Annotated in this window: 110 protein-coding genes and 1 pseudogene (1 of these 111 running past the window's edge); 46 read left to right on the top strand and 65 right to left on the bottom strand. The window is 71.2% G+C overall.

Annotated features, from left to right (window positions below; translation table 11 throughout):
- The 3 genes from ACIQGQ_RS31935 to ACIQGQ_RS31925 all read left to right on the top strand — a co-directional run.
- Positions 1-2,267 carry the 3' portion of an N-acetylmuramoyl-L-alanine amidase gene (locus tag ACIQGQ_RS31935; protein WP_402402523.1) on the top strand. The gene continues 16 nt to the left of window position 1, outside the view, so only the last 2,267 of its 2,283 coding nucleotides appear in the window; its start codon lies off the left edge, out of view; it ends in the stop codon at positions 2,265-2,267.
- 116 nt (positions 2,268-2,383) lie between these two features.
- Positions 2,384-3,379 (top strand): aldo/keto reductase, encoded by a 996-nt coding sequence (locus ACIQGQ_RS31930; protein WP_402402473.1) that lies wholly within the window; start codon positions 2,384-2,386, stop codon positions 3,377-3,379.
- Positions 3,380-3,546: 167 nt separating this feature from the next.
- Positions 3,547-3,912 carry a hypothetical protein gene (locus ACIQGQ_RS31925; RefSeq protein ID WP_402402470.1) on the top strand — a complete coding sequence of 122 codons (366 nt, stop codon included), beginning with the start codon at positions 3,547-3,549 and terminating at the stop codon, positions 3,910-3,912.
- 23 nt (positions 3,913-3,935) lie between these two features.
- On the opposite strand, the pseudogene ACIQGQ_RS31920 reads toward ACIQGQ_RS31925, so the two are convergent.
- From ACIQGQ_RS31920 to ACIQGQ_RS31905, 4 genes and pseudogenes are all read right to left on the bottom strand, one after another.
- A pseudogene (locus tag ACIQGQ_RS31920) lies at positions 3,936-4,245 on the bottom strand (helix-turn-helix domain-containing protein); the annotation flags it as partial.
- Positions 4,246-4,649: 404 nt separating this feature from the next.
- Positions 4,650-5,225 carry an RNA 2',3'-cyclic phosphodiesterase gene (thpR, locus tag ACIQGQ_RS31915; protein ID WP_402402467.1) on the bottom strand — a complete coding sequence of 192 codons (576 nt, stop codon included), beginning with the start codon at positions 5,223-5,225 and terminating at the stop codon, positions 4,650-4,652.
- Between the two features lie 128 nt (positions 5,226-5,353).
- Positions 5,354-6,688, bottom strand: coding sequence for an MFS transporter (locus ACIQGQ_RS31910; protein ID WP_402402464.1), 1,335 nt, complete (start codon positions 6,686-6,688; stop codon positions 5,354-5,356).
- A gap of 93 nt (positions 6,689-6,781) precedes the next feature.
- Positions 6,782-7,222 (bottom strand): MarR family transcriptional regulator, encoded by a 441-nt coding sequence (locus ACIQGQ_RS31905; protein ID WP_366297705.1) that lies wholly within the window; start codon positions 7,220-7,222, stop codon positions 6,782-6,784.
- Positions 7,223-7,366: 144 nt separating this feature from the next.
- On the opposite strand from ACIQGQ_RS31905, the gene ACIQGQ_RS31900 reads away from it, so the two are divergent.
- The gene (locus tag ACIQGQ_RS31900) at positions 7,367-7,591 is read left to right on the top strand and encodes a hypothetical protein (RefSeq protein ID WP_402402461.1); all 225 of its coding nucleotides are present in this window, start codon (positions 7,367-7,369) and stop codon (positions 7,589-7,591) included.
- Here the strand turns inward: ACIQGQ_RS31900 and ACIQGQ_RS31895 are convergent.
- Positions 7,584-9,038 (bottom strand): NCS2 family permease, encoded by a 1,455-nt coding sequence (locus ACIQGQ_RS31895; protein WP_402402458.1) that lies wholly within the window; start codon positions 9,036-9,038, stop codon positions 7,584-7,586. The genes ACIQGQ_RS31900 and ACIQGQ_RS31895 overlap by 8 nt on opposite strands.
- A gap of 272 nt (positions 9,039-9,310) precedes the next feature.
- Between ACIQGQ_RS31895 and ACIQGQ_RS31890 the strand changes: the two genes are divergently transcribed.
- Complete coding sequence (locus tag ACIQGQ_RS31890) at positions 9,311-9,601, top strand: DUF2530 domain-containing protein (RefSeq protein ID WP_402402455.1); 291 nt, start codon at positions 9,311-9,313, stop codon at positions 9,599-9,601.
- A 145-nt stretch (positions 9,602-9,746) separates the two neighbouring features.
- Entirely contained in the window at positions 9,747-12,227 is a 2,481-nt protein-coding gene (locus ACIQGQ_RS31885) for a cation-translocating P-type ATPase (RefSeq protein WP_402402452.1), read from the top strand.
- Between the two features lie 77 nt (positions 12,228-12,304).
- Here the strand turns inward: ACIQGQ_RS31885 and ACIQGQ_RS31880 are convergent, their stop codons facing one another.
- From ACIQGQ_RS31880 to ACIQGQ_RS31865, 4 genes are all read right to left on the bottom strand, one after another.
- A complete protein-coding gene (locus tag ACIQGQ_RS31880) occupies positions 12,305-13,078 on the bottom strand; it encodes a DUF5707 domain-containing protein (RefSeq protein WP_402402449.1) in 774 nt (257 codons plus the stop codon).
- Positions 13,079-13,248: 170 nt separating this feature from the next.
- Entirely contained in the window at positions 13,249-14,121 is an 873-nt protein-coding gene (locus ACIQGQ_RS31875) for a calcium-binding protein (protein WP_402402446.1), read from the bottom strand.
- Between the two features lie 201 nt (positions 14,122-14,322).
- Positions 14,323-17,568 (bottom strand): sacsin N-terminal ATP-binding-like domain-containing protein, encoded by a 3,246-nt coding sequence (locus tag ACIQGQ_RS31870; protein WP_402402520.1) that lies wholly within the window; start codon positions 17,566-17,568, stop codon positions 14,323-14,325.
- 294 nt (positions 17,569-17,862) lie between these two features.
- The gene (locus tag ACIQGQ_RS31865) at positions 17,863-18,807 is read right to left on the bottom strand and encodes a DUF3027 domain-containing protein (RefSeq protein WP_402402443.1); all 945 of its coding nucleotides are present in this window, start codon (positions 18,805-18,807) and stop codon (positions 17,863-17,865) included.
- Positions 18,808-19,213: 406 nt separating this feature from the next.
- Here ACIQGQ_RS31865 and ACIQGQ_RS31860 point away from each other — a divergent pair, with 406 nt between their 5' ends.
- The 4 genes from ACIQGQ_RS31860 to ACIQGQ_RS31845 are packed head-to-tail and all read left to right on the top strand — an operon-like array spanning position 19,214 to position 22,739.
- A complete protein-coding gene (locus ACIQGQ_RS31860; RefSeq protein ID WP_402402440.1) occupies positions 19,214-20,611 on the top strand; it encodes an MFS transporter in 1,398 nt (465 codons plus the stop codon).
- Between the two features lie 27 nt (positions 20,612-20,638).
- Positions 20,639-21,118 (top strand): DUF2771 domain-containing protein, encoded by a 480-nt coding sequence (locus ACIQGQ_RS31855; protein WP_385214603.1) that lies wholly within the window; start codon positions 20,639-20,641, stop codon positions 21,116-21,118.
- Between the two features lie 51 nt (positions 21,119-21,169).
- Complete coding sequence (locus ACIQGQ_RS31850) at positions 21,170-21,880, top strand: futalosine hydrolase (RefSeq protein ID WP_402402436.1); 711 nt, start codon at positions 21,170-21,172, stop codon at positions 21,878-21,880.
- On the top strand, positions 21,861-22,739 hold the full coding sequence (locus ACIQGQ_RS31845) for a 1,4-dihydroxy-6-naphthoate synthase (RefSeq protein ID WP_366297683.1): 879 nt from the start codon (positions 21,861-21,863) through the stop codon (positions 22,737-22,739). The genes ACIQGQ_RS31850 and ACIQGQ_RS31845 overlap by 20 nt, the downstream gene beginning before the upstream one ends.
- A 129-nt stretch (positions 22,740-22,868) precedes the next feature.
- Here ACIQGQ_RS31845 and ACIQGQ_RS31840 read toward each other — a convergent pair whose 3' ends face one another.
- Positions 22,869-23,252 (bottom strand): cold-shock protein, encoded by a 384-nt coding sequence (locus ACIQGQ_RS31840; RefSeq protein ID WP_352278636.1) that lies wholly within the window; start codon positions 23,250-23,252, stop codon positions 22,869-22,871.
- A 219-nt stretch (positions 23,253-23,471) separates the two neighbouring features.
- Between ACIQGQ_RS31840 and ACIQGQ_RS31835 the strand changes: the two genes are divergently transcribed.
- The 4 genes from ACIQGQ_RS31835 (at position 23,472) to ACIQGQ_RS31820 (ending at position 26,340) form a co-directional block, all read left to right on the top strand.
- Entirely contained in the window at positions 23,472-23,696 is a 225-nt protein-coding gene (locus tag ACIQGQ_RS31835) for a hypothetical protein (protein WP_402402431.1), read from the top strand.
- Between the two features lie 102 nt (positions 23,697-23,798).
- Positions 23,799-24,269, top strand: a complete 471-nt coding sequence (locus ACIQGQ_RS31830; protein ID WP_402402428.1) for a MarR family winged helix-turn-helix transcriptional regulator — start codon at positions 23,799-23,801, stop codon at positions 24,267-24,269.
- A complete protein-coding gene (locus tag ACIQGQ_RS31825) occupies positions 24,266-25,753 on the top strand; it encodes an MFS transporter (RefSeq protein WP_402402425.1) in 1,488 nt (495 codons plus the stop codon). The genes ACIQGQ_RS31830 and ACIQGQ_RS31825 overlap by 4 nt, the downstream gene beginning before the upstream one ends.
- Entirely contained in the window at positions 25,750-26,340 is a 591-nt protein-coding gene (locus ACIQGQ_RS31820; protein ID WP_402402422.1) for a cysteine hydrolase family protein, read from the top strand. Before ACIQGQ_RS31825 ends, ACIQGQ_RS31820 begins: the two co-directional genes overlap by 4 nt.
- A gap of 163 nt (positions 26,341-26,503) precedes the next feature.
- Here ACIQGQ_RS31820 and ACIQGQ_RS31815 read toward each other — a convergent pair whose 3' ends face one another.
- Together ACIQGQ_RS31815 and ACIQGQ_RS31810 are read right to left on the bottom strand one after the other, a co-directional pair.
- Positions 26,504-27,127, bottom strand: coding sequence for a histidine phosphatase family protein (locus ACIQGQ_RS31815; RefSeq protein WP_402402419.1), 624 nt, complete (start codon positions 27,125-27,127; stop codon positions 26,504-26,506).
- A gap of 183 nt (positions 27,128-27,310) precedes the next feature.
- Positions 27,311-28,042: a DUF4097 family beta strand repeat-containing protein gene (locus tag ACIQGQ_RS31810; RefSeq protein WP_402402416.1), complete on the bottom strand. Its 732-nt coding sequence runs from the start codon at positions 28,040-28,042 to the stop codon at positions 27,311-27,313.
- Between the two features lie 284 nt (positions 28,043-28,326).
- Here ACIQGQ_RS31810 and ACIQGQ_RS31805 point away from each other — a divergent pair, with 284 nt between their 5' ends.
- The 5 genes from ACIQGQ_RS31805 to ACIQGQ_RS31785 all read left to right on the top strand — a co-directional run bounded on the left by ACIQGQ_RS31805 (position 28,327) and on the right by ACIQGQ_RS31785 (position 32,857).
- Positions 28,327-28,971, top strand: a complete 645-nt coding sequence (locus ACIQGQ_RS31805) for a DUF4232 domain-containing protein (RefSeq protein WP_402402413.1) — start codon at positions 28,327-28,329, stop codon at positions 28,969-28,971.
- A gap of 153 nt (positions 28,972-29,124) precedes the next feature.
- Positions 29,125-30,033, top strand: a complete 909-nt coding sequence (locus ACIQGQ_RS31800; protein ID WP_402402410.1) for a S1 family peptidase — start codon at positions 29,125-29,127, stop codon at positions 30,031-30,033.
- Between the two features lie 320 nt (positions 30,034-30,353).
- Positions 30,354-31,295, top strand: a complete 942-nt coding sequence (locus ACIQGQ_RS31795) for a helix-turn-helix domain-containing protein (protein ID WP_402402407.1) — start codon at positions 30,354-30,356, stop codon at positions 31,293-31,295.
- A 201-nt stretch (positions 31,296-31,496) separates the two neighbouring features.
- Positions 31,497-31,925 (top strand): SRPBCC family protein, encoded by a 429-nt coding sequence (locus ACIQGQ_RS31790; RefSeq protein ID WP_402402404.1) that lies wholly within the window; start codon positions 31,497-31,499, stop codon positions 31,923-31,925.
- Between the two features lie 224 nt (positions 31,926-32,149).
- Complete coding sequence (locus ACIQGQ_RS31785; protein ID WP_402402517.1) at positions 32,150-32,857, top strand: hypothetical protein; 708 nt, start codon at positions 32,150-32,152, stop codon at positions 32,855-32,857.
- Between the two features lie 13 nt (positions 32,858-32,870).
- On the opposite strand, the gene ACIQGQ_RS31780 is transcribed toward ACIQGQ_RS31785, so the two are convergent.
- The 3 genes from ACIQGQ_RS31780 to ACIQGQ_RS31770 form a co-directional block, all read right to left on the bottom strand.
- Positions 32,871-33,869, bottom strand: a complete 999-nt coding sequence (locus ACIQGQ_RS31780) for an ArsR/SmtB family transcription factor (protein ID WP_402402401.1) — start codon at positions 33,867-33,869, stop codon at positions 32,871-32,873.
- Between the two features lie 175 nt (positions 33,870-34,044).
- Positions 34,045-36,987: a hypothetical protein gene (locus ACIQGQ_RS31775; protein WP_402402398.1), complete on the bottom strand. Its 2,943-nt coding sequence runs from the start codon at positions 36,985-36,987 to the stop codon at positions 34,045-34,047.
- Positions 36,988-37,189: 202 nt separating this feature from the next.
- Positions 37,190-38,305, bottom strand: a complete 1,116-nt coding sequence (locus ACIQGQ_RS31770; RefSeq protein ID WP_402402395.1) for a MerR family transcriptional regulator — start codon at positions 38,303-38,305, stop codon at positions 37,190-37,192.
- A 60-nt stretch (positions 38,306-38,365) separates the two neighbouring features.
- Between ACIQGQ_RS31770 and ACIQGQ_RS31765 the strand changes: the two genes are divergently transcribed.
- Positions 38,366-39,022 carry an HAD family hydrolase gene (locus tag ACIQGQ_RS31765; RefSeq protein ID WP_402402392.1) on the top strand — a complete coding sequence of 219 codons (657 nt, stop codon included), beginning with the start codon at positions 38,366-38,368 and terminating at the stop codon, positions 39,020-39,022.
- A gap of 56 nt (positions 39,023-39,078) precedes the next feature.
- The gene (locus ACIQGQ_RS31760; RefSeq protein WP_402402389.1) at positions 39,079-39,441 is read left to right on the top strand and encodes a hypothetical protein; all 363 of its coding nucleotides are present in this window, start codon (positions 39,079-39,081) and stop codon (positions 39,439-39,441) included.
- An 85-nt stretch (positions 39,442-39,526) separates the two neighbouring features.
- Here ACIQGQ_RS31760 and ACIQGQ_RS31755 read toward each other — a convergent pair whose 3' ends face one another.
- Positions 39,527-40,357 carry an SDR family NAD(P)-dependent oxidoreductase gene (locus tag ACIQGQ_RS31755; protein WP_402402386.1) on the bottom strand — a complete coding sequence of 277 codons (831 nt, stop codon included), beginning with the start codon at positions 40,355-40,357 and terminating at the stop codon, positions 39,527-39,529.
- A gap of 118 nt (positions 40,358-40,475) precedes the next feature.
- Here ACIQGQ_RS31755 and ACIQGQ_RS31750 point away from each other — a divergent pair, with 118 nt between their 5' ends.
- Complete coding sequence (locus ACIQGQ_RS31750) at positions 40,476-40,913, top strand: MarR family winged helix-turn-helix transcriptional regulator (RefSeq protein ID WP_402402383.1); 438 nt, start codon at positions 40,476-40,478, stop codon at positions 40,911-40,913.
- Positions 40,914-41,005: 92 nt separating this feature from the next.
- Here the strand turns inward: ACIQGQ_RS31750 and ACIQGQ_RS31745 are convergent, their stop codons facing one another.
- Positions 41,006-41,740: a flavin reductase family protein gene (locus ACIQGQ_RS31745; protein ID WP_402402380.1), complete on the bottom strand. Its 735-nt coding sequence runs from the start codon at positions 41,738-41,740 to the stop codon at positions 41,006-41,008.
- 209 nt (positions 41,741-41,949) lie between these two features.
- Here ACIQGQ_RS31745 and ACIQGQ_RS31740 point away from each other — a divergent pair, with 209 nt between their 5' ends.
- On the top strand, positions 41,950-42,636 hold the full coding sequence (locus tag ACIQGQ_RS31740) for a hypothetical protein (protein WP_402402377.1): 687 nt from the start codon (positions 41,950-41,952) through the stop codon (positions 42,634-42,636).
- A gap of 390 nt (positions 42,637-43,026) precedes the next feature.
- On the opposite strand, the gene ACIQGQ_RS31735 is transcribed toward ACIQGQ_RS31740, so the two are convergent.
- Positions 43,027-43,872: an LLM class F420-dependent oxidoreductase gene (locus tag ACIQGQ_RS31735; protein WP_402402374.1), complete on the bottom strand. Its 846-nt coding sequence runs from the start codon at positions 43,870-43,872 to the stop codon at positions 43,027-43,029.
- Positions 43,873-43,982: 110 nt separating this feature from the next.
- Between ACIQGQ_RS31735 and ACIQGQ_RS31730 the strand changes: the two genes are divergently transcribed.
- Positions 43,983-44,525, top strand: coding sequence for a DinB family protein (locus ACIQGQ_RS31730; protein ID WP_402402371.1), 543 nt, complete (start codon positions 43,983-43,985; stop codon positions 44,523-44,525).
- A 72-nt stretch (positions 44,526-44,597) separates the two neighbouring features.
- Here the strand turns inward: ACIQGQ_RS31730 and ACIQGQ_RS31725 are convergent, their stop codons facing one another.
- The gene (locus ACIQGQ_RS31725; protein ID WP_402402514.1) at positions 44,598-45,131 is read right to left on the bottom strand and encodes a DUF1062 domain-containing protein; all 534 of its coding nucleotides are present in this window, start codon (positions 45,129-45,131) and stop codon (positions 44,598-44,600) included.
- Positions 45,132-45,541: 410 nt separating this feature from the next.
- Here ACIQGQ_RS31725 and ACIQGQ_RS31720 point away from each other — a divergent pair, with 410 nt between their 5' ends.
- Complete coding sequence (locus ACIQGQ_RS31720; protein ID WP_402402368.1) at positions 45,542-47,521, top strand: hypothetical protein; 1,980 nt, start codon at positions 45,542-45,544, stop codon at positions 47,519-47,521.
- On the opposite strand, the gene ACIQGQ_RS31715 is transcribed toward ACIQGQ_RS31720, so the two are convergent.
- From ACIQGQ_RS31715 to ACIQGQ_RS31705, 3 genes are read right to left on the bottom strand one after another with little or no spacing between them, the layout of a single operon-like run.
- Complete coding sequence (locus ACIQGQ_RS31715) at positions 47,470-48,486, bottom strand: DMT family transporter (RefSeq protein ID WP_402402365.1); 1,017 nt, start codon at positions 48,484-48,486, stop codon at positions 47,470-47,472. The two genes, ACIQGQ_RS31720 and ACIQGQ_RS31715, sit on opposite strands and share 52 nt — an antisense overlap.
- Complete coding sequence (locus ACIQGQ_RS31710; protein ID WP_402402362.1) at positions 48,483-49,130, bottom strand: TetR/AcrR family transcriptional regulator; 648 nt, start codon at positions 49,128-49,130, stop codon at positions 48,483-48,485. The genes ACIQGQ_RS31715 and ACIQGQ_RS31710 overlap by 4 nt, the downstream gene beginning before the upstream one ends.
- A gap of 47 nt (positions 49,131-49,177) precedes the next feature.
- Positions 49,178-50,497: an MFS transporter gene (locus ACIQGQ_RS31705; protein WP_402402359.1), complete on the bottom strand. Its 1,320-nt coding sequence runs from the start codon at positions 50,495-50,497 to the stop codon at positions 49,178-49,180.
- Positions 50,498-50,678: 181 nt separating this feature from the next.
- Between ACIQGQ_RS31705 and ACIQGQ_RS31700 the strand changes: the two genes are divergently transcribed.
- Positions 50,679-51,257, top strand: coding sequence for a DNA polymerase ligase N-terminal domain-containing protein (locus ACIQGQ_RS31700; RefSeq protein ID WP_402402357.1), 579 nt, complete (start codon positions 50,679-50,681; stop codon positions 51,255-51,257).
- A gap of 84 nt (positions 51,258-51,341) precedes the next feature.
- On the opposite strand, the gene ACIQGQ_RS31695 is transcribed toward ACIQGQ_RS31700, so the two are convergent.
- The 7 genes from ACIQGQ_RS31695 to ACIQGQ_RS31665 form a co-directional block, all read right to left on the bottom strand.
- The gene (locus ACIQGQ_RS31695) at positions 51,342-52,544 is read right to left on the bottom strand and encodes a macrolide family glycosyltransferase (protein ID WP_402402354.1); all 1,203 of its coding nucleotides are present in this window, start codon (positions 52,542-52,544) and stop codon (positions 51,342-51,344) included.
- Positions 52,545-52,792: 248 nt separating this feature from the next.
- Positions 52,793-54,358 (bottom strand): APC family permease, encoded by a 1,566-nt coding sequence (locus ACIQGQ_RS31690; protein ID WP_402402351.1) that lies wholly within the window; start codon positions 54,356-54,358, stop codon positions 52,793-52,795.
- A 259-nt stretch (positions 54,359-54,617) separates the two neighbouring features.
- A complete protein-coding gene (locus ACIQGQ_RS31685; RefSeq protein WP_402402348.1) occupies positions 54,618-56,096 on the bottom strand; it encodes an aldehyde dehydrogenase family protein in 1,479 nt (492 codons plus the stop codon).
- Entirely contained in the window at positions 56,093-57,832 is a 1,740-nt protein-coding gene (locus tag ACIQGQ_RS31680) for an amidohydrolase family protein (protein ID WP_402402345.1), read from the bottom strand. Before ACIQGQ_RS31680 ends, ACIQGQ_RS31685 begins: the two co-directional genes overlap by 4 nt.
- A 196-nt stretch (positions 57,833-58,028) precedes the next feature.
- On the bottom strand, positions 58,029-59,150 hold the full coding sequence (locus ACIQGQ_RS31675) for an LLM class flavin-dependent oxidoreductase (protein ID WP_366297628.1): 1,122 nt from the start codon (positions 59,148-59,150) through the stop codon (positions 58,029-58,031).
- A 118-nt stretch (positions 59,151-59,268) separates the two neighbouring features.
- Complete coding sequence (locus ACIQGQ_RS31670; RefSeq protein WP_402402342.1) at positions 59,269-60,066, bottom strand: SDR family NAD(P)-dependent oxidoreductase; 798 nt, start codon at positions 60,064-60,066, stop codon at positions 59,269-59,271.
- A gap of 162 nt (positions 60,067-60,228) precedes the next feature.
- Positions 60,229-61,173, bottom strand: a complete 945-nt coding sequence (locus tag ACIQGQ_RS31665) for an LLM class F420-dependent oxidoreductase (protein ID WP_402402339.1) — start codon at positions 61,171-61,173, stop codon at positions 60,229-60,231.
- A gap of 146 nt (positions 61,174-61,319) precedes the next feature.
- On the opposite strand from ACIQGQ_RS31665, the gene ACIQGQ_RS31660 reads away from it, so the two are divergent.
- A complete protein-coding gene (locus ACIQGQ_RS31660) occupies positions 61,320-62,018 on the top strand; it encodes a VOC family protein (RefSeq protein ID WP_402402336.1) in 699 nt (232 codons plus the stop codon).
- A 64-nt stretch (positions 62,019-62,082) separates the two neighbouring features.
- Here ACIQGQ_RS31660 and ACIQGQ_RS31655 read toward each other — a convergent pair whose 3' ends face one another.
- Entirely contained in the window at positions 62,083-62,901 is an 819-nt protein-coding gene (locus ACIQGQ_RS31655; RefSeq protein WP_402402333.1) for a hypothetical protein, read from the bottom strand.
- Positions 62,902-62,987: 86 nt separating this feature from the next.
- Here ACIQGQ_RS31655 and ACIQGQ_RS31650 point away from each other — a divergent pair, with 86 nt between their 5' ends.
- Positions 62,988-63,434, top strand: a complete 447-nt coding sequence (locus ACIQGQ_RS31650; RefSeq protein ID WP_402402330.1) for a hypothetical protein — start codon at positions 62,988-62,990, stop codon at positions 63,432-63,434.
- 33 nt (positions 63,435-63,467) lie between these two features.
- On the opposite strand, the gene ACIQGQ_RS31645 is transcribed toward ACIQGQ_RS31650, so the two are convergent.
- From ACIQGQ_RS31645 to ACIQGQ_RS31630, 4 genes are all read right to left on the bottom strand, one after another.
- Positions 63,468-63,779, bottom strand: a complete 312-nt coding sequence (locus ACIQGQ_RS31645; protein WP_402402327.1) for a hypothetical protein — start codon at positions 63,777-63,779, stop codon at positions 63,468-63,470.
- A 90-nt stretch (positions 63,780-63,869) separates the two neighbouring features.
- Positions 63,870-64,655 (bottom strand): class I SAM-dependent methyltransferase, encoded by a 786-nt coding sequence (locus tag ACIQGQ_RS31640; RefSeq protein WP_402402324.1) that lies wholly within the window; start codon positions 64,653-64,655, stop codon positions 63,870-63,872.
- Between the two features lie 284 nt (positions 64,656-64,939).
- Positions 64,940-65,164 (bottom strand): hypothetical protein, encoded by a 225-nt coding sequence (locus tag ACIQGQ_RS31635; protein WP_402402321.1) that lies wholly within the window; start codon positions 65,162-65,164, stop codon positions 64,940-64,942.
- Positions 65,165-65,329: 165 nt separating this feature from the next.
- Positions 65,330-65,698, bottom strand: coding sequence for a VOC family protein (locus ACIQGQ_RS31630; RefSeq protein ID WP_402402318.1), 369 nt, complete (start codon positions 65,696-65,698; stop codon positions 65,330-65,332).
- 212 nt (positions 65,699-65,910) lie between these two features.
- Between ACIQGQ_RS31630 and ACIQGQ_RS31625 the strand changes: the two genes are divergently transcribed.
- Complete coding sequence (locus tag ACIQGQ_RS31625) at positions 65,911-66,717, top strand: hypothetical protein (RefSeq protein ID WP_402402315.1); 807 nt, start codon at positions 65,911-65,913, stop codon at positions 66,715-66,717.
- Positions 66,718-66,798: 81 nt separating this feature from the next.
- Here ACIQGQ_RS31625 and ACIQGQ_RS31620 read toward each other — a convergent pair whose 3' ends face one another.
- Positions 66,799-67,917, bottom strand: coding sequence for a PP2C family protein-serine/threonine phosphatase (locus ACIQGQ_RS31620; protein WP_402402312.1), 1,119 nt, complete (start codon positions 67,915-67,917; stop codon positions 66,799-66,801).
- A gap of 500 nt (positions 67,918-68,417) precedes the next feature.
- On the opposite strand from ACIQGQ_RS31620, the gene ACIQGQ_RS31615 reads away from it, so the two are divergent.
- On the top strand, positions 68,418-69,020 hold the full coding sequence (locus ACIQGQ_RS31615; protein ID WP_402402310.1) for an HD domain-containing protein: 603 nt from the start codon (positions 68,418-68,420) through the stop codon (positions 69,018-69,020).
- On the opposite strand, the gene ACIQGQ_RS31610 is transcribed toward ACIQGQ_RS31615, so the two are convergent.
- Positions 69,008-69,475: an NUDIX hydrolase gene (locus ACIQGQ_RS31610; RefSeq protein WP_383919933.1), complete on the bottom strand. Its 468-nt coding sequence runs from the start codon at positions 69,473-69,475 to the stop codon at positions 69,008-69,010. The two genes, ACIQGQ_RS31615 and ACIQGQ_RS31610, sit on opposite strands and share 13 nt — an antisense overlap.
- Positions 69,462-70,232, bottom strand: coding sequence for an XRE family transcriptional regulator (locus ACIQGQ_RS31605; protein ID WP_402402307.1), 771 nt, complete (start codon positions 70,230-70,232; stop codon positions 69,462-69,464). The genes ACIQGQ_RS31610 and ACIQGQ_RS31605 overlap by 14 nt, the downstream gene beginning before the upstream one ends.
- Positions 70,233-70,327: 95 nt before the next feature.
- Between ACIQGQ_RS31605 and ACIQGQ_RS31600 the strand changes: the two genes are divergently transcribed.
- Entirely contained in the window at positions 70,328-71,020 is a 693-nt protein-coding gene (locus ACIQGQ_RS31600; protein ID WP_402402304.1) for a haloacid dehalogenase-like hydrolase, read from the top strand.
- A 297-nt stretch (positions 71,021-71,317) separates the two neighbouring features.
- On the opposite strand, the gene ACIQGQ_RS31595 is transcribed toward ACIQGQ_RS31600, so the two are convergent.
- Positions 71,318-72,271, bottom strand: a complete 954-nt coding sequence (locus ACIQGQ_RS31595; protein ID WP_402402301.1) for a recombinase family protein — start codon at positions 72,269-72,271, stop codon at positions 71,318-71,320.
- A 189-nt stretch (positions 72,272-72,460) separates the two neighbouring features.
- On the opposite strand from ACIQGQ_RS31595, the gene ACIQGQ_RS31590 reads away from it, so the two are divergent.
- Positions 72,461-73,288 (top strand): hypothetical protein, encoded by an 828-nt coding sequence (locus ACIQGQ_RS31590; RefSeq protein WP_402402298.1) that lies wholly within the window; start codon positions 72,461-72,463, stop codon positions 73,286-73,288.
- Here the strand turns inward: ACIQGQ_RS31590 and ACIQGQ_RS31585 are convergent.
- Both ACIQGQ_RS31585 and ACIQGQ_RS31580 read right to left on the bottom strand, forming a co-directional pair.
- Positions 73,277-74,602 carry a transposase gene (locus ACIQGQ_RS31585; RefSeq protein ID WP_402402512.1) on the bottom strand — a complete coding sequence of 442 codons (1,326 nt, stop codon included), beginning with the start codon at positions 74,600-74,602 and terminating at the stop codon, positions 73,277-73,279. The two genes, ACIQGQ_RS31590 and ACIQGQ_RS31585, sit on opposite strands and share 12 nt — an antisense overlap.
- A complete protein-coding gene (locus ACIQGQ_RS31580; RefSeq protein ID WP_402402295.1) occupies positions 74,599-76,692 on the bottom strand; it encodes a DUF4158 domain-containing protein in 2,094 nt (697 codons plus the stop codon). The genes ACIQGQ_RS31585 and ACIQGQ_RS31580 overlap by 4 nt, the downstream gene beginning before the upstream one ends.
- Positions 76,693-76,849: 157 nt before the next feature.
- Between ACIQGQ_RS31580 and ACIQGQ_RS31575 the strand changes: the two genes are divergently transcribed.
- From ACIQGQ_RS31575 to ACIQGQ_RS31565, 3 genes are all read left to right on the top strand, one after another.
- Positions 76,850-77,011, top strand: coding sequence for a hypothetical protein (locus ACIQGQ_RS31575; RefSeq protein ID WP_366297614.1), 162 nt, complete (start codon positions 76,850-76,852; stop codon positions 77,009-77,011).
- A 95-nt stretch (positions 77,012-77,106) separates the two neighbouring features.
- Entirely contained in the window at positions 77,107-78,318 is a 1,212-nt protein-coding gene (locus ACIQGQ_RS31570) for a JmjC domain-containing protein (RefSeq protein WP_402402291.1), read from the top strand.
- A complete protein-coding gene (locus tag ACIQGQ_RS31565) occupies positions 78,252-79,112 on the top strand; it encodes an aldo/keto reductase (RefSeq protein ID WP_402402288.1) in 861 nt (286 codons plus the stop codon). Before ACIQGQ_RS31570 ends, ACIQGQ_RS31565 begins: the two co-directional genes overlap by 67 nt.
- Here the strand turns inward: ACIQGQ_RS31565 and ACIQGQ_RS31560 are convergent.
- The 4 genes from ACIQGQ_RS31560 to ACIQGQ_RS31545 form a co-directional block, all read right to left on the bottom strand.
- Positions 79,100-79,957 (bottom strand): hypothetical protein, encoded by an 858-nt coding sequence (locus ACIQGQ_RS31560; protein WP_402402285.1) that lies wholly within the window; start codon positions 79,955-79,957, stop codon positions 79,100-79,102. The genes ACIQGQ_RS31565 and ACIQGQ_RS31560 overlap by 13 nt on opposite strands.
- Positions 79,958-80,079: 122 nt before the next feature.
- A complete protein-coding gene (locus ACIQGQ_RS31555; protein ID WP_402402281.1) occupies positions 80,080-80,745 on the bottom strand; it encodes a nitroreductase in 666 nt (221 codons plus the stop codon).
- 35 nt (positions 80,746-80,780) lie between these two features.
- Positions 80,781-80,999: a DUF397 domain-containing protein gene (locus ACIQGQ_RS31550; RefSeq protein ID WP_402402278.1), complete on the bottom strand. Its 219-nt coding sequence runs from the start codon at positions 80,997-80,999 to the stop codon at positions 80,781-80,783.
- Positions 80,996-81,850, bottom strand: coding sequence for a helix-turn-helix domain-containing protein (locus ACIQGQ_RS31545; protein WP_402402275.1), 855 nt, complete (start codon positions 81,848-81,850; stop codon positions 80,996-80,998). The genes ACIQGQ_RS31550 and ACIQGQ_RS31545 overlap by 4 nt, the downstream gene beginning before the upstream one ends.
- A gap of 193 nt (positions 81,851-82,043) precedes the next feature.
- Here ACIQGQ_RS31545 and ACIQGQ_RS31540 point away from each other — a divergent pair, with 193 nt between their 5' ends.
- Positions 82,044-82,460 (top strand): ATP-binding protein, encoded by a 417-nt coding sequence (locus ACIQGQ_RS31540; protein WP_402402272.1) that lies wholly within the window; start codon positions 82,044-82,046, stop codon positions 82,458-82,460.
- Positions 82,457-82,987, top strand: coding sequence for a hypothetical protein (locus ACIQGQ_RS31535; protein WP_402402269.1), 531 nt, complete (start codon positions 82,457-82,459; stop codon positions 82,985-82,987). Before ACIQGQ_RS31540 ends, ACIQGQ_RS31535 begins: the two co-directional genes overlap by 4 nt.
- 13 nt (positions 82,988-83,000) lie before the next feature.
- Here the strand turns inward: ACIQGQ_RS31535 and ACIQGQ_RS31530 are convergent, their stop codons facing one another.
- Both ACIQGQ_RS31530 and ACIQGQ_RS31525 read right to left on the bottom strand, forming a co-directional pair.
- Positions 83,001-83,489: a hypothetical protein gene (locus tag ACIQGQ_RS31530; RefSeq protein WP_402402266.1), complete on the bottom strand. Its 489-nt coding sequence runs from the start codon at positions 83,487-83,489 to the stop codon at positions 83,001-83,003.
- Complete coding sequence (locus tag ACIQGQ_RS31525; protein WP_402402264.1) at positions 83,486-83,938, bottom strand: hypothetical protein; 453 nt, start codon at positions 83,936-83,938, stop codon at positions 83,486-83,488. Before ACIQGQ_RS31525 ends, ACIQGQ_RS31530 begins: the two co-directional genes overlap by 4 nt.
- Positions 83,939-84,116: 178 nt before the next feature.
- On the opposite strand from ACIQGQ_RS31525, the gene ACIQGQ_RS31520 reads away from it, so the two are divergent.
- Positions 84,117-84,512, top strand: a complete 396-nt coding sequence (locus ACIQGQ_RS31520; RefSeq protein WP_402402261.1) for a hypothetical protein — start codon at positions 84,117-84,119, stop codon at positions 84,510-84,512.
- 37 nt (positions 84,513-84,549) lie between these two features.
- On the opposite strand, the gene ACIQGQ_RS31515 is transcribed toward ACIQGQ_RS31520, so the two are convergent.
- Both ACIQGQ_RS31515 and ACIQGQ_RS31510 read right to left on the bottom strand, forming a co-directional pair.
- Complete coding sequence (locus tag ACIQGQ_RS31515) at positions 84,550-85,008, bottom strand: hypothetical protein (RefSeq protein WP_402402258.1); 459 nt, start codon at positions 85,006-85,008, stop codon at positions 84,550-84,552.
- A gap of 152 nt (positions 85,009-85,160) precedes the next feature.
- Positions 85,161-86,018 (bottom strand): oxaloacetate decarboxylase, encoded by an 858-nt coding sequence (locus ACIQGQ_RS31510; RefSeq protein WP_402402255.1) that lies wholly within the window; start codon positions 86,016-86,018, stop codon positions 85,161-85,163.
- Between the two features lie 576 nt (positions 86,019-86,594).
- Between ACIQGQ_RS31510 and ACIQGQ_RS31505 the strand changes: the two genes are divergently transcribed.
- The gene (locus tag ACIQGQ_RS31505; protein WP_402402252.1) at positions 86,595-87,119 is read left to right on the top strand and encodes a hypothetical protein; all 525 of its coding nucleotides are present in this window, start codon (positions 86,595-86,597) and stop codon (positions 87,117-87,119) included.
- 54 nt (positions 87,120-87,173) lie between these two features.
- On the opposite strand, the gene ACIQGQ_RS31500 is transcribed toward ACIQGQ_RS31505, so the two are convergent.
- Both ACIQGQ_RS31500 and ACIQGQ_RS31495 read right to left on the bottom strand, forming a co-directional pair.
- Positions 87,174-89,102, bottom strand: coding sequence for an AMP-dependent synthetase/ligase (locus tag ACIQGQ_RS31500; protein WP_402402250.1), 1,929 nt, complete (start codon positions 89,100-89,102; stop codon positions 87,174-87,176).
- A 179-nt stretch (positions 89,103-89,281) separates the two neighbouring features.
- Complete coding sequence (locus tag ACIQGQ_RS31495) at positions 89,282-90,550, bottom strand: acetyl-CoA C-acetyltransferase (protein ID WP_402402247.1); 1,269 nt, start codon at positions 90,548-90,550, stop codon at positions 89,282-89,284.
- Positions 90,551-90,621: 71 nt separating this feature from the next.
- Between ACIQGQ_RS31495 and ACIQGQ_RS31490 the strand changes: the two genes are divergently transcribed.
- Positions 90,622-91,950, top strand: a complete 1,329-nt coding sequence (locus ACIQGQ_RS31490) for a 3-oxoacyl-ACP reductase (protein ID WP_402402244.1) — start codon at positions 90,622-90,624, stop codon at positions 91,948-91,950.
- A gap of 4 nt (positions 91,951-91,954) precedes the next feature.
- Complete coding sequence (locus tag ACIQGQ_RS31485; protein WP_402402241.1) at positions 91,955-92,824, top strand: MaoC family dehydratase; 870 nt, start codon at positions 91,955-91,957, stop codon at positions 92,822-92,824.
- Here the strand turns inward: ACIQGQ_RS31485 and ACIQGQ_RS31480 are convergent.
- The 6 genes from ACIQGQ_RS31480 to ACIQGQ_RS31455 form a co-directional block, all read right to left on the bottom strand.
- Entirely contained in the window at positions 92,760-93,407 is a 648-nt protein-coding gene (locus ACIQGQ_RS31480; protein WP_402402509.1) for a TetR/AcrR family transcriptional regulator, read from the bottom strand. The two genes, ACIQGQ_RS31485 and ACIQGQ_RS31480, sit on opposite strands and share 65 nt — an antisense overlap.
- A 136-nt stretch (positions 93,408-93,543) precedes the next feature.
- Positions 93,544-94,932 carry a dicarboxylate/amino acid:cation symporter gene (locus ACIQGQ_RS31475; protein WP_402402238.1) on the bottom strand — a complete coding sequence of 463 codons (1,389 nt, stop codon included), beginning with the start codon at positions 94,930-94,932 and terminating at the stop codon, positions 93,544-93,546.
- A gap of 432 nt (positions 94,933-95,364) precedes the next feature.
- Positions 95,365-95,619 (bottom strand): DUF4229 domain-containing protein, encoded by a 255-nt coding sequence (locus ACIQGQ_RS31470; RefSeq protein ID WP_402402235.1) that lies wholly within the window; start codon positions 95,617-95,619, stop codon positions 95,365-95,367.
- A gap of 174 nt (positions 95,620-95,793) precedes the next feature.
- Complete coding sequence (locus ACIQGQ_RS31465; protein ID WP_402402232.1) at positions 95,794-96,324, bottom strand: GNAT family N-acetyltransferase; 531 nt, start codon at positions 96,322-96,324, stop codon at positions 95,794-95,796.
- Positions 96,325-96,431: 107 nt separating this feature from the next.
- Positions 96,432-97,595 carry an aminofutalosine synthase MqnE gene (mqnE, locus tag ACIQGQ_RS31460; protein WP_366297593.1) on the bottom strand — a complete coding sequence of 388 codons (1,164 nt, stop codon included), beginning with the start codon at positions 97,593-97,595 and terminating at the stop codon, positions 96,432-96,434.
- Positions 97,596-97,692: 97 nt separating this feature from the next.
- Positions 97,693-98,148: an Lrp/AsnC family transcriptional regulator gene (locus ACIQGQ_RS31455; RefSeq protein WP_136203054.1), complete on the bottom strand. Its 456-nt coding sequence runs from the start codon at positions 98,146-98,148 to the stop codon at positions 97,693-97,695.
- A 133-nt stretch (positions 98,149-98,281) separates the two neighbouring features.
- Between ACIQGQ_RS31455 and ACIQGQ_RS31450 the strand changes: the two genes are divergently transcribed.
- Positions 98,282-98,416, top strand: coding sequence for a hypothetical protein (locus ACIQGQ_RS31450; RefSeq protein WP_366297591.1), 135 nt, complete (start codon positions 98,282-98,284; stop codon positions 98,414-98,416).
- A 17-nt stretch (positions 98,417-98,433) separates the two neighbouring features.
- Here ACIQGQ_RS31450 and ACIQGQ_RS31445 read toward each other — a convergent pair whose 3' ends face one another.
- Entirely contained in the window at positions 98,434-99,108 is a 675-nt protein-coding gene (locus ACIQGQ_RS31445; RefSeq protein ID WP_352278558.1) for a UbiX family flavin prenyltransferase, read from the bottom strand.
- 137 nt (positions 99,109-99,245) lie between these two features.
- Between ACIQGQ_RS31445 and ACIQGQ_RS31440 the strand changes: the two genes are divergently transcribed.
- Complete coding sequence (locus tag ACIQGQ_RS31440; RefSeq protein WP_402402227.1) at positions 99,246-99,839, top strand: rhomboid family intramembrane serine protease; 594 nt, start codon at positions 99,246-99,248, stop codon at positions 99,837-99,839.
- Positions 99,840-99,868: 29 nt separating this feature from the next.
- Here ACIQGQ_RS31440 and mqnP read toward each other — a convergent pair whose 3' ends face one another.
- Together mqnP and ACIQGQ_RS31430 are read right to left on the bottom strand one after the other, a co-directional pair.
- Positions 99,869-100,786 (bottom strand): menaquinone biosynthesis prenyltransferase MqnP, encoded by a 918-nt coding sequence (mqnP, locus tag ACIQGQ_RS31435; protein WP_402402224.1) that lies wholly within the window; start codon positions 100,784-100,786, stop codon positions 99,869-99,871.
- On the bottom strand, positions 100,783-102,240 hold the full coding sequence (locus ACIQGQ_RS31430; RefSeq protein ID WP_402402221.1) for a menaquinone biosynthesis decarboxylase: 1,458 nt from the start codon (positions 102,238-102,240) through the stop codon (positions 100,783-100,785). The genes mqnP and ACIQGQ_RS31430 overlap by 4 nt, the downstream gene beginning before the upstream one ends.
- A 201-nt stretch (positions 102,241-102,441) precedes the next feature.
- Between ACIQGQ_RS31430 and ACIQGQ_RS31425 the strand changes: the two genes are divergently transcribed.
- A complete protein-coding gene (locus ACIQGQ_RS31425; RefSeq protein WP_402402219.1) occupies positions 102,442-102,837 on the top strand; it encodes a PLD nuclease N-terminal domain-containing protein in 396 nt (131 codons plus the stop codon).
- On the opposite strand, the gene ACIQGQ_RS31420 is transcribed toward ACIQGQ_RS31425, so the two are convergent.
- From ACIQGQ_RS31420 to ACIQGQ_RS31395, 6 genes are all read right to left on the bottom strand, one after another.
- Positions 102,838-103,377, bottom strand: a complete 540-nt coding sequence (locus ACIQGQ_RS31420; protein WP_402402216.1) for an SRPBCC domain-containing protein — start codon at positions 103,375-103,377, stop codon at positions 102,838-102,840. It lies immediately after the preceding gene.
- A 62-nt stretch (positions 103,378-103,439) separates the two neighbouring features.
- A complete protein-coding gene (gene ccsB, locus ACIQGQ_RS31415) occupies positions 103,440-104,540 on the bottom strand; it encodes a c-type cytochrome biogenesis protein CcsB (protein WP_402402213.1) in 1,101 nt (366 codons plus the stop codon).
- Positions 104,537-106,363, bottom strand: a complete 1,827-nt coding sequence (locus ACIQGQ_RS31410; RefSeq protein WP_402402210.1) for a cytochrome c biogenesis protein ResB — start codon at positions 106,361-106,363, stop codon at positions 104,537-104,539. Before ACIQGQ_RS31410 ends, ccsB begins: the two co-directional genes overlap by 4 nt.
- A gap of 5 nt (positions 106,364-106,368) precedes the next feature.
- Positions 106,369-107,133, bottom strand: a complete 765-nt coding sequence (locus ACIQGQ_RS31405; protein ID WP_402402207.1) for a cytochrome c biogenesis CcdA family protein — start codon at positions 107,131-107,133, stop codon at positions 106,369-106,371.
- A gap of 4 nt (positions 107,134-107,137) precedes the next feature.
- A complete protein-coding gene (locus ACIQGQ_RS31400; protein WP_402402204.1) occupies positions 107,138-107,749 on the bottom strand; it encodes a TlpA family protein disulfide reductase in 612 nt (203 codons plus the stop codon).
- A gap of 67 nt (positions 107,750-107,816) precedes the next feature.
- Positions 107,817-109,067 (bottom strand): hypothetical protein, encoded by a 1,251-nt coding sequence (locus tag ACIQGQ_RS31395; protein WP_402402202.1) that lies wholly within the window; start codon positions 109,065-109,067, stop codon positions 107,817-107,819.
- Positions 109,068-109,367: 300 nt separating this feature from the next.
- Here ACIQGQ_RS31395 and ACIQGQ_RS31390 point away from each other — a divergent pair, with 300 nt between their 5' ends.
- Together ACIQGQ_RS31390 and ACIQGQ_RS31385 are read left to right on the top strand one after the other, a co-directional pair.
- A complete protein-coding gene (locus tag ACIQGQ_RS31390; protein WP_402402199.1) occupies positions 109,368-109,742 on the top strand; it encodes a PadR family transcriptional regulator in 375 nt (124 codons plus the stop codon).
- Between the two features lie 11 nt (positions 109,743-109,753).
- Positions 109,754-110,341, top strand: a complete 588-nt coding sequence (locus ACIQGQ_RS31385; protein WP_402402196.1) for an HAAS signaling domain-containing protein — start codon at positions 109,754-109,756, stop codon at positions 110,339-110,341.
- Positions 110,342-110,432: the final 91 nt, after the last annotated feature.

The following is a 110,432-nucleotide window of genomic DNA, read 5'->3' as shown; positions in this document are numbered from 1 at the left end:
GAGCCCGGGTCACGGCCGCCGTCGCGGCCTCGGCCGTCGCCGGTGTCCTGGTCTTCGAGGGGGTGACGGGCAACTCCTCCGTGGACACCGAGGCCACGTCCGCCCCGCCGAGGACCGACGTACGCAGCACCTCGCTGAAGCTCGGCGAGGGCGGCACGTCCGCGGCGCTCGGCAGGCGCGACACTGCGGCGTTCAGCATGCTGGGCATCACCTGGAGCGACCCGGCGGCCCGGGTGACCGGTGCCGTAGAGGTCCGGACCCGGTCCGCCGCCTCCGGGAACTGGACGGCCTGGACGCCGTTGGAGACCGACCGCGACGGGCGTACGGAGGCCGGCAGGTCCGGCACCCGGGGCAGCACCGAGCCGCTCTGGGTGGGCCCCTCCAACGGGGTCGAGGCACGGATCAACGCGGGCGGCAGGATCTCCACGAAGCTGCCCGCCGGGCTCCGGCTGGACACCGTGGACCCGGGCCGCGGCACCACCTTCGCCGCCGAGCCGGCTGCGTACGCCGCCGACCTCCCCGCCGAGGACCCGCCCGGCACCGACGCCACCGACCCCACCGGGCCCGCCGCCCCGGAGACCACCGACCCGGCCGCTCCGGACGAGGGCACCACGTCCGCCGAGCCGACGCCGCCCGTCCCGGAGTCCCCCGCGCCCACCACCGGGCAGTCCACCGCACCGGCCAGCCCGACCCCCTCGGCCCCGGCCGGCTCCTCCCCCGCCACGACGCTGCCGCCCGCGCCGTCGTCGAGCGTGCCGAAGCCGCCGATCACCTCGCGGGCCGGCTGGGGCGCCGACGAGTCGATGAGCCCGGAGGCGCCGGAGTACCTGGACGGCGTCAAGGCCGTCTTCGTCCACCACACCGCCGGGAACAGCACCTACACCTGCGCCGAGTCCCCGGCGATCGTGCGCAGCCTGTACGCGTACCACGTCAAGAGCGAGGGCTGGAAGGACATCGGCTACAACTTCCTCGTCGACAAGTGCGGCACCGTCTTCGAGGGCCGCAAGGGCGGCGTGGACCGGCCGGTGCTCGGCGCGCACACCTACGGCTTCAACCGTGAGTCGGCCGGTATCGCCGTGATCGGTACGTACACCGGCGCGACCGCGCCCGCCGCGGTGACCACGTCGGTGGCCCGGGTCGCCGCGTGGAAGCTCGGCCAGTACAAGGGCGACCCGGCGGGCACCACCACGCTCACCGCGGGCGCCTCCGGGAAGAACTACTTCGGCAAGGCGTTCACCGCCGGGGCGAAGTACCCCTTCAACCAGATCTCCGGGCACCGCGACGGCTTCAACACCCAGTGCCCCGGCACCGCGCTGTACGGGCAGCTGGGCACGGTCCGGGCGCTCGCCGCGGGCCCCGTCACCGGGCTGGCGATCAAGTCGGTGACCGGCGCCGGGCTCTCGGGCTCCACGTACTACACCAAGTCCGCGGTGACCGTCGGCTGGTCGGCGAGCACCCCGAACGTGTTCATCAGCAAGTACGAGCTGCTGGTCGACGGCGTGTCCGTCGCCACCACCGCGTCCACCGCCACATCGGCGGCCGCCGCCCTGGCGCTCGGCACGCACAAGGTCCAGGTCCGCGCCACGCACCAGTCGGGGAAGACCACCACCTCCGCGGCGGCCACCGTGGTCGCCGAGAAGACCGCGCCGACGTTCCCCACCAAGCCGAACCTGGCGCTGCGCACCGGCACCGTGAACACCACCGCCGTGCCGCTCACCCTGAAGTGGAAGGCCGCCGACACCGCCGTACTGAAGGAGGTCCGGCTCACCGCGCCGGTCGCCAAGACGTACGGTCCGGCGACCACCAGCGCCTCGCACACCGCGAAGTCGGGCGCCGCGACCACCTGGTCCATGAAGGCGTACGACCTGGCGGGCAACACCGCCACCGCGTCGGTCGCCGGTACGCCGGTCATCATGCAGGAGACCGCCGCCACGAAGACCGGCACGTGGACGACCAAGTCGTCCACCAGCTACCTGGGCGGCAAGTCGTACTCCAGCTCCGCGAAGAACGCCGGCCTGAGCTGGACGTTCACCGGACGCTCGGTCGCGCTGGTGGCCTCCCGGGCCAGCAGCTCGGGGCAGGTGTACGTGTACGTGGACGGGAAGAAGGTGTCCACGGTGGACCTGAAGTCCAGCACCACCAAGTACCGCGACGCGCTGTGGACGAAGAGCTGGTCGTCCAGTGCCAAGCACACCGTCAAGATCGTCGTCGTGGCGACCTCGGGCCGTCCGACGGTCACCGCCGACGGGATCGTCTACCTGAAGTAGTCGGCCGGGTCGGGCGTCGCGCCGCCCCCGGTGGTCCGGAGAGACGGGACCACCGGGGGCGGCGCGTACCCGATGCCCTTGCTTCGAGCGGACTCGAAGGCGTTGGGTTGTCGTCCATGGAGTACACACAGCTCGGACGCACCGGACTCAAGGTCAGCCGTCTCGTCCTCGGCACCATGAACTTCGGCCCGCAGACCAACGAGGCGGACAGCCACGCCCTCATGGACGCGGCGCTGGACACGGGTCTGAACTTCTTCGACACCGCGAATGTGTACGGCTGGGGCGAGAACAAGGGCCGCACCGAGGAGATCATCGGCACCTGGTTCGCCCAGGGCGGCCAGCGCCGCGACAAGGTGGTCCTGGCCACCAAGATGTACGGGAACATGGGCCCCGACGGCGAGGCCTGGCCCAACCACGACAAGCTCTCCGCCGTGAACATCCGGCGCTCGGTCGAGGCGTCGCTGAAGCGGCTCCAGACCGACTACATCGATCTGTACCAATTCCACCATGTCGACCGGAACACCCCGTTCGAGGAGATCTGGCAGGCGATCGACGTCCTGATCCAGCAGGGCAAGATCCTCTACGCGGGCTCGTCGAACTTCCCCGGCTACAAGATCGCCCAGGCCAATGAGCTGGCCGCCCGGCGGGGTTCGGTGGGCCTGGTCAGCGAACAGTGCGTCTACAACCTGTTCGAGCGCCGCGCCGAGATGGAGGTCATCCCGGCCGCGCAGGAGTACGGCCTCGGGGTCATCCCGTGGTCCCCGCTGCACGGCGGACTGCTGGGCGGGGTGCTCCGCAAGGAACGCGAGGGCACGGGCAGCCGCTCGGTCTCGGGCCGCAGCGCGGACACGCTCAAGGACGCGGCGCAGCGCGAGCGCGTCCAGGCGTACGAGGACCTGCTCGACAAGCACGGGCTGGAGCCGGGCGAGGTCGGTCTGGCCTGGCTGCTGACCCGTCCCGGGGTGACCGGGCCGATCGTCGGGCCGCGCAACCGGGAGCAGCTTGACTCGGCGCTGCGGGCGCTGGAGCTGGAGCTGTCGGCGGAGCTGCTGGCCTCGCTGGACGAGATCTTCCCGGGTCCGGGGCCCTCGCCGGAGGCCTTCGCCTGGTAGGACCCCGACGGGCGCCCGAGCGTACGGGAGGCCGTCGTCGTTCCGTTCTCCTCCGACAGCGGTACGACGACGGCCCGCCCGTACGCCCTCGCACGGGCGTGCGCCACAACCCTTCGGGGAGCTCGCCCGTCTGACGGGGCACAGGACTACGCATGGAGAGTGCCACCGTGAGACCCGTTCACATCCTTCTCGCCGCCGCCGCGCTGCTCGCGCTGACCGCCTGCTCGGCCGAGAAGGACGTCACGAAGCCCGCGCCGGAGGGGGTCGCCGCCGCCGAACGGGCCGCCGGTATCCCGTCCGCTCCGACCGGTGATGCCCGGGACGCGTACCTGGACGCGATCGCGGCCGTCGACCCGCAGCTCGTCGTGGACGAGGAGCGGGCGATCGACGCCGGGCGGAACCAGTGCTCCTCGATCGCCTCCCCGAAGGCCGACGCGCTGGCGGCCCAGCGGTTCGGAACCGATGCCCGGCCGCTCACGGACGCGCAGGGCAAGCGGCTGAACGCCGCGCTGCGCGAGACCCTCTGCCCCTGACCCGGCCGCGAACCGCTACGTCCGGGGAAGGCCCGGCGGTAGCCGCTCGGCGACACCCCGATCCGCTTGAGGAAGTGGTGGGGGGGGGGGGAAGTCGTTCGCCGTGCCGAGGCCGCTCGGTTCACCGACCCTGGCGACCGGCAGGTCCGTCGCCTCCAGCAGGCTCTGGGCCTGTCGCAGCCGCTGGTCGAGGAGCCACCGCCACGGGGTCGCCCCCGTGGCCGCCTGGAACCGCTGGTAGAGGCTGCGCGGGCTCATCGCGGCCCGTCGTGCCAGGTCCTCGACCGTCAGCGGCCGGTCGAGGCGCTGCCCGGTCCGCTGGTCGACCGGGGCGCCCGGACGGCCGCGGAGGCGGTCGCGGCGAGCCCGCTGGTCCTGACCCGCGTACTGGACCACGACGCGCTGCGCCCGGCCCTCGGCCCCGCAGAGGGCGCCCCGGCGGGCCGGACCCTGGTCGGCCTCGGTTCCGGTTCCCCGGAGCAGGCCCGCGAGGTCGCCGGATCCGCCACCCTGCTGTGGTGCACGGGCCGCGCCCCGCTCCCCGGTCTGCCCCGGCGCACGGAGTGGCGGTGGGACGGGACCGTGCGCACCGCTTGGAGCGGATCGGGGCGGGGCGGGGCGCCGGTCAGGATCCGACGGCGGCTGCCACGGCGACGACGGCGAACATCAGTACGAGAGCGGCCGCCATGATGCGGTTTCTGGTCTTGGGATCCACCCTTCGAGCCTAACCGCCCGGCTCAGTGTCCCAGCGCCCAGGAGGCGACCACTTCGTACCGGGGCCGTTCTCCGAGCACCCCGGAGTCCGGCAGGTTGCTGCGGACGAGGGTCAGCTCGCCGACCTCCCACGCCGTGCCCTCGAAGGAGGCGAGCGCCTCGACACAGGGGCGCAGATCGGCCCCGGCGCGGCGGCTGCGGGCGAGGGTGAGGTGCGGGGTGTAGCGGCGGTGCTCGTCCATGGGGATGCCGGTGCGGCGGGCGGCGGCGTCGGCGCGCTCGGCGAGGAGCCGGAGACTGTCGAGCGAACCGGCCGCCCCGGCCCAGAGCGCCCGGTCGCCGAACCGCCCGGCGCCGTGGAGGCGCAGCGGGAAGGGCTCGGTGCGGCGGGCGGCCCGGCCGAGGCGCTCCGTCAGCTCGGGCAGCAGTTCCTCGTCCACGGGCCCGAGGAAGGCGAGCGTGAAGTGCCAGCCGGGCACGCCGGTCCAGCGGAGCCCGGCGGCCTCGGGCGAGGCGTGCAGCGGGGCGACGGCGTGGCGCAGCTCCTCGACGGCGGGGGCGGGCGGCAGCACGGCGACGAAGAGTCGGAGACGGCTCATGCGCCGAGTCTCGCACCGCCCCGGGCCGCCCGGGCCCGTTCCGCCCGCCCGAGCGGCACCGCCCGTACCCCCCGGTGAACGGGCGGTACGGGCGGTGTCGCTCGGGCGTGTCCGCGCCGTTCTCCGGCCTACGCCGCGGCGGCCAGCTCCTCGCGGGGTACGAAACGCACGTGCGGCCGCCCGGGGCGCAGGTCCACCCGGAGCCTGAGGCCGCCCGCGCGGGCCAGCATCAGGCCGACGCCGATCGCCGCCAGCAGCGAGAACGCCCCGCCGACGGCCATGCCGGTACGGACCCCGTAGGCGTCGCTGATCCAGCCGACGATCGGGGCGCCCACCGGCGTACCGCCGGCGAAGACCATCATGTAGAGGCTCATGACCCGGCCCCGCATGGCCGGATCGGCGGCCATCTGGACGCTGGTGTTCGCGCTGATGTTGGTCGTCAGCCCGATCATGCCGATGGGGAGCAGCAGGATCGCGAAGATCCAGACGGTCGGGGCCATCGACGCGATGATCTCCAGCAGCCCGAAGGCGGTTCCCGCGGCCACCAGCATCCGCAGCCGGGAGGAGCGGCGGCGGGCGGCGAGCAGGGCTCCGGCGAGGGAGCCGGCCGCCATGAGGATGTTGAAGAAGGAGTACATCCCGGCGCCGCCGTGGAAGATCTCGTCGGCGAAGGCGGTGAGCCAGATCGGGAAGTTGAACCCGAAGGTGCCGACGAAGCCGACCAGGACGATCGGCCAGATCAGGTCGGGGCGGCCGGAGACGTAGCGCAGCCCCTCGCGGAGCTGGCCCTTGGCGCGCGGGACGACGGTGACCTTGTGGAACTCCGCGGGGCGCATCAGCAGCAGGCCGACGAGCGGGGCGGCAAAGGACAGGCCGTTGAACATGAAGGCCCAGCCGCTGCCGACCGTGGTGATCAGGACACCGGCGACGGCCGGGCCGATGAGCCGGGCGGACTGGAAGTTCGCCGAGTTGAGGCTGACCGCGTTGCGGAGCTGGGCGGGGCCGACCATCTCGGAGACGAAGGACTGACGGGCCGGGTTGTCGACGACCGTCACCACGCCGAGCAGGAAGGCGATCAGGTAGACGTGCCACACCTGGACCACGCCGGAGAGCGTGAGCACCGCGAGCGCGAGGCCGCACAGGCCGAGCGCCGCCTGGCTGACGAGCAGCAGCTTCCGCTTCGGGAAGCGGTCCGCGATGACTCCGCCGTAGAGGCCGAACAGGAGCATCGGGAGGAACTGGAGGGCGGTGGTGATGCCGACCGCGGCGGCGGAGCCGGTGAGGCTCAGCACGAGCCAGTCCTGGGTGATCCGGGCCATCCAGGTACCGGTGTTGGAGATCACGGCGCCCGTGGCGAACAGGCGGTAGTTGCGTATCTTCAGCGACGAGAAGGTCCCGCCGGACTTGCTCTCGTGGGTGGAAGTCGGTGCGGGGGCGGAGTCTGCTCCGGATCCCGTACTCAAAGGGGTTCGCCTCCTCGGGCATCTGCGGTCACTGGGTGACGGGGCGGCCGGACGGGCGGCGCGCCGGCTGTGGACCGGCGGCCGCCCGCCCCGCTACAGGTGGGCGAGCTTCTCCAGCACGGGTGCGGCCTTGCGAAGCGTCTCCCACTCCTCCTCGTCCAGGCCCTCGGCGAGGGCGGTCAGCCAGGCGTTCCGCTTGGAGCGGCTCTCTTCGAGCATGGCTTCCGCCCGCTCGGTCTGGCTGACCACCTTCTGGCGACGGTCATCGGGGTGCGGTTCCAGTCTGACGAGGCCCTTCGCTTCCAGCAGCGCGACGATGCGGGTCATCGACGGGGGCTGTACGTGCTCCTTGCGGGCCAGCTCGCCCGGGGTGGCCGAGCCGCACCGGGCGAGCGTGCCGAGCACGGACATCTCGGTGGGGCTCAGCGACTCGTCGACGCGCTGGTGCTTGAGGCGCCGGCTGAGCAGCATCACGGCGGAGCGGAGGGAGCTCACGGCGGCGGCACTGTCGCCGTCGTGGATCAGGTCAGGCATGTTCATTAGCGTAACTCATTACTCAACCTAAAGACCATTCGAGGCGCACACGCGGGAGCACTTCGCCCAATCCCTCACTCGAACGAGTGAGTCACCTCCGGAAAGTGACACGGGGCGGCGCAGCGGAACGTAACCCTGCTGGCCATGGGATCGACTGTGCTCAGTCTGCGGGTGGACGGCGAGCTGCTCGACCGGCTCCGGCAGCATGCCGCAAAACGCGGAATGAGCGTCCAGGACTATGTGGTCCGGACGCTCATTCGCGACGACTTCGACGAACGCTTCAAGGCGGCCGTCGACGAGACGGAGAAGTTCTACGGCCCGGGGGACGCCGACGGGGACGCCGGGGTCAGGGCCGGAGGGATCACGTGAGGCCGAGGGCCGGCATCGCGTAGTAGAAGACGAAGACCGCCGAGACCACGTACATCGGGACCGGCACCTCGCGCCAGCGGCCGGCGACCACGCGCAGCACGGAGAAGGCGATGAAGCCGATGCCGATGCCGTTGGTGATCGAGTAGGTGAACGGCATCATCAGCATGGCCAGGAAGGCCGGGATGGAGAGCGTGTAGTCGCTCCAGTCGATGTCCCGCACCGAGCCCGAGATGATCAGGAAGCCGACCGCCAGCAGCGCGGGGGTGGCCGCCTGCGAGGGGACCATGGTCGCGAGCGGGGTGAAGAACAGCGCCGCGGTGAAGAGCAGGCCCGTCACGATGCTGGCGAAGCCGGTACGGGCACCCTCGCCGACGCCCGCCGTGGACTCCACGAAGCAGGTGGTGGCCGAGGAGGAGGTGCCACCGCCGGCGGCGACCGCGATGCCGTCCACGAACAGCACCTTGTTGATGCCGGGGAAGTTGCCGTCGGCGTCCGTCAGCTTGGCCTCGTCGCCGACGCCGAGGATGGTGCCCATCGCGTCGAAGAAGCAGGACAGCAGCACGGTGAAGACGAACAGGATGCCGGTGAGCACGCCCACCTTGCTGAAGCCGCCGAACAGGCTGGCCTCACCGATCAGCCCGAAGTCCGGGGTGGCGACCGGGTTGCCCGGCCACTGCGGGACGGTCAGGCCCCAGGAACCGGCCGGCAGGTCGCCGACGGCGTCGATGACCACCGCGACGATCGTCATCGCGACGATGGAGATCAGGATCGCGCCCGGCACCTTGCGGACGATCAGCCCGAGGGTGAGCAGCGCGCCGAGGACGAAGACCAGGACCGGCCAGCCGTTGAGGTGACCGTCGCCGCCGAGCTGGAGCGGGACGGTGGTGTGCGCGGCGTCCGGGATGCGGGAGACGAAGCCCGAGTCGACCAGGCCGATCAGCAGGATGAAGAGACCGATGCCGATCGCGATGCCTTTGCGGAGCGAGGTCGGTACGGCGTGCATCACGCGTTCCCGGAGCCCGGTCGCGACCAGCAGCATGACCACGATGCCCGCGAGGACCACCATGCCCATCGCGTCCGGCCAGCTCATCCGGGGGGCGAGCTGGAGCGCCACGACGGTGTTGACGCCGAGCCCGGCCGCCAGGGCGATCGGCACATTGCCGATGACACCCATCAGGAGGGTGGAGAACGCGGCGGACAGCACGGTGGCGGTGACCAGCTGGCCACCGTCGAGCTGATGGCCGTACATGTCCTTCGCGCTGCCGAGGATGATCGGGTTCAGCACGATGATGTACGCCATCGCGAAGAACGTCGCGAATCCGCCACGGATTTCGCGGGCGACCGACGACCCCCGCTCGGAAATCTTGAAGAAACGGTCCAGACCGTTCTGCGGCTGGGGGGCCGCAGGCTGCTGGGCGTCGACCGGAGCGGTGGCCGAGGGGGACATGTATGACCTCAGTCGTACGTAGTTGGGGAGGAATGAGTGAGATTTGGACGATCTAACGAACAAATCAAGTCATTATGAAGCAGATTCAGTATGAATACATGAGGTGAAGATCGCTATCTCCGCGCGTAGAACATCGATGACCTGGGCCGGAAGGGCTTCATAACGTTTTGGAGCGGCCGGATACAGCCGCCCGAAGGCGTGCCGGCACCCTCCGTTCGGCCCTGCGGAAGGCTTCGGGGACGCCTCGAACAGGGGCCCCATACACTGACCCCATGGCGAAGTGGACACCGAAGCACGAGGCACCCGAGCCCCTGGAGGGGCCCGTCGTCGCCACCATCACCGGCGGCACGATCCTCTGGTTCGTCCTCTTCCTGGTCCAGATCCCCTTCTACCGCTGGTTCGACGACCACGGCCACCTGTGGTGGGTGTGGACGTGCCTGGCCGGCGGGGGGCTCGGACTGATCGGCATCTGGTACGTCCGCAAGCGCGACGCGGCGATCAAGCGGGCGGCGGCAGCGGCCGCCACCGCCACCCCGGCCGCGGGCGGCGGGAGCGCCGCTTAGGGGATGCCCAGCAGGGCGTACTACCCCGGCACCGGTCGTCCCGTACCCCCACAGGACCATTCCCCCCTGGCCCACGTCCTCCGCCGGTCTGATCTTCGGACCGGCCGGTGGGTGATTCGGGCCATCTGCCCGTACCGTCGAAACCATGACGCAGCGGGCATCGAATCCCTCCGATGAGCACACCCCGGGCATAGCGGGCTCCACCGGCCTGCCCGGCCCGGCCACGATCGACGCCGGGGCCGAACTGGATCCGGTCCACCCGGTGGGGCTGCCCGCCCCGGCGGTGGACCCCCGCGGGCTGACCGCGGCCGAGGTCGCCGAGCGGATCGCGCGCGGCGAGGTCAACGACGTACCCGTCCGGTCCTCCCGCTCGCTGCGCGAGATCGTGCGGGCCAACGTCTTCACCCGGTTCAACCTGATCATCGGCGTGCTCTGGCTGATCATGCTGTTCGTGGCGCCGTTCCAGGACAGCCTCTTCGGCTTCGTGATCATCGCGAACACCGGTATCGGCATCATCCAGGAGTGGCGGGCCAAGAAGACCCTGGACTCCCTGGCGGTCATCGGCGAGGCGAAGCCCACGGTGCGGCGGGACGGAGTGGCCGCCGAGATCTCCACCTCGGAGATCGTCCTCGGCGACCTCATCGAGCTGGGCCCGGGCGACAAGGCGGTGGTGGACGGCACGGTCGCCGAGGCCGACGGGCTGGAGATCGACGAGTCGCTGCTCACCGGCGAGGCCGACCCGGTGCTGAAGCGGCCCGGCGACCCGGTCATGTCCGGCAGCTTCGTGGTCTCCGGCGGCGGCGCGTTCACCGCCACCAAGGTCGGCCGCGAGGCCTACGCCGCCCAGCTCGCCGAGGAGGCGTCCCGCTTCACGCTCGTCCAGTCCGAGCTGCGCACCGGCATCTCCACGATCCTCAAGTACGTCACCTGGATGATGGTGCCGACCGCGCTGGGCCTGGTCATCAGCCAGCTGGTCGTCAAGGACAACAACGTCAAGGAGTCGATCGCCCGCACCGTCGGCGGCATCGTCCCGATGATCCCCGAGGGGCTGGTGCTGCTGACCTCCGTCGCCTTCGCGATCGGGGTGGTGCGGCTCGGCCGCAAGCAGTGCCTGGTGCAGGAGCTGCCCGCCATCGAGGGGCTGGCCCGGGTCGACGTCGTCTGCCTGGACAAGACCGGCACCCTCACCGAGGGCGGCATGGACGTCACCGAGATGCGGATGCTGGGCGGTGCCGACGAGAAGTACACGGGTGCCGTGCTCGGTGCCCTCGGCTCCTCCGACCCCCGCCCCAACGCCAGCCTCCAGGCCATCGTGGACGCCTACCCGGACGCCGGGTCCTGGCGGTGCACCGCCACGCTGCCGTTCTCCTCGGCCCGCAAGTACAGCGGCGCCGCCTTCGACGAGGGCGACGGCCGCGACTCCACCTGGCTGCTCGGCGCCCCCGACGTCCTGCTGCCCGAGCAGGACCCGGCGCTCGGCGAGATCGAGCAGCTGAACCAGCAGGGGCTGCGGGTGCTGCTGCTGGCCCGCGCGCAGGGTCCGCTGGACGGCCCGGACGTGGCCGCCGGCGCCGTACCGAGCGCCCTGGTCGTCCTGGAGCAGCGGCTGCGGCCGGACGCCGAGGAGACCCTGGCGTACTTCGCGGACCAGCGGGTCGCCGCCAAGGTGATCTCCGGCGACAACGCGGTCTCGGTCGGCGCGGTCGCGGCGAAGCTGGGCATGCAGGGCGCCGAGCACACCCTGGACGCGCGCCGGCTGCCCACCGACCCGGACGAGATGGCGACCGCCGTGGAGGAGAACGCGGTCTTCGGCCGGGTCACCCCGCAGCAGAAGCGCGACATGGTCGCCGCCCTCCAGTCCCGCGGCCACACCGTCGCGATGACCGGCGACGGCGTCAACGACGTACTGGCGCTGAAGGACGCCGACATCGGCGTCTCCATGGGCTCGGGCTCCGAGGCGACCCGGGCCGTCGCCCAGATCGTGCTGCTGAACAACAGCTTCGCGACGCTGCCGTCCGTCGTCGCCGAGGGCCGCCGGGTGATCGGCAACATCACCCGGGTCGCGACCCTCTTCCTGACCAAGACCGTCTACTCGGTGCTGCTGGCGATCCTGGTGGTCTGCTCGCAGGTCGACTACCCGTTCCTGCCGCGCCACCTGACCCTGCTGTCCACGCTGACCATCGGCGTACCGGCGTTCTTCCTGGCCCTCGCGCCCAACACGGAACGGGCCCATCCGCACTTCGTGCGCCGGGTCATGCGGTACGCGATCCCGTCCGGCGTCATCGCGGCCGTCGCGACCTTCGCGACGTATCTGATCGCCCGCCACCACTACACCGGCCCGAACGCCCTCGACGCCGAGACCAGCGCGGCCACGCTCACGCTGTTCCTGGTCTCGATGTGGGTGCTGGCGATCATCGCCCGTCCGTACACCTGGTGGCGGATCGGCCTGGTGCTGGCAATGGGGCTGGCGTTCCTGGTGGTGCTGGTGGTGCCGTGGCTCCAGGAGTTCTTCGCGCTGAAGCTGGTGGGTACGGCGATGCCGTGGACGGCGGTGGGGATCGCGGTGGCGGCGTCGGCCCTGCTGGAGTACGCCTGGCGGCTGGTCGGGCGGCGCTTCCCCTCCTGAGGCGCGCGGCCCGCGTCCTGACCCGCGCGGCTCCCGGCACGGGAAAGGGCGGTCCCCGGTCGGGGGCCGCCCTTTCGTCACCTCACGTCGACGAAGTCACCGGCGGCGCTGACGGCCGGGGTGGTGGACGTGCCGGCGAAGCTGTAGCGCCAGTAGCCGTCGACCGAGGCCTTGGCCGTCGTCTTCAGCGTGCCGGTGCTGCTGGTCCTGATGGTCTTGACGGTGGTGTAGGTGCTGCTGTCCTTCTTGCGGAACTGCAGCTTCACCGACTGGCCCGCGTAACCGTGGTACGCGTGGTCCTCCCAGTTGGCCCGGGAGAGCTTGCCGGTGATGGTGAGGGTCTTGCCCTTCTTCACCGGCTCGGGCGCGGCGTTGACCGTCAGCTTCGAGTAGCGCTGCACCCGGGCGGTCGAGGCGAAGTCGGAGGAGGTGTCGGAGCCGTCCACGGCCCGGGCGCCCGCCAGTACGTGCCAGGTGCCCGCCACCGCGTTCTTCGGCAGGTCGACCCGGGGGTCGACGGTCAGGGTGAGCGAGCAGGTGCTGGTGGTCGCGTTCACCGCGGTGCAGGTCGCCCGTTCCTCGTTCGGCAGCAGGACGGCGTCCAGCCCCTCCTCCTGGTCCTTGCCGTGCCACAGGAGCAGCCAGCCGGTGTCGATGCCGGAGGGGTGGGAGGCGGTGACCGAGACGGTGACCGTGCGCGGCGCGGTCGTCCCGAGGACGATGTCCTTGCCTCCGTTGACGGTGACCTTCGAGACGACGGGGGCGACCGGTGCGGCGTGCGCCGCCGGGAGGCCGAGGGCGGACAGGACCAGGGCGCCGGAGGCCGCGGCGACGGCGGAACGGGTACGCATGGGGTCTCTCCGTGGGTATGGGGCCGGGAACACCGGCAGGGCACGAAGGCAGGGCATATACGTACGCAGCGGGACCCCCTCGGTGGGGGATTCCGCTGCGTACGGGTGGGTACCGCTCCGCGCTACCGCTTCGCGGCCCGCTTCACGAGCTGCACGAACTACTTCACGAGTTACTTCACGTCGACGAAGTCACCGGCGGCGCTGACGGCCGGGGTGGTGGACGTGCCGGCGAAGCTGTAGCGCCAGTAGCCGTCGACCGAGGCCTTGGCCGTGGTCTTCAGCGTGCCGGTGCTGCTGGTCTTGATGGTCTTGACGGTGGTGTACGTGTTGCTGTTCTTCTTGCGGAACTGGAGCTTCACCGACTGGGTCGCGTAGCCCTGGTACTTGTAGGTCTCCCAGTTGGCCCGGGAGAGCTTGCCGGTGATGGTGAGGGTCTTGCCCTTCTTCACCGGCTCGGGCGCGGCGTTGACCGTCAGCTTCGACAGCCGCTGCACCCGGGCGGTGCTGTAGTAGTCGGTGTACGCGAAGGCGCTCTCGTCACCGGCGAGCGCGGCCGCCGTGACGTGCCAGGTGCCGGCCAGGGAGTTCTTGTACAGGTCGTAGCGCGGGTCGATCGTGAACGTCAGCTTGCACGTCGAGGTCGTGGCGTTCACCTTGGTGCACTTCGCCACCTCCTCGTTCGGGATGACGGCGCCGTCGACGTCGTCCCCGTTGGTGCCGTGCCAGAGGTCGGCGTAGGCGTCGGAGACGCCGGTGGGGTGCGAGGCCGTGATGGAGATGGAGATCGTCTTCTTGGCCGTGGTGCCCAGGACGATGTCCTTGCCGCCGTTGACGACGACCTTCGAGATGACCGGCTCCGTGACGTCGGCGGCGGCGAACGCGGACGCCTTCGCCGCACCCCGGGCAGCGGTGCCGAAGACCTCGGCACCCGACGTCGGCTTGTTCAGGTTCGGGGTGGAGTCGCCCGCCTGAGCGGCCGGGACAACCAGAGCAGACAGGGCCAAGGCGCCGGAGACGGCAGCAACAGTGGCTCGAATTCGCATGTATTTCCCCGTGGAGGAAGGCCCCGCGGGCGCGGGACGCGCCTCGGCGGGGCTGGTTCGGACGGTGAGTCTGCTGACTCGTGAGACCAGACCCGCGAGGCGCGTAAAGGGTTGTACAAGAAAATGAATTTCTTGCGAAGGTCACGCATATGCGTACGTACGGCCCGGCCGGGCCCCGGATTCCCGGGGCCCGCGCCCGCCTCAGTCGAACCAGCGGTCCCGGGCCAGCTCCTCCGTACGGGACGGGTCCTCCAGCAGCGCCGCGACCTCGAAGCGCCGCGGCCACTGCCCCGCCGCCCAGGCCAGCCCCGCCGCGACGCCCTCCAGCGTGGCGGCGTGCACCGTGCCGTCCGGCGTCCGGCGCCAGTCCAGCTCGACACCGCCCGCGCGCAGCTCGCCGTGCTCCAGGTACACGTCCGGCGTGCCCGCGCCGAGGAGGGCCCGCACCGACTCCGGTACGCGGTGCTCCTCGCCCTCCGTCGTCACCTCCGCCGCCACGCTCTCGCCGAGCCGCCGCACCTGGAGCAGCTCGGCCAGCTCCGCGGCCCGCGCGGGGGCGACCGGCAGCAGCGGCAGCCCGGCGGTGAGCGGCAGCAGGTCCGGGGCGTCCGCGATCAGGGCGTCCGCCGCGTCCACCACCCGTACCTCCCCGTCGACCACCGCGCGCACCTCGTCCACCAGCGTGACCTGTTCCGGGTCCAGATCGGCCAGCGCCGTGTACAGCGCGTGCAGCTGTACGGGGTCGACCGGGCGCTCCGGGTCCGCGAGCCGGCCGAGGAGTTCGGCGGCGCCGCCCGGCTCGTCGAGCAGCGCGGCCACGGAGGTCCGCACGCCCAGCGCGTGCAGCACCTGCGCGTCGTCGAAACCGGTCGCGTCGGCCGCGTCGTACAGCCCGGCCAGCCTCGGGTCGCCGCCGGCGGCGCGCAGCCCGGCGGGGCGGCGGCCGTCGAGGACCGGGTGGTCGCGCAGCCACCAGGCGGTGTAGGGGCGGACGGACTGCGTGGTGCCGTCCGGGAGCAGCACCCGCACCGGCTGGGTCAGCGCGTCGCGCAGCGGCGGTCGGGCGAGCAGGGCGAGCGCCTGCGGCCAGGCGTCGTCGGCGACGAGGTCGAGGTCGCGGACGGCGACGATCTCGGTGGCGACCGGCGGTACGGGGCTGTCGGGGAGCCGGTCGAGGACGTCCTCGCACCAGACGTCGACGGCGTCCAGCAGCCCGGCGTCGTCGGGTTCGGCGAAGTCGCCCTCGCGCGGTTCGAGTTCGTCCGGGTCGAGGACCACGTCGGTGGCCCGGACGAGGGCGAAGGTGGCGAGCACCCCGCAGGCGGTGAGCGGCTGTTCGCCCCAGCGGTCGGCCAGCTCCTGGTCGACCAGGGCCAGTTCGTCCTCGCGCATGACGGCGGCGAACGGACTGTCGGGGAGGACGAGTTCGCCGGCGGGGGCCGGTTCGCCGTCCTCGTCGGGGAGGGCGAGGGCGCCCAGCCAGGGTTCGTCGCCGGGGGCCAGCTCGGCGTCCCGCACCAGGGTGAGGACGGTCTCGGCGAGCTCGTCGGCGTCCAGCCCGTCCTCGTCCCAGATCTCGCCCGCGTCCAGCGATCCGGCGACGGCGGCCCGCACCTGCGGGGTGGTCAGCACGGCGCGCGGGGTGGCGGGCAGGGCGCCCAGCTTCTCCAGGAGGGGGTGGGCGGCGTCCGGGTGGGCGACCTTCAGCCCGAGCCGGGCGAGCCGCTCCAGGACCGGGCCGGTGAGGGCGTCGGGGAGCGGCAGGAGGACCTGGCGCGGCCCGATGGTGGTGCGGGGCAGGACGGGGGCGAGGGGCCCGCCGTCCTCCGGCCCGTCCGACCCCGGCCCGTCCGCGCCCGGCGTCCCGGCCAGCGGCACGGGCAGGCCGGTGAGGCGGTCCGGGTCGATGCCGGAGAGGCTGTCGTAGAGCCGCCGCCACCAGCCGGGGTCGCGTTCCAGCCCGGCGAGCCGGTCGATCGCCTCGGTGAGCGGCACCCGGGCGACGCCCAGCGTGCGCAGCTCGGCGCGGCGTTCGAGGCCGGCGGGCAGCAGGCACGGCAGCACCTCGGCGAGCACCCGCACGGTCTCGGCGCCGACGCCCTCCACCACCTCGGCCTCGATGGGGCGCAGCGCCCCGGTGGCCTCCTCGGCGGGGGGTGCGTCCGTGGCGGCGTCCTCCCAGCCGTACCGGCCGGCGGCCTCGTCGGGGGCGGTGTCGCGGGGGGCGGCGGGGGCCAGGAACGCGATGCGCGGCAGCCGCTCCAGGATCGCGGCGCGCAGCCTCCCGTCGAGTTCGCCGGTGCCGAGCGGGCCGGGCACCAGGTCGACGGTGGCGGCGGTGACCGGCCGCCAGGCGGCGAGCAGTTCGGCGTACGCGTCGGCGGCTCGCTCCACCAGGAAGTCGGTGAGCGGTCCCGGGGCGAAGTGGCGGCGCGCGGTGTCCAGGGGCAGCGAGGCGATGAGCAGCGCGGGGACGCCGAGGGGTTCGTCGGTGGGGGTCGGGGCGTGGACGACGGGGAGGGTGCGGGGGCGGACCGGGGCGCCCTCCGCGTCCACCGGGACCGCCCAGGTGACCGACCAGTGCGGGCGCAGCCGCTCCTCGCGGGGGCGGTCGGCGAGGAGCGCGGGCTCGACGGGGCCGTGGTGGGTGACGGTGCGCCAGCGGTTGGTGCCGTGCGCGGAGTCGTCGACGTGGGTGTACGGGCCGTGCTCGGTGCGGCGCAGGGTGCGGACGGTCCCGGGGGTCTCGATCACGATCTCTTCGAGGCCGCGCAGGGTGAGCAGCAGGGCGTCGTCGACCGCGGCGAGCAGCCGGTCCACCAGGTCCTCGGCGGTGCCGTCGCGCAGCGGGAGGACGACGACGGTGTCGTAGCCCTCGGGTGCGGTGCCCTCGGCGGGCAGCGGGAGCCGGAGCAGCGGTACGTGGCCGTCGCGGCGGCGCAGTTCGTCGCCGAGACCGGGGCTGGCGGTGGCGGCCCCTGCGGCGAGGTCGCGGGCCTCGGCGAGGGACCAGCGGACGCCGCCGTGCCGGCCGACCACGGCGGGTTCGTCGCTCACCGCGAGGACCGCGGCGAAGCCGACGCCGAACCGGCCGACCGCGCCCTCGTGCCCCTCCCGCTTGGCGGAGGCGCGGAGCGTGGAGAGCGACTCGACGCCGGTGGCGTCCAGCGGCGCCCCGGTGTTGGCGGCGGCGAGGACGGCGGGGCCGTCCGGTCCGGCGGGGTGCAGGGTGAGGCGGAGGCGGCCGGGGACACCGGCGCGGGCGGCGGCGTCGGCGGCGTTCTGGGCCAGCTCGACGACGAGGCGGTCGCGGTAGCCGCCGAGCGCCAGCTCCTCCTCCGCGTTGGCGTCCTCGCGGAACCGGGTGGGGCCGGCGCCCCAGGAGTCGAGCACTCCGCGCCGCAGTCGCGCGGTCCCGAACGGGTCGGCCCCCTCGGTCGCATTCATGCCCACGCTCTGCTCCGCTCTTTCCGGTATCCGGTCACGCACGGCCCATGGGGCCCAGTGTGCGCCCGAAGGTACCGGGTCCTCGCGCGGGGCGTGGCCACGGGACGGCGCATCGACCGGTTCGGGCGCCACCGCCCGCGGGGTGCGGCCGTCCGGGGACGTGCCCGTACGCGGACCCGGCCGGAAGCGGCCCGAAGGCGCGGGCCGTACGCGGCCGCCTCCACACGTGGCCGGGATCCCCCACAGGCCCGTCATCCGTCACCGGAACCGGCCCGGAGGCGCGGGCCGGGCCGCCTACGAGTGGCCGAGGTCCTCCGTCGGCTCGTCCGCCTCCGCCGGGACCGACCCGGAGTCGCGGGCCGGGCGCAGCGGGTACTCGTCGACCCGCATCGTGTCCAGCGCGTGCGGCGCGGGCTTCGGCGTCTTCGGCATGACCGCCGCCTCGGAGTGCCCGCCGCAGCCGTACGCGAGCGAGACGACCCGCCCGTCGGCCGGGCCGAACTCGTTGGCGCAGACCCCGAACGCCTGCCGGAGCGACCCGGCCAGCGGCACCAGGAAGGCGCAGGAGGAGCAGGTGGCCGGGGCCGCCTGGGCCATCGGCGTCCTGGCGCCGAACTCCTCGTCCCACCGGTCGGCCGCCATGTGCAGCCCGTACCGGGACAGCACCCGGGCCCGCCGCATGCCCAGCTCGTCCGCGACCGCCGCGATCGAGCCCCGGGTCGTCGTCGCGGGGCGCGTGGTCAGCTCGGCGTCCTCCACGTCGGCCCGCTCGGCCAGCTCGTGGGAGACCTCGGGGACCGCGGAGTTCGGCGGCGGCTCGTCCTCGCCGGTGTAGCCGGGCTCCAGACGGATGTCGTCCGCCTCGGTGGGCAGCAGGTCGCCGGGGCCCATGTCGCCGGGGCGCAGCCGCTCGCTCCACGGCACCCACTCCGGGGCGAGGAGGGCGTCACCTCCCGGCAGCAGCACCGTTTCGTCGATGGTCACGTACCGGGCGCGGGAGGCCCGGGCCACGGTCACCGCCCAGCGCCAGCCCCGGTAGCCGGGCTCCTTGCACTCGAAGAAGTGGGTGACGACCCGGTCGCCCTCGGAGACCACGGCGACATGCTCGCCCACGATCCCCGGGGCGGCGGCCTCCTCGGCGGCCGCCCGGGCCAGGTCTACCGCCTCGGCGCACAGGCGGTCGGGAACGGGGGTACGGGCCGCACGGGCCGTACGGCTTCGCGTCGTCGCAGCACTCACAGGTCTCGCTTCTCTCCTACGCCAGTCTCACGAGCGCCGCCAGCACATCCATCGGTTTCGGCCATGACGGACGTGGGCGGAGCGGACCTGGGGGCCGCGTCGACGTCCACACCCGTTGCTGCCTGCCTCGGGCACACCTTTCGTATCCCATTCTGCGGGATCGCCGAGAGGCGCGCGGCCGAGAACAATCGCCGGTGGCGCGCTACGCACGCTACCCTCTCCGCCGCGCCCCGCCCACCTGCCCGTCCCAAACGAGGCCGTATCCGGTGTCGTGTCCCGGACCTGCCGCGCGTGAGCGGCCCGCCGGGCGCGGCCGCCGGGACGCGGTGCCGGACCGGTGACCGTACGGGGCGCGCCGCGCACCGAAGCCCGTACGTCCCCACCGCCTCTGGGGCAGTATGGCGACGTGGCTGCCGCCAGGTCGCACCAGGACGCCGGGCCGGTCCGCAGGACGGGCCGGGCGGTCGGCCGCGCCCTGCGCGCCCCGTTCACCGGCACCGCCCGCGCCGTCCGGCGGGCGACGCACGCGCACGGCGCCGGGGAGTCCGGCCTCGGCAAGCTGATCGAGCTGCACGCCGTGAACGGCGCGGGCGACGTGATGATCACCGTCGCGCTCGCCTCGACGGTCTTCTTCTCCGTGCCGACCGACGAGGCCCGCGGCCGGGTCGCCCTCTACCTCGCCGTGACGATGGCGCCGTTCGTCCTGCTCGCCCCGGTGATCGGCCCGCTCCTGGACCGGCTGCCGCACGGCCGCCGCGCCGCGATGGCGGCGTCGATGCTGGCCCGCGCGGTGCTCGCGGTCGCCCTCTCGGGCGCGGTGGCCACCGGCGGGCTGGAGCTGTATCCGGCCGCCCTGGGCGTCCTGGTCTGCTCGAAGGCGTACGGGGTGGTGCGCAGCGCCGTGGTGCCCCGGCTGCTGCCGCCGCGCTTCTCGCTGGTGAAGGCGAACTCCCGGGTGACCCTGGCCGGGCTGCTGGCGACCGGGATCGCCGCGCCGATCGGGGCCGGGCTCCAGTTCGTCGGGCCCGCCTGGCCGCTGTACGGGGCGTGCGTGGTCTTCCTCGGCGGGACCGTGCTGGCCTTCACGCTGCCGGGCAAGGTCGACTCCGCGAAGGGCGAGCGGCGGGCCCGGCTGGTCCCGGCGCACGAGGCGGTCCCCCCGTCCGGCGCGGGGCGGGGCGGCCGGCGGAGCAACGGGGAGCGGCGCCCCGGGCTGCGCTCGGTGGGCCCGTCCGTACTGAACGGCCTCCAGGCCAACGCCGCGCACCGCGCGCTGTCCGGCTTCCTGATCTTCTTCCTGGCCTTCCTGCTGCGCGAGGACCCGTTCCCCGGGCAGAGCGCCGTCGTCTCGCTCGGCGTCGTCGGCGTCGCCGCCGGGGCCGGGAACGCGATCGGTACGGCGGTCGGCTCCTGGCTGCGGGCCCGCGCCCCCGAGGCGATCGTCGTGGCGATGCTGGCCCTGGCCCTGGGGACCGCGGTGCTCGCCGCGCTCCTCTTCGGCACGGTGACGGTCGCCGCGCTGAGCGCCGTCGCGGGCTTCACCCTGGCCCTGTCGAAGCTGTCGCTGGACGCGATGATCCAGCGGGACGTGCCGGAGGAGGTGCGGGCCTCCGCGTTCGCCCGGTCCGAGACGGCGCTCCAGATGGCGTGGGTGGTCGGGGGCGGTATCGGCATCGCCCTGCCCCTCAACGGCGTACTGGGCATGGCCGTCGCGGCGGGCCTCCTCGCCCTCGGTGCCGCAACGTCCGTACGGGGTCTGGTGGGCGCCGCACGACGCGGCTCGCCGCACCCCCGCGTGGCGTGAACCGGAGCGCCCGATAGCCTTCGGCCCATGACCGTTGCGTTCTTCTCCGGTAAGGGCCGTCGAATCGGCGTCGCTCTTGGTGCCGTGTCCGCGGGACTCCTCGTCCTCTCCGCCTGCGACAAGCCGACGCCGCTCGCGACCGTAACGGTCGGCGGCAACTCGGTGAGCACCGAGGCGTCCTGCTACAACGACGGCAAGGCCCTCAAGAAGTCCGACTACCAGAGCTGCCTCAACAAGAAGGCGGAGAAGTCCGTCGAGGTCGCGATGGACGACAAGGTCCGCTTCGGCGTCGACCCCGAGATCGCGGACAACGGCTGGACCCTGTTCATCAACGGCCAGCAGGCCGAGCAGGAGCCGTACACGAAGACCTACCGGTCCATCCCGGGCTCCGCGTTCTTCTCCAGCCAGACCGGTGAGACGGCGGACAAGACGCAGATCTCCATCGTGGAGACCAAGGACAAGCAGCTCGTCGGCGTCTGGCACTTCGAGCTGAAGAAGTCCTCCTGACCGTCGCCTGACCGTCCTCCGACCTCTTCCCGACTCCGGAGAGTCCTTTCCGTGCGTGTGCTCGTCGTGACCGCTGTCCCGGTGGAACGGGACGCGGTCACGCGCACGTTCGGGGAGCCTTCCGTGCGCCGGGTGCCCGGTGCGGAGATCCACCGTGCGGGCCCCTTCGACGTCCTGGCGGGCGGCGTGGGCCCGGCCGCCGCGGCGGCGTCGACGGCCTTCGCCCTGGCCGCCTCCGGCCCGGCCGGGGACGGTTACGGCCTGGTGGTGTCGGCCGGGATCGGCGGCGGGTTCGCCCCGCTCGCCCCGGTCGGCTCCCTCGTGGTGGCCGGGCGTCTCGTCGCCGCCGACCTGGGCGCCGAGACGCCCGGGGGCTTCGTGCCCGTGACCGGCCTGGGCTTCGGGCGCGACCAGCACCTCCCGCCCCGGTCGCTGGTACGGGCCGTGGCCGACGCCACCGGCGCGGCCACCGGTGACGTGCTCACCGTCTCCACCGTGACCGGCAGCGCCGAGCGTGCCGCCGCCCTGCGCGCCGCGTACCCGGCGGCCGCCGCCGAGGCGATGGAGGGCTTCGGGGTCGCGGAGGCCGCCGGGCTCACCGGCGTGCCCGTCCTGGAGCTCAGGGCCGTGTCGAACGCGGTCGGCCCGCGCGACCGGGACGCCTGGCGCATCGGCGACGCCCTGACCGCGCTCGCCACCGCGTTCGGGAAGCTCGCCCCCGTACTGGAAGGTTGGACCAGCCATGACCACCACGACGCCTGACCAGGTGCCCGCCCCGGCGGCCCCGCTCCGGATCGCCTACTCGCCCTGCCCGAACGACACGTTCGTCTTCGACGCCTGGGCGCACGGCCGGATCCCGGACGCGCCCGCCCTCGATGTCACCTTCGCGGACATCGACATCACCAACGGCCTGGCCGAGCGCGGTGAGCTGGACGTCCTGAAGGTCTCGTACGCGGTGCTGCCGTGGGTCCTCGACGAGTACGCGCTGCTGCCGTGCGGCGGGGCGCTGGGCCGGGGCTGCGGCCCGCTCGTCCTCACCCGGGAGCCGGGTACGGACCTGACGGGCCGGACGGTCGCCGTGCCGAGCGAGCGCTCCACCGCCTATCTGCTGTTCCGCCTCTGGGCGGCCGAGGTGGTGCCGGGCGGGGTCGGCGAGATCGTCGTCATGCCGTTCGACGAGATCATGCCCGCGGTGCGGGACGGGAAGGTGGACGCCGGTCTCGTCATCCACGAGGCCCGGTTCACGTACCAGAACTACGGGCTGCACAACCTCGCCGACATGGGCCGCCACTGGGAGGACACGACCGGGCTGCCGATCCCGCTGGGCGCGATCATCGCCAAGCGCTCGCTGGGCGCGGAGACCCTGAAGCTGCTCGCCGAGTCGGTGCGCGCCTCGGTGCGGGCGGCCTGGGACGACCCGGAGGCGTCCCGCCCCTACGTGCTGGAGCACGCCCAGGAGATGGATCCCGCCGTGGCGGACCAGCACATCGGGCTGTACGTCAACGAGTTCACCGCCGACCTCGGCGAGGACGGCTACGCGGCGATCCGGGGCCTGCTGACCCGGGCGGCAGCCGAAGGACTCGTACCGCCCCTCGGCCCGGACGCACTGGCGTTCGCCTGATCCCGGCCACCGTTCGGGGGCCGGGTCGGACGTGCGGGAACGGGGCCGGGATCCGGGAGTCCGGGTACGGCCGGTCGGGCGTCGAACCGGTCGGAGGTCAGCGGGCCAGCCGGTCAGCCGGTCAGCCGGTCAGACGTCGAGCTGGTCGGCCACCGCGCGCAGCAGACCGCCGATCTTCTTGCCGGCCGCCTTGTCGGGGTACCGGCCGCGTTCCAGCATCGGGGTGATGTTCTCCAGCAGGGTGGTCAGGTCCTGCACGATGGACGCGAGCTCGTCCGGCTTGCGGCGCTGTGCGGCCGCGACGGAGGGGGTCGGGTCCAAAACCGTCACCGAGAGCGCCTGGTCCCCACGCTGACCTGCGACGACGCCGAATTCGACGCGCTGGCCCGGCTTGAGGGCGTCCACGCCGTCGGGCAGCACGGAGGAGTGCACGAAGACATCTCCGCCGTCGTCGCGGGAAAGGAAACCGAAGCCCTTCTCGCTGTTGAACCACTTGACCTTGCCAGTCGGCAAAGCACGCACCCCATCTCAACCCGTATGCCCGTATGCCGGAACAAAGCCTCAGCAGGTCAGGCTATCCAGTGGTGGTGCTGTCCCCTGCTGGCAGCAGCCTCCCCAGGGGGGGTACCCGCCGTCAAGCCTGATCATCCGGACTCTGTCCGGAAACGACACCCACCGCGGACCCCGGTGGCCGAACAGCGGTTCGCCGCCGCCGGGACATACCCTGGCGGGGTGAGTACTACACCTTCTGGCGCGGGCGACCGGCTGATCCGGATCGGCGCGATCGTCTTCTTCGTCGGCGCACTGTCCACCCTGGCCACCATGGCCCCGCTCTTCCTCGGCACCCATCCGCTGCCCTCCATCGCCTGGTCGCTCTGCATGCTGATGGGCGTCGGCTTCCTGATCGCCGCGGCGGGCGTGGTCCGGTCGGCCCGGGCGAACTCGGCCAAACGCTGAGGGCTGCCCCCACAGGACCCCAGGGCACCCCGGCCGGGCACCCCCACCAAGAAATACCCAAGTAACTTGGCAAAGTTACTTGGGTAGTTTTACGGTGGGCCCATGACCGAGAACCCCGGGCCCCAGGACACCACCGCGACCGCCGAGCGCCTCCATGACGCGGTGAAGCGGCTGCGGGCCCGCCTGCGCACGGAGTCCGGGCAGCACTCGACGGGGCTGAGCCCGACGCAGCTGAGCATCCTGGCGAGCGTCGTACGCGAGGGTCCGGTCACGGCGGCCCGACTGGCCGCGACCCAGCACGTCAGCGCGCAGGCCATCGCCCAGAGCCTCGCCGTGCTCAAGGCGGCGGGCCTGGTCCACAGCGAGCCGGATCCGCGGGACGGCCGCAAGAAGCTGATGAGTGCCGACGCGTCCGCGACCGCGCTGATCGACAGGCTGCTCGCGGGCCGCGCCGCCTTTCTGGCCCGCGCCATCGACCAGGTCGTCGCGGCGGACGAACACGCGGACATGGACAGGGCGATCGAGCTCCTGGAGCGGCTCGCCGACATCGACCTGGGCGAAGGCTCCCGATGAGAGCGGCCTCCGCCGGGGCGGAGCCCGCGATACCCGGGCCCGCCGGCAAGCCCTTCGGCTGGACCTTCACCGCGCCGCTGTACGTGGGCTCCAGCCTCAACCCGATCAACAGCTCCGTCATCGCGACCGCGCTGGTCCCGATAGCCGTCGATCTGAACGTGGCGGTCGGCGCCACCGCCGTCCTGGTCTCCTCCCTCTACCTGGCCAGCGCCGTCGCCCAGCCCACGGCCGGCAAGCTCGCCGAGGTGCTGGGGGCCCGCCGGGTCTTCCTCACCGGCATCGTGCTGGTTCTCGTCGGCGGGGTCGTCGGCGCCCTCGGCCAGAACCTGGCCGTGCTCACCGTCTCCCGGGTCCTGATCGGGCTCGGCACCTCGGCCGGGTTCCCCTGCGCCATGGTCATGATCCGCCGCCGGGCCGGGGAGGCCGGTCTCGGCCGACCGCCCGGCACCGTGCTCGGCGGACTCGCCGTCGCGGGCATGGCCACCGCCGCCGTCGGCCCGCCCCTCGGCGGCCTCCTCGTCGGTGCGGCGGGGTGGCGGTGGGCGTTCCTCGTCAACGTCCCGGTGACCCTGATCGCGCTGCTGATGGCGGTACGGCTGCCGAAGGACCCGCCGCTGGAGCCCTCCGACAGCGGCTTCGCGCGGATCGCCCGCCGTGTCGACCTGGTCGGCATCATCGGCTTCGCGGCCACGATGACCGCCCTGGTCGTCCTCCTGATGGACCTGCCGCACCTGAACCGGGCCGCGCTGGCCGTCCTCGTCGTGGCCGCGGTCCCGACCGCCCGGTGGGAGCTGCGCCGCGCCGAGCCCTTCTTCGACCTGCGGGGGCTGACCGCGAACGGCGCGCTGACCCGCACCTATCTGCGTCAGGCGCTCACCCTGCTCGGCGTGTACTCGGTGATGTTCGGGCTGACCCAGTGGATGGAGGCCGCCCATGGCCTGTCCGCGGTGCGGACCGGGCTGATGCTGCTGCCGATGGGCGCCGTCTCCGCGCTGCTGTCGCGCCCGCTGGCCCGCCGCAATCTGGTGCGCGGTCCGGTGATCGCCTCCGCGCTGAGCATGCTGGCCGGTTCGGTCGGCATCATGCTGCTCGACTCCGACAGCCCGGCTCTCGCGCTGGTGCTCGTCCCGCTGGTCTTCGGCGTCACGACGGCGACGACCACCGTCGGCAACCAGACCGCCCTCTACCAGGCCGCCCCCGCCGACCGGATCGGCACCGCCTCCGGGCTGTTCCGCACCTTCGGCTATCTCGGCACCATCACCTCGTCCGTGGTCGGCGGCATCGTCTTCCGTGACGGTGTCGGCGACCACGGGCTGCACGTCCTCGGCCTGGTGCTCGTCGTGGCCGGGGTCGCCACCCTGTTGCTGACCGTCCTCGACCGTGACCTGATGCGGGGTGGCGCCACGGCCGTCCGAGCCGTGTCCCGCCGCCCCGATTCCCGTAACCCCGATTCCCGTGACCCCGCAAGGAGAGACCCGCAATGACCTCCCCCACCGTTCCCGCCCTCGTCGCCGGGCGGACCGCGCTGCTGTCGATGGACTTCCAGAACGGGATCGTCCCGCTCGCCCCCGAACCCGACGCGCTCCTCGCCCGGGTGGCGGGCGCGATCGCCGATGTCCGGGCCGCCGGCGGCACCGTCGGACACGTCCGGGTCGCCTTCACGGAAGAGGACTGGGACGCCGTCCCCGACCGCAATGTGTCCTTCGCCGCGGCCGCCGCCGCGAAGGCGATGCACCACGAGGACGGGACCACCCAGTTCCACACGGCGGTCGCCCCGCAGGACGGCGACATCGTCGTCCGCAAGGTCCGCTTCGGTGCCGCCTCCACCACCGATCTGTACGCCCGACTGGCCGAGCGCGGCATCGACACGCTGGTCCTCGCCGGGATCAGCACCAGCGGCGTCGTCCTGTCGACGGTGATGGACGCCGCCGACCGCGACTTCCGCCTCTACGTCCTGTCCGACTGTGTCGCCGACCGTGACCCGGAGGTCCACCGGGTCCTCGTCGAGAAGGTCTTCCCGTCCCGGGCCCGCGTCATCGACACCGCCGGGCTCCGCGAACTCCTGGGCTGAACGGGTACCCCGGCCCCGTCACGGGTAGCTCCGCTGCGGTGCGCGGTCGTCGGCCCCGAGGCCCGGATCGAGATCAAGCGCATGACACCCGTGTGGGATCCGTCCCGCCCCCGGCGGCCCAAGGACGCCGAGGACATCGCGCGTCTGGAGACGGCCCTCCGGCTCAGACGTGGAGCTCCGGCGGACAGCCGGTCCAGCGGATCCCGGCGGGGAGGTGGCCGGTGTCGTTGAAGAGGAGGACGGCCGGCGGGCGGTCCGGCGCGTAGTGGATGACGGTCAGTGCCGCGTTGGCGTGGTTGATGCCCAGCCACCGCCACTTCGGCGCACCGAGCGCGGCGCGGATCAGCCAGCCGGTGAGGAAGTTGTGGGTGACGAGCAGTTCGTGGCGGGGCTCGTCCCCGGCGACGGGCCCGGTGAACCGGTCGAGCGCCGCCGCCGCGAGTCGGGGGCCCTCCGCGCGCTCCTCGGCGGTGAACCGGTCCAGGAACGCCGTCCAGTCGTCGGCCGCCTGGGACGGCAGTTCCTCGCGCCCGGGGAGGTAGGGCACGTAGTCACCGGCTTCCTCCGAGCACCGCAGCGGAACCCCGGCGAACCCTTCTCCGACCAGCCGCGCGGTCTGCCGGGCGCGGGCCAGCGGCCCGTGGTGGATCGCCGCGAGCGGCACCCCGTCGAGCCGCTCCCCCAGCAGCCGGGCCTGCCGTCGTCCCGCGTCGGTCAGCTCGCTCTCGTCCGGCGACGCCTCGCCGTGCCGGGTCAGATAGAGGTAGCGGGCGGCCGTGCCGGTCATGGGCTGGTCCCTCCGTGGAGTCGATGCCGCGATCCTCCCGAGGGACGCCACCGCGCACGGCCCCAGTTCCCGGAGGCCGAGGGCTTCGAAGCCGCGGGTCGGGGTACCCCCCTCGCGAAAGAACGTGACACCTGAGGGGTGACTGTCACGTTTCTCTTCGAGGGGGGTGTCAGGGCCCGCCGGTCAGGGGTTCCTGACGGTGATGTCGCCGTTGCTGCTCTCCAGCCCGAGGTGGTGCTTGCCCGCCGGGGCGTCGGGGACGTCGATGGTCCGGTCGCCGTTCGTCGTCTCCGCCGTGACCGCGTAGTCGGCCTTCGGCAGGGTCAGGGTGATGTCTCCGCTGGACGTGGTGGCCTGTACGTCCGAGGGGGTCGTCGTGGTCAGGTCGATCGCGCCGTTGGAGGTCCGCGCCCGGATCCGTTCGGCCGTGATGTTCTTCCCGGTGATCCTGCCGTTGGTCGTCCCGACCTCCACCGCGCCGGACACGCCGTCCATCTCGATCCGGCCGGAGCTGGTGGTCACCTTCACCGCCCCCACCTTCGCCAGGTGCACGCTGCCGCTGGACACCTCCCCGGTCACCGGGATGCCCGCCGGTACGTCGACGGTGTAGCGGACCGAGCAGCCGCTGCCGCAGCCGCCGAGGATCAGTACGCCGTTCTCGATCCGGTGGGTGGCGCCCGTGGGCCGCTCGTCCCGGTAGGTGATCTCCCGGCGCAGGGAGAGCTTCCCGCCGTCCGCCCTGCCGTTGACGGTCACACCGCCCGCCCGGTTCTCCAGCCGGACGGAGGTGATCTTCCCGGACAGCGTGCTGGTGTCCTCCGTCTTCTCCCCCATGACCAGGCCGCACCCGGCGAGTCCGCCGACCGCGAGCGCGGCCGCCGCCAACACTCCGATACGGTGCAGTTCCTGACGCATGAAAGGTCCCCCAGTTCCTCGGACGTCCGGCCCTCCGGACCCGATGCCGCCCAAACTACGAGAAGCCTCCGCGGGGCGGCCATGGGGGAAACCCCCGGTTCGACGGAGGGGCAACCGCATCGCGATCATGTCACGGACATGCCACAGCGGCGTCCGGATACGGGGACTTCCGTACCCCCTGACCTCGCGGTTCCCTCATAGTGATCAAGCGGGCGGCGCGGGGCCGACGGAGCTTCGCGGCAGGCCGCAGATCAGCAAGTAACCGATCAGCAAGGGGTTTTCTCATGTCCGGCAACCGGCGCAAGGCCTTCCTCGTATCCGCTGTGCTCGTGGGCGGCGCGATGCTGATGACGGCCTGCGAGGACCCGGGCGGCGACGGGGGCGCGGACAACGCCGCCCCGCAGAATTCCGCCTCCACCTCCGCCTCGTCCGGTTCCTCCGGCGCGGACAGCGGCCAGGGCTCGGACAAGGGGAGCGACCAGGCCGGCGACTCGGGCACCGACGGCGGCACCGGCCGGGGACAGGTCGGCCAGGTCTGCGGCGCGAACGACCTCACCTGGGGTACCAGGACCGAGAGCCAGGCGGGCGGCTACATCCTCATCACCGCGAAGGCGAAGCCGGGGATCACCTGCTTCCTGCCCGCCAACCCCCCGACCGTGGCGTTCGGCTCCGGCGGCACCGAGGCGAAGCCGTTCGACCAGTCGCCCGCCAAGGAGATCAAGCTGAGCGGCGGCACCACCGCCTACGCCGGGATGACTCCGAAGACCACCAACACGGACGGCGGCCTGGAGATCGGCATCATGGTCGTGGCCACCGGCGAGAGCGACGCCAACCCGGAGACCCTGAACGTCGACACCCTCACGGTCGACTCCCCCGCCGTGACCAACTGGCACACCTCCGCCGAGGAGGCCGTCCCGGTCGGCGGCTGATCCACCCCGGCCCGCCCCGTCACCGGGCGGGCCGCCCCCGCCCCGGGCGGGGGTTTTCCGTACCCTCGGGCGGCCTGCTGCCCGGATGGGCCGACGGGACCGGAACGCCGAGGCTGAACACGCAAGGATCCACCGAGCAAGAAGGACCCCTCCGTGTTCAGCCTCTCCGCGTTCCGCTCCCCCTCGTCCGCCCCCGCAGCGTCCCGCCCCACCGCGTCCCGCCCCCGTTCCCGTCGCCGTGCCGTCCGGGCCGCCGCTGTCGGCCTGCTCGCCGCCACGGTCGGCGCGACCGCCCTGGCGGGCAATGCCTCCGCCATCGTCAACGGGTCGGATTCGAGCGAGAGTTACCCGTTCATGGCGACCATCCCCATGTCGGCCCCCACCCAGGGCCTGGAGGACGGCAACTGCGGGGCGTCGCTCATCGACCGGCAGTGGGTGCTGACGGCGGCCCACTGCGTGCGGGGCGACTGGCTCGAACTGGAAGGCATCGTGCGCGTCGGCAGCGCGGACCGGAAGTCCGGCGGCACCGTACGCGGGATCGACCGGACCTTCGTCCACCCCGGTTATGTGAACGGCGCCAACGCCTTCGCCAACAAGGACGACGTCGCCCTCGTACGCCTGGACCGCCCCGTCACCCAGCGGCCCATCCGGATCGCCGGACAGCCCGGGAAGCCCGGCACCCCGACCAGGCTGCTCGGCTTCGGCACCACCGTCGACACCGAGTTCGCCTTCCCCGACCGGCTCCAGGAACTGGACACCCGCAGGGGCGCGGAGTCCGAATGCGCCCCCGGTTACGCGGACCGCACCCGGCTCTGCACCATCGCCACCAAGCCCGGCTCCATGGCCTGCTTCGGGGACTCCGGCGGCCCGCAGATCGCCAAGGGCCGCGACGGGCGCTGGGAGCTGATCGGCGTCACCTCGGGCCCCGGCGCCCCGGGCGTGCCCTGCTCGCAGGGGCCCGGCCTGTACAGCAGCGCACCGGCCTACGCGGACTGGATCCACCGCACCATGAAGGCCAACCGCCCCACGTCCGGAAACGCGGTCCACACCTCGGCCCGGTAACCGGGTCGTCGCCCACCGGGTCCCGGCGAACCGGGACCTGGTGAACCGGGTCGCGGTGGACCGGGACCCGGCGGCGCAGGGCGTTAAAAGCTTTTAAGTCCTTTGTCTTGAGGACGTTGAAAAAACCCAACCCACCCCGTCTGTAACCTGCGGGCCCCTATGTCACTCACTTGGGTGACTTTGGCCAACTGGGCTGGATTTTGGTGCGGCTTGCGGGCATATGCTCGCGCCAACACCACCCCACACATACGTCGGCCCCCGACCGGGACTCCACATCCCAACCGAGGGCCTGACCACCAAGGAAGAAAGCAGCTTCCCCAATGGGTACCCAGCAGGCTAGCGCGCCCGCGCGCCCCGTGTCCGCCGTACGCGGCGTCGAACACGTCAACACCCGGCACACCAGCCGGTTCACGGTCATCGGCAACCACCTCGCCCAGCACCGCGAGCTGTCGCTGCTGGCGATCGGGCTGGCCACCCACATCCAGTCCCTGCCCAACGGCGCCCGCATCACGATCAAGCACCTCGCCGAGCGCTTCCCCGAAGGCGAAGCCCGCATCGCCAAGGCCTTACGCGAACTCGAAGCCCACGGCTACCTCAGCCGCGACACCAAACGCCTCGCCAACGGCCAGATCATCACCCGCACCCGCTCCTACAACCAGCCCCGGGCAACCGCCTCCCGGACAAAGGAGGCAGAGACCGGTCACCGACGCCCGGACCCCCGTCCCGCACGTCACCAACCGGCCCCCGCCCCAGTCCCTGTGTCCGCACCGGTGCCTTCACCCGCACCGGTGCCCGCATCTGCGACCAAGGCCGCCCCCGCACCCACGTCCGTAGCCACGCTCCCCAACCCCCGCGAACCCCACGCCCGCGAGCCCCACCCCAAGTACACCCGCGCCGCCACCGCCCTCCTCTCCGACCTCCACCGCCACGCGCCCCAGATCACCCTCACCGGGAACGACGTCGCGCTCCTCGCACCCCTCGCCGCCACCTGGTTCGAGCGCGACACCACCCCCAGCGCCCTCCGCCACGCCCTCACCAACGATCTCCCGCACCCCCTCAAGCACCCCGCCAAACTCCTCCGTCACCGCCTCACCGCCTACCTCCCTTCCCCGCCCCGGCCCGTCACCCTCACCGACCCCCTCCAGAACTGCGACAGCTGCGACCGCGCCTACCGCGCCCCCGCACCCGGCCGCTGCCCCGCCTGCGACGGGCCCGGCCAGACACGCATCTGGTCGAACTCCCCTCCGTATAGGTCGAGTTGACCTCCCTCCCCGAACAGCCCCCTCGGAGTCTGCGAGGGACAGGGGCCGGGGTGCGCGTCGTTTTGGCTCCGGCCAAAGCGTGCGGCGGGGCGGCCGTGTCGCGAAGGGCGTCCGCGCAGTTAGCCAGGGCGCCCCGCCACGCACCTCTTCCTCATGGCGTCCAACTCGCCCCGCATGCAACCGGATCAAGGAGAAAAGACCATGGCCTCGACGTCCATCACCCGCACGGTCCCCGCCTCGCCCGCCAAGGTGTGGGACCTCGTCGGCGGCTTCCACGGCCTGCCCCAGTGGCTTCCGTACGTCCCCCAGAGCACGATGCTCGAAGGCGGACGGGTCCGCCGCCTGGAGGATCCGTCGAACCCGGAGAGCATCGTCATCGTCGAGCGCCTGGTGAGCTTCAACGACGCGGAGCGTTCGCTGAGTTACGTCATCGTCGAGTCCCCGTTCCCCGTCGACGACTACATCGCGACTCTCCGGGTCCACGCGGTGCCCGGCCAGGAGGACGTCTCCGAGGTCCAGTGGTCCGGGCGTTTCAACCCGCACAACGCCACCGACGAAGAGGCGGTCGACGTGTTCGAGAAGATCTACAGCGACGGCCTCGAAGCCCTCCAGCAGGTCTTCGCCGCCTGACCGCCGCAGCTCGCCCGCGCGACGCTCCCGGCCGGGCCACGTCTCTCCGGGAGCGTCGTTCCACCGTTCCCGACCTGGGGATTCACGAAATCCGACGGCCTTTCACGGAACCGATCCGGTGAGACAGAACACGGACAATCGCGCGATCGTTTGAAGATCGACCCAGCCCTAATGTCTTCGGTGTCAGCAGGGAACACCCTCACCCGAAGCCGCTGGAGATCATGATGCGCTCGCGTCTCGCCGCCCGTTCCGCCCGCCTCCTCCTGGCCGCCACGGCCGTGACGGCCCTCGCCGTCACCACGACCGCCTGCGACCCCGAGGACAACGCGGAGGCCATCGGGGCCGGCGCCTCCGCAGGGGCTTCCGCCGGAGCGTCCGCCGGGGCCTCCGCCGGTTCCTCGGACGACAAGGGCGGGAGCAACGGCTCGTCCGGCACCGGCTCGTCCGGCGGCTCCAGCTCCAGCTCCGGCGACAAGGGCGGCACCAGCGGCTCCGACTCCGGTTCCGGCGACAAGAGCGGTTACGGGCAGTCCTGCGGCACCAACGACCTGGACCTCACGGTCACCTGGGAGGCCCAGCCCATCAGCCACTACCGCGTCACCGCCAAGGCCAAGTCCGGGATCACCTGCTACCTGGACGTGAACACCCCGAGCGTCTCCTTCGGCTCCAACGCCAGCGGCGTCGCCTCCCCCGTCGGGCAGGGCGGCGAGGACCCGATCAAGCTCTCCGGCTCGGCCGTCGCGTACGCCGGTATCAACCCCAAGACCACGACGGGCGAGGGCGGCGTGCAGTTCGACCACGTCATCGTCGCCACCACCGAGGACGACCCCAACCCGGCCGACCTCGAACTCCCCGACATGGCCACCGTCGACAAGCCGATCGTCACCAACTGGTCCACCAAGGCCAACGAGACCATCCCGGTCATCCCCTGATCCCCCGGGGCGGTCAGCAGCCCTGGAGGAGACGGCGGCCCAGCGGGGTCGCCGTATGGCGGACGCGCTTGCCGTCGCGGCGGCTGGTCACCAGACCGCCCTCCCGGAGCACGGTGAGCTGCTGACTGACGCTGGGCAGGGAGAGACCGGTCGCCTCGGCCAGTTCGGAGGTGGAGGCGGAGGGGCGTACGGCGGCCTCGTACAGGAGCGAAGCGCGGGCCGGGCCCAGCAGCCGGCCCAGCGAGGCGGACGAGGACGCGGGCGCGTCGGCCGTACGGTCGATCGGGTAGATGAGCACGGGCATCATCCCGTCGTCCACCAGGGTGATCGGATCGCGCCAGCAGAAGTACGACGGGATCAGGAGCAGGCCCCGGCCGCCGAGGTGGAGATCGCGGTCGACCGGATAGCGCGCGGTCAGCACCGGCGGCTCCCAGACGGCCATCGGCCGCAGCCCCGCCAGCAGCGCGCGCGTCCCGCCGTGGGCCAGGGAGCGAGTGCGCCGGGCGGTGTCGGCGGCTATCTCGGCATCCATCCGTTTCCACCCGGGCTCGATGAACTCCCGGTGGTAGGTGTGGAACTGGGCCCCCAGTACGGCCAGGGCGCCGGTGTCGCCCCGGGCCAGCTCCGTACCCGCCCACGGGCTTCCGCTGCTCGCCGACAACAGGGACAGCTCATGGCGGAGTTGGCGTTTCGGGGTCGAGAGCACCCGATCGACACCGGAGCGCAGACCGTAGGCACCGAGGTCGTCGGATTCCTCCTCGACGGGCGGGGTGAGGAAGTCCGGGAAGTAGGCGGCGCGCGGCATCAGGCTGCGTAAGACGGCGGCCGCCTCACGGGCCGGGCCGCCCCGGCGCAGCAGCCCGCGCGCCGTGTGGCGCCATGCGCCGAAGGCGAGCGTGCCTTCACGGTGCTGGAGGCAGCAGATGCTGCAGAGGATCTCCCAGAGCGGATCCGGTCGGCGCGCGATGCGCACGTTCTCCAGGTCTCCGCTGGTGAAGTGGATACGCAGCATGGGTTCCCCCCGAGGTCGCCATCACTTGGTAAAAGTCGATAAACAAGCCTGGCATTCACCACACGGCGGACAAGTCGGCGCGGCGGGAGCGGCAGCAGAGTACCCGAAAGGGCAACGGAAACCGCCCCCGGAGGGCAGTCCCCGGGGGCGGTCGGTGCAGCGGTGGTTCCGTCCGTCAGCGGGCGACCGCCTTGGTGGCCGCGCTGGTGGCCGTCCCGTTGGTGTGGCCGGTGCGGCGGGCGGTCACCTTGACCGCGATCTTCTTGCCGCGCTGGGCCGTCTTGAGCGTCAGCGAGGACTTGGTGGCCCCGGAGATCGCCTTGCCGTTGGCGTACCACTGGTAGGAGTACGACGTCGGGGCGGGCGTCCAGGTGCCGTGGGCGGCCTTGAGGACGCGGCCGACCTTCGCGGTGCCCGAGATGGTGGGCTTCTTGGTGGCCTTGGGCGCGCTGCCGGTGGCGACCTTCACGCCGACCGTGTTGGCCTGGCCGTCCCCGAAACCGTTGAGGCGGGCGGTGACCGTGAGGCTGAGCCGCTTGCCGAGCAGGGAGGCCGGGACGGTGTAGGTGGCGGAGGTGGCGCCGGAGATCGCCTTGCCGTCCGCCTTCCACTGGTAGGTGAGGGAGCTGAGGGTCCAGCTCCAGGTGCCGCTCGTGGCCGTGAGCTTGGCGCCCACCTTCACGGTGCCCTTGACCTCCGGGCAGACCGCGCAGCCGAGGGGGTAGCCCTTGGCGGCGGTGAGCGTCACCGAGGAGGCCGTGGCGTCCGGTGCGGTGGCCCGGTGGGCGGTGACGGTGACGCCGACCTTCTTCCCCATGAGGGAGGCCGGGATGGTGAACACGGACCGGGTGGCCCCGCTGATCGGCTTCCCGTCGCCGTACCACTGGTAGGAGTACGACGTCGGGGCGGGCGACCAGGTGCCGGTCGTCGCGGTGAGGTACTCGCCGACGCGGGCCTCCCCACTGAGGGTGGGCGGTGCCGTGCTGGTGAGCGGGGCCGAGGTGACGGTGAAGGAGAGCTTGCCGTACTCGCCGTTCCCCCGGCTGAGGAGGATCGCCGACCAGGCGCCCTCGGGCGCGCCGGTCAGGTCCACCTCGGCGGTGAGGGTGCGGCGGTCGGGCGAGACGGCGAGGGTGGTGCCGGTGATCTCGCGGTCGCCGTTGCGCAGGAGGATGCGGGACTGCTCGTGCAGGGCGGAGCCGGTGACCGTGAGGGTGGTCTTCCCGCCGGCGGGCGCGGTGTTCGGGGAGACCTTGGTGAGGGTGATCCGCTCCAGGCCGCAGAGCGACAGGGTGCAGACCGCCTCGGCCCGGTACGAGGTCGTCGACGCCTTCTCCGGCAGGGAGAGGACCAGGAAGCTCGGGGTCGGTTCACGGGTGTAGTTCTCGATCACCCGGCACTCGTAGGTCTTGGTGAGGGTGGAGTACGAACAGCCGTTGTCGAGGCTCGGGTCGTGGAGGGCGGGCACGGCCGTCTCGGTGGCACCGGTCGTGTCGCTGATGTCCATCGCGAAGCGGTCGCTGTACGTGGTGGGCAGTGCGGCGCACATGGTGCTGTGCTGCTCGTCCAGGGTGCCGGTGACCGGGCCGTAGCCGTACGCGATGCTCTTCACCTGGTCGCACTCGGCGGCCGGGCCGTCCGCGCCGGCGATGCGGACCGCGTCGAAGCGGTAGGTGTCGGCGGCCTTCTTCCCGGGCGGGACGGAGACGACGGCCTGGTAGTGCGTGGAGCCGGTGACGGCGCACGCCCGGTCGCCCGTGCAGCGGGGGCCGCTGCTGACGGCGCCGCTGCCCTGGCCCTTGTCGCCGAAGAGCGCGACGTTGGCGGTGCCCTGGGCGTCGCGGGCGTCGATGTGGACGATGTCCTTCACGTCGCCGGTGGTGACCTGGCGGCAGCGCAGCTCGCCGGGGGCGCCGAGGGTGCCCCCGGTGGAGGCGCCGCCGGGCGTGGTGGCCGGGTTCGCGGTGCAGCCCTTGGCGGTCGCGGTGACGTCCCGGCGGGTCACGACGTACTCGGAGGCGGCGTCGCGGCCGATGACGAGGACGGTGTGGGCGACGCCGGGGGTGAGCGCGCAGGAGACCCAGGTGGAGGTGGTCGGGGTGTAGGTCCGGCAGCTCTCCTTGCCCTGGGTGTCCACGACGAGGAGGTGGGCGAGGGAGCCGGTGCCGGGGGCGGCCTGGAGCTGGACGACCTCCATGACGCTGTGGTCGGAGGCCGGAATGGTCAGGCAGTCCACGGCGGAGCCGTTGCCGATGGTGGCGCGGGCGGAGGGCGAGGCGGCGGTGAAGTCGCCCTCGGGGAGGACCTGGCAGTCGGCCGCCGTGTCGGTGCGGTGCAGGGACAGCGCGTACGGGCCGGTCGGCTTCGCGGTGCCGTCGTTGACGATCAGCACCCGGAAGGGGGCCTTGCCGGTGAGCACGCAGGTGCCGCTGCCGGGATTGGCCGGGTAGGGGCAGGCGTTCTCACCGGCCGCGTCGACGACCGTCACGGCCGGGTGCGGGGCACCACTGGAGGTGGGCTCCACGGCGGCGATCTGCGCACCGGCGGGCAGCGACAGGGACAGGCAGTCCGTCTCACCGGCTGCGGTGAACTCGCCCCGGTACAGGCCGAGTCCGACCGGCTCGCAGCCGGTGGTGGCCGAGTGGTCGATGATCAGGCTCGCGGACTCGGTGCGGACGGTGTACTCACCGGCGGCCGGGAGCGTGCAGCTGATCCAGTACTCGCAGACGGCCGCACCGGTCGCGTCCTCGACGCGGAGCGGGGTGCGGTAGCCGTCGTCGCGGATGGCGTACGCGTCGTAGAGCCCGCCGGCCGGGGCGGTGAAGGTGCGGCAGCCGCTGACCGGGTCGGCTGCGGTGGGGGCCGAGTTGTACCCGTTGAGTGGGGGGTGGGCACAGTCGCCAGCGGCGGCCGTGTTCCGGGTGGCGGCGGGTTCCTGGCCGGTGGCGGCGGGTTCCTGGCCGGTGGTGCCTGTTTCCTGGCTGGTGGCCGCGGTGGCGGCGCCTGCGGGCAGGAGCAGCGAGAGCAGTACGGAGAATACGAGCAGCGGCGCTGTTCGGGCGGCGCGCCGCCCGGATCCCGCGCGGGTGCGCGTGCGCGTACGTGGGCGAGTGAGCAAGTCCGTTCCCCCCGGAGCGGTGACACACCGGCGACTTCCAGCCTGGTGTGAGTAATTCGTAAAGACGAGCGCACATGATGATCGCACAGGTGTTGCGGCTGGTCATCGGAGTATCGGCGCTGAATTTCACATACCGGGGTCTCCAGGGGTTCTCAGCGCTCCCCAGCGTTTCAGCCCTTTCAGGCCACGACCGGTCTCGGGCTCAGGCCACGATCAGGCGCAGGCCGAGCTCCGCCGCGTCGAGGGCGACGAGGTCGCGGTTGCGCTCCGCCCACCGGCCCGACCCGAGATCGTCGCGGAGCCGGTCCACGGCGCGCGCCTCCGCCTCGGCCCCGACCCTGGTCCACACCGAGACCGCGCGGCGCACCTCCTCCTCCAGGTATGCCTCGGGGCGGCGCCAGTGGGCCTCGAAGAACCCGTCGGCGCAGTCCCACGGGACGAGCACCGGCTCCGCACGGCCCCCGACGGCTCGGGTCAGGTCGGCCAGCGAGGGCCAGTCGTCGAGCAGACCGGCGAACTCGGGGAGGTAGTCGCGGGTGAGCCAGAACCGGTCGCGCCAGCCGGGCGGGCCGGCGTCGTACGTGAACACCACCACCCGGCGGGCCACCCGGCGCATCTCGCGCAGCCCGGCGATCGGGTCGTCCCAGTGGTGCACGGTGCTGAAGGCCATCGCCGCGTCGAAGGACTGGTCCCCGAACGGCAGGCTCTCCGCCGCGGCCGCCACGCACCGCGCCGCGCCCGCGGGGCGCTGGGCCCGCATCACCGCCGACGGCTCCACCGCCGTCACCTCCCGGTCCGGCGGCTCGTAGGAGCCGGTTCCCGCGCCCACGTTCAGCACCGTGCGCGCGTCCCCGAGCGCCGCCCAGACCCGGGCGGCGATGCGCGGCTCGGTGCGGCGGGTCGCCGGATAGTCGGCGCCGATGGTCTCGTACAGCCGTGCCCCGAACATCTTGAGCTGCTCCTCCGAGGTCGTCCTGATCCCCATGGCCCGTCCCCTCAGTTCCGTGTCGATGGCGGCGACCGCGGCGGTCGCCCGGTCGCGCTGCTCCAGCAGCAGGCCGCGCAGCCGGTGCAGTCGGGCGACCGTGTCGGTGGCCGGGTCGTCGACGAGGTCCGCGATCTCGCGCAGCCCGAAGCCCAGCCGCCGGTAGCCGAGCACCTCCCGCAGCCGCTCCACGTCGTCGGGCGAGTAGGCCCGGTAACCGGCCGCGGTCCGTGCCGAGGCCCTGACGAGGCCGATCCCGTCGTAGTGATGCAGCGTGCGGACGCTCACTCCGGCCAGCTCGGCCACGCGTCCCACGGTCAGGTGCTCCGCCATGCCGTCCACCCTGGTGTCTGACGCCGCGTGAGGGTCAAGCGCGGGGCCTATCCTGGCCGCATGATCACTCCCCCCGCTCCCGAACTCGTCATATTCGACTGCGACGGTGTGCTCGTCGACAGCGAACGCCTCGCCGTCCGCGTCGAGGTCCAGGTGGGGGCCGAGCTGGGCTGGCCGCTGACGGCGCGGGAGGTGCTGGAGAAGTTCGTCGGCCGGTCCGAGAAATCGATCGGTGAGCTGGTCGAGGCCCGCCTGCCGGGCAGGTCCGCCGACTGGCAGCAGCGCTACCAGGAGCTCCACCGCGCCGCCGTCGACGCCGAGCTCGTGGCGGTGGACGGCATCCACGAGGCGCTGGCCGGGATCACGCTCCCCACCTGCGTCGCGTCGAGCGGCAGCCACGAGAAGATGCGCCACACCCTCGGCCGTACGGGGCTCCACGACCACTTCGAGGGCCGGATCTACTCCGCCACCGAGGTCGCCCACGGCAAACCGGCCCCCGACCTCTTCCTCCACGCGGCCGCGCGGATGGGCGTCTCTCCGGCCGCGTGCGTCGTCGTCGAGGACAGCAAGTACGGCGTGCAGGCGGCCCGTTCGGCGGGGATGAGGTCCTTCGGCTACGCGGGCGGACTGACCCCGGCACACTGGCTGGAGGGGCCGGACACCATCGTCTTCGACGACATGCGCAAGCTTCCGGAGCTGGTCGCCGGGCTGCGCTGAGCGCAAGCGCCGCGCGAGCCCGCGGTGCCGTTCACGACGGGAAGAGGGGATTCGACATGCGACCGACCAGCCGATTCACCACGTGGGCCACGGCCCTGGCCACCACCGTGGGGGCCGTCGTCGCCCTCGCGGGGAGCCCGGCCTCCGCCGCCGACGGCGGCGGGTTCTGGGCCCCGACCTGCGAGTACGGGCGGGCCTGCATCAAGCTCTCGCAAGGCCGCTCCGGACCGGGCGGGCCGTACTGGAACGTGAACGGCTGCGGCTACCACCAGGTCCGGGACCGCTACGCCGGCGCCACCGCCCACGGCAACGCCTTCCAGGTCGTCTACCTGGACGGCAGATGGGACGAGGTGCGGCCCTGGACCAGCCGCGGCCTGGACGAGAACAACCTCGTCACCGTCGTCAACGTGATCTGCTGAACCGCCCGGCCGCACCTCCCGCTCCGACCGCGTCCCCCGGTTCGTCCGCGCCGACTGCTCCCGCCGATGCTGCCGATCGCGGCGTTCATGGGGTGCCAGGCCGGGCCGCTCGGCCGAGGTACGGCCCGGTCAGGGTCTCGGTGATCTCCGCCAGCCGGGCGCGGGCCCGTGTGTCGTACGCCTGGGTGTGTGCGGGCCGCTCGTCGAACCGGTCGAAGTACCGGCCGGTGACACCGTCCAGCGCGGGATCGGCGACCAGGCGCAGCACCGGTCCGGCGCCCTCGTCCGGGCTCACGGCGGGGGCGAAGCCGCTCTGCCGCACCATGGGGGTGTCCATGAGGTCGGCGGGATGCAGCGCGTTGACGGTGATGCCGAGCCGCGCGACTCCGGCCGACAGGTCGAAGCCGGCCATGATCAGCGCCAGTTTGCTGCGGCAGTAGGCGCGCACCCCTTCGTAGTCCGCCTCCAGCATCACGTCGTCGAGGTCGACGGGCGCCTGTCCCGCCGACGCCACGTTGACCACGCGCGCGGGCGCCGAGGCGGCGAGGAGCGGGACGAGCCGGCGGGTGAGTACGTACGGCGCCAGGTGATTGACGGCGAACCGGAGCTCATGGCCCTGGTGACTCGTCTCGCGCACCTTCGGGTCGACGCCGCCCCCGACGGCGGCGTTGTTGACCAGCACGTCGAGCCGTGGCTCGGCCGCTCGGACGGCGTCGGCCAGGGCGCGCACCTGCCCCAGGTCCGCGAAGTCCGCCCGATAGAGGCGCACTTCCGCCTCCGGGAACCTCGCCCCGACCTCGTCGGCGACCGCTTCGAGCCGCTCCCGGGCACGCCCGTGCAGGAGCAACTGCGCGCCCCGGGCAGCCAGGTGGTGGGCGAGGCGGCGCCCCATTCCCTGGGTGGCCCCGGTCAACATGACTGATTTTCCACGGAGTTCGCCCGCCACGGGCCGGCACTCATGCACGCCACCCTTATATCAAAGGCTTTACATCTCTTCCAAGGTTCATTACGTCGGGAATTGCTAGGCTGGACGGATGGACATGCCGCCGGATGCCCGGCTCGGGCTGGACATCAAACGGGCCGAGCAGGCGCTGACAACCGCCAAGGGAAACGCCGTGCGCGGGGCCGATCTGACGGTCGCGCAGTACGCGACACTCCTCGCCCTCTCCCGGTACCCGGGCATGTCCGCCGCCGCGCTGGCCCGCGTCTGCCTGGTCACGCCGCAGGCCATGACGGCCATGCTCAAGACCCTCCAGACGCGGGGCCTGATCGGGCGGACGGCGCACCCCTGGCACCAGCGGATCCTGGAGACCAGGCTCACCGAGTCCGGCCAACGCGCCCTGGCCGCCGCCGACAAGGAGGCGGTCCGCATCGAACGCCGCATCGCGGACGAGTTCACCGCCGAGGAACGGGACACCCTCCGCGCCCTGCTGGCCCGCTGCGTCCAGGCGATCGAGCGCGACGACGACTGAGCGGGCGGCCTTCCGTCCTCGGCCCACAACCGGCTCACACGACTTCCGCCGGGTACCGGAGCGTCCGCCGGGTGCCGGAGCGTTCGCCGGGCCTACGACTCCCGGGCCGGGACGACGAAGGGGACCCGCCGCCCGGACACTGCCTGCCCAGCGATGACCTGCGGGCCGGGGTCGAATATCCGTCGACCCTCGCGCGGGGTCTCGGAGATCCCGCTGTGACCGATCTCGGGGCCGAGGCCGAAGTAGTGGCGGAAGTTGTAGACCAGCGGGCTCCACGCGACCGGGTCGATGTGCTGGGTCCCCGGAACCACCAGGCGCTCAGCCGCGTGCACCCTTGCCACCCGGGCCTCGACGATCAGGAACTCCCCCGCGGCGTCCGGGGCGACCCGGACGGCCCGCGCCTCCAGCTGGATCGGGCACTCCGCCACCCGGGGCGGGCGCACCATCCGTGACGGCTGTGCCCGGAAGCCGCTCGCCGAGAACTTGTCCGGCTCGTACCGCGCAGCCCGGTTCCCGGGCCCGGCCTCCGGGGGCCGCCCCGTCAGACCGCCCAGCCTCTCGACGGCCGCCCACTGACCGGGCTCCGGCAGGCTGATGACCAGCTCCGGCCGCTCCTCCAGGTTCGCCCCGGTCCACCCCTCCCGCGAGAGCCCCAGCACGACCACCTGCCCGAGCGCCCACGCGGACGAGATCGGCGCGAGGTTGAAGGTTCCGTCGGGATTCTCGGTGGTCAGCAGGACGACGGGCGTGCCGAAGTAGAGGATGCTCGGAGTGATGGCCAGATGGCCGTCTGAGGCTGTGACCTGGTGCTGTGGTGCGGTTCGCATGCGCCGACCGTAGAACCCGGACGCTTCGGCCGACGCCGAACAATCGGCCCGCTCTACTCTGGCCGCGCGCAGGGAGCGGCACGGCGTGGAAGAGGGCCGGGCCCACGCGTCGCCGGGAGTGTCAGTAGACGGTGCCATGCTGGCGCCGACAGCTCCGCTCACAGTGACCACATGGGGGACCGATGCCTGGCGAACGATCAGGACCCGACATGTCCGCGGTCGGCTTCAACTCTGCTTGGTGCGCCACCGACCTGGGTGAATACCGTCCCTGCCGCTACACCTATGAGTACTACCCCTACGAGAGCCTGCCGCCTCTTGACTCCACCGAGTTCACGGGCGCCTTCCAATGGCTCGGTGGTACCGGCGATCCTATTCCCGAACAGGTCACGGATCTCCGGCGCTTGGCAGAGAACCTCAGAGCCAAGGGCTTGGCGTTGCCCCTGGACTTCGTCACCTTCCAGACCAACTCGAAGCTGCATCTCTCACTGGATGAAGTCTCGGTGACCAGCTGCTGGACCAACGTCTCAGAGCCCCTGCCCAGTCCGATTGAGCCCGGCGCCTTCCTCGTGCGGTTCCTGAGGGATCAACAGGACTGTGTCATCTGGTACCTCTACCTCCGCCCTTCGGGGGAGGTGTTCGTGGTGCACTCCCATCTCGACTACGAGTACGAGTACGAGGCACAGCGCGACGGGGAGGAGAGGGAGGCCGATCTCGACGATCCGGAGGAGCAAGGGGCCGCGATCCTCTGGTGTGCGCCTTCGTTCGAGGAGTTCGCGCATCGGTTCTGGATCGAGAACCGTCTCTGGCGTGCCCTCAACGACAACGCCCTCTCGGAACTCGACCCTCAAGCGCGTGACTACTTGCGCCACTACGCGTCGGCCGGGACGCCCGTATAGACCCCCATAACCCCGCATGCGAACGAGATCAGACGCGGGCAGCAGAGCGGGTACGCGTTCGTACCCCCAAGAAGTGACCCCCGCACGCGCGGGGACGACATCATCGAGTCGAGCAGTGCGATGTACTGCTCCGGACCACCCCCGCATGCACGGGGACGACAGCACGGCCACCGTGGACGCGCACGGCCCCGTCGGACCACCCCTGGACTCGCGGGGACGACACAAGGCGCCCCCGGTCGAGGATGAGGATCTCCGGACCACCCCCGCACGCGCGGGGACGACACTTCTTGAGCTGGGGTTCTTCAGGGCGCGGCCGCTTTTTTCGTTTAGTTGTTTCTGGTGGGTCAACGACCCCGCTCACCCGGGCCGTTCCCCGCCGACAGCGACACGTCAGAGGAACTTCGCGTACGCGTCCAGCGTGCGCAGGACCTCCGGTTCGGTGGACGGGGGGAGTTGGAGGACCACCTCTTCGATGCCCAGGTCCGCGTAGTGGGAGAGTTTGCCGGGGGTCGGGAGGACGGCGTACGGGACGATCTGGAGGTGGTTCGGGTCGCGGTTGGCGGCGGACCAGGCCGTGCGGAGTTTCGGGAGGGATTCGGCCAGGCCCGCGCCGCCGATCGGGAGCCAGCCGTCGGTGTGTTCCGCGATGTGCGCGAAGAGCTTCGGGCCCGCCGCGCCGCCGATCAGGGTGCGGGGGCCGGTCACCGGGCCGCGTGGTCCTTGGGCCGGCTTGGGGTGGGCGTGGCTGGCCCGTACCGAGCCGAACTCGCCCTGGTACGAGGTGGGTTCGTCCGCCCACAGGGCCTGCATCAGGGCGAGGCGGTCGCGCACCAGGGCGCGGCGGGCGGGCCAGTCGACGCCGTGGTCGGCGGCCTCCTCGACGTTCCAGCCGTAGCCCACGCCCAGCGTGAAGCGGCCGCCGGAGAGGTGGTCGAGGGTGGCGATCTGCTTGGCCAGATCGATCGGGTCGTGCTGGGCGACGAGGGTGATGCCGGTGCCCAGCGCGAGGCGTTCGGTGACGGCGGCGGCCTGGGCCAGGGCGACGAAGGGGTCCAGGGTGCGGCCGTATTCGGGCGGGAGTTCGCCGCCCATCGGGTACGGGGTGTCCCGGCTCACCGGGATGTGGGTGTGCTCGGGCAGGTAGAGGCCGTCGAAGCCGCGCTGTTCGAGCTCGCGGGCGAGCCGCAGCGGGGTGATCGTCTGGTCGGTGAGGAAGATGGTCGTGCCGATCCGCATGTGAGGACCCCTCCGTCGTGAGCAGATGCTGGACCCTGTGGCTCCAACGTATGCCGTGCGGTGCGGAAAAGGGGCGGATGTCGGCAGGGTGGGTGTGGAAGGGTCACCGGATGGATTCTTCGCGAGTCGGCGTACTGCGTGGGCAGTTCGACCTGACCTGGGCGCTCTTCGAGTACCACCTGGAGCGGCTGCACCCCGACGACGTCCTGTGGGAGCCCGCGGCGCACTGCTGGACCGTGCGCCGCCAGGCCGACGGGCGGTGGGTGGCGGACTGGGCGGACACCGAGCCCGACCCCGTGCCCGTTCCGACGATCGGCTGGCTGAGCTGGCACATCGGCTGGTGGTGGGAGGCCGCGGTCGCGCATGCGCGGGGCCGGCGGCCCCGCGACCGGGAGGACGTGACGTGGCCCGGTGACGTCCCCGGTGCCGTCGCGTGGCTGCGGACGCTGCGCGGCAGCTGGCTCGGCGTACTGGACGGGCTGACGGAGGACGGCCTCGACGCCACCGCCGCGTTCCCCTGGCCGGAGGACGCGGGGCGCACGGTCGCGGACATGGTGGCGTGGGTGAACGCCGAGCTGATGAAGAACGTGGCCGAGATCGGGCAGCTCCGGCTCCTGCGCGCCGCCACCACCCCCACCGCGACCGGGCAGTAGCGGTGCCGGGGCCCGTGCGCCGCCACCGTCCGACGTGGCGGTGGCGGCGCACGGGCCCGTACGGGGATCCGCTCAGCGCTTCAGCGTGAAGGTGAAGTCGCCGGAGACCTTGCCGGTCAGGCGGATCGCCGCGACGAGCCTGCCCGACTCGATCAGCCGTTCCGCCTCGGCGCGGGCCAGTCCGCAGCTCTCGGCGATCAGACGGAGCGGCCGGACGGGTATCCGCGCCGCGAACCGGACCGACACGTCGATGACCTCGCGGTCCGTGTCGACCGGTCCGCCGGTGTCCAGCCGCCAGGCTCCGGCCCAGTCGAGGGCGACGCGATTGCGGCGCAACAGGGCTGGCTCCTGCAGCAGGCGGGCTGCCAGGGCGGGGTCGTTGCCGTGCATCCGGTCCAGCAGCTCGGGCCGTACGGAGCGCACGTTCGTCCGTTCCAGGACCGTGAGCTTCGTGGTCTCCCCGCAGGTGGTGCAGAGCGCGAGGAGCCAGGCGTCGATGAGCTTGTGATGGGCGTTGACCCGGAATTTGCCGTACGTCCGGAAGAGTTCGGCCGCGCAGACGTGGCAGCGACGGCGGACGAGCGGCAGGCGGGTGGGGGTGACCACCCAGGTTTCGAGCGTGCTTTCGAGCACAGGTATACACCGGTTCCAGTGTGAGAAATCCGCAGCAAAAAGGAGCGCGGCGCAGAAGCGCGACGCGCGACAGATCAGCTCTCGGGAGGTCTCACACGGTGTACAACGGGGCGCCCTTCGCCTGGACAACTGGATTCGGCAGAAGGGTAGTTACCGCCCTCACTCCCTTCCAGTCATTTCCGGGGCGACGGAGTGTGGACGGGCATCCGGACTCACGTGGAGCGACACGGTGGGAACGTATGGCCCGGGCGGGCCCTCGGGACGACAATGCCCTTCAGGTGTCGCACACCGGGGGGGAGCGGTCCAGGGTGCATACAGGAGGGACGCTTGCGGACGGACCACCGCCGCAGGCACGGGAGTCCGAGATCACCCGGCAGCTCTGCATGGCCGTGCACATACGCGCTTCAGCCCTCTGGGGCCTGGTCACGGGAGAGTCCGGGAACGAGGTGCTCAACCTGGCCACGCACGTACTGCGGGATCCGGCACGGTTGGTCCCCTCGTACGGTTTCGACGCGGTGCCGGTCCTCGTTCAGACCCTTCGCGCCGGGCGCCAACAGGTACTCCGCCGGCTGACGGTCGTGGCCCTGCTCGGCCTTCTGGTCGTCTTCTGGGACCCGGTCCCCGCTGTGGCCGCATTGGCCGTGATCGGCCTCTCCCGGTTCCGTCCCGTCGGCCCGCTGCTGTGGGTGGCGTGGGCGTACTTCTTCGTAGCGCTGGCCTGGGACCCCGGCCGCTGGATGAGCCTGCTGTTCTCGGGGCCGGACACCACAGGGCCCGTCGAGAGGCTCATGGCGGCAAGAACGCCGCTGCTCACGTTCGTGCCCGTCCTGGCCCTGGTGTACGTCGTCGACGCGGTGACCGCCCGGCGGGCCCACGCCCGGGCCGGTCGGAGCGACGACACCTGGCACCGGCTGCCCTTCGGCAGCCCCTGGGCCCGTCGGCAGGTGAAACAGGTCGGTCTGCTGCAGAACAGCGACATCCTCCCCTACGACGAAAAGGGCCAGTTCATCGGAGCGGGCCGGGAGACTCTCGGAGGGGCGGGTATGCGCATTCCGCTGCGTCCCGGGCGGCCGGAGAAGCCCGTCGTGACGCTGCGCGAGACGGAACTGCTGGCGGGCATCGAGGCCGCGATGACCGCTGCCGGTCCGAGCACGAACCGGGTCGGCGCCCTCACGGAGACCGCCCCGCTGCCCGGGTTCTCGGTGACCCGGGTGATCGCCCTGCCGGTCGGCCAGTGGTTGGCGTACAGACGGGCCGGGGCCCGGATGTCGGATTCTGCGAGTGGGCCGGACCGGCCGGAGCGCCAGTACCTGCGGGTCCAGTGCGTGAGCTGGCAGGGGCAGCTCGTGGTGAGCCTCTTCGTGCACGTGGCCCTTCAGGCCGGGGAGCTGCGGCTCACCCTTCTGACGCAGGCGACCACGCCGCTGGCACCACTGCCCATGCCCCGTCACACCGCCGTGTTCGAAGGGCTGTCCAGGGTATTCGGGCAGCTCAGGCGACCGGGGCGAAACACCTTCCCCGGTCCCCTGAGCCTGCGCGACGCACTCTCCTTGCCCGAGATCACGGACATGCACCAGCGGAGCGACGCGGAACGCCACACGGAACTCATGCAGACGGCCGTGCTGAGCGCCGTGAAGGAACTGCTGGAGAGCCGGGGCTTCGCGACGGACGCGGTCTCCGACCCGAGCACGGTGATCAACAACATTCAGGTACTGGGAAACAACAGCGGGTACATCCAGCTCACGGGTGGTCTGACGCTGACGAACGTGGCCCAGACCGCCACTTCTGCCACACCCGGCATCCCCACGGCCCCCGTCGCTCCGGTCGGCCCTCCCGTCGTTCCCGGCGCATCCGTACCGCCCCGCTTCCCTGCACTTCCCGCCCCACCCGCCCCACCCGTACCGCCCGTACCGGCCGCCGCGCCCGGCCCGACGACCCAAGGAGTCCCCATGAGCCCCGTCTTCCCGCGCCGGGACCCGTCCTCCGACCCCGCGCGCACCCCGGGGTCCGGCATCAGCATCGGCGGCGACAACCACGGCACCGCGCAGAACGCGGTCGGTCACCGCCTGTCCCACGTCACCCAGACCGGCACCGGCCAAGGCGGCGGCACGCTCGAATCCGTCGCCTCCCTGCTGGCCTCGTTCCGCACGGACATCGACCGCCACGCGGATCTGCTGACGGACCTGGAGAACCTGCGCGTCCAGACCATGACGCTGACCGGCGCCCTGACGGAGCCTCAGGGCGAGGGTTTCCGCCCCGCCCTGTCCGCGGCGGTCCGTTCCCTGCCCGCCCTGGTGGCCGGAACGGCCGTTCAGCAGTCGGGCGAGGCTCTGGTCTCGGCGATCAGGGAGCTGCTGGGCTGAGCCCGGCGCGGGGCCGCCCCGTCCCGCACCCGGGACCGCGTCCGCCGGGGCGTCGGGGCGGTCAGTACGGCGAGACAGGCGAGGACGAGGCCGACGCCCGCCCAGCCGAGGGCGGGCAGCTCCTCGCCCACGACCAGCACCGCGAGCACCGCCGCCACGGCGGGCTCCAGCAGCGACAGCGTCGTCGCGGCGCTGACCGGGATGCGGGCGAGGCCGAAGCCGAAGAGGACGTAGCCGGTGAACATCGGGACCAGGGCCATGTAGAGCCCGACGCCCGCGTTGGTCCAGGAGGCGAGCAGGGGGGCTCCGGTGGCCGCCAGGACCGGGAGCAGCATCAGCCCGCCGAGCCCGAAGACCGCCCCCATCGCCGCCCGGGCGGGGACGTCCCGGGTGATCAGTCGGTGTGCGGCCCAGGCGTACCCGGCGTACGTGACGCCCGCGACCAGCCCGAGGCCCACGCCCAGGACGGTGCGTCCGGCGGAGGCGGTACCGGTGGCCCCGCCGCCGGTGGCCTCGGCGGCGCAGAGCAGGGCCGTTCCGGCCAGGCCGAGGGCGGCGCCCGCCAGCCAGCGCCGGGACAGCCGGCGGCCGTCGGCCAGCCGCTCGATCAGTGCCGAGGCGGGTGGGGCCGAGCCGATGGAGACCACCGTGCCGACCGCGACCCCGGCCAGGTGCATCGAGGTGTAGAACGCCAGCGGGTACAGGGCCACGCCCGCGCCGCCGACGAGGACGGTCGGCCACCGCGCCGCCAGCCGGTGCCGGGACCGTACGATGCGGCGCCCCGCCACCGCGGCCTGGAGCAGTCCGCCCAGGCCCATCGCGGCGGCCCCGATCGCCAGCGGGCCCACGCCGGGCGCGAAGGTGGCCGCGGTGCCGGTGGTGCCCCAGAGGACGGAGGCCAGCAGCACGGCGAGCGCCCCGGCCCCGGCGCCCGTACCTCTCGCGGCCGCCGCACCCCCGGTCACAGGGCTGCCACCAGCGACGACGCCAGTTCCCTGGCGTGCCGGACGCGGGTGGAGTCGCCCTCCAGGCCCGCGCGCACCACGGCGCCCTCCAGCAGGAACGCCAGGTGTTCCGCCAGGCCCGCGGCCCGCTCCTCCCGGCCGGGCAGCAGCTCCCGCAGGTGGGCGGCGAGCAGGGACTCCACCTCTTCCTTGTGCGCGCGGACGACGGCGCGGCCCGGGTGCCCGGCGGGCAGTTCGGCGGCGGCGTTGAGCAGTCCGCAGCCCCGGAAGCCGTGCTCGTAGGCCAGCTCGGCGTGGTCGGCGTACGCGTCGAAGACCGCCAGCACGGCCGCGGCGGGTCCGGGGGCGGCGGCGGACAGCCGGTGCTCGTAGAGGCCGAGCCACTCCTCGTGCCGGGCCATGAGGTACGCGCGGACGAGGTCGACCTTGGAGTCGAAGTTGTTGTAGAGGCTCATCTTCGCGACCCCGGCCTCGGCGGTGATCGCGTCGATCCCCGTCGCCGTCACCCCGTCCGCGTAGAAGCGGCGCGCGGCGGCGTCGAGGATCCGGCCGCGCGCCGCCCCGCGCCGCCGCTTCACCGGCCGCTCGGCCGTCGTCGCCTCGTCCGCCGCATTCGCCTCGTCCGTCTTGTCCGCCACGTCCATGTCGACCGCCTCCGCACCGGCACCAACCGCTAATTAGGTAGACCAGTCTACCCAACAGGGAGGGCGGGGCTGCCCGTGCCGGACGGGCCCGTGCCGAGCCGGCGGGCGCAGCCCCGGTTCTGGGCCACCGCCAGGCCCGCGACCGCCGCCCCGAGCACCAGCCAGCCCACCGGACCGGCGGCCATCACCACCCCGGTGATCAGCGGCGGCCCGGCGGACTTCTGGATGGACTGCGACATCCCCGCCACCCCCAGGTACGCGGCGCGGGCGTCCTCCGGAGCGAGCAGCACCGCCAGCTCCCAGGAACTCACCGAGCGCATCAGCTCCGCCAGCGTCACCAGCAGCGCCGCCGCGAGCAGCACCACCGCCGCCACCCACGCCCCGCCCCGGGTGGCCAGGGCCATGAAGACGCAGGTGACCAGCATCAGGACCCCGTACAGCAGCACCGCGCGGGCCGCCCCGCGCGCACCCTCGGCACGACGGGACACGCTCAGCTGGCAGACCACGACCAGGACGGTGTTGAGGACGAGGAACGCCGGGACCAGGGCGTGCGGCGCGGAGGTGGAGCTCACCAGCCACAGCGGGAGGCCGACGCCGAGGACGGAGTCGTCGAGGTTCATCGGGATGTCCAGGAGGACGAAGCGGAGGTAGCCCCGGTCCCGCCAGGGACTCCGGCCCGCCGCCGGACGGACCCCCGACGCCGGGCCGGGCACCGACACCCCGGACACCGGCCCCCGCGCCGGTTCGGCGGTGCGCCACACCAGCGCCGCCGCGACGACGAAGGAGAGCGCGTTGCCCAGGATCAGCGCGCGGTAGGCGTCGAGGGTGCCCACCGCCAGACCGAGGGCGGCGATCCCGGCGCCGACGCCGTAGCCCGCGTTGGCGGCGCTGCGCGACAGGGCCTGGTAGGCCACGCGCCGCTCACCGGCGGCCCGGGTGGCGAAGAGCATCTCCAGGGTCTTGGCGGCCCTGTCCCCCAGGTACGTCAGGGCGACGACCGGCAGCAGCGCCCCGAAGCCCGCGCAGACCAGGACGAGGGCGAGGGTCACCAGCCGGAGCAGATGGCAGCCGATCAGCAGCGTACGGACCGGGAGACGGCCGGCCAGCCATCCGGCCAGCGGCGATCCGGCGATGCCCGCGACCCCGGCGGCGCCCAGCAGGACGCCGATCTGCTGGGCGCTCAACTGCGTGACGAAGGTGAAGTACAGGACCGAGGACGCGGCCCACAGCCCCGAACCGGTCCGGTCCACGGCCAGGGCGAGCAGCATGATCCGGGCGTCGCGGCCGCCCGGCGGATCGCGCAACTGGGCCAGCAGCCCCGGCCCACGGCCGCCACCCGCGAGCGCCACCTTGCCGTCCCGCCGCATCACACGCTCCCCCCGAAGGACCCGAACCCGAACCCCCGGAAGCCTGCCCGACAAACACTCTCGACGTCAAGATAGTCGATAACGAGATACTTGATGGCGAGATATCTGCGGTGCGGGACACGGGCGGCTGCGGCAGAGTGGAAAGGAACCACCGGGCGGGGGCGGCCGGAGGAGGTGTCGGATGAACGGGACCGGCAACGGCGGACCGGCGGGCCCGGCCCCCTGTTTCGTCGTCCAGATCCACCAGGCGCGGCGCATGCACTTCGACTTCCGGCTGGAGGTCGGGGGTGTGCTGAAGTCCTGGGCCGTGCCGCGCGGGCCCTCGGAGAACCCCCGGGTGCGACGGCTGGCCGTACCGACCCAGGACCACCCGCTGGAGTACCGCACCTTCGAGGGCGTGATCGCCAAGGGCGAGTACGGCGGCGGCACCGTCATCGTCTGGGACCAGGGCACCTACCGGCCGCTCAGCCACGACCGGTGGGGCGCGCCCGTGCCGTTCGAGCAGTCCCTGGCGGACGGGCACGCGACGTTCTGGCTCGACGGGACCAAGCTGCACGGCGAGTTCGCCCTCACCCGCTTCAAGGGCGGCGACGGCCCCGCCGTCCCGGGCGAGGAGGTGTGGCTGCTGATCAAGGCCAAGGACGGCCGGGCCACCCACGCCGGACCGGACGCCCCCGACCCGTACCGCGCCCGCTCCGCCCGTACGGGGCGGACGCTGGCCCAGGTCGCGGCCGAGGAGGGCGGCGGCGCACCCCCCTGACCACGCCCCGGGCCGGCGAACCGGCTCAGCGCCGGGACCGGCGAACCGGCTCGGACCGTCGGCTCAGGCCGTCGGTCCGGGCCGTCAGCTCAGGCCGTCGCCCCGGTCGAGCATCTCCTCGACCAGGTCGGCGGCCCGCTCGGTGCCGCCCTCGGCCCGCGCGTCGGCCCGCAGCCGCGCCGAGCGGCTGGCCACCTCCGGGTCGGCGGTGAGCTCCAGCAGCGCCGTGCGCAGCGCCTCGGCGGTGGCGTCCTCGGTGTCGATGCGGCGGGCCACGCCCAGCTCGACCAGCCGGTCGGCGTTGGTCGGCTGGTCGGCCGACTGGGGCACCGCGATCATCGGTACGCCGGAGTAGAGCCCCTCACTGCTGCCGCCCATGCCCGCGTGGGTGACGAAGGCGTCGGCCTGCTCCAGGATCGCGAGCTGCGGCACCCAGGAGTGCACCTCGACGTTGGCCGGGATCTCACCCAGCTCCGCCGGGTCGGTGTACTTCCCGATCTGGAGCACCACGTGCCAGCCCGGCAGGTCGCCGAAGGCGGCCAGGCACTGGCGGTAGAACCCGGGCAGCCGGGTGAGCGCCGACCCCATCGAGACCAGCAGCACCTTCTCCGCACCGGCCGGACGCGTCCAGTCGCCGTCCTGCACCCGGGTGCCGAAGCAGGGGCCGACGAAGGTGACGGTGCTGGTGTCGACCCGGTCGCCGTTCGGCTGCATCGCCCTCGGAACCGTCGCCAGGGTGTTCTCGGGGCGGCCGCAGAAGACCTCCATCTTCGTGGTCGTCGCCCCGCACCCGGCCAGCCAGCGGTCGAACCGGGCGCGGTACTCGTCGGCGCCCGGCAGCGCCCAGACGTGGGCCGCGACGTCCTCCTCGTAGCCGTCCCAGGCCACGTACGTCGGGGAGAGCTGCATGAAGGGGCGGCCCTGCCGCTCGGCGAGGGCCCGCGCGGCGAAGGCGCCGATGTCGTACAGGTACAGGTCGGCGGGGTCGGGGTCGTAGACGGCCCGCAGCCGCGGCAGGGCCTGTACGGAGTCGTCGAGGAAGACGCCCATCGCGCCGATGGGGTCCTCGGGCCAGTCGTTGTCGGCGACCGGGAGGAGGGAGTCGCAGTGGACGAACTCCGCGCCGGTGGCCTCGATCAGCTCGGCGACGGCCGGGGCGTTGGCGTACGTCACCCGGTGGCCCCGGGCGACCAGCTCACGGATGACTTCCAGGCTGGGCAGGACGTGGCTGACGGCCGGAATGCCGATCATCGCGATGTGGGCACGGCGACGGGAGATACGTGACATGGGAGATCACTCGTTTCAGATCCGTGGCGGATATCCGTGGTGGATGAAGACACGACAGCCCGATGCACCGGCCGCGCGGGGACGAAACACCGCGGGGGCGCGATCGGGCCGGGCGGGGGACGTGCCCCGCCCCGTGTCAGCCGTAGATCTGGAACATGAAGAACATGCCGGGAACCGTAACCCGGCCCCGGGCCGCGCGCACCGGATTATTTCCGGCCACCCACGGCCCGCAGCGGCGGAAAGCGGACTCAGTCCTCGACGACCAGCGAGGGCGTCTCGCGGGTCAGGACCTCGCCGCGGAAGAACGCCGGGCTGCGCCGTTGCATCACCAGCATCAGCACCACCCCGAGCACCAGCAGCCCGACCCCGATGACGAAGACCGAGCCGACCCCGAAGACCGAGGAGCCGGAGCCGTACGCCGGGTTCCACATGTCGTAGAGGGTCTTGCCGAACACGGCGGTGAGCAGGAGGCCGCCGACGCCCGGGAACAGGCCCTTGAAGACCAGGTCGCGGAAGGAGCGGGTCAGGTCGGCGCGGAAGAACCAGACGCAGCCGAAGGCGGTCAGCGCGTAGTAGAAGCAGATCATGAGGCCGAGCGCGTAGATCGTGTCGACCAGGACGTGCTCGCTGACCAGGGTCATGACCGTGTAGAAGACGCCGGTCGCGACGCCCGCCGTGATGGTGGCCTTCCCCGGGGTGCGGAACCGCGGGTGGACACGGGCGTACGAGGCGGGCAGGGCCTCGTACGTGGACATCGCGAGGACCGTGCGGGCCACCGGGATGAAGGTGGTCTGGAGGCTCGCGGCGGCCGAGGCGAGCACCGCGACGAAGAGCAGGACGCCCAGGCCCGGCCCCATGATCGGGCCCGCGAGGCTGGCGAAGACGTTGTCCGAGGTGTCGGAGTTGGCCAGGCCCAGGCCGGTGGTGCCCGAGCCGACGGCCATCTGCGCGGCGACCGCGGTCGCCAGGTAGGAGCCGACGAGCACGACCATCGCGATCAGCGCGGCCCGGCCCGGGGTCTTCTCGCTGCCGACGGTCTCCTCGTTGGCGGTCAGACAGGCGTCCCAGCCCCAGAACATGAAGATCGACAGGGAGAGGCCGGCGGTGAACGTGGCGAAGGACTTCACCGCGAACGGATTCAGCCAGGACCAGGAGAAGTCCATCGAGGTGGCGAACGCCCCGCTCTTCGCCTTCTGCACCGCCATCACCACGAACAGCGCCAGCACCACGAGCTGGAGCGCCACCAGGCCGTACTGGAGCCCCTTGGTGGCCGTCATCCCCCGGTAGCTGATCGCCGTGGCGACCGCGATCAGGGCGAGGCAGGTCACGATGTGGACGGCCTTGTTGTCATCGAGTGCGGCAATCGCGTCGCTGTTGGTGACCTCCCCGGCGAGGAGCCAGAAGAACGAGGTGGCGACGCCCGCCAGGTTGGACAGCACGATGATCGTCGCGATCACCAGGCCCCAGCCGCACATCCAGCCCAGCTTCGGCCCGAACGCCTTGACCGTCCAGGTGAAGGAGGTGCCGCAGTCCGGCATCGCCTTGTTCAGCTCGCGGTACGCGAAGGCGACGAGCAGCATCGGCAGGAAGCCCGCGAGGAAGACGGCCGGCATCTGGAGCCCGACCTCACCGGCGGTGGAGCCGAGGGTGGAGGTGAGGCAGTAGACCGGGGCGACGGTGGAGATACCGATCACCGCACTGCCCATCAGCCCGACGGAGTTCCCGCCGAGCCCCTTCCCCCGCACGCCCCCGTCGGCCGGAGCGGTGCTCCGTGCCGAGTCTCCGGCCCGTGGCCGCACGTCCAGCTGAGTCATGAAAAGGACGATAAACCCTGCGATTTCCACATTTCGGGGGTGAGACTTCGCCGTCTCATCCTTGAATTTTGGGCGACGATTCGGCGTCGCAGGATTTAATTGAAGGGTACACGCGATTTCGGCCTTCCGATGCAAGGCCAAGTCGAGATCGCAGCGCCGTACGGTTCCCGCAGCCATGCCCGTTTTATGGGGTTTCAAAGTTTCCCGTGATGTCCGGCACTCCCCTCTCCGGGGCCGTCCGGACATCACGGGAGCGGGCTCAGCCGGGCCAGACGATCGACTGGAGTTCGCTGTAGGCGTGCAGGGCGTACGAGCCGACGTCGCGGCCCACGCCGCTCCGCTTGAACCCGCCGAACGGGGCCTCCATGTTCCGTCCGACGGTGTTGATCCCGACCCCTCCGGCGCGCAGCCGCCGGGCGACCCGGAAGGCGCGGGCCACGTCCGAGGACCAGACGTAGTCGATCAGCCCGTAGTCGCTGTCGTTGGCGAGCGCGACGGCCTCGTCCTCGTCGTCGAAGGGGACGACCACGACGACCGGGCCGAAGATCTCCTCGCGGACCACCCGCATGTCGTTGGTGCAGTCGGCGAGGAGGGTGGGGGCGACGTAGAAGCCGCGCCCGTCGGGCCCGGCCGGGCGCTCGCCGCCGGTGACGACCCGCGCCCCTTCCTTCCGGCCCAGTTCGACGTAGGACTCGACGCGGTCCCGGTGGGCGGCGGAGATCACCGGGCCGACCACCGTCCCCCGGACCGCCGGGTCGCCCACCTTCAGGTGTCCGGCGTAGGCGGCGAGCCTGGCGAGCAGGGCGTCGTGGACGCCGCGCTGGACGAGCACCCGGGTCGGGGCGGTGCAGATCTGGCCGCTGTAGAAGGAGAACGTGGTGCCGATGCCGGCCGCCGCCGCGTCCAGGTCGGCGTCCTCCAGCACGACGGCGGCGCCCTTGCCGCCCAGCTCCATCAACTGCCGTTTCATGGACCGCCCGCACACCTCGGCGATCTTCTGTCCGACCGAGGTGGAGCCGGTGAAGCTGACCATGTCGACGTCCCCGGAGTCGACGGCGGCCTCGCCCGCCTCGGGGCCGGAGGCGGTGACGACGTTGACGACGCCGGGCGGGGCGCCCGCCTCCTGGAGCGCCTCGGCCATCCGGTAGACGGAGAGCGGGTCCTGCGGGGCGGGCTTCACCACGACCGTGTTGCCCATGGCCAGCGCGGGGGCCACCTTGCCCGCCGGGTTGGCCCAGGGGTTGTTGTACGAGGTGATGCAGGAGACGACGCCGACCGGCTGGCGGACCGCGATCGCCCCGAAGACGCCCGCCCGGCCCATCGGCCCGGCCTCGTTGATCTGCGGGGCCACCGCCTCCTCGACCGGCTCCAGCGCCCCCTTCGCGTACCGGCGGAACCGGGCGGCGCCCACCGCGACCTGCATGCCCCGGGCGGTCCCGGTGGTGGCGCCGCTCTCGGCGCGGGCCAGCGCGGTGTTGCCGTCCAGGTCGCGCAGGATCAGCCCGGCCGCCCGGTCCAGGATCGCGGCCCGCTCCTCGGGGCGGGTGCGGGACCAGGTGGTGAACGCCTCCCGGGCGGCGGCGGCCGCCGCGTACACCTGGGCGCGGCTCGCCTCGGGGGCGAGGCCGACGACCTGCTCGGTGGCCGGGTCGATCACCTCGTAGTGGCCGTGCTCGGGCTCGACCCAGCTTCCGCCGATGAGGAGCCGCCGCTTCCTGCCGTCCGTACCGTCGCTCATGCGGTGCTCACCGTCCGGGTGTCGCGGCCGGAGCGGAGCACCGTGCCGGGCACCGCGCCGGTCACCTTGTCGTCGCGCAGCGTCTCGACCCCGTTGACCCGGACCGAGACGATCCCGATCGCCCTGGAGTCCAGGCGCGGGGAGTCGCCGGGCAGGTCGTGGACGAGGGTGGCGGGCCCGGCGTCGATGCGCTCCGGGTCGAAGAGGACGAGGTCGGCGTGGAAGCCCTCCTCGATCCGGCCCCGGTCGCGGAGCCCGAAGAGCTGGGCGGGGTCGTCGGTGAGCATCCGCACGGCCCGTTCCAGCGGGACCAGCTTCCGCCCGCGCAGGCAGTCGCCGAGGAACCGGGTGGTGTACGGGGCGCCGCACATCCGGTCCAGGTGGGCGCCCGCGTCGGAGCCGCCGAGCATGACGTCTTCGTGCTCCCAGGTCTCGCGGCGCAGTGCCCAGGAGGCCGGGTCGTTGTCGGTGGGCATCGGCCACAGCACCGTGCGCAGTTCGTCGGCGGCGCAGATCTCGACCAGGCAGTGGAAGGGGTCCTGGCCGCGTTCGGCGGCGATGTCGCGGACGACGCGGCCGGTCAGCCCTTCGTTGGCGGCGCTGTAGGTGTCGCCGATGACGTACCGGGCGAAGTCCGCGAGGCGGCGGAAGACACCGGCTTCCTTGCTCTGGGCGCGGCGCAGCATCTCGGCCCGGGTCTCCGCGTCGCGCAGCCGCTCGATGCGCTCGGGGACCGGCAGGGCCAGGATCTCGCCCCAGCCGGGTATCAGGTTCAGGGCGCAGAAGGTGCCGAGCGACATGTTCATCGGGGTGAGGATCGGCATGGTGAGCGCGACGATCCGGCCGCCGGCCCGGCGGGCCCGTTCGCTGGGCACCAGCTGGCGCGGCACGCGTTCGGGGACGGCGGCGTCGATGGTGAGGACGTTCCAGTTCAGCGGGCGTCCGGCGGTGGCGGTCATGTCGACGAGCAGCTCGATCTCCTCGTCGGAGAACTGGTCGAGGCAGCCCGCGACGATCGCCTCGATCTGGGTGCCCTCGTGCTCGCCGACCGCCCGGGACAGGGCGAGGAGTTCCTCGGGCCCGGCGTGCCGGGAGGCGACGGGCTGCCCGTCGCCGTCGGCGTGGGTGGAGGACTGGGTGGTGGACAGGCCCCAGGCGCCCGCGTCCATCGCGTCGTGGAAGAGCGCGAGCATCGCGTGGAGCTGGGCGGGGGTGGGCTGCCCGCCGACCGCGTCGGCGCCCATGACGTGGCGGCGCAGGGCGCAGTGCCCGACCATGAACCCGGCGTTGACCGCGATCCGCCCCTCCAGCGCGTCGAGGTACTCGCGGAAGCTGGACCAGCTCCACTCGACGCCCTCCTCCAGCGCCTTGAGGGCCATGCCCTCCACCCGGGCCATCATCCGGCGGGTGTAGTCGGCGTCCTCGGGGCGGTCCGGGTGGAGCGGGGCGAGGGTGAAGCCGCAGTTGCCGCCGGCGACGGTGGTGACGCCGTGGTTCATCGACGGGGTGGCGTACGGGTCCCAGAAGAGCTGGGCGTCGTAGTGGGTGTGCGGGTCGACGAAGCCGGGCGCCAGGACGAGACCGGTGGCGTCCTCGCTGGTCACGGCGGTCTCGGCGATCGTTCCCGGCTCGGCGACGACGGCGATGCGGCCGTCCCGGATGCCGACGTCGGCGCGGTACGAGGGCCCGCCGGTGCCGTCCACGACGGTCGCTCCGCGGATGAGGTGGTCGAGCATGGACGGGCTTCCCTTCTGCTTCTGCGGTCTTCCGGAACGCGTGGGGGAGGTGTTGCGGCCGGGGTGCGCACGGCCGCGGTGCGCACCCCGGCCCCACGGAGCGGCGGTCCGGGAAGACGCCGCTGGTCATGGACGTACGGCTGCCGAGCGCGGCCGGGCCGTGCGCGGCCCGGGCGTGCGCGGCAGCCGCGTACGGTTACGCCGCGTTGCGGAACCGGGTCGTGCGGTGCACCGGGTCCGTGTCGATCTCCGGGATCACGTGCTCACCGATCAGCCGGATCGAGTTCAGGGTGTCCTCCCGGCCGATCCCGATCGGCATCCCGAAGCTCAGCTGGTCCGCGCCCGCCTGCTCCCACCGCTTGCACTGGCGCAGCACCTCGTCCGGGTCGCCGCAGATCATCAGTTCCTCGGCGATCAGCAGCTCGATGATCTCCTCGGTGTACTCCGGGAGCAGTTCGGGCCACTCGGGGATGCCCTCGGGGCGGGGGAAGGTGTCGTGGTAGCGGAAGAGCAGCGACTGGAGGTAGTTCAGCCCGCCGCCCACCGCGATCTCGACGGCCTTGGCGTGCGTCTCGGCGCAGATCGCCGTGGAGGTGACCATGACGTTGTCGTTGACGAAGTCCCCGACGGGTTCGGCGTCCTTCACCGCGTTCTTGTAGGAGTCGACGACCCACTCCATGTCGGAGACCTTCTGCACGCTGAAGCCCAGCACGCCGAGCCCCTTCTTCGCCGCCATCGCGTACGAGGACGGCGAGCCGGCCGCGTACCACATCGCCGGGTGCGACTTCCCGTACGGCTTGGGCAGGATCTTGCGCGGGGGCAGCGACCAGTGCTTGCCCTGGAAGCCCACGTACTCGTCCTGGAGCCACATCTTCGGGAACTCGGCGATGGTCTCCTCCCACAGCTCCTTCGTGTGGTTCATGTCGGTGATGCCCGGCATGAACCCGAGGATCTCGTGGCTCCCGGCCCCGCGCCCGGAGCCGAACTCGAAGCGGCCCTCGGAGAGGTGGTCGAGCATGGCGACCTTCTCGGCCACCTTCACCGGGTGGTTGACCGGGGCGAGCGGGTTGAAGATGCCCGAGCCGAGGTGGATGCGGTCGGTGGCGTGGGCGAGGTAGCCCAGGTACACGTCGTTGGCCGAGATGTGCGAGTACTCCTCCAGGAAGTGGTGCTCGGAGGCCCAGGCGTACTTGAAGCCGGACTTGTCCGCCTGGATGACGTACTCGGTCTCCTCGATCAGCGCCTTGTGCTCCGCCTCCGGGTCGACCCTGGCCCGCGCGGCAGGCACGTACCCCTGTACAAAGAGTCCGAATTCCAAGGGAGTTCACCGTCCTCAATCGTTTCTGACGCTCCGTCAGATCGTGATGCGTCCGACTGTTCCACCGGCACCCGTACCCGTCAATACCTGACGCTGCGTCAGATACGCTTCCGGGCGGTCAGAACAGGCTGACCCCCGCCAGCCAGCCGCCGTCGATGACGAAGGGCTGCCCGGTGATGTACGAGGAGTCCTCCGAGGTCAGGAAGAGCGCCAGGGCCGCCACCTCCTCCGGCCGCCCGATCCGGCCCAGCGGCACGAGCTTGCGGTACAGCTCGGCCACCGCCTCCTTCGACGCCTCCGGGTCGGCGGACGGGTCCAGCGCCGCCGGGTTGGTCATCGCGGTGTCCACCGCCCCGGGGCAGACGGCGTTGACCCGGATCCCCTTCGGCGCCAGCTCCATCGCCGCCACCCGGGTCAGCCCGAGCACGGCGTGCTTGGTGGCGGCGTACGCGCCCACGTAGGCCATGCCGGTCAGCCCGGTGTACGAGGCGGTGTTGACGATGGTCCCGCCGCCCGCGGCCGCGATCTCGGGCGCCACGTTCCGGATCCCGAGGAACGCCCCCACCTGGTTGACCTGCACCACCTGCTGGAACTCCGCCAGCGGCGTGTCCACCAGCTCGTTGAAGCGCAGGATGCCCGCGTTGTTGACCAGCCCGTCGATCCTCCCGTACGCGTCCTTCGCGAAGGCGACCGCGGACTGCCAGTCCTCCTCCCGGCTCACGTCCAGGTGGACGAAGCGGGCGGCGTCCTTGCCCAGCTCGCCCCGCAGCTCCTCGGCCAGCGCCTCGCCCTGCTCGTCGAGCACGTCGGCGATCACCACCCTGGCCCCCTCGGCGGCGAACAGCCGCGCCTCCTGCTCGCCCTGCCCGCGCGCCGCGCCGCTGATGACCACGGTCCGCCCGTCCAGCTTGCCCATGTCCGGCCCTCCTGCTTGTCGAGATGGGGTACGACTCCTCGTCGGGACGGAGTGCGTCTACGTGTCGGGATGAAGCGAGACCGCCGGCCGGACCGGGACACGACCGCCGGCCGCGGATGGAGCACGCCCTGGAGCGCGGCCGCCCGCCGGGTCGCCGCGCGCCTACTTGTCGAGGTGGGGCGCGACCTCGGCGGCGAACGCCGCCATCTGGTCGGTGAGTTCGCCACGGCTCCGGCTGCGGAACCGCACCTGAATCTGGTGGACACCCATCGCGGCGTACGCGCGCAGCGAATCGGCGAGGGCCTCCGGCCCGCCGGTGAGGGTGCGCCGCCCGACGGACCAGCCCGGCTCACCGACGTACAGCGGCTCGGTGATCGCGCCGACGGTGATCGGCTCCTCGACCCCGGCGGCCTCGCGCAGCTCCTTCAACCGGGCGATCTGGGCGGGCAGCTTCTCCCTCGGGTCGCCCTGCGGCAGCCAGCCGTCGCCCCGTACGGCCGCCCGGCGCACGGCGGCCGGCGAGGAACCGCCCACCCAGACCGGCACCCGCCCCTGGGCCGGGCGCGGCAGCTGACCGAGCCCGGAGAAGGCGAACCGCTCCCCCGCGAACTCCGGGTACTCCTCGGGCCCGAGCGCCGCCTTCAGCGCGTCGACCGCCTCGTCGAGCACCCGGCCCCGCCCCTCGAAGTCCGCCCCGAGCGCCTCGAACTCCTCCTTCACGTGCCCGGCCCCGACCCCGAGGACCAGCCGGCCACCGCTGAGGTGGTCGAGGGTGGCGTACTGCTTCGCGGTGGCCAGCGGATGCCGCAGCCCGACCACCGCGACATGGCTCATCAGCAGGACCCGCTCGGTGACCCCGGCGAGGAAGGCGAGCGTGGCGACCGGGTCGTACCAGACGGTGCCCATCACCCCGGCGAGCCGCCGGGGGATCGCGACGTGGTCGCAGCTCGCCAGATAGGCGAAGCCGGTGCGGTCGGCGGTCCGGGCGATCTCGACGAGATCGGCCACCGTGGCCGCCGCCTCCCACCCCTCGGCGTAGATGGTGCTCTGCGACTGGATCGGCAGCTGCATCCCGTACGACAGCGGCCCGGCGGTCGATATCGGCACCGTACGGCCTCCTCCCGAGCGAATCTGACACACCGTCACATGACGGGGTGCGGGGCCATCGTCGTACCTGACGCCGCATCAGACAAGGGGTTCGGAGGGGCGGCCCGGTGACGGGCGTTGTCGGACCCGCGCGTTACGTTGGGCGGATGACTCATACGGAGAGCGGGGCGGCGCGCATCAGGCCGCGGCGGTTCCACGAGTCCGCCGGTGTGGCGGACTGGCGCGTCGTGGGCGAGGGGGCGTGTGCGTACTTCCGCACCGGATCGTTCGCGGCCGGCGCTCGGTTCGTGCAGGCGATCGCCGAACTGCCGGGGTCCGAGGACGGCCACCCGGACGTCGACGTGCGGCGGGAGGGCGTGACCGTACGGCTGATCACGGTCACGGACGACTACTACGGGCTGACCGGGCTCCACGTCGAGCAGGCCCGGCGGATCTCGGCCGCGGCCCGCGCGCTGGGGCTGACGGCCGACCCGTCCGCCGTCCAGACCGTCCAGGTCACCGTCGACGCCCTCGACGGCCCCGCCGTGGTGGCCTTCTGGCGGGCCCTGCTCGGCTACCGGGACCGCGCGAACAGCGGCGAGGACCTGATCGACCCGCGCCGCCGCGGGGCACCGTTCTACTTCCAGCGGATGGACGAACCGCGCCCGCAGCGCAACCGGGTCCATGTCGACGTGTGGGTGCCGTACGACGAGGCCGAGGCCCGGATAGCCGCGGCGCTCGCGGCCGGCGGCCGTCTGGTGAACGACGCCGACGCCCCGTCGAACTGGGTGCTGGCCGACCCCGAGGGCAACGAGGCCTGCGTCGGCGTGGCCGGCCCGCCCGAACCGGCCGCCGACCACGTCTGACCGTCTCCGCCCGTCTCCGCCCGTTCGCGGGTGTCCGGGCGGCTCACCGGCCTCTCCGGCCGGGTCAGTCGCCCGGGCCCCGGTACCGGAAGTCGCCCTCGATCTCGATCCGGGCCGGGGGCTTGCTGCCGTCGTAGAAGTTCACGTCGCAGCACTCCCCGGTCCAGCGCAGCCGGAGGCGGTCGCCCACCCGCGCGACCACGGTGATCCGGTTGTCGCGCAGCGGTTCGTGCTCGAAGTAGTAGAGGAGGGACAGGGCCGAGTCCTCGCCCTCGGGCACACCGGGCATGAGGAACGTACGCCCGACCAGCCGGTCGATCTCCGCCTCGGCCGCCGTCATCCCGACGCCGACCTCGGCGGACGGCACCATCCCCGCCTCCGCCGTGTCGGCGCAGCGCCGCGCGCCGTCCGAAGCGGCCGACGCCTCGAACCACACCGTCACCTCGTGGCCGCCGCCGCCCTCTCCGTCCCCGTCGTACGAACGGATCACGCGCACCACGGCCTCGTCGAGGCCGTACACCTCGTCCCCGTTGAACCGGTGCAGAACGAAGCGCCCTTCGGCACCTTCGGCGGTGCTCCGCAGGGGCTCCCCGCCCAGCACCTCGACGTACATGATCCGCCCGTCCACGACGTCCAGGGTGAGCATCCCCTTCTCCGGCAGGAGCGGTACGCACCGGTGCCCCGGGCCGTACGGCTGCCCGTCCGGATGCGGCTCCGTGCGGAAGCTCTGGCAGGCGTCGTCGTCGCAGCCGCACTCCGCCACCAGGCGGAGGTCCCACGCGCAGATCGCCAGATCGCTCTCCCCCTCCGCCTCCAGAAGAGCCACCAGCTCACCGGCGAATTCGGGAAAGACCTCGCGCACGAGGGGATGTTCCGGTCCCATGGGCGAGACGCTACCCGCCGCTCCGGCCCCGCCGGGGAGCGGCCCGGCTCCCGGGACGCACCGGCCCGCCGATAGCCTGCGGCACCATGACGCGCGTATGGACCCTGCCGACACTGCTCGCCCTCTGCGGCGCACTCGCCGCGGCCGGGCCCACGTCCAAGGGGAGCCCCGGCACGGCCGTCGTCGTCCTGCTGGTCTTCCTGGCGCTCGCGGCCGTGAACTCGCCGCTGGTCTTCCCCCGGTCGGTCAACGCGCAGGAGGCGGAACGCCGCGCCGAGGCCGACGGCCGGCCGATCGTCTTCTGGCGCCCGGGCTGCACGTACTGCATGCGCCTGCGCCTCCGGCTCGGCCGCGGCGCCCACCGCATGCACTGGGTCAACATCTGGCGCGACCCGGCCGGGGCCGCGATCGTGCGGGCCGCCAACGACGGCAACGAGACCGTGCCGACGGTGATCGTCCTCGGCACGAACGGCGAACGATCCACCCTGACCAACCCGCCGCCCGCCGAGGTCAAGAAGGCCCTGGAGCGCTGACCGCATGCCCGAGTGACCGAGTGACCTGGGGTGTCAGTCCAGTACGGCAACGTCGGATCCGGCCGGCTTCGGTGGCCTCTGGTGACCGCATTCCAGCCGGGATCCGTTGACGTCGGTCACTGTGCACTCCAGGACAATCTTCGTCGGGTCGCCGTCCTCATACGGCCACACCGTGACGCCTCCCTCCCAGACGAGGGTGGAGAACCAGACATCAATCCCCTCGGCTTCAGGCGCGACCGTGAAGACCTCTCCGGGTTTCAGATAGAAGTCCTCACCGTACGGCTCGATGAAGAGACATAGATCCTTATCACCCGCATTTTCCACAGGAAGCCTGCTGCGACCCACTCATCCCCCAGCCCCCTACCGCGATGAACGGCTCCACGGTATCGACTCACTCGGCGTCGCCGCCTTCAGGCACCCCACGCCCCACGAGCCCTATGAGCCCTTTGCCGGACAGCCTTCAGGGCGGAGCGCCACCAGGAGGTCGACCACGTAACTCTCCTCCACCTCTCCGCCGGGGAATGCCCCGCCCAGCCGCTCACGCTCATCAACGAAGAACGCGTCACGATCGGCCTCGTCAAGAACGAGGAACGCCGAACGGCTGCCGATGTTGGCCAGATGCGTTTCCAGAGAGACCGTGCGGCTCCAGCGCACGTGGCGACGAGCAACCCGCAGCCCCGTCAGACCCGCCAGCCGGATGGCGTCGCTGTCCGAAGGGCGCACCGCGGACCTCGGCCTCACCCCGCAGTGACGCGCGATGCGCTCGTGCTGCTCGCGGATCCATGGCACGTCGAAAGCCGTGGTGTTCCACCAGATCGCCAGTGCACCGCGCGCTCGTAGGACTCGCAACGCCTCCGGAACGGACCGGCCGGGGTCGGTCCACTGCCATGACTGCGCATACGTGACGAGGTCGAAGGAGGCATCGGCCAGCGGGAGCGCGTTGCCGTCCCCCCTCAGGACCGGCACGCCCGGAAGCGCCCGGTGCAACTCCTCGGCCATGGCCTCACCCGGCTCGACAGCGATCACACCGGCGCCCCGCTCCCGCAGCAGCGCGGTGGCGATTCCGGTCCCCGCACCGACATCCGCGACCCGGGCACCCGCCAGACGACAGCCGGCGAATTCCTCGATGGAATCGACGAGCGCGGCCGGGTACGAAGGTCGGCTCGCCGCGTACTGAGCAGCGGCCACATCGAATGACAGGGCACGTGAACCAGCGGTCATCTCCTCATCATTGCCTTCCCGCACCAGGCATTCACCCGCGACCGATCCGGCGACCTCGAGAGGTCCTTGCCCCCCTGACCGACGAGCGCGTTTCCCGTCCTGCCCGGACTCCGACGCCCATCAGCCCCGACGGTGCACGATGACGGTTGGACAACATACGTCAGATCCCTCGGAGGCGACCGCGCGCCGCCTCGATCTCTTCCGTGCGGTGGCTCCGAACACGGCTTGCTTCCTCAGGGCTGCGAACACACGGAGCCTTTTCCAACCTCACGTTGAGGGCGTGATCAGCTGCGGTGTTCGGGGCTGCTGTCGGTAATCGCCCGGAACAGCTCGCGAGCCTGCTCGCAGAACTGCTCGACCTCCGTGATGTCCGGCTCGTCACCGTCAGCCAGCATCCGGGCCTGGAGCTGCTCGGAGCGCAGCCCGCCGTAGCGGGCCCGCACCTCAGCGGTCACCGGCTGGACCGCGATGTGCAGGTGCTTGCGCGCGTCGAGGCCGTGCGACCACATGCAGACGTACCCATGGGGCGGTGGCCCGGAGGAGTTCGTCAGGACCGTCCTGGAGATCCAGGAGGCCGCAAGAGCGCTGTACCCGGCCTGAGCACCGTACCGGGCGCCTCGGCCGTCCATCCTTCCCCACGGTGAACGGCCGAGGCGTCCCACACCGCCGGGGTCTCAGCCGTGGCTGGTGTCGATGACGCAGAACCGGTTGCCGTCCGGGTCGGCGAGTACGACGAAGTCGGGGTCGTCCGGGTACAGGTCCCAGTCGACGTGCCGGGCTCCCAGGGAGACCAGCCGCTCGACCTCGGCGGCCTGGTCGGCCGCGTCCGCGGCGTACAGGTCGAGGTGGACGCGCGGATGTTCCTGGACCGGTGACTCGCTCAGCCCGAGCGCCACCTGCACCCCGGGCCCGTCCGCCGGGACCAGCACCACCCAGTCGTCCGCCGCCTCCTCGCGCGGGACGTATCCCAGGGCCTCCGTCCAGAACGCCGCCGCACGCCGCACATCCGAAACACCCAGCACAACCGATCCGACTCTCAGCATGTGCCGATTCTGACGGATCACCGGCCGGCATGGCCGGGTCAGCGGGCGAAATGGGGTGTCTGCCCCGGTCGTTAGGATCTGAGGGCCCGCACCCGCGGCCCGTGGGGCGAACACCTTCACAACCGGTGGTGCGGGGCTGTGAAATCGCTTGCGAGAGCCCATAAGACGGTCCGCGGTCGCGGGTCGTCCGTGACCAGTGGAGTTCGAACAACATGAGACCTGTACGTCCGCGCCCCTACGCGTGCATAGGAACCCTCCTCGCCGTCGGCCTCCTGGCCGGCTGCTCCTCGTCGGACGGGTCGGTCGAGCCGACGCGTTCGGAATCGTCGTCCGACCAGCCCGGGAACGGGAGCGAGAGCCCGAAGGCGTCGGCACCGGCCTTCGCCACCCCGTCCGAGTGCGACGGCCTCCAGCTCAAGGGCGGTACGACCCTGGCCGGTTCGGCCCTGTCGAAGTGCCTGGTGGCCGCCCTGAAGGCATACGGATCGGGGACGGAGGCCGTGCAGTCGGGGGACGAGTCGGGGACGTCGCGGTTCCTCTTCGGGGACGAGTCCGCGCTGGCCGGGTCGATGACGGGGCCGGAGGGGGAGAAGTCGTACGTCTTCAAGGGCGAGGAGGAGTGGATCAAGACGCCGGGGCTCGGCAAGTGGGTCAAGGGGGACAAGAACAGCAGTGACCCGCAGGAGCAGATCGTGGCCGCCACCGGGAAGCTCTACCGCGCGCTCGCCGATCCGCAGATGACGGCCCAGATGATCGCGTCGGCCCCGGAGTGGACCGTCGAGCAGGAGCGGCCCGTGCTCTCCCTGGAGAACGGGGAGGACGTCACGGCGTGGCGGATCGTGAACAAGAAGCCGTACACGTTCATGGGCGCGGCCGTGCGCGAGCACATTCTCTGGTTCGGGGACGACTTCACGCCCTACGGCGGGCAGGCCGAGTCCCGGGCGGGCGGCGTGATGAGCACGTCCACGCAGCACTTCTACGACCTGGGCAAGCCGGTGACGATCGAGGCGCCCGAGTAGACCTCTCGCGCTCCACGTTCCGCGTTCCGGGGCCGGCGGACGGCCCCGGGGCGCGGGGGCGCGGCGCGCACGGCCGGGCGCCTACAGCGGGACGATGACGAGGGCCGTGTCGTCGTCGGCGCCCGTCGTCGGCAGCAGATCCGCCAGCAGCGCGTCGGCGAGCGCTTCGGCCCCGGCCCCGTGGTGGCGGGTGAGGGAGGCGGCGAGCCGGTCGAGCCCGGTGTCGATGTCCTCGTTCCGGCGCTCGATCAGGCCGTCGGTGTACAGCACGAGGAACGCGCCCTCGGTGAAGGACACCGTCGCCTGCGGCCAGGGCCCCGGGTCGCAGCGGGCGCCGAGCGGCGGATCGGTGGCCCGGTCCAGGAACTCCACGGTGCCGTCGCCCCGTAGCAGGGCCGGCGGCAGGTGACCGGCGACGCTGTACGTGATGTGGTGGGCGTCCCAGTCGACGACCGCGCTGGCCACCGTCGTGTTCTCGGCCCCCACGACGGAGTCGGCGTACAGCTCCAGGATCTCCAGGGCGCGGGCCGGGCCCCCGAAGGAGCGGGAGGCGGCACTGAGCGCGCTGCGCAGCTGCCCCATGACGGTGGCCGCCGACAGTCCGTGACCGACCACGTCACCCACGGCGACCCCCAGCCGGTCTCCCGGCAGCTCCACCAGGTCGTACCAGTCGCCGCCCACCTCCAGCGCGCGGACGGCGGGCCGGTAACGCACGGCGACCCGGTGGTGCCCGATCGCCCGCGGGGCGGGCAGCATCGCCTCCTGGAGGCTCAGCGCGACCGCACGGGCCTGGATCAGCTCGGTGACGTCCGCCACCCGGTGCAGCAGCATCGCGACCCGTCCGTCCGCGTCGGGGACGGGGATATTGGTGATGCTCCAGAAGCGCGTCTCCACCGTCCGGGGCCGGACGACGGGCCCCGTCGGGTCGAACCGCTGCAACTCCATGGTCTCGGTCCTGCCGGTCCTCGCCACCCGGTGCAGCGATTCCCCGATGTTGCGTGCCACGGCGGCGTTGGGGTGGTTCGGGGCGTCGGCGTAGTCGTCGGGCATGTAGTGGCCGATCACGCCCTCCCGGCTGCGGCCGACCATGCGCAGCCACTGCCCGTTGACGTCCGCGAAGTACAGCTCCGGGGTCAGCAGGGCCACCGCCCCCGGAAGCGCCTGGAACACCGCCCGGTAATCGATCTCTGGTTGCTTCATGACTGTCCCGCCTGGACACGGTGAGATCCCACCTACACCATGTCGGATTTACGCGGCCCCCGCCTCCGGATGCCGTCCCGGCGGCACCGAACGGTCGCACAGCGTGACGCGGTACGGCGGTGGGGTGTCGCCCCGGCCCGGGCCAGCCGCCTCGGCCCAGACGACCGCCGTACGGTACCTGCCTACGCAGGGTTCCCGTGATCGGCCGAGGCTTCCAGAACGCCGAGCGCGGCCTCTCGTAGGGTCTCTTGCGCTCCTGCCGTCCACGCCCATCGATGTACCGGCCTCTACCGACGGCCATGCACACACCGGGGCCGACGCACTGTCCGTCGGCTCCGGCATACCTTCGCTCTCATGCTGACCGAACCGGGGAAGGGGAAGGCGGCGTGCGCATGGCTGCACGACAGAGTGACGGGCGGAAGGAGGGACACAGCACTCCATCGGTTGGCTGCGGCTCGGCCCTCATCGGTGGCTGGCTGCAGGCGTTTCGGAGTCCTGGCATGAGAGTGGTCTCAGCCTGGCTGGGCATCGAACAAACCGTGGAGAAAACTACGTTGGCGTGGGCAAGGCAGATTGCCGAGAAGGAGCTCAGCACGGTACTTCCCCGCCGGTGGGCGCATTCCCAGGGAGTAGCGTCGCGTGCCTCCGAGCTGGGCACTGTCTTGGCGGACGACACTGAGTTGTTGTCTGCCGCAGCGGTGCTGCACGACGTGGGCTACGCGCCTCGGCTGGTGGATACAGGTTTCCATCCGCTCGACGGGGCCCGGTTCCTGCGCGACGAGCATGGCGCGGGCGAGCGGCTGGTTCGGTTGGTTGCAAACCACTCGTTCGCACTGTTGGAGGCCGAGGAGAGAAGGCTGAGAGGGGTGCTGGAGAACGAGTTTCCCTTGTTGGAGCAGTCTCTGCTCGTGGACGCGCTCGTGTACTGCGACATGACGACGGCACCTGACGGGCATCCGACCACTGCCAAGGAGCGGGTGGCCGAGATCAAAGGTCGCTACGGGGCGGACAGCATCGTGGGACGTTTCATCCTTCGGGCGTCACCGGAGATCTTCGCGGCGGTGGCCCGAATGGAATCGGAGCGGATGGCTCAGCCGAGGTAGGGGTACGTGCCGGCGAGGTAGTCGCCGATCTGGTGACGCATGCTGGTGTGGATGTCGTACTGATCGAGGTCTGCGGGCTGGACGAAGCGGACGCCGTCGGCTTCCTCGTTGATCGTGGGTGCCCCTCCGATGGGACGTCCGATGTAGGTGTTCTCGTACTGCTGGCGGATCTCGCCGTCTGTGTAGGCGACGATGTGTTTCGGGTTGGTGTAGACGCCGAGGAAGCCGGTGATCTCGGCAACAATGCCGGTTTCCTCCAGGCACTCGCGCACTGCGCATTGGGCGGCCGTCTCGCCAATGTCCTGGGCTCCGCCAGGCAGGGCCCACTGACCGGTGTCGCGGCGGCGCTGGAGCAGGATGGCGCCATCGTCGTCGACAACAAGCAGATTGCTCGCGGGGATGAGGGTGTTCGCCTTCGGCGCGGCGGGGTCGTTGTAGTACTCAGTCCTGCCCACGTGCGGCGGTCCCCTCTTGATCGGGTGTCCAGGGCCGTGCGGTGGCCCAGACGGCTTCAAAGCTTTGAGCGTAGCTGTCGAACCATCCTGCACCGTCGGCTTTCTTGAGGTGCAGGAGGGGATTGGCGCTGGCTGGTCGGCCCCACACATGCGGGTTGACCAGCATGTGGTCGTCGTAGCGGAACAGGGATGTGTAGAGCGTGGTGTCGTGGAGCCGCACTTCGCAGCCCGCCTCGGGGAGCAGCGGACGGTAGTAAGTGAGAGATGCACGGATCTTGGCAGCAAGGGTGTCGCCGATACCTTCTTCGTTTCGTCGGATGGCGACTGCCCGGCCACCTGGATCTCCGAAGCACAGGCGCACGCGAACGCCTTCAGCGGCACGCGCTGAGAGCATCCGAGTGACCTGGGGATTGGATTGGGCGAAAAAGGTGCCGGAGAACACCAATACTCCGATCTGCTCCCGTGCCTCCTGGAGAAGGGTGAGCCACGTGTCCCGGGGGACGCTGGCACGATCCTCATAGGTGCCGATCAGCTCGCTGCCTGGCACGGAGACGGGCTTGCTGGGTGGCTGTGAAGCGGGCCAGAGAAAGGACTCTTCCACCCGCAGGTGCCGAGCGGCCCGAAAACGGTGACGCGGGTGTGGGACACGCCCGCCAAGCCATCGGCCGACGGTCTTGGGGTCAACTTCGCAGAGTGCGGCAAGCGACTCGGGGGAGACGCCGCGCTGGGCAAGTACGGAGTGCAGTCGCTCGTTCACAGACGTCATGCAATCGGAGGTGTGCGCGATCGGGCAAGGACGTTCTGGGACGTTCCTGCGGTGCAGGGAAAGTCGGAGATCCCTACCCTGGCGCCATGCGGCTCATCGTCCTGTGGGACATCGACCACACACTCATCGAGAACGGCGGCGTCAGCAAGGAGATTTACGCCGCTGCATACTCAACCATCGTGGGCCGCCCCCCGGCGGGACCGGCGAAGACGGAGGGCCGGACGGATCGTCTGATCATGCGCGGCATGTTCCAGCAGCACGGGGTGGCGGAGCCTGAGTGGCCCGTTGTCGAGGCTGCCCTCGCCCGTGCTGGTGCGGGGCGTGAAGAAGAACTGCGCCATCGAGGTGCCGTATTGCCAGGTGTATACGCGGCACTTACGGCTGCGGCAGGGCGCCGCGGCTGGGTCTCATCGGTCCTGACGGGCAATATCGCGGCCAACGCTCGCGTGAAGCTGTCCGCCTTCGATCTCGATCCGCTGCTGGATCTCCTGGCCGGAGCCTATGGCGCCGATGCCGAGCAGCGGCCCGACCTCGTGGCGGTCGCACGCGAGCGGGCACAACTCCTGCGAGGTGCGCGGGAGGACGTCCCAGTCGTGCTGATCGGTGACACCCCCCGGGACGTCCAGGCTGCCCTCGTCACCGGCTCGGAGATCATCGCAGTCGCGTCGGGCATCAACAGCGCCGACGAACTGGCCACCGCCGGCGCGTCCATGGTGCTGCCGGACCTGGCGGACACGGAACGTGTGATCACGCTTCTGGAGGGCTTCGCGAGGCACTGAACTGAAAACGTCCCGGGACGTTTTCAGGAGCGTCCGTATACGCGGTAACGCGGTCCCGGCTCCTTCGGCCATGCTCAGGGCTCCAACAAGGCACACCCGGAAGCTCCAGGAACAGTGCTGGTGGGCCGTCCTCGTCTTCGGCAACGGAAGTTTCGGCGCACTGTGTGCCCCGCTCCACGCACAGGCACGGAGACGTCCTCCGAGCCCAGCGGGCACTGCAGGGGTCGAGCCAAGATGCCTGCGAAACCCACATTGAGATGATCTTGCAGAGCTGATCCCAGGCAGGATGACTCGCTGTCAGTCGGCCTGGAGGGTTGCGAAGTCGGCGTGGGCTCGCTCGACGGCTTCGGGGTACGCCTGGCGCTTCTCGTGCTCGGCGAGCGCCCGGTAGATGCTGGCCAGGCCGGGGTTGTGGCCCTTGCGCTTGCCGGTGGGGATGATCAGGTCGGTGCGGATCTTCTCGACGGACTCGCCGTTCGCCCGGCGCCGCAGCACGGTGTGCAGCATGTCGTCGGTGATGACGGGGGGCCGGCCGCCGTGCTTGCCCTTGCGGGCGGCGGCGTCGAGTCCTTCGAGGGTGGCTTCACGGATGCTCTCGCGCTCGGTCTCGGCCATCGCGGCGAAGAACCCGAAGAGCATCCGGCCGGGGCCGGACGGGTCGTAGATGCCGGGCAGCGGGCCGGCCAGCATCTCCAGGACCAGGCCGTGGGCGGTCAGGTGGTCGGCCAGCGCGGTGAGCTCGGCGGCGTCGCGGCCGAGCCGCTTCATCTCGTAGACGGTGAACAGCACGCGGCAGTGCGGGGCGTGGGCCTTGATCTCGCGGGCCAGGGTGAGCGCGGCCTCGAACTGAGGGCGGACCCGGATGCGGGTGCTGATCTTCTCGGAGAAGATCTTGTCGCGCGGGATGCCGTGCGCGCTGAGGGCGTCCAGCTGCGACTGCAGCTCTTGGGTGAGGTGGCTGCAGCGGGCGTACCCGATGCGAATGTCCGCGCCCGGGGTGTCCGTCTCGGGCGCGGCCGGCGGCGGAGTGCCGGGCCGCCAGGGCTGGCCGGGGCCGCGGTCGGCCGGGGTCGGCACCCGCAGCAGCTTGGCGAGCCGGGCGACCTTCTTGAAGCGGCCGGTGTGGTAGATCCCGGCGACCGCGCCCGAGCGCGAGCGGCAGGGCGATCCCGGCTGGACGCCGCAGCGCGGGCAGTCGTGGCGCTCGACGTCGTCGGCGTCGCTCTCGATGGTGTCCTGAGGGTCCGTCACGCCCGAAATCCTCTCACAAACCATTCCCAGAACGAAGGTCCGCCGTCACTTGAGTGAGAACGAGTTCTGAGAACCGATCGGGCATCCGGACCGACTCCGGCGGCCGTTTCCGATCTTGCTCCCGGAAAGGGTCATTTGTGGGATCCACGAGGCGTTTGGGCTTGAGCGCCGCCCGACTAGGATCATCAGATGACCGATCTCTGGGAGCAGGATCTGACGTCAGCGTTCTCTGTGCTGCTCGGCAGGCCAGTGGACAGCTTCGACCCCGAAGCCAAGTACGCCCTGTACTACATCAACAAGGCACTCATCGAGCAATGGGTGTGGGGAACGCTCGATGACGCCGACTCGCTGAGGCGAACGTGGGGGCCGGGCGACGACGGCGACCGGCCCGCGCTGCTGCAGATCTGTCTCGCCCTCGACTGGAGCCTGGACCTCGCCCGGTCCGTCTTCGACTTCGACTTCACCGCGGAATCGGCTCTCTCGCGGGCGTTCGGCGCACGGCCCGAGTCCAACAAGGTCGCCGAGTCATGCCGCACGGTCACCGGCGATGAGCTGGCCACCGTACTCACCGAGCACGGCCTGGGTCCGGCCGACGTCGTGTCTGGTCTCGAAGACGACACGTTCACCGTCTGCGTGTCTTTCCGCGTCGTCACCGACGGCACCCTCCGGGACGCACTGCTGACCGCGATCCGCGGGAAGCAGGGCCCCGACCGGCTGCGGCCCGGCCCTGACGAAGCAGCGATCCTGGCGCTTCCGCCGGACCTGTTTTCGAGCGAGCGGGAACTGCCGACTGAGACGGCGAACGAGCGGGACCGCCTCCTCGCCCCGGTCCGTGATCCCCGGCTTCGTGCGCACATCTGGTCGCCGTACCTGGACCGGCCGTGGGATCGGCCTGGCATCTCCTCCGGAGGACCCAACCAGCCCGGCACCACCTGCGTCGCAGCCTGGGACTTGGCCTACTTCGGTGATGTCCAACTCGCCGTCACGCAGACGGAGGGGGCGCTCTCAGGAGAGTAGCCCGCTGTCGGTGTCCGGGCCGAGCCTAGTGAAGTCGACGTCCAGGCGCGGCTCGTACGCCTCCGGCGCCAGGTCGAGCTCGTGGGTTGAGTACTCGCCGAACCGCATGATCTTCTCGGTCAGGTACGGCGAGACCTCGGCCAGGTCCTCGGGCTCGACCTTCCAGCCCTCGGCCTGCAGTTCGCGCACCGCCTCGGCGATGTCCAGGGTGTTGTGGAAGATTAGGCAGTTGGTGAGCAGGGCGTTGAACTTCACCGCCTTTTCCTGCTCAACGGGGTCGTTGTCGGTGATGACGCCCCGGTTGCCGAAGCGCACCCACTCGGAGAACCCGTTGTACGCCTCGACCTTGTTGGTGGCGGCCGTCACGCGGCGGCGCATCTGCGGGTCGGTGAGGTACCGCAGCAGCTGGATCGTGCGGATCACGCGGCCGACCTCGCGGAACGCCGTGTAGTGCGCGTTCTTGCGCGAGCCCGAGCGCAGACGCCGCAGCAGCAGCACGGAGGAGACCTTGCCCGCGCGCACCGACAGCGCGACCCGCATGAGGTCCTTGAAGTGGGACTCGATCAGGTCCCAGTCGATGACGTTGCGCCCGGCCTCGCCGAAGAGCGCGTCGATGTGCACGTAAGAGGTCTGCTTGGTCGGGCGGAAGAACACCAGGTCCTTCCAGTTCCTGATCCTCGGCATCAGCTCAAACCCCAACAAATGGGCCAAACTGAATACCGGGAAGCTCTGGCCCTGCGTGTCCGCGTGGATCGTGGTCGGCTGCAGTTCGGACTCGTTCTTCAGCAGCCCCTCGATGATGTAGACGGCCTCCCACACCCCGCACGGGATGAAGTGGGTGAACAGCGCGATGTAGGTGTCGGCGATGTGGTGGTAGGCGATCCCGCCGGGCCGGCCATAGCGGACCGAGGTCTCGGCGACCAGGTTGTTCAGGTAGGTGTCCATGTGGGTGCCGTCGGCGGCCACCGCCGTGCCGTCGCCCCACGCTCGGGCCATGTCGAGCTGGGCGTGGGCGTTGACGACGTCGGTGATCGCCTGGTTCAGCTTGGCGATGGAGAAGTGCCGGTTCGCCGTGGCGGACAGCTCGTGCCCGCTCACCCCGTTGATGTGCCGGGCCGCGTCGTAGGGGCCCATGTTGGTGCCGTTGACGAAGGTCGTGATGACGTAGCGGCCGAACGGGTCCTTGAGCTTCGGGTCGTGTCCGGAGGCCGGCCCGAAGCGCCTCCACCACTCGATCCAGTACGCGGTGCGGGCCAGGATGCCGAGCAGGGACCGTTCGGGCAGGCGGGACTTGATGGCCTGCTCCAGCTTCACCGCGCTCGGGCGCCGCTCGTCCGCCTTGTACCTCTCCAGCGTCGGCACCCCGGTCTTCGGGTCGATGAACAGGCCCTCGTTGTCCGGGTAACCGGAGTCGGCGGCTGCCGCCGCGGCGGTGAGGCGGTCCTGCAGCTGGGTGCGGAAGGCCGCCGCGTCGAACGGGCTGTCGTCGCCGGGCTCCCGGAACCCGACCTCCACCAGGTAGTCCGGCAATGCAGCCTCCACCTGTGGCCACTCCAGCAGCTGCTGGCTCCAGTCGGCGTACTCCTCCGAGCCGGTGACCGCGACGTCGCCGCACCGCAGCTCTTCGGCGAGGTTGACAAACACCATCGCCTCGAAGTGCCGGCGCACGTACGAGCTCGGCCGAGTGCGGTCGCGGACGATCTTCTGCCAGTTCTGGGTGGCAAAGCGGATGTCGACCACCCCGGTGTCGCGGCCCTCGTCGTCCTGGCCCTGCTTCGGGATGTAGTCGCGGGAGTTCCTGAACCGCAGCAGGTGCTTGAAGGCGTCCAGCACCCGGCTGTCCTCGCTGGTGGCCACCAGGTCCAGGCTCTCCAGCGGTTCAGCATCACCGCCCGGTCCGCCTTCAGGTGCCCGTGCAGCAGCACCTCCCAGTTGTCGCCGTGGTGCGCGGAGACCTTCTCGATCTGCTCGTACTGGGCGCCGAACCCGCCGAAGTCGTCCACCACCGACGTCACGCTGAACAGGCCGTTGGACTGCACCATCAGCCCCTCGGCCAGCTTGAGGAACGACGCCGCGACCCGACGCTTGAGGCGCCGGTTCACCTCCGAGGCCCCCGACTCCTCGTCCAGGCCCTCCAGCGCGTCCAGCGTCTCCTTGGTCAGCGCGCCGGCCTTCGCCCGCGCCGTCTGCGCGGGCCCGTCGGTGTCGACCTGCCGCAGCAAGGTGCGGTAGTTGGCGACCAGGCCCTCCACGATCGCCTGCTGCTGGCCGCGGATCTCTTCCAGCTCGGTGCGGGCCCGCTTCGACTTGATCGCCACCCGCTTGGTGAACATCGTCGTCAGATCGTCGCGCACCCGCATCCGGGCCTTGTGGACCAGACACGCGATCAACGTGATCCGCTTGGCCTCGGCGTAGTCCTGCATCACGCCCGCGTCCGCCGCCTCCGCCTCCCCGGCGAAGTCCGCGATCTTCGCCGCTGCCAGGCCCGCCAGCCACGCGCCGGTGTCGCCCAGCCCATCCACCCACTTCCGGTGCTCAGCCAGCTTCTTCATGTTCGACCAGGTCGCCCGCTGAGCGGGCTTCTTCAGCTGGTTGAACATGGTCTTGCGGTCCAGCCCCAGCACGGTGACCAGCCGCAGCAGGCCGGCGCGCTCGTCCTCCTCGATCCGCCCGGCGACCAGGGTGAAGATGTCGCCGTTCACCTCCGCGCGGATGCTCATCGCCATCCGGTCCAACGTCGAGAACCCCGGCAGCTCCAGCCCCTTCTGGACGAGCTGTTCCAGCGCCACGTTGATCAGGTCCGCCGGGTTGTTCTTCGACGCGGCCTCCGCCCGGATCACTTCCTCCGCCACCTGGCGGGCGCCGGCCGCATCGAAGCGCACCCCCTCCACCCGGCCGCGCACCAGGACGCGGTGAGCCTCCGCCGTGCGGACCGAGGCGTACCGCCCCGCCACGGTGCCCTCCGGCAGCTCCACCGCCTGCCGGACAAAGTCGACCACCATCTCGGGTACCTCGTCCCACCTCGGGAACCGGGCCATCCGCTGGTAGGACTTGAGCAGCAGCAGAAGCGACAGCTGATGGTCCTCGCTGGCCGCCCGCTCCTGGGACCACAGCACCTCCTCGCGGCTCGGCGAGAAGAACAGATGCAGCTCACGCGCGGTGATCAGCCGCTTGAACCGCGGATACGCCGTCCGCTCGATCGATGTCATTTCCCGTCGCCCCACCCAATCCCCATGCCGACATGACCACGGGAGACCTACGCCCGCGCGGGCATCTTCACCGGCGATCATCAAACGGGGAGAAAGAACCCTCCAAGCCAGGACAGGACCGGCGGTCGGATGATATTGATCCCGCTCCCCACCGACACCGCAGCCCAGCGCCAGCGGCTCACGCTCCGTGATCATCTCAATGTGGGTTTCGCAGGCATCTTGGCTCGACCCCCTGCACCCCCGTGGCCCAAACCCCACGGCCGCGAGGCGGTCTCTCTCGGTACCGAGCACCGTCGCACCCCGAAAGCATCCCGTCGCCCCGGCGGGAGATCACTAAAGGAAGGAGCACCAAGTGCAGGACACCAAGGCTGCCGTGGAAGAGGGCCTCCTCATGGCCGTGGAAATCCTCGCGAGCGTCCATGACCGGCACGACAGCAACGCCTCCGACCCAGGACAGGGCGGTTCCGGCGACGGCCCCTGGCCTACCGGTGACGGGCTGAACCACGTGGCGTGAGCGCTGCCGCCGCCCTGGCGGAGGGGCCGCTGTGCGCGGCCCCTCCGCGTTTCACGTCCCATCCAAGGTCAGGAAGAGGAAAGGGGAACAGTTCCATGGAACACCGTCTGGTCCACGCGGTCGAAGAGGCGCTGGGGTGGGATGGCCCGGCACCGCTGGGGACGGAGTTCGCCCGGGGCAGCATTTGCGACCCCGAGGTCGTCACCAGGCTCCTCACGCCGCAGCGGCTGCTCGACATGGTCATGCGGCGGAGCGTGTCCAACCCGCAGTTCCGGTTCTTCAAGGGCGGCGAGGAGATGCACCCCGACGCGTACCTGAACCGACAGGTCACACCCCGTGGCCAGGCCGTGCCCATAGCGGACATGCGCCGCATCGGCAACCATTTACGGGATGGGGCGACGCTGGTCCTCGACCAATCGAATGTCTTCGACTGCACCATGGAGGTGGCGTGCCGGGCGTTGCAGTGGTGGTCGCGCGAGCACGTCCAGGCCAACATCTACCTGACCACAAACGACGCCTCCGGCTTCGACCTGCACTGGGACGACCATGACGTCGTCATCGTGCAGCTTGCCGGCGAGAAACAGTGGGAGGTACGCGGTAGCTCCCGGCCGGTACCGATGTACCGGGACGCCGAGCGAAACAACTCGCCTAGCGAAGACATTGTCTGGACCGGCACCCTCAAGACCGGCGACGTCATGCACATTCCGCGTGGCTACTGGCACGCGGCAACCCGCGCAGGCATCGGTAGCGGGCACAGCACCCACGTGACATTCGGTTTCGCCAAGCGCACCGCCGTGAGCTGGCTTGCCTGGCTGGCCGACTGGTCCCGCCAGGAAGAAATCTTCCGGCACGACCTCGACCGCTGGGGCGGCACCGACCAACAGCAGGACCAGCAGCGTCGATTGACCGCTGCGGCCACCCGGCTCATCGACACTCGCGACCCGGCGGTTTTCCTCCGGCACCGCGAAGAGGAAGCCCCGCCCGGCCGTCACGTCCCCTTCCTCGACATCTTCGGTCCTTTGGAAGCCGCGGTGTGTGTAACCGACTTCCCGCCGAAGGTCACTGAAGACGGGAAGACGGTCGTCGTGGAAGCAGCGGGCAAGAAGCTCACCTTCGCGAACAAAGCCCTGCCTGGCCTCCAAGCGCTCCTGAGCGGGCATCCCGTACGGCTGGACGAGGCCACCCATTCCATGGCAGCCGAGCTGAAGGATCTGGCGAAGATCCTGGTGAGGGAGGAACTGTGCGCGAGCCTGACCCCCGAATTGTCCTCGGGCTACACCGGTCTCGTTACGAACGCCGGATCCTGACCGACTCACTGGACCTGGGTGTCACCGCGATCGACACTAGTTTCAACTACCGAGGTTTCACCGCCCACGCCACTCTCGCGGACGTTGCCAGCGATCTGCTGCCCCGCTTCGTACTCTCCACGAAGGTCGGCACCTTTCCCGGCATCGGCCGGCCCGAGCATTCCCTCGACCCGGTTCGGCTGCGGGCAGCGCTGGAACAGACCAACCGCGATCTGGGTCGAGTGCCAGACCTGGTGTTCCTGCACAACCCGGAACGTTCTCTCCGCTCCCCTGCCTCTGTGGCAAGGGACGCCCTCGGCCAGGCATGCGCCACCCTGGCAACAGCCGTAAAGGACGGTCTGTGTGGTGCTTGGGGTATCTCTTCCTGGGACCCACGCCCCCTACCCGACCTCGTCGACACCACCATGCCCAGTCCCGCCGCCCTCATGGTCCGCGCGGGTCTCCTCGTCGGCGTCGATGTCCTCGAAGCCTCCGAAGCACTGGCAGCTCGATGGCATATTGCGCCGGACCAGGTCTGGGGGATGAGTCCCTTCGGAGGCAACGCGGACGACCCCGTGTGGGGGCAGCTGGACCCCCGCTTCTTCGTCTCGGGGATGGACAGCGCCGTCTCCGCCCTCCAGGCCGCGTTCCGTACGGCCTTCTTGCTCCCGGAGGTAGGAAGAATCGCCGTCGGCACGGACAACCCCACCCACCTCCAGGAGCTGGCTGACGCGCTCCGGTACGAGCCCGATACCGGCAGGCTGCGGGCGTACCGCCAGCTTCTCCGGGAGCGGGTCGGACGTCAGAGGGACTGAAGATCCGCTGCGACCTGCTCCGCCATCCGGCGGGCGGGTTCGAGGCGCGGGTCCTCGGGATGCGCGTCCGGGGCGAGGATCTTCGCGCAGACGAACAGGGTCATCAGCTTGCCGTCCCGGCTCTCCAGGTCGTGTCGCCGCTCGTGGCGTACGCGCTCGGCGAGAGCCGGGACGGCGAGCGAGTTGCCCCACAGTGACGCGGCGTCGAGCCCCTTCGGGGCCAATCCCCAGTCCTCCCAGTCGAACAGACAGAACTGCGGCCCGGTCATATTCGCCCAGTTCAGATCGGCATGTGCCGGCTGCCACTGACGTACCTCGGTGTCGATGCCTGCCGGAAGGAAGCGGCGTACCGCCGCCGCCACCCCGCTCTTTGTGATCGGCACGGTGTCCGGGGTCGCCACGCGACTGGTGCTCTGCGCCGAGAGCGCGCCCAGGGAGCGGTCCAAAGCTTCCCACCACTCCTCCGGCAGGAGTGGATCTGCCACGAGAACGCTGTTGCCCACCGGAGCACCGGGGAGCAGGTCGGTCTCGTCAGCACGCCACATCACCGGCTCGTCCCGCTGCCGCCACGCCGTACCGCGCCACCACCGCGGCATCGCGACGCCTTCCAGCAGCGCGGCACATTCAGTGCCGTTCCAGCCCTGGTTCCCGATCTTCTCGAAGCGGCGCCGTTCCACACGCACCCAGGTGCCGCGGTCCGTCCTTGCGCCGAGAGACCGGCGTTTACGTACCAGGGTGGCTCGGTCCAGCCGAGTCCTCAGCATCCGTTCGACCTCGTCGAAGACCATGTCGATCGCCTCGACCCGCAAGTCGAAAGCGGCGGCGGCTGATACGGAAGACGGCACTGGACCTCCTTGGCGACCGGTCGACGTTAGCAAGCAGTGATGCCTCTTGGCTCCAGGAAGGACCGGAACTGCCACAGCAGAACGCTGCTGCGTGGCTGAGCGTCGCAGGTTCCCCTGTCCGCTCACCCCCCGATGAACCGCACCGTCTCCGTCAGCTCCGCCCGGCCGGTGCGCAGCGGGGGCACGGCCTCGTCCTCGTACCCCACCGAGACGCCGCAGAACAGGAGCTGCCCGTCGTCGGCCCCGACCACCTCGCCGACGGTCGTCCGGTACATCGACCACATGATCTGCGGGCAGCTGTGCAGCCCCTCCGCGCGCAGCAGCAGCATGACCGTCTGGAGGTACATCCCCAGGTCCGACCACTGCGCGGACCCCATCGTCCGGTCGACGCAGCAGAACAGCACGGCCGGCGCCCCGAAGGCCGTCGCATTCAGGGTGGCGATCTTCCGGGGGCGGTCGGGGTCGCCGCGCTCGATCCCCAGCGCGGCATACCGCTGGGCGGCAGCGGCGGCGAACCGGTCCGTGTACGGGGAGGCCATGTCGGCCGGGTACATCGGGTACTCCCGCTCGTCCCCCGGGTCCCCCGCCCGCGCCCTGGCCGTCACGCGGCGCTTCAGCTCGGCCAGGGGTTCGCCGGTCACGACGTACAGGTGCCACGGCTGGAGGTTCCCGCTCGACGGGGCCCGCGTCGCGGCGGCCAGCACGCGCCGGAGCGCGTCCATCGGCACCGACTTGTCGCTGAACGCCCGGACGGCCCTCCGGCTGTCCACGGCCTCGTACACGTCCATAGATCCGCTCCCCTACCAGCCGGCCCGCGCCCGCCTCAGATCGCGCCCTCGCGCACGGCGGCGACGAACGTCCGCCACGAGGCGGCCCCGAACACCTGGGCTCCGCGACCCCGGTCCTTGGTGTCGCGCACGGCCTGACGACCGGAGGCCAGAGCGGCGTGCTCCACGCAGTTGTTGTCCACACCGCTGTAACTGCTCGTGCGCCATATCGCGGTTGTCAGCTCGCCGGCCGGACGGTTCAGGTTCTTGTTCATGTTCTGCTTTCCTCGATGAGGTCGCGGATGTAGCGGCGAGACGCGCTCGGGGAAAGTGCGGCGGCGGTCAACTCGTCCCATGCCTTCGCATACCTCTGAACGTCCCCACGCTGCTCAAGCAACGTACCACCGGTCAGATGCTCCAACCACACCACTTCGACCGGGGGTTCGGGCATCAGACTCAGGGACGCGAAGGACATGTACTGCTCCATGGGCAGCGCGGAATCCAGCGGGAGAACTTGGATGGTGACATTGGGGCGGGCCCCCTCTGTCAGCAGGTGCTGCAACTGCTCGCACGCAACACCGGGGCCACCGCTGATCCGATGCAGAGCCGGTGCGTCGATGACAGCACGGAGCAGAAACCCTTCCGCGTTGTCGAGGAGTTCCTTGCGCTTCATACGCGTCTGAACCAGGGTCTCGATCTTCTCCGCGGACGGCACGACTCCGAACACCTGACGCGCGTACGCCTCGGTCTGCAGAAGCCCGGGCACCAGCATGGGCTCGAACGTGCGGACCGCTTGGGAATCGGCCTCCAGCGTCAGATAGTCCTTGAGTCCGTCACGCAAGAGCGGACCGTGCCCGCTCCACCAGTCGACCTTGTGGATCTCCTTCGCCAGGCGTCGCAAGTTCGCCCGGTATCGCTCGTCGTCAACTCCGTAGAGCTTGAACAGCGTCGTCAGGTCCAGCGGGCGGATGCCGCGCTTTCCGTTCTCGATCTGACTGATCTTGGGCTGCCCGCATTCCAGGGCGTCCGAAGCGTCCTGGACCTTGAGGCCGGCTTCCAGTCGGAGCCGACGAAGTTCCCCGCCGAGTCGGCGGCTGCGCATGGTGGGCATATCGCTCTGAGCCATGGCCACATGATGGTCACGCCCTTCCAAGGCCGACAACTGCCTTCGACAAGACACACCCGAACGAATGAACACGGCGAGGAATACTTGCCTAAGGGATCGTTCTCGCGGCACGATCCTTCGCACTGCCGAGAGCAATCGGCCCATCGCTGTGCGTTGATCGACTGGCGCGCTCTCACTCCACGCAGGAGGAGCCATGACCGTTACGACGGAGATCGAACCGCCGCACTACCGCCACGAGTTGTTCGTCCACCCGCAGTCGCTCGCCCATATGCGGCGCATCGTCAGCTGTCTGGTGGACCTGTGGGACTTCCAGGAGCTGACGCACACCGCCGCGCTCTGCGCGCACGAACTCCTGACCAACGTCGACCGCCATACGCCTTCGCCCCGCTGCACGTTGACGCTGCAACGCCGTACGGACGGCGTACGGATCACGGTCGGCGACTCCAGCCCGACGCCGCCCACCCCGCGCACCCCGGACTGGGTGGCCGAGAGCGGGCGGGGGCTCGCGCTCATCGGCGGGCTGGCCTTCGACTGGGGCTCCGAGCCCGCGCCGCAGGGCAAGAACGTCTGGGCCGACCTGCGCAGTTCGCGGCAGAGGGGCATCGCGTGAGGCAGCCCGACGCCCTCGCGCCCCGGCACGCGGCGGCCGAGCTGGCCTCGGCGCTACGGGAGGCGGGCATCCGCGTCCCGATCCAGAGGGGTGAGCCCGAACCGGGCCCCGGCGTCGTCGGGTTGAGGCCGCTGTCCCCCGCCGAGGCGCGTCGGCTGGCCCGGCTGGTCCGTACGGGTACGAAGCGCACGCTCAAGGCCGCGCGGACCCTGCGCGACGTGCTCGACGCCCACCGTCTCGACCTCTCGGGCATCCAGGTCCGGGGCGGGCGCATCGCGCTCGGCACCACCTCACCGGCCACCGCCGAACGCCTGGCCCGGCTGCTCGACGCCGTCCCACCCGTCCCAGCCGTCCCGATCGACGCGGACCGGACCGCCGAACGCCTGCGGAACGCCTTCGCCGCCACCACGGGCGGGGACGCGCTCGACGTCCACGTACGGGAAACGGCGTACGGGGAGACGGTGCTGGCGCTCGGCTCCATCGATGCGACGGCGGCCCGGCGCCTGGTCGCGGCCCTCCGGTCCTGAACCGGCCCGCCGCCTACCTCTCGACCGTGACGGCCCAGCGGACGCCCGCCGGAGCCGTGATCCGTACGGTGCCCTCGCCGCGCGCCTTCTTCAGGTGGACCTCGTTGTAGGCGCTGCTGACCTCGCCCTTCACGCAGTCCAGGGGGAACGAGAGCGCGACGCCCGTGACGGTGACGCCGAGGGTGCCCTCGCCCTGGCAGTCGACCTGGACGGCCAGCGTTCCGGTGCCGATCCTCCCGGTCAGTGGGAGCTCCGCGTTCCCCTGCCTGGACGCCACGGAGAGCAGGACCGGGCCGTCCCCGACCGGCCGGGGCGCCCGCGACACCGTCTCGCGGTCACCGCTCCGGAGAGGCGCCGGGCTGCTGACGGGCGAGGCATCGGCCGAGGCGGCTGCCACCGGCTCCTCCCGACCGCTGTCGCACCCGGTCGACAGGACCAGCGCGGCTGCGAGCACGGCGAGCTGTACGGCGGAGGCACGAACGCTCGACCTTTCCACGGTCACCGCCCCACCCTCTTCTCCGGCCGGACGGCATGGCAGGACTCGCAGGTGTGGCCGTCGATCTCCGCCATCAGGTCGCGAGCGGCCGCCCGCACGGCGGCGTCCTCGTCACGAGCCAGAACCTCCGCCGCGCCCCTGCCGTCGAGCACGGCCCGATGAGCCGCCCGCTGCACCTCGATCCTGGGAGGGTTGGCATGTTCAAGGATCGTCCGCAGGAGTTCGATCACTCCGGGTCGGCTGGTGACCGAGTCGGTCACGGCGAGATCCCACAGAAACGGAACCGCCTCCACGGTCGCGTCGAAAACGGCCAGCTCACCGAGCCACAGACCGAGATCGCCCAACGCCGCGCCACCGGTCCGGGCGTCACCCCACGCGACGCGCGACAGCCGCCCCGGAACCTCCGCCGCCGATCCGTACGCGTGCGTCAGCTCGTGCCACCGGACACGGTCCATTCCCTTGAGGATCGTCCCCATCCCACACCCCAGTCCTGTTGCCCGGCCGCGCCTGCGAACTGAACTCCCCCATCACACCCCACGGGCCACGGGCGCCACCAGTGCCCATATCCGGGGCACTGTAGGTCCACGCGCCCGACCCGCGTCACCGGTCGGGCGGGCCGCATACGATCTCCGCATGGACGAAGCGCGCTTTCTGGACCTCCTTGAAGGGGTGTGCCGCCGTCCCGCCATGTTCACCGGCGCGCACACGGTGGATTCCGTCGCGGTCCTCCTGACCGGCTACTTCCTCGGCGTGGCGCACAGCGACCCCGCGAGCCCCGGGAACGCGGGGTACACGCGGTGGGTCGAGACGCGGTACGACGTCTTCCACCCCGCCTGGTCCTGGACCCGGATCCTGCTCCACCACCACGGCGACGACCGGGCGGTCCTGGACGTCCTGCCGTCCCTGCTCCGGGAGTTCCTGGCCGCGCGGGAGGCGTACGGCGTCGAGGGAATCGAGGCACGTCACCGCGACCGCTTCGACGGCCGGACCCGGGTCCCCGAGCGCACGCACACCGCAGACCCGCGCTGAGTCCGGATCTCAGGGGTCAGGGGTCAGGAGTCAGGGCTCAGGCGGGCGGCCGGGCGCCCGTGTCGTGGTCGGCGTCGCCCTCCGGGTCGTCGCCGCCGGTCGCCGCCGACTCCACCGGCGCGGGCGGCGGGAGCGGGGCATCCTCGTCCTCGTCGTCCTCGTCGGCCTGTTCGTCCGGGGCCGCCTGGACGCCCACCGCCTGGGACGACGAGACGTGCTGGTCGATCGCGCCGCCACCGCCGTCGTGGTCGCTACCCGCCGTGCCCTTGCTGAGGGGGCCCAATACGTTCAGGGTGCGGTCCACCTCCAGCCAGGAGTCGGCGTTGGAGTTGTCGATGGTGATCAGGGACGGTCCGTGGTGGGTCTCCATCCCGCCGTCCGGGGCGTCCGCCCACGCCGTCCCGGTGGCGGCGGCCTGGCAGAGGGCGGCGAGGGTGATCAGGCGGGCGGCGCGCGAGGCGGCGGAGGTCAGGGGGGTGCGTGGTGCTCGTGGCACGGGTGGCTCTGTTCTCTCGGGGCTCGGGGGGGGTAACCCCGGGGCCGGGGTCCTGAAGGGGCGGGGGCGCGCTTCCGCCGTCCGTACGGTCCCCGCCGATGCGCGGAGCGGGGACCGTACGGAGTCCGTGGGCGCGATGTGGTGCGTACGGGTCAGACGGACGCGGGGGCCGGGTGGTGGCGGCTGATGTTGCGTTCCAGCAGCTCGGTCGAGCGCTGCACCCCGATCCCCTCCGAGGCCACGAACTCCGGGAGCCGCCCGTCCGACGCCTTCAGCTCCGACAGCGCGGAGTCGATCGCGGCGTGCGCGGCGAACAGGCACGGGGTGCTGTAGATCGCCACCTGGCAGCCCATTTCCTCCAGTTCGGAGAGCGAGAGCCGGGGCGACTTGCCGCCCGCGATCTGGTTGAAGAGCAGCGGCTTGTCCCCGGTCACCTCACGGACGCGCCGGATCCACTCGACGCTGCGCACCCCGTCGACCAGCACCACGTCCGCGTCCGTGGCCGCCAGCGCCTCCGCCCGGCGCAGGATGTCGGCCTCCTCCGTGGCGTCCGTACGGGCCACGACCAGCAGGTCGCGCCGGCTCCTGAGCACCAGGTCCAGCTTCTCCAGGTACTCCTCCAGCGGCAGCACCTGCTTGCCGTCCGCATGCCCGCAGCGGCGCGGGCGCTTCTGGTCCTCCAGGATGATCCCGGAGGCGCCGATCCGCTCCAGCCGCTGCACCACGTGGCAGGCGACCTCCGGGTCCACGTAGCCGTCGTCGATGTCGACCAGCAGGTGGTGCGCCGGGAAGGCCAGCCGCAGCCGCTCCACGAAGGCCACCATGTCCGGCCAGGCGATGAACCCGATGTCCGGCAGCCCGTAGTGCGAAGCAGCGAAGCCGAATCCGGACACGAAGAACCCGTCGTAATGCCGGGCCACGACCGAGGCCGAATACATGTCGTAGATGCCGATGAGAGGGGTCGTTCCCGGGGCCCGGACTTCTTCCCTCAGCGCAGTTCCGTAACGCATGGCGTCTCCTTGCCGATGAGTCGTCGATCCACCGGACCGACGGCCCGGCGAATTCATGGGGGATGAAAGGGGGTTGAGACGTTTCCCGCCGCCCCGGACACCATTGACGTGGGCTCCTGCGGCGCGCTGACGCGTGGGGGGAACGGCGGTGATCCCGCTCCATACAGGCACGGGGCCGTCCTCCTGCGAAGACGGGTATATCTATACCCACGTGACTCTCCCTTTACCTTCGGACACGCCGCGTTTGACCTTGCGTACGAAACCACCGGGCGCACGCCGGAGCGTTCGCGGAGCCACTGCGGAACTCTTACGGGACAAGGGAGTTGCGGGAAGGGAATTCTTCCGATCATCCGCCGCGACAGCTCTCCGAAAGGCCCCGGAGCGAGGCCGTACGGTCGAACTGTTCGACTACCGCGCCGCGTTCCTTCGACTGTCCGATGAAAGCCCCGGGTCAACCTCGGCGGCGGTCTTTCACACGATGGGCGACCCTCGGAACGGGTCCGGGCCGGGCAGGATCGCCGCAGCCGAAAGCCTCGAAGCCTCGGCCGACCCTCCGAAGGACAAGGAGTGCCTCATATGACACGCCGTATCGGTCCGCTCTCCGCCCGCGCGGTCGTCGCCGCCCTCGCCGCCGCATCGGCCCTGCTGGCGGCCGGTGCCGCGCAGGCCGTCGTCCCGGCCGCCGCCCCGGCGAAGTACGCGAAGCACGAGGACGCCGCCGCCGTGCTCAAGAAGGCGGGGGTGACCTGGACGTCCAGCGGCAACTGTTCCGACCGGGGCAAGAAGACGTGCACGTCGTTCACCGGGATCAACAAGGCGTCCGTCGACGGCGTCATCGCGTTCAAGAAGGCCAGCGGCTGCAAGGTGGTCATCACCGGCGGGACCGAGACGGGCCACTCCTCCGGCACGTACAGCCACAGCAACGGCTACAAGACCGACATCTCCACCAAGGTCGCCTGCGTCAACACCTACATCAAGGGCAAGCTCGCCAAGGCGGGCAAGCGCAGCGACGGGGCCGCGCTGTACAAGTCCGCCGCCGGCAACGTCTACGCCAACGAGGGCAGCCACTGGGACATCACGCACTACAACGGCAAGGTGTAGGAACGGGCGGTGCCCCGGCCCGCCCGGGGCACCGCCCGCCACCGCCGCCCGCGTTCACTTCCGGTACAGCGCCTCGATCTCCGCCTCGAAGTCGCGGGCGATCGCGGCGCGCTTCAGCTTCAGGGAGGGGGTCAACTGCCCGGCCTCCTCGGTGAAGTCGACCGTCAGGACGGCGAACTTGCGGATCGACTCCGCCCGCGAGACCAGTTGGTTGGCCTCGTCGACGGCGCGTTGCAGGGTGGTGCGCAGTTCGTCGTCGTCGACGAGTTCCCGGATCGGGACGTCCTGCTTCTTCGTCATCCGGCGCCAGTGCGCGAGCCCCTCCGGGTCCAGGGTGATCAGCGCGGCGACGAAGGAGCGGTTGTCGCCGACCACCATGCACTGGCTGATCAGGGGATGCGCGCGCAGCCGGTCCTCCAGCGGGGCCGGGGTGACGTTCTTGCCGCCGGAGGTGATGATGATGTCCTTCTTGCGGCCGGTGATCGTGAGGTAGCCCTCGGCGTCGAGCGCGCCGAGGTCGCCGGTGGCGAACCAGCCGCCCTGCCCCGCGGGCGCCACCTCCCCCCGCTCCCCGTCCCAGTACCCCTGGAACACCTGGCCGCCGCCGAGCAGCACCTCCCCGTCGTCCGCGATCCGTACGGCGGTGCCGGGCAGCGGCCAGCCGACGGTGCCCAGGCGCGGTTTCAGCGGCGGGGTGACGGTGGCGGCGGCGGTGGTCTCGGTGAGGCCGTAGCCCTCGTAGATCTCGACGCCGGCGCCCGCGTAGAACGCCGCGAGGCGGCGGCCCAGCGGGGAACCGCCGCAGATCACGTGCCGGACGTGGCCGCCGAGCGCGGCCCGGATGCGGCGGTAGACCAGCGGTTCGTACAGGGCGCGGGCGGCCCTGAGGCCGATCCCCGGTCCGGGGCCGGTGCCGTGTTCGGCGGCCTCGACGGCCTCCCCGTAGCGCTGGGCGATCCGGGCGGCCCGGTCGAAGGAGGCGGCGCGGCCCATCTGCTCGGCGGTGGCCCGGCCGGTGTTGTACACCTTCTCCAGCACGTACGGGATGGCCAGCAGGAACGACGGCCGGAAGCCGGCCAGGTCGGCGAGGAGGTCCTCCGTCCTGATCGACGGGGCGTGGCCGAGCCGGACCCGGGCGCGCAGGCAGCCGATCGCGACCATCCGCCCGAAGACGTGCGAGAGCGGCAGGAAGAGCAGGGTGGAGGCGGGGTACTTGCTGACCGACTTGAAGACCGGGTGGAGCAGTTCGATCGCGTTGTCCACCTCGGCGAAGAAGTTGCCGTGGCTGAGCACGCAGCCCTTGGGGCGGCCGGTGGTGCCGGAGGTGTAGATGAGGGTGGCGGGGGTCTGCGGGGTCAGGGCGGCGCGGCGGGCGGTGACGGCGTCGTCGGGGACGTCGCGTCCCGCCTTCCTCAGCCGGCCGAGGGCGCCGGTGTCGAACTGCCAGAGGTGGACGAGGCCGCCGAGCCCCTTGCGTTCCTGGCTGATCAGCCGGGCCTGTTCCGTGGTCTCGACGGCGCAGGCGGCGGCGCCGGAGTCCTGGAGGATCCAGCGGGCCTGGAGGGCGGAGGAGGTCGGGTAGACGGGGACGGTGACGAGCCCGGCGGCCCATGCCGCGAAGTCCAGCAGGGTCCACTCGTACGTCGTACGGGCCATGATCGCGATCCGGTCGCCGGGGCCGAGCCCCTCCGCGATCAGCCCCTTGGCGACGGCCAGGACCTCCTCGGCGAACTCCGCCGCCGTCACGTCCCGCCACGCGCCGCCGTTGTCGTCGCCGCCACCGGGTTGTTTGCGGCTGAGGACGGCCTCGTCGGGGGCCTCGCGGGCGTTGTCGAACGGGATCTCGGCGAGCGAGCCGCGGCGCGCCTGCGGGGCGGCGGGCGGTACGGCGGCCTGCCGGACGGTGCCGTCCGGGCCCCGGGTGAGGGTCGGTTCGACCAGCACGGGGGCGGACGCGGTGGATGGCGTGGGTGGCGTGGACACGTGCGGCTCCTCGGCGTGATGGCGGGCGGTGGCGCCGGGTCCGTCCGGCGCCACCGGTGCGGTGCTGAACGCGCTCTACGTGCTGTTCCGTTACGGGTACTGCCTCATGGATCAGGGGAGTTCACAGGAACCCCGGGGTGCTCGGGGTACTCGCGGTACTCGGGGGTGCTCAGGGGTGCTCAGGGGCGTTCGAGGACGGCCGTGACGCCCTGGCCGCCCGCCGCGCAGATCGAGATCAGTCCCCGCGACGGCCCCTCCCGCTCCGCCAGCAGCTTCGCCAGCGTGGCGACGATCCGGGCGCCGGTCGCGGCGAACGGGTGGCCGGTGGCGAGCGAGGAGCCGACGACGTTGAGCCGGTCCCGGTCCACCGGGGCCAGCCCCTGCTTCTCCCAGGCCGCCAGGGTGGCCAGCACCTGCGAGGCGAACGCCTCGTGGACCTCGAACAGGTCGAAGTCCCCGATGGTCAGCCCGGCCCGCTCCAGCATGCGCGGCACGGCGTACGCCGGGGCCATCAGCAGACCGTCCTCGCCGTGCACATGGTCGACGGCGGCCGTCTCGTACAGGGAGAGGTAGGCGAGCGGTTCCAGTCCGCGCTCGCGGGCCCACTCCTCGCTCGCCAGCAGCACGGTCGCGGCGCCGTCGGTGAGCGGGGTCGAATTGCCCGCGGTCATCGTGGCGTCGGGGTGATCGGTGCCGAACACCGGCTTCAGCGTGGCGAGTTTCTCCACCGTGGAACCGGGGCGCAGGTTCTGGTCGCGCTCCAGCCCCTGGAACGGCACCACCAGGTCGTCCAGGAAGCCGCGCTCGTACGCCGCCGCGAGCCGCTGGTGGCTGGTGGCGGCGAGCAGGTCCTGCTCCTCGCGGCCGATCCCCCACCGGCGGGCGGTGATCGCCGCGTGCTCGCCCATCGAGAGACCGGTGCGGGGCTCCGCGTTGCGCGGGATCTCCGGGACGAGGTGGCGGGGGCGCACCCCGGCGAGCGCCTTGAGCCGGCCGCCCGTCGACCTCGCCCGGCGGGCGGCCAGCAGGATGCGCCGCAGTTCGTCGTTGACGCCGAGCGGTGCGTCGCTGGCCGTGTCCGTGCCGCCCGCGATCGCCGAGTCGACCGCCCCGAGCATGATCTTGTTCGCGGCGGCGACGACCGCCTGGAGCCCGGTGCCGCACGCCTGCTGGATGTCGTACGCGGGGGTGCGCGGGTCGAGCGCCGAGCCGAGCACGGTCTCCCGGGCGAGGTTGAAGTCGCGGCTGTGCTTGAGCACCGCGCCCGCGACGAACTCGCCGACCCGCTGCCCCTGGAGCCCGAACCGCTCGACCAGTCCGTCCAGCGCGGCCGTCAGCATCCGCTGGTTGGAGACCCGCGCGTACGGGCCGTCGGAGCGCGCGAACGGGACGCGGCTGCCGCCGACGACCGCGACCCTGCGGGGCTGCGGGAGTGCGAGGGGGATCATCTCGACCAGCTCCTGACTCTTGAGTAACCTTACTCCAGAGTAAATCTACGACCGAGCAGGGAGTCTGGACAATGGCCGACCGCTATCTGCACTTCACCGGCACCGCACCCGGCCGTTTCCTGACCCGCCGGCTCGGGCTGCCGCAGCCCGCCGCGCTGCGCCGCTGGTCGCCCGGGACGCCGGCGCTGGACGGTCCGCTGCTCCACCTCACCGCCGGGGACTCCGCGGTGACCGAGCGGCTCGGGGCGCTGCTCGCGTCGACCGGGCTCGACGTCACCGGCCCCGGCGGCACCCCGGGGCGCCCCGCCGGGATCGTGCTCGACGCGACGGGGGTCGTCACCCCGGGCGGGCTCGCCGAGGTCCACGCGGCGCTGCATCCGGTGATCCGCTCCCTCGCCCCGGGCGGGCGCGTCGTGGTGCTGGGGGTGCGCCCGTCGGCCGACGACCACCACCAGGCCGCCGCCCAGCAGGCGCTGGAGGGCTTCGTGCGCTCCCTGGGCAAGGAGATCGGCCGGGGCGCCACCGTACAACTGCTCCGGATCGTCCCGGAAGGCGTCGGGGCGGCCGGATCCACCCTGCGTTTCCTGCTCTCGCCCCGGTCCGCGTACGTCAGCGGCCAGGTGATCGAGCTGACCGCCGCCGAGCCCGGACCCGTCGCCGATCCGGCGGCCCCGCTCGCCGGGCGCACCGCCCTGGTCACCGGCGCGGCGCGCGGCATCGGCGCCTCGGTCGCCGAGGTGCTGGTCCGGGACGGCGCCCGGGTGCTCGTCCTGGACGTCCCGGCCGTCCGCGACGAACTGGCCGCCACCGCCGAGCGGCTCGGCGCCACCGCGCTGCCGCTGGACATCACCGCCGACGACGCCGCCGGGCGGATCGCCGACGCGGTCCCGGACGGCCTCGACGTACTCGTCCACAACGCGGGCATCACCCGGGATCGCCGGCTCGCCAACATGCCCGCCGAGCGCTGGGCATCGGTCGTCGACGTGAACCTGGACTCGGTGCTGCGCACCACGGACGCCCTGCTGAAGGCGGGCACCCTCCACCGCGGCGGCCGGATCGTCGCCACCGCGTCCATCGCCGGGATCGCGGGCAACAACGGCCAGACCAACTACGCGGCGAGCAAGGCGGGCATCATCGGGCTGGTCCGCTCGCTGGCCCCGCGCGCCGCCGCCGAGCACGGCATCACGGTCAACGCGGTGGCGCCCGGCTTCATCGAGACGAGGATGACCGCGGCCGTGCCGCTGTTCATCCGGGAGGCGGGCCGCCGGATGAACTCCCTCGGGCAGGGCGGGCTCCCGGTCGACGTCGCCGAGACGGCCGCCTGGTTCGCCCAGCCCGGATCGGCGGCCGTCAACGGCCAGGTCGTGCGGGTCTGCGGCCAGAGCCTGCTGGGGGCGTGACCCCATGTCGAAGATGAACGCGACACTCGCCCGGGCAACTGTCACATCGTTTTTCAAGAGGGCGGGTGCCCCCGGCGCCGCGCTCCCCGCCGGACGGGCCGTCCGCCCGGCCGCGCCGCCCCCGTCCGGCCCGCTCGCCGCGTACCGCGAGGTCTGCGGCTTCACCGGGGCGGACACCGTGCTGCCGCTCACCTATCCGCATGTGCTGGGCTTCCCGCTCACCATGGGGCTGATGGCGGACCGGGCGTTCCCGCTGCCGGTGCTCGGCCTCGTCCACACCTGGATCGAGATCACCCGCCACCAGCCCGTGCACCCCGTCGACGCACTCGAACTCACGGTGTACGCACAGGAGTTGACCCCGCACCGGCGCGGCACCGAGGTCACGATGGCCACCGAGGCCCGGCACGGGGACACCCTGGTCTGGGAGTCCCGCAGCGGCTACCTGTCCCGGCACGACCGGAACACCCCTGCCCCCGGCACGCCCAAGACCACCACCGCCACCGCCGAGGAGCTTCCCGCCGTCGCCGAATGGCGGCTCCCCGGCGACCTCGGACGGCGGTACGGCGCCGCCTCCGGCGACCGGAACCCCATCCACCTGTACCCGCTGACCGCCCGGCTCTTCGGCTTCCCCCGGGCCATCGCCCACGGCATGTGGACCGTCGCCCGCTGCCTGGCCGAGATCCCGCGCCCGGACGAGGTCCACCACGTACGGGCCGACTTCAGGGCCCCGGTCCTGCTGCCCGCCACCGTCACCTACGCGGCCGACGACACCGGGTTCCAGCTGCGCTCCGCCACCGGCCGCGTCCACCTCACCGGGCGGACGCGGCGTGCTCCCGGTCCGGGACCGGAGGCTGCCAGGGACGGCCGTTCATAAGGTTCTCCAGGCCCGCCCAGGAGAAGTTCATCAGGGTGGCCGCGGCCTCCTTCGCCGAGACGCCCGGGGTCTCGTTGGCCCAGCCGGCGAGCGACTCCGCGGCCCCCACCAGTGCCTGCGCGAGCCCCGCCACATCGCGGTCGGGCAGTTCCGGGTCGCGGTGCGCCTCGCGGGCCGCGGCCCCGATCAGCTCCGTCACGAACGCGACGATCTCGTCGCGCATCACCGCCACCTCGTCGGCGAACGGCTCCCCGTGCGTACGCGCCTGGCGGTGCAGCACCGCCCAGCCGTCCGGGTTCTCGGCCGTGTGCGTGAAGAACGCCCGCAGCCCCGACCAGAGCTGCCGGTCCGCCGGAAGCCCCGGCTCCGCCCCGGCCCGCACCGCGTCGACCAGCGCCTTCGCCTCACGCCTGATGCAGGCGGTGAACAGCTCCTCCTTGGAGTGGAGGTACAGGTAGACGAGCGGCTTGGAGACCCCCGCCAGCTCGGCGATCTCGTCCATCGAGGCGGCCCGGTACCCCCGCTGCCCGAAGGTCCGCACGGCGGCGTCCATCATCTGCCGCTCGCGCACGGCACGCGGCATCCGTTTGTTCTTCACCGCACCCACGTCGCTTTCCTTCCGCCCCCGGTCGCACCGCTCTCCCCCGGTAAGGGTACGAGGACGCCCCCGGTCCGCGCTCGCGGACCGGGGGCGTCCCGTGCTGCCGTACGCGTACCGGCTACGCGGTGGCCGGAACCCGCTCCGGCTCGGTGTCGCGCACCTCGGCGTCACCGGCCGCGCCGACCGGCGCCTCGGTGACACTCGGCGTGTCGTCGACCGGCGAGGAGGAGGCCGAGTTGTACGCGTCGTGGTCGAGGATCTTCTCGCGGGCCGAGACGATCACCGGGACCAGCGCCTGGCCCGCCACGTTGGTGGCCGTACGCATCATGTCGAGGATCGGGTCGATCGCCATCAGCAGGCCGACGCCCTCCAGCGGGAGGCCCAGCGTCGACAGCGTGAGGGTCAGCATGACCGTCGCACCGGTGAGACCGGCGGTGGCCGCCGAACCGATCACCGAGACGAAGGCGATCAGGACGTAGTCGCCGACACCGAGCTGCACGTCGAAGATCTGTGCGATGAAGATCGCCGCCAGCGCCGGGTAGATCGCGGCGCAGCCGTCCATCTTGGTGGTGGCGCCGAACGGGACCGAGAAGGAGGCGTACTCCTTCGGGACGCCGAGGCGCTCGGTGACCTTCTGGGTGACCGGCATGGTGCCGACCGAGGAGCGGGAGACGAAGGCCAGCTGGATGGCCGGCCAGGCGCCCTTGAAGAACTGGACCGGGCTGAGCTTGGCGACCGTCGCGAGGAGCAGCGGGTACACGCCGAACATCACCAGGGCGCAGCCGATGTAGATGTCGGCGGTGAACGTGGCGTACTTGCCGATCAGGTCCCAGCCGTAGTCCGCGATGGCGTAGCCGATCAGGCCGATGGTGCCGATCGGGGCGAGGCGGATGACCCACCACAGGGCCTTCTGGAGCAGCTCCAGGACGGACTCGCTGAGGGTGAGGATCGGCTGGGCCTTCTCACCGAGCTGGAGGGCGGCGATACCGGCGACGGCGGCCATGAAGACGATCTGGAGCACGTTCAGCTCGGTGAACGGCGTGATCACGTTGTCCGGGATGATCCCGGTCAGGAAGTCGAGCCAGGAGCCGGCGTGCTCCGGCAGCTTGCCGTCCTTCGGCGTGAGGCCGGTGCCCGCGCCCGGGTTGGTGATCAGGCCGATCGCGAGGCCGATGGCGACCGCGATCAGCGAGGTGATCATGAACCAGAGCAGGGTGCGGGTGGCCAGCCGGGCGGCGTTGTTGACCTTCCGCAGATTGGTGATCGACACCAGGATCGCGAAGAAGACGAGCGGCGCGACGGCCAGCTTCAGCAGCTGGACGAAGATGTGGCCGACCTTGTCGAGCGTGGTGTACAGCCAGCCGATGTCGTAGCTGCGGGCCAGCCAGCCCAGGACGACACCGAGGACGAGGCCGGCGACTATCTGGGCCCAGAAGGGGACCTTGGGAAGCCGGAAACCGGACCCGGACGGGGTCTCGGCAGCGGTGGACGCGGGATTCGCGGACACGGACACACTCCAGATGTGACGCATCGGGGCGCACAGGGGCAGGGATTTGTGGGACGGGGGTGGGTGCGGCGCCCGCGTCAGGGGTGGCGCCGCTGCATGGTGCCGTTCAGACTGCGCGGCAACAGACCGCGGACATACAGCGGCAGAGATCGACATGCAGGCGCACCACGAGCGGGATGCTCATGGCGTGTCGAGGGCGCACTGCTGTCTTCATGCCCAACACGTTAACACTTGAACTTTGGGAACCTCAAAGGTCTTCTTTGACTCTTCCCTCTTCGCGCACCTTCCAGGCCCGGCCCGCTTCCGACCGGGAACGACGAGAACCCCGGCGCCGGAGCGGGTGCTCCGGTGCCGGGGTTCCGTGAAGTACGCGTGGGTGCCGCGAGGGTGTGAGGAAACTTACCGTTCCTCACGCCGCCCCGGGGCGGTCGCTCAGGAGGTGACGTGGTCCTCGCGGGTGCGGTTGGACTCCAGGCGCTGCTTGGCGCGGTCGACCTTGCCGACGATCTGCTCGGACATCTCGTCGCGCTGCTTGCGCAGCAGCACGTAGCTGAGCGGCGCGGACAGGACCAGGGCGAGCAGAATCACCCAGACGATGTTCGAGCCGTTCGTCCCGGAGGGCAGCAGACCGAAGTGGACGGCGATGGCCGCGACGAGGAAGCAGCCGACGAAGATGCTGAGGCGCATCGCGGTGTACCGAATTGTCGCGCTCGGCTTGGCAGCGGACACAGTTGGCCTCTCTCTCAGCGTATGACGTCCTTCGATCCTGCCCGACCAGTGAAGCATGCCCCGGAATCGATCAGTTCGGAGGGCTCCGCCAAAGGAGGCCCCGCGTCGCGCCGCCCGGACGGCACCCGCCGGTCAGAGGGTTCCCAGCGGCAGCAGCATGATGATGTCGTCCCGGTCGTCCCCCTCGGCCACCCGGATCGCGTCGGGCACCCGCCCGACCTCCTTGTAGCCGCAGGATCCGTAGAAGCGGTCGACGCCGGTGCCGCCCCGGCAGGTGAGCCGGATCGCCTCGATGCCGTCGAGGGAGCGGGCGGCCCCGGCCGCGGCGGCCATCAGGTCGCGCCCGTACCCCTTGCCCTGGTGGCGGGGGTGGACCATCACCGTGTAGAGCCAGAGCCAGTGGGTCATCAGCCGGTGGGTGTTGAGGGCGAGGAAGGCGGTGGCGGCGACCGCCCCGTCCGCGTCCCGGCCGACCAGCAGACGGGTGTGCCCCTCACCCATCGCGGCCAGGTGCTTGGCCATCTCGGGCCGGATCTCGTCGGCCGTCACGGGCGGCACGAAGCCCACCGCGCCGCCCGCGTTGGAGACATCGGTCCACAGCTCGACGATGCCCTCGTAGAGCGCGCGGTCGACCTTCGGGTCCAGTTCGAACGTAAGAGCCATAGCGGCAGAGTAACCCTTACCCACCATAGAGCTCAAAGCCTGTCCGGAACGCGAGAAAGCCCTGACCACAGGGGGTCAGGGCTCTCTCGTACGGGGCGGTCGGCGGGTCAGACGCGCATCGGCTGCGGCGACTCGCGCCGGTCGGCGTCCGGGCCCGGGTACTCGCGGATGATCTCGTAGCGCGTGTTGCGCTCGACCGGCCGGAAGCCCGCGTCGCGGATCAGGTCCAGCAGGTCGTCGCGGCCGAGCTTGTTCGGCGTACCGAAGTTGTCCGCGTCGTGGGTGATCTTGTACTCGACGACCGAGCCGTCCATGTCGTCCGCGCCGTGCTGGAGCGCGAGCTGGGCGGTCTGCACACCGTGCATCACCCAGAAGACCTTGACGTGCGGGACGTTGTCGAAGAGCAGCCGGGAGACCGCGAAGGTCTTCAGCGCCTCGGCGCCGGTCGCCATCGTCGTCCGCGCCTGGAGCTTGTTGCGGACCTTGCCGTCCTGCATGTCCACGAAGTCGTGCTGGTAGCGCAGCGGGATGAAGACCTGGAAACCGCCGGTCTCGTCCTGGAGCTCACGCAGCCGCAGCACGTGGTCGACGCGGTGCCGGGGCTCCTCGATGTGCCCGTACAGCATGGTCGCCGGGGTCTTGAGCCCCTTCTCGTGGGCCAGCCGGTGGATGCGCGACCAGTCCTCCCAGTGGGTGTTGTGGTCCACGATGTGCTGGCGGACCTCCCAGTCGAAGATCTCCGCGCCGCCGCCGGTCAGCGACTCCAGACCGGCCTCGATCAGCTCGTCGAGGATCTCGGAGGCGGAGAGCCCGGAGATCGTCTCGAAGTGGTGGATCTCGGTCGCGGTGAACGCCTTGAGGGAGACCTGCGGCAGGGCTTCCTTCAGCGCGCTGAGCGAGCGCGGGTAGTAGCGCCACGGCAGGGTGGGGTGGAGGCCGTTGACGATGTGCAGCTCGGTGAGGCTCTCGCCCTCCATCGCCTTCGCCAGGCGGACGGCCTCCTCGATGCGCATGGTGTACGCGTCCTTCTCGCCCGGCTTGCGCTGGAACGAGCAGTAGGCGCACGACGCCGTGCACACATTGGTCATGTTGAGGTGGCGGTTGACGTTGAAGTGCACGACATCGCCGTTCAGCCGGGTGCGCACCTGGTGCGCGAGGCCGCCGAGCCAGGCCAGGTCGTCCGACTCGTAGAGCGCGATGCCGTCCTCACGGGTCAGGCGCTCACCCGCGCGGACCTTCTCCTCCAGCTCGCGCTTGAGCCCGACGTCCATGCGGCTGCCTCCCAGTTGTCGATGTGCGGTGCGTGTCCCGGCGATGGCTGATACCGGGCGAAACCCCCGGCCGTCCGGGGGCTCCACCACGGTACGCCTACGACTGCTCGGGCAGTTCGCCGACCCGGTTCTCCCACTTGGTGGAGAGCACGATCGTGGTACGGGTGCGCGAGACGCCCTTCGTACCACTGAGCCGGCGGATGGTGCGCTCCAGCCCGTCCACGTCGCCGACCCGCACCTTGAGCATGTACGAGTCGTCGCCCGCGATGAACCAGGCGTCCTCGATCTCCGCGAGGTCCTTCAGCCGCCGCGCGACGTCCTCGTGGTCGGCCGCGTCGGAGAGCGAGATGCCGATCAGGGCCGTGACGCCGAGCCCGAGGGACGCGGCGTCGACGGTGGCGCGGTAACCGGTGATGACACCGGCGGATTCCAGCCGGTTGATGCGGTCGGTGACGCTGGGCCCGGAGAGCCCGACGAGCCGTCCCAGCTCGGCGTACGAGGCCCTGCCGTTCTCCCGGAGTGCCTGGATGAGCTGCCTGTCCACCGCGTCCATGTGACTGAAACCTTCCATTGTTCAGCAGTATCGCGAGTTTACGTGTAGAATCTAAGGCATGCAGGCCTCATCGCCTGCAAAAGTTCCCGAGTATCCGCATAAACACTTTCGAATCTTCAGGAGTGAGAAGACCGTGTACACGATCGAGATGGCCTATGCCCGGATGCGCGAGCTTCAGGACCTGGCCAACCGCTCGCGTGCCCACCAGCCCGCCGCCGCGCACCGGGTCGACCGGATCCGTAAGCCGCGCGCCATGAAGAAGCGCTGACCACAGGCCCTTCCGGGTCAGCCACGGGAATCACGGGAGCCGCCACCGAGCTCTCCCTCCCACCGGCGGTACAGGCCGTGCGGCACCCCTGCCGCGTCCAGTACCCGACCGGCGACGAAGTCCACCAGATCCTGGATGTGCGTCGCCCCCGCGTAGAACGCCGGAGAGGCGGGCAGCACCACGGCGCCCGCCTCGTCCAGGCTCACCAGATGTTTCAGCGTCTGCCCGTTCAGCGGCGTCTCGCGCACCGCGACGACCAGCGTCCGCCGCTCCTTGAGCGTCACGCTCGCCGCCCGCTGGAGCAGATCCTTAGAGAGCCCGAGCGCCACCCCGGCCACACAGGCCGTCGAGGCCGGAACGATCAGCATCCCCTTCGCCGGGTACGAGCCCGAGGACGGCCCGGCCGCGAGATCACCGGCCGCCCAGTACCGCACGCCCTCGACGTCCACGTCGAAGGTGTGCGGTTTGCCGTCCGCACCACGCGCCAGCCAGCTGCGCAGGTCCTCCTGCCAGTGCGCGTCGCGGAACGCGATCCCGGTCTCGTCCAGCAGCGTCAGCCGGGAGGCCCGGCTCACCACCAGATCGACGCTCTCCCCCGCGGCCAGCAGGCCGCGCAGCACCGAGGCGGCGAATGGGGTGCCCGAGGCACCCGAAACCCCGACAATCCAAGGCCGGCGCTGCTGTTGGCTCACTGATGTCCCGGATTCCACACGCATGAGCCTATCCGGCCGCACCGGACCGGAACCGTCGACGGTGCCCCGGCGTTCCCGGTGGGGGAACGGGAACGGCGCGGCCGCCCCCAAGGACACGGAACGAGCAGGGGGCCACGATGAGCGCACTCACCGGGTACACGGCACCGGAGCGGCCCGCCGGCGAGCGGGCACGGGCCGCGGCCAAGCTGATGGCGGGCTGGGTGGCGCTGCTCTGGCTGCTCGAAATCGTCGACGCGGCGACCGGCCACGCGCTGGACGGCTTCGGGATAGAGCCGCGCCGGGCCGCCGAGCTGCTGGACGTCGTGCCCGCGTCCTTCATCCACTTCGGCTTCGGCCATGTCGCGTCCAACAGCGTGCCGCTGCTGGTCTTCGGCTTCCTCGCCGCGGTCGGCGGCATCCGCCGGTTCCTCGCCGTGGCCGCCACGATCATCGTGGTCGACGGCCTGGGCGTCTGGCTGGTCGCGCCGGAGTACTCCAACACGGCGGGCGCGTCCGGGCTGGTCTTCGGGCTCTTCGGCTATCTGCTCGTCCGCGGATTCGTGGACCGCAGGGTGCTCGACATGGCCGTCGGGCTGGTCGTCGGCGCGATCTGGGGCTCGACGATCCTGCTGGGGCTCTCCCCCGCCAACACCTCGGTCAGCTGGCAGGGCCATCTGTTCGGCCTGGTCGCGGGCGTGGCGGCGGCGTTCGCCTTCCGCCGCCGCCTTTGAGAACCGTCGAACGGCCGTCCCCGGCCCGGTCAGACCACCAGGCCCCGGACCAGCAGGTCCAGCAGCGCGCAGGCGAAGAGCGCGATCCCGATGAAACCGTTGACCGAGAAGAACGCCCGGTTCAGCCGGGACAGGTCGTGCGGGCGCACCACCCGGTGCTCGTAGACGAAGGCGACGGCCACGATCGCCATGCCGATCCAGTAGAAGAGCCCGGCCCCGCTGGCCAGCCCGAACCAGACCAGCAGCCCGGTCGTGATCACATGGCAGACCCGGGCGCCCCAGAGCGCCGCCGGGACGCCGAACCGGGCCGGCACCGAGAGCACTCCGTGCGCCCGGTCGGCCTGGACGTCCTGGCAGGCGAAGATCAGGTCGAAGCCGCCGATCCAGACACCGACCGCGAGCCCGAGGATCACCGCCTCCCACGACCAGCTGCCGGTCACCGCCAGCCAGGCACCGATCGGCCCCATCGCCTGCGCGATCCCGAGAATCGCGTGCGGGTAGTGGGTGAACCGCTTCCCGTACGGATAGACCACCATCGGGACCACCGCGACCGGCGCCAGCGCCAGACAGAGCGGGTTCAGCAGCGCCGCGGCGCCCAGGAAGAAGACGACGGCGACGAGCGCCCCCGTCCACGCCGACCGCACCGAGACCGCGCCGGTGACCAGCTCCCGGCCGGCCGTGCGCGGGTTGCGCGCGTCGATCTCCCGGTCGATGATCCGGTTGGCAGCCATCGCGAAGGTCCGCAGCCCCACCATCGCGACGGTGACCAGGAGCAGCGTCACCCAGTGGATCGACCCGTCGTCCAGGAACATCGCGGTCAGCGCGGCGATGTACGCGAAGGGCAGCGCGAAGACCGAGTGCTCGATCATCACCAGCCGCAGGAACGCCTTGACCTTGCTGTTCGGCCGTACGGGCCCCGAGCCCAGTGCTGCTTCGGCGGCGCTCACAGTCCGTATTCCTTCCACCGGCGGTCGACCTTCGCCGCCGTCTCCGGGTCGGACTCGACCATCTCCGGCCAGCCCCCGTCCCGGGTGTAGCCCTCCTCGGGCCACTTGCGCGTCGCGTCGATGCCCGCCTTGCCGCCCCAGAACTGCTGGTAGGAGGCGTGGTCGAGGTGGTCGACGGGCCCCTCGGTGACCGTGAGGTCGCGCGCGTAGTCCGTGTTGCCCAGCGCCCGCCAGGCCACCTCGTGCAGGTCGTGGACGTCGCAGTCGGAGTCCACCACCACGATCAGCTTGGTCAGCGACATCATGTGCGCGCCCCAGATCGCGCTCATCACCTTCTGGGCGTGCTTCGGGTACTTCTTGTCGATCGAGACGATCGCGCAGTTGTGGAAGCCGCCCGCCTCCGGCAGGTGGTAGTCCACGATGTCCGGCACGATGATCTTGAGGAGCGGCAGGAAGAACCTCTCGGTGGCCCGCCCCAGCGGCCCGTCCTCGGTCGGCGGCCGGCCCACCACGATCGACTGGAGCAGCGGGCGCCGCCGCATGGTCACGCAGTCGATGGTCAGTGCGGGGAACGGTTCCTGCGGGGTGTAGAAGCCGGTGTGGTCGCCGAACGGCCCCTCGGGCAGCGTCTTCCCCGGCTCCAGCCACCCCTCCAGGACGACCTCCGCCTGCGCGGGCACCTGGAGCGGCACGGTCTTGCAGTCGACCATCTCGATCCGCTTGCCCTGGACGAACCCGGCGAAGAGGTACTCGTCGATGTCCCCGGGCAGCGGCGCGGTGGAGGCGTACGTCACCGAGGGCGGCGCCCCGAAGGCGATGGCGACCGGCAGCCGCTCCCCGCGCCGGGCGGCGACCTGGTAGTGGTTGCGGCTGTCCTTGTGGATCTGCCAGTGCATGCCGATGGTGCGGCGGTCGTGGCGCTGGAGCCGGTACAGCCCCAGGTTGCGGATCCCGGTCTCCGGGTCCTTGGTGTGGGTGAGGCCCAGGTTGAAGAAGGAGCCGCCGTCCCCGGGCCAGGTGAAGAGCGCGGGCAGCTGGTCCAGGTCCACGTCGTCGCCGGTCAGGACCACCTCCTGGACCGGGGCGCTCTCCTGCTTCACCTTCTTCGGCGGTACGTGCACCATCGAGCCGAGCTTGCCGAAGGCCTCGCGGACGCCGACGAAGCCGTGCGGCAGTTCCGGCCTGAGCAGCCCGCCGATCCTGTCGCTGATGTCGGCGTAGGACTTCAGCCCGAGCGCCTTGAGCAGCCGCCGGTCGGTCCCGAAGACGTTCATGGCCAGGGGCATCGAGGACCCCTTGACGTTCTCGAAGAGCAGGGCGGGGCCGCCCGCCTTGTTGACCCGGTCGACGATCTCGCCGACCTCCAGGTACGGGTCGACCTCGGCCTTGATGCGCTTGAGATCGCCCTCGCGCTCCAGGGCCCGGAGGAGGGAACGAAGATCGTCGTAAGCCATGCCGTCCAGTCTGTCATCACCCCCGACGATCACCCGGGGCACCCCGTCCGACACCGGGGCAGGTGGCCCTTCCGCGCCGGGCCGGGTGCGTCACCGAACGGTTCCGCTCCGTTCGCCGCTGCATGTCAGAGGTACCGGTTACCCTGGCCCCACACCGGGGCGGGACATGCCCCGCCAAATCTCCGCAGGGGGACCTCCACCATGCTCCGGGCCCTGATCTATCTCCTGCCGCTGGCGCTGACGATCTACGCCTTCATCGACTGCCTCAACACCCCCGAGGACGAGGCCAAGCACCTGCCGAAGATCGCGTGGGTCTTCATCATCCTGCTGTTCTGGATCGTCGGCCCGATCGTCTGGCTGGCCGCCGGCAAGGTGCGCACCGCGCCCGCCGGGGGCCGTACGCCCTCCGAGTGGCACCGCAACCACCGCTCGCAGTGGGTCGCCCCGGACGACAACCCCGAGTTCCTCCAGGCGCTGCGCGAGGAGAACAAGAAGGACGAGTCGCTCCTCAAGGACTGGGAGGCGGACCTGCGCCGCCGCGAGGAGGAGCTGAAGCGCCGGGAGAACGGCGGCAGCCCGAGCCCCTCCGGCGAGTAGTCACCGCCGGGCGGCGGCCCCGGCCGCGTACTCCTCGCGGAGGGCGGCCCAGCGCACCGGGGTCCATTTCGACCAGTCGGCCGGGGAGCCGTCCAGGGCGTCGGCCAGGTAGCGGAAGTGGTCGTGCCAGCTCGCCAGCCGGTCCAGGACGAGTTCGTCGTCGCCGTGGAACTCGTGGGTGAAGCGGAGCAGGACGTGGTCGCCGCGCGGCGGCTCCAGGTGGAAGCGGATGCGGCCCGGCCGCCCCGCGAAGGTGTACTCGGCGACCCGCTCGACGTCCCAGGCGGTGACCGTGCCGGAGACGGCCGGGGCCCGGCCGGGGATGTCGGGGGTGAGCCGGTGGAGCGTGATCGCGCCGCCCACCCGGGGCTCGAAGGGGTCGGCTGCGGCCAGCCAGCCCGGCAGACCCTCGGAACCGGCAACGGCTGCCCACACCCGTGGAACGGGGTGGGGCAGCCGGAGCGTGAACCTCAGGACGTACTGGTCGTCGCCGTGGGTCTCGCTGGTGCCGGGCTCGATGACGGGGGTGGCATCGGTCATGGTTCCAGCGTGACCCGGCGGTGCCCGATCCGCACCCGTGCGGACCGGGGCCGTGCGGCGGGTCAGACCCCGGCGTAGGAGTGCTTGCCGGTGACGAAGATGTTCACGCCGTAGTAGTTGAACAGCCAGCAGCCGAAGGCGATCAGCGCCAGGTAGGCGGCCTTGCGGCCCTTCCAGCCGGCGGTGGCGCGGGCGTGCAGGTAGCAGGCGTACGCGACCCAGGTGATGAAGGACCAGACCTCCTTGGGGTCCCAGCCCCAGTAGCGGCCCCAGGCGTCGCCGGCCCAGATGGCGCCCGCGATGATCGTGAACGTCCAGAGCGGGAAGACGGCCGCGTTGATCCGGTACGAGAACTTGTCGAGCGAGGAGGCGGCGGGCAGCCGGGACAGCACCGAGTGGGCGAAGGAGCCGGGCTCCTCACCGCGCGCGAGCTTGCTCTCGTAGCTGTCGCGGAACAGGTAGAGCAGGGTGCCGACCGCGCCGATGTAGAAGACGGCACCGCAGAGGATGGCGGTGGAGACGTGGATCCACAGCCAGTACGAGTGCAGCGCGGGCACGAGCTGGTCGCTGGCGGTGTAGAGCACCGTGGTCGCGATGCCGAGGTCCAGCAGGACGGTGGTGACCAGCGCCAGCCCCATCCAGCGGACGTTCTTCTTCAGCCCGAGCAGGACCAGGTACGTGCCGACCGCCACCGTGGAGAAGGTGATCGAGAACTCGTACATGTTGCCCCAGGGGGCCCGCTGCACGGAGAGCGCGCGGGTGAGCACCCCGCCGGCCTCCACCAGGAAGGCGACCACGGTCAGGGCGACCGCGATCCGCCCGTACAGGTCGCCCTTGAACGTGCCGCCGGCCGCGCCGGGCCCGTCCGGCACGTCGCGGGAACCGGCCGCCGCGCGTGTGACGATCTTCGGGCGGTCGAGTACTGCGGTGCCGCCGCCCTTCTGCGCGACCTGCACCTTCACCGAACCGGCGGCGTCGGCCCCGGCCCCTGTTCCGGCCCCGGTCAGCGCGGCGGCGGTGCGGCCCACCTTGCTGCGGCTGCCGAACACCCACTCCGCGATGTGCGCGAAGAAGGCCAGGGTGTAGACGGCCATGGACGAATAGATCAGCACATTGCTGGTGTGCGCCAGGTTCTCGTTGGTGGCAGCGGCGGCGAGATTCACTTCTCAGCCCCTTCGGCAGGTTCTACGGGGGATTCTTCGGAGGCGTCGGTCTTCCCGGCGTCGTCCGAATCGGCATCGGCATCGGCATCCGAACCGGTACCGGCGCCCGGGTCGGCATCGGCGGACGGGTCGGGATCGGGGGACGGGTCGGGCACGGCCGGTGCCGACCCGACGAGGGTGACCGCGAGGTCGGCCAGCTCCTCGGGAAGCCTGGCGGACTCGCTGCGGCCGAGCCCCGCCATCTCGACGACCGTGACACCGTCGGCACCGGTGACCGCGCGCACCCAGACCCGGCGCCGCTGGATGAACAGCGAGCCCGCGAGCCCGGCGATCGCGGCGACGGCCCCGGCGAGCGCCCAGCCGCTGGCCGGCTGCTTCGAGATCTGGAAGCTGGCCCACTCGTCGACGCCCTCGAAGGTGATGGAGCCGCCGTCGGGAAGCTTCATCGTCTCGCCGGCCAGCAGCCGCTGCTTGAGCGGCTTGCCGTCGTCGCCCTTGAACGCCGTCATCTTGGACTTGTCGAGCTGGTACACGTTCTGCGGCAGCCCGGAGTCGACGCCCAGGCTGCCGTAGAAGCCGTTGAGGGCGAGCACGGGGAAGTCGGTGGCCGGGAACTGCGAGAACATCGTGCCCTTGCCCGCCCCCGCGAAGGTCGGCACGAAGAACGCCTGGAAGCCCAGCTGGATCTTCTTGCCGCTCTTGTCGCGGTACCCGTCCATCACCTTGATCGCCCCGGACGAGGTGACGTTGGCGTCCATCGGCAGCAGCGGCACCGCGTTGCGGTAGACCTCCTTGCCGGAGGGGTCCTTCACGGAGACGACGGGCGCGTAGCCGTGCGCGTTGAGGTAGACCTTGGTGCCGTCGATCTCCAGGGGCTCGTTGACCCGGATGACCGTCTTCTTCGGCTTGCCGTACGCGCCTTCCTCGTACGTCACATGTGCCTCGTAGGTACGGGGCGTGCCGCGCTGGGGGCCGCTGCGCTCGTACGTGCCGATGAACTTGTCGAGCTTGAAGCTGAACGGGACGAGCGAGTCCTCGTCGAAGAGCGAGCCGGACTTGAAGTCGTCGTACTGCGGCTTCGTGTTGGCGAAGCCGTCGCCCTGGACGATCAGCTTGGCGCCCTCGGACTTGAAGAGCTGCCCGTACGCGAAGGCGATCAGCATCACGATCAGGGCGACGTGGAAGACCAGGTTCCCGGCCTCGCGCAGATAGCCCTTCTCCGCGGCGACCGCGTCGCCCACCGTGTGCGCACGGAAGCGGCGCTTCCGCATCGTCGCGAGGGCGGCCGCGCGGACCTCCTCGGGCTCGGCCGCGGTGCGCCAGGTGGTGTACGCGGGCAGCCGGTTCAGCCGCTTGGGGGCGCCGGGCGGGCGGCCGCGGAGCTGGCCGACGAACTGGCCGGTGCGCGGGACGATGCAGCCGATGAGCGAGATGAACAGCAGGATGTAGATCGCGGAGAACCACACCGAGCTGTAGACGTCGAAGAACTGCAGCTTCTCGTAGATCGGCGAGACGGTGGTGTGGAGCTTCTTGAAGTTCTCCACCTTCAGCTGGTCCACGCTGTTCTGCGGGATCAGCGAGCCGGGGATGGCGCCGAGCGACAGCAGGAAGAGCAGGATCAGCGCGACCCGCATCGAGGTGAGCTGGCGCCAGAACCAGCGGATCCAGCCGACGACGCCCATCGCGGGCAGGCTCGCCGGGCTCTCCTCGCTGGGGGCGGTGGAGAGCTGGGAGCCTGCGGCGCCCAGGTCGGCGGGGGTGTCCTCCGCGTCGTCGGGCCGCTCGCGCCCGGGGGCGGAGGGAGTGGACTTGGTGTTGCTCATGGAACTCAGATCCCCACCGTGAAACCGCTGGACCAGCTCTGTACCTGTTGCATCATCGTGTCCCAGACCCCGGTGAGCAGCAGCAGACCGGTCGCGATCATCATTCCTCCGCCGATCCGCATCACCCAGGCGTAGTGCTTCTTGACCCAGCCGAACGCGCCGAGCGCCTTACGGAAGGCGACGGCGGTGAGGACGAAGGGGATACCGAGGCCGAGGCAGTACGCGACGGTCAGTACCGCCCCGCGCCCGGCGGTGCCCTGGCCCATCGCGAGGATGCTCACCGAGCTGAGCGTCGGCCCCAGGCACGGGGTCCAGCCGATCCCGAAGAGGGCGCCCAGCACGGGGGCGCCCAGCAGTCCGGTGACCGGCCGTCTGTGGATGCGGAACTCGCGCTGGGTCATCCAGGGCATCAGCCCCATGAAGAACACGCCCATCAGGATCATCAGCACGCCGAGGATCTTGGTGAGGATGTCGCCGTGTTCCTGGAGGGTCTGGCCGAAGAAACCGAAGAGCGCGCCGCCGGAGACGAACACGGCGGTGAATCCGAGCACGAAGAGCGAGGCGCCCGCGACCATCCGCCCGCGCCGGGCCTGCGCCAGGTCGGTACCGCTGACGCCGGTGACGTAGCTGAGATAACCGGGCACGAGCGGCAGCACGCACGGCGAGAAGAACGAGACCAGCCCGCCGAGCACGGCGACCGGCAGGGCGACGAGAAGCGCCCCGTCCTTTACGGTCTCGTTCTCGCCCACGAGTGCGGCAAGGGTGTACACGGGATCACTTCTCCGCGATCAGCGGGTCGATCATCTCGTGCAGGCCCTCGGCGTCGAGCGCGACCAGCGAGCGCGCGGCGATCTTCCCGTCCCGGTCCAGGACCACGGTCGAGGGGATGGCCTGCGGCCGGAGCGTGCCCTTGGGGAAGCGGAGCAGGAGCTTCCCGACCGGGTCGAAGAGGCTCGGGTAGGTGACGCCGTAGTCCTTCTCGAAGCTGATCGCGGGGCCCTTCTGGGCGTCGCGCGTGTTGATGCCGACGAACTGGACGCCCTTGTCGGCGGTCTCCTTCGCGACCCGGGAGAAGTACTGCGCCTCCAGACGGCACGGCCCGCACCAGGAGCCCCACATGTTGAGCACGACGACCTTGCCCTTGTAGTCGGACACGTCGAGCTGCTTGCCGTCGAGGGTCTCTCCGTCGAGCTTCGGGGCGTCCTTGCGGTCGCCCTTGGCCACGGTCGAGATGCCGCCGGTGCCGGTGACGAAGTTCGTGTTGCCACCGCCGCCGGCCTGGGCGCCGTCGCCGCCGCACGCCGTCAGCGTGAGGGCGAGGGCGGCGACCGCCGCGGGGGCGGCGAGCAGGGTGAAGCGGCGTCGGGGTGCGCGGCCATGGCTCATGTGAAAAGTTTCGCATGGCGCATTCGATGATCTCTGGCGCCCCCCTCGGTGCCCGTAAAGCCCGTTGTCAGGCTTGTTTAAAGAAGCCGTTCCAGCCGCCCGCGGGCTCCTCCCCGACCTGCAGCGTACGGAGCTTGTCGAGGACTTCGGGGGTCTGTACGTCGAGCCAGTCGACGAACTGACGGAACGAGACCAGTCGCACGTCCGGCTTTCCGGCGATTTTCTTCAGCACTTCTTCGACGGCGTCCATATAGATACCGCCGTTCCACTCCTCGAAGTGGTTTCCGATGAAGAAGGGGGCGCGATTCGTGGTGTACGCGCGGTTGAATCCGGCGAGATACGACCCGGTGGCCTGCTCGCGCCAGGCGGGATAGCGCGACGGCATGCCCTTGGTCGTATTGAGCGACTGGTTGGCGAGGATGTTGTAGTCCATCGAGAGGACCTCGAAGGTGTGCCCGGGGAACGGCATCGCCTGGAGCGGCAGATCCCATACGCCGTCCCGCTTCCGGGGCCAGACCTGGGTGCCGCCCGGGGAGCTGGCGTCGTACCGCCAGCCGAGCCGGCGCGCGGTGGGCAGCAGGTTCTCCTGTCCGAGCAGGCAGGGGGTGCGGCCGCCGATCAGTTCCTTGCGGTAGTCGAAAGGCAGCGGTTCGAGGTCGGTCCAGCCGGTGTTCGTCCGCCATTCGGTGACGAAGGAGACCGCCTGGTCGATTTCACTCTGCCACTGGGCGGGGGTCCAGTTCGCCACCGATCCGGAACCGCCACAGAAATGCCCGTTGAAATGGGTGCCGATCTCGTGTCCGTCGAGCCACGCCTGACGGACGTTCTTCATTGTCGCCCTGATGTGGTCGTCGTTGAGATATCCGATGTCGGAGGCGCCGACCCGATTGTTCGGCGGCCGGTACAGGGACTTCTTCGACTCGGGCAGCAGATACAGACCGGACAGGAAGAAGGTCATCGCCGCGCCGTGGTTCCGGGCGAGTTCCAGAAAGCGCGGGAAGAGCCCGTTGCCGACCTCGCCCGCCCCGTCCCAGGAGAAGACCACGAACTGCGGGGGCGTCTGGCCGGGTTCGAGCGGGACGGGCTTCGCGGGCTGGTGCGGCTGCTTCCCGGTGTCGGCGGTGGAACCGTCGCCGATCTTCCGGACGTCCTTCTTCACGGGTCCGGTGCCTTGCGCCCCTCCGTCCGCGCCCTGATCCCCCGTGGCCCCCGAACGGCTGCCGCCCGAAGAACCGAAGGTTCCGCACCCCGCCACCCCGACGGCTGCGGCGGCCCCGAGGCCCGCCCCGAGCAGCCCCCTTCGGCTGATGTCACGCATAACTACCCCATTTGCGGTCGTTTTGCCTCATGTCCATACAAACTGGCGAAGTCTTAGATGAGGAAAACGGCATGGGGGTTCCGCGAGCTAGCACATTTTTCTGGGCGCGACCAGACTCCGGATGCGCTCGAACTCAAGACCTATGACTCGTCCGGCATCTCCCTACCGTCGCGCGCCCCATACGGCCCTCGCCGCATCGGCGAGCCGAACGACACCGAGCAGAGCGATCCCGCGATCGCCGCCACACGCGCCCCTTTGCCACCTCGTCCCGCAACTGCGATGCCTGGTACCTTGTTATGCATGACCACTGGCGAAGCAAGTAACCAGGTCCCGGAGAAGATCGAGATCCAGCTTCGTAAGGGCGTTCTGGAGTACTGCGTCCTGGCGCTTCTGCGAGACGGCCCCAAGTACGGAGTCGAGCTGTTGAAGGAGTTGCAGGGCACCGCCCTCGCCACGAGTCAGGGCACTGTCTATCCCCTGCTGTCACGGCTCAGGCGAGATGCACTCGTCGTGACCACCTGGAGGGAATCAGCCTCCGGCCCGCCGCGGCGCTACTACGAACTGACCGACGCAGGGCATACGGCACTCACATCTTTCACCGGCATCTGGCCCGCGTTCCGCGACACCGTCGACAACCTCCTCACGCCGCCCACCGGGCAACGGCGCAACCCCTGAAGGACATGGCCTTGAAGACTGATGACACCCTGGTCCGGGAGTACCTCGCGACCGTGGAACGCGAGAGCACAGCACTGCCCCCGGTGGCCCGCCAGGAACTTCTGGCCGATCTCAGCGAGCACATAGAAGTCGCTCGCGCCGAACGGCCTGGTGACGTGCGCGCGATCCTCCACGAAGTGGGCGACCCGCGCACGATCGCCAGCACCGCCCTCCATGAACTCGGCCACACCGCCACGCCCCCCACGCGCAAGCCGAACCGTCGCCGCTCCCCTGCCTGGCTACCGCTCCTTCTCCTGGTGATCAGCGCTGCGCTGCCCTATGCGGCAGACCATGTGCTCTTGGACTGGGCCAGCCTCGCCATGAGGATCACGGCCGTAGTGATGGTGTGCCGCTCCCGCTACTGGACGGCAGCCCGGAAATGGACGGGCCTCATCCTGGGCACGCTCGTGCCCGCCACGATGAACGTGATCTGGTACCTGGCCTTCGTCGCACCCCAGAACTACGCCGTGATCGACGCCTGGCGCTGGCCGGCAGCCGTCGCCGGCCTTCTCCTTACGCTGGCCGGCGCGGGATGGCTGTGGCGCACCAGGGTTCGCTAGGTGTTCTGTCCCGGGAGGTTGTGGACGGGTGAGCGAGGTCTCGGCTGAGGGATCTTGAAGCAGGTGAGGGCCTTCCGGTTCGGTGTGGATT

Source organism: Streptomyces sp. NPDC092952, from assembly GCF_044754785.1.
Lineage (GTDB): Bacteria > Actinomycetota > Actinomycetes > Streptomycetales > Streptomycetaceae > Streptomyces.
Note: the sequence above shows the minus strand (reverse complement) of the source record. Positions and strands in the feature narration are given on the sequence as shown.

Bases quoted from the DNA above. Each gene is read 5' to 3' on its own strand.
- ACIQGQ_RS31555 (WP_402402281.1), bottom strand. From the start codon at position 80,745: ATGGACGTGTACGAGGCCGTGGACAGCCGGAGGGCCGTCCGGGCGTTC.
- ACIQGQ_RS31600 (WP_402402304.1), top strand. From the start codon at position 70,328: ATGCGGCTCATCGTCCTGTGGGACATCGACCACACACTCATCGAGAAC.
- ACIQGQ_RS31785 (WP_402402517.1), top strand. From the start codon at position 32,150: ATGCGCTCGCGTCTCGCCGCCCGTTCCGCCCGCCTCCTCCTGGCCGCC.
- ACIQGQ_RS31900 (WP_402402461.1), top strand. From the start codon at position 7,367: ATGGGATCGACTGTGCTCAGTCTGCGGGTGGACGGCGAGCTGCTCGAC.
- ACIQGQ_RS31815 (WP_402402419.1), bottom strand. From the start codon at position 27,127: ATGACCGGCACGGCCGCCCGCTACCTCTATCTGACCCGGCACGGCGAG.
- ACIQGQ_RS31400 (WP_402402204.1), bottom strand. From the start codon at position 107,749: ATGAGCCATGGCCGCGCACCCCGACGCCGCTTCACCCTGCTCGCCGCC.
- ACIQGQ_RS31510 (WP_402402255.1), bottom strand. From the start codon at position 86,018: ATGCGTTACGGAACTGCGCTGAGGGAAGAAGTCCGGGCCCCGGGAACG.
- ACIQGQ_RS31845 (WP_366297683.1), top strand. From the start codon at position 21,861: ATGACCACCACGACGCCTGACCAGGTGCCCGCCCCGGCGGCCCCGCTC.
- ACIQGQ_RS31590 (WP_402402298.1), top strand. From the start codon at position 72,461: ATGACCGATCTCTGGGAGCAGGATCTGACGTCAGCGTTCTCTGTGCTG.
- ACIQGQ_RS31455 (WP_136203054.1), bottom strand. From the start codon at position 98,148: ATGGACGCGGTGGACAGGCAGCTCATCCAGGCACTCCGGGAGAACGGC.
- ACIQGQ_RS31430 (WP_402402221.1), bottom strand. From the start codon at position 102,240: ATGGCTTACGACGATCTTCGTTCCCTCCTCCGGGCCCTGGAGCGCGAG.
- ACIQGQ_RS31410 (WP_402402210.1), bottom strand. From the start codon at position 106,363: ATGAGCAACACCAAGTCCACTCCCTCCGCCCCCGGGCGCGAGCGGCCC.
- ACIQGQ_RS31790 (WP_402402404.1), top strand. From the start codon at position 31,497: ATGGCCTCGACGTCCATCACCCGCACGGTCCCCGCCTCGCCCGCCAAG.
- ACIQGQ_RS31765 (WP_402402392.1), top strand. From the start codon at position 38,366: ATGATCACTCCCCCCGCTCCCGAACTCGTCATATTCGACTGCGACGGT.
- ACIQGQ_RS31655 (WP_402402333.1), bottom strand. From the start codon at position 62,901: ATGGGACCGGAACATCCCCTCGTGCGCGAGGTCTTTCCCGAATTCGCC.
- ACIQGQ_RS31680 (WP_402402345.1), bottom strand. From the start codon at position 57,832: ATGCTCGACCACCTCATCCGCGGAGCGACCGTCGTGGACGGCACCGGC.
- ACIQGQ_RS31735 (WP_402402374.1), bottom strand. From the start codon at position 43,872: ATGCGGATCGGCACGACCATCTTCCTCACCGACCAGACGATCACCCCG.
- ACIQGQ_RS31395 (WP_402402202.1), bottom strand. From the start codon at position 109,067: ATGCGTGACATCAGCCGAAGGGGGCTGCTCGGGGCGGGCCTCGGGGCC.
- ACIQGQ_RS31825 (WP_402402425.1), top strand. From the start codon at position 24,266: ATGAGAGCGGCCTCCGCCGGGGCGGAGCCCGCGATACCCGGGCCCGCC.
- ACIQGQ_RS31820 (WP_402402422.1), top strand. From the start codon at position 25,750: ATGACCTCCCCCACCGTTCCCGCCCTCGTCGCCGGGCGGACCGCGCTG.
- ACIQGQ_RS31635 (WP_402402321.1), bottom strand. From the start codon at position 65,164: ATGTGGTCGCACGGCCTCGACGCGCGCAAGCACCTGCACATCGCGGTC.
- ACIQGQ_RS31490 (WP_402402244.1), top strand. From the start codon at position 90,622: ATGGCCGACCGCTATCTGCACTTCACCGGCACCGCACCCGGCCGTTTC.
- ACIQGQ_RS31495 (WP_402402247.1), bottom strand. From the start codon at position 90,550: ATGATCCCCCTCGCACTCCCGCAGCCCCGCAGGGTCGCGGTCGTCGGC.
- ACIQGQ_RS31890 (WP_402402455.1), top strand. From the start codon at position 9,311: ATGGCGAAGTGGACACCGAAGCACGAGGCACCCGAGCCCCTGGAGGGG.
- ACIQGQ_RS31795 (WP_402402407.1), top strand. From the start codon at position 30,354: ATGGGTACCCAGCAGGCTAGCGCGCCCGCGCGCCCCGTGTCCGCCGTA.
- ACIQGQ_RS31780 (WP_402402401.1), bottom strand. From the start codon at position 33,869: ATGCTGCGTATCCACTTCACCAGCGGAGACCTGGAGAACGTGCGCATC.
- ACIQGQ_RS31660 (WP_402402336.1), top strand. From the start codon at position 61,320: ATGACTCATACGGAGAGCGGGGCGGCGCGCATCAGGCCGCGGCGGTTC.
- ACIQGQ_RS31880 (WP_402402449.1), bottom strand. From the start codon at position 13,078: ATGCGTACCCGTTCCGCCGTCGCCGCGGCCTCCGGCGCCCTGGTCCTG.
- ACIQGQ_RS31705 (WP_402402359.1), bottom strand. From the start codon at position 50,497: ATGCGGCGGGACGGCAAGGTGGCGCTCGCGGGTGGCGGCCGTGGGCCG.
- ACIQGQ_RS31755 (WP_402402386.1), bottom strand. From the start codon at position 40,357: ATGTTGACCGGGGCCACCCAGGGAATGGGGCGCCGCCTCGCCCACCAC.
- ACIQGQ_RS31615 (WP_402402310.1), top strand. From the start codon at position 68,418: ATGAGAGTGGTCTCAGCCTGGCTGGGCATCGAACAAACCGTGGAGAAA.
- ACIQGQ_RS31690 (WP_402402351.1), bottom strand. From the start codon at position 54,358: ATGACTCAGCTGGACGTGCGGCCACGGGCCGGAGACTCGGCACGGAGC.
- ACIQGQ_RS31465 (WP_402402232.1), bottom strand. From the start codon at position 96,324: ATGGCTCTTACGTTCGAACTGGACCCGAAGGTCGACCGCGCGCTCTAC.
- ACIQGQ_RS31770 (WP_402402395.1), bottom strand. From the start codon at position 38,305: ATGGCGGAGCACCTGACCGTGGGACGCGTGGCCGAGCTGGCCGGAGTG.
- ACIQGQ_RS31710 (WP_402402362.1), bottom strand. From the start codon at position 49,130: ATGGACGTGGCGGACAAGACGGACGAGGCGAATGCGGCGGACGAGGCG.
- ACIQGQ_RS31520 (WP_402402261.1), top strand. From the start codon at position 84,117: ATGGACGAAGCGCGCTTTCTGGACCTCCTTGAAGGGGTGTGCCGCCGT.
- ACIQGQ_RS31670 (WP_402402342.1), bottom strand. From the start codon at position 60,066: ATGGGCAAGCTGGACGGGCGGACCGTGGTCATCAGCGGCGCGGCGCGC.
- ACIQGQ_RS31810 (WP_402402416.1), bottom strand. From the start codon at position 28,042: ATGCGTCAGGAACTGCACCGTATCGGAGTGTTGGCGGCGGCCGCGCTC.
- ACIQGQ_RS31695 (WP_402402354.1), bottom strand. From the start codon at position 52,544: ATGTCACGTATCTCCCGTCGCCGTGCCCACATCGCGATGATCGGCATT.
- ACIQGQ_RS31830 (WP_402402428.1), top strand. From the start codon at position 23,799: ATGACCGAGAACCCCGGGCCCCAGGACACCACCGCGACCGCCGAGCGC.
- ACIQGQ_RS31885 (WP_402402452.1), top strand. From the start codon at position 9,747: ATGACGCAGCGGGCATCGAATCCCTCCGATGAGCACACCCCGGGCATA.
- ACIQGQ_RS31485 (WP_402402241.1), top strand. From the start codon at position 91,955: ATGTCGAAGATGAACGCGACACTCGCCCGGGCAACTGTCACATCGTTT.
- thpR (WP_402402467.1), bottom strand. From the start codon at position 5,225: ATGAGCCGTCTCCGACTCTTCGTCGCCGTGCTGCCGCCCGCCCCCGCC.
- ACIQGQ_RS31505 (WP_402402252.1), top strand. From the start codon at position 86,595: ATGACACGCCGTATCGGTCCGCTCTCCGCCCGCGCGGTCGTCGCCGCC.
- ACIQGQ_RS31760 (WP_402402389.1), top strand. From the start codon at position 39,079: ATGCGACCGACCAGCCGATTCACCACGTGGGCCACGGCCCTGGCCACC.
- ACIQGQ_RS31930 (WP_402402473.1), top strand. From the start codon at position 2,384: ATGGAGTACACACAGCTCGGACGCACCGGACTCAAGGTCAGCCGTCTC.
- ACIQGQ_RS31545 (WP_402402275.1), bottom strand. From the start codon at position 81,850: ATGGCTCAGAGCGATATGCCCACCATGCGCAGCCGCCGACTCGGCGGG.
- ACIQGQ_RS31580 (WP_402402295.1), bottom strand. From the start codon at position 76,692: ATGATCACGGAGCGTGAGCCGCTGGCGCTGGGCTGCGGTGTCGGTGGG.
- ACIQGQ_RS31480 (WP_402402509.1), bottom strand. From the start codon at position 93,407: ATGCCGCGTGCCGTGCGCGAGCGGCAGATGATGGACGCCGCCGTGCGG.
- ACIQGQ_RS31625 (WP_402402315.1), top strand. From the start codon at position 65,911: ATGAGACCTGTACGTCCGCGCCCCTACGCGTGCATAGGAACCCTCCTC.
- ACIQGQ_RS31740 (WP_402402377.1), top strand. From the start codon at position 41,950: ATGTCCGCGGTCGGCTTCAACTCTGCTTGGTGCGCCACCGACCTGGGT.
- ACIQGQ_RS31745 (WP_402402380.1), bottom strand. From the start codon at position 41,740: ATGCGAACCGCACCACAGCACCAGGTCACAGCCTCAGACGGCCATCTG.
- ACIQGQ_RS31870 (WP_402402520.1), bottom strand. From the start codon at position 17,568: ATGAATGCGACCGAGGGGGCCGACCCGTTCGGGACCGCGCGACTGCGG.
- ACIQGQ_RS31425 (WP_402402219.1), top strand. From the start codon at position 102,442: ATGCTCCGGGCCCTGATCTATCTCCTGCCGCTGGCGCTGACGATCTAC.
- mqnE (WP_366297593.1), bottom strand. From the start codon at position 97,595: ATGGACGTCGGGCTCAAGCGCGAGCTGGAGGAGAAGGTCCGCGCGGGT.
- ACIQGQ_RS31750 (WP_402402383.1), top strand. From the start codon at position 40,476: ATGGACATGCCGCCGGATGCCCGGCTCGGGCTGGACATCAAACGGGCC.
- ACIQGQ_RS31685 (WP_402402348.1), bottom strand. From the start codon at position 56,096: ATGAGCGACGGTACGGACGGCAGGAAGCGGCGGCTCCTCATCGGCGGA.
- ACIQGQ_RS31905 (WP_366297705.1), bottom strand. From the start codon at position 7,222: ATGCCTGACCTGATCCACGACGGCGACAGTGCCGCCGCCGTGAGCTCC.
- ACIQGQ_RS31570 (WP_402402291.1), top strand. From the start codon at position 77,107: ATGGAACACCGTCTGGTCCACGCGGTCGAAGAGGCGCTGGGGTGGGAT.
- ACIQGQ_RS31470 (WP_402402235.1), bottom strand. From the start codon at position 95,619: ATGCGCCTCAGCATCTTCGTCGGCTGCTTCCTCGTCGCGGCCATCGCC.
- ACIQGQ_RS31525 (WP_402402264.1), bottom strand. From the start codon at position 83,938: ATGGACCGTGTCCGGTGGCACGAGCTGACGCACGCGTACGGATCGGCG.
- ACIQGQ_RS31420 (WP_402402216.1), bottom strand. From the start codon at position 103,377: ATGACCGATGCCACCCCCGTCATCGAGCCCGGCACCAGCGAGACCCAC.
- ACIQGQ_RS31855 (WP_385214603.1), top strand. From the start codon at position 20,639: ATGACCGTTGCGTTCTTCTCCGGTAAGGGCCGTCGAATCGGCGTCGCT.
- ACIQGQ_RS31805 (WP_402402413.1), top strand. From the start codon at position 28,327: ATGTCCGGCAACCGGCGCAAGGCCTTCCTCGTATCCGCTGTGCTCGTG.
- ACIQGQ_RS31620 (WP_402402312.1), bottom strand. From the start codon at position 67,917: ATGAAGCAACCAGAGATCGATTACCGGGCGGTGTTCCAGGCGCTTCCG.
- ACIQGQ_RS31720 (WP_402402368.1), top strand. From the start codon at position 45,542: ATGGCCGTGCACATACGCGCTTCAGCCCTCTGGGGCCTGGTCACGGGA.
- ACIQGQ_RS31550 (WP_402402278.1), bottom strand. From the start codon at position 80,999: ATGAACAAGAACCTGAACCGTCCGGCCGGCGAGCTGACAACCGCGATA.
- ACIQGQ_RS31650 (WP_402402330.1), top strand. From the start codon at position 62,988: ATGACGCGCGTATGGACCCTGCCGACACTGCTCGCCCTCTGCGGCGCA.
- ACIQGQ_RS31640 (WP_402402324.1), bottom strand. From the start codon at position 64,655: ATGACCGCTGGTTCACGTGCCCTGTCATTCGATGTGGCCGCTGCTCAG.
- ACIQGQ_RS31895 (WP_402402458.1), bottom strand. From the start codon at position 9,038: ATGTCCCCCTCGGCCACCGCTCCGGTCGACGCCCAGCAGCCTGCGGCC.
- ACIQGQ_RS31390 (WP_402402199.1), top strand. From the start codon at position 109,368: ATGACCACTGGCGAAGCAAGTAACCAGGTCCCGGAGAAGATCGAGATC.
- ACIQGQ_RS31630 (WP_402402318.1), bottom strand. From the start codon at position 65,698: ATGCTGAGAGTCGGATCGGTTGTGCTGGGTGTTTCGGATGTGCGGCGT.
- ACIQGQ_RS31730 (WP_402402371.1), top strand. From the start codon at position 43,983: ATGGATTCTTCGCGAGTCGGCGTACTGCGTGGGCAGTTCGACCTGACC.
- ACIQGQ_RS31700 (WP_402402357.1), top strand. From the start codon at position 50,679: ATGAACGGGACCGGCAACGGCGGACCGGCGGGCCCGGCCCCCTGTTTC.
- ACIQGQ_RS31440 (WP_402402227.1), top strand. From the start codon at position 99,246: ATGAGCGCACTCACCGGGTACACGGCACCGGAGCGGCCCGCCGGCGAG.
- ACIQGQ_RS31875 (WP_402402446.1), bottom strand. From the start codon at position 14,121: ATGCGAATTCGAGCCACTGTTGCTGCCGTCTCCGGCGCCTTGGCCCTG.
- ACIQGQ_RS31540 (WP_402402272.1), top strand. From the start codon at position 82,044: ATGACCGTTACGACGGAGATCGAACCGCCGCACTACCGCCACGAGTTG.